This window comes from Streptomyces sp. NPDC087310, assembly GCF_044744405.1.
Classification (GTDB): Bacteria; Actinomycetota; Actinomycetes; order Streptomycetales; family Streptomycetaceae; genus Streptomyces.
The window spans coordinates 341,524-456,866 of sequence record NZ_JBIUYF010000005.1 but is presented as its reverse complement, the minus strand read 5'-3'; the positions used below and the strand labels follow the sequence as shown (position 1 = coordinate 456,866).

Annotated in this window: 92 protein-coding genes, 1 tRNA gene and 4 pseudogenes (2 of these 97 only partly in view); 51 read left to right on the top strand and 46 right to left on the bottom strand. The window is 71.0% G+C overall.

Going from position 1 to position 115,343, the window contains the following annotated elements:
- From ACIO3P_RS21245 to ACIO3P_RS21230, 4 genes are all read right to left on the bottom strand, one after another.
- Positions 1-491, bottom strand: partial view of an FAD-dependent oxidoreductase gene (locus ACIO3P_RS21245; protein ID WP_401853001.1) — the 5' end (the start) only. 802 nt of this gene lie to the left of the window's left edge; 491 of the gene's 1,293 nt are visible here — the first part of the coding sequence; it begins with the start codon at positions 489-491; the stop codon falls past the left edge of the window.
- A gap of 257 nt (positions 492-748) precedes the next feature.
- Positions 749-1,705 (bottom strand): LysR family transcriptional regulator, encoded by a 957-nt coding sequence (locus ACIO3P_RS21240; RefSeq protein ID WP_401852999.1) that lies wholly within the window; start codon positions 1,703-1,705, stop codon positions 749-751.
- Complete coding sequence (locus ACIO3P_RS21235) at positions 1,702-2,562, bottom strand: IclR family transcriptional regulator (protein ID WP_401852998.1); 861 nt, start codon at positions 2,560-2,562, stop codon at positions 1,702-1,704. Before ACIO3P_RS21235 ends, ACIO3P_RS21240 begins: the two co-directional genes overlap by 4 nt.
- Positions 2,563-2,695: 133 nt before the next feature.
- Positions 2,696-3,637: a PaaX family transcriptional regulator C-terminal domain-containing protein gene (locus tag ACIO3P_RS21230; RefSeq protein ID WP_401852996.1), complete on the bottom strand. Its 942-nt coding sequence runs from the start codon at positions 3,635-3,637 to the stop codon at positions 2,696-2,698.
- A gap of 166 nt (positions 3,638-3,803) precedes the next feature.
- Here ACIO3P_RS21230 and ACIO3P_RS21225 point away from each other — a divergent pair, with 166 nt between their 5' ends.
- From ACIO3P_RS21225 to ACIO3P_RS21210, 4 genes are all read left to right on the top strand, one after another.
- The gene (locus ACIO3P_RS21225; protein ID WP_329825029.1) at positions 3,804-4,706 is read left to right on the top strand and encodes an SDR family oxidoreductase; all 903 of its coding nucleotides are present in this window, start codon (positions 3,804-3,806) and stop codon (positions 4,704-4,706) included.
- A gap of 76 nt (positions 4,707-4,782) precedes the next feature.
- Positions 4,783-5,667, top strand: coding sequence for an amidohydrolase family protein (locus ACIO3P_RS21220; protein ID WP_329825030.1), 885 nt, complete (start codon positions 4,783-4,785; stop codon positions 5,665-5,667).
- 80 nt (positions 5,668-5,747) lie between these two features.
- Positions 5,748-7,238, top strand: a complete 1,491-nt coding sequence (locus ACIO3P_RS21215; RefSeq protein WP_401852991.1) for a long-chain fatty acid--CoA ligase — start codon at positions 5,748-5,750, stop codon at positions 7,236-7,238.
- A complete protein-coding gene (locus ACIO3P_RS21210; RefSeq protein ID WP_401852988.1) occupies positions 7,235-7,702 on the top strand; it encodes a MaoC family dehydratase in 468 nt (155 codons plus the stop codon). The genes ACIO3P_RS21215 and ACIO3P_RS21210 overlap by 4 nt, the downstream gene beginning before the upstream one ends.
- Positions 7,703-7,763: 61 nt before the next feature.
- Here the strand turns inward: ACIO3P_RS21210 and ACIO3P_RS21205 are convergent, their stop codons facing one another.
- Together ACIO3P_RS21205 and ACIO3P_RS21200 are read right to left on the bottom strand one after the other, a co-directional pair.
- Positions 7,764-8,495 carry a pyridoxal 5'-phosphate synthase gene (locus tag ACIO3P_RS21205; protein ID WP_401852986.1) on the bottom strand — a complete coding sequence of 244 codons (732 nt, stop codon included), beginning with the start codon at positions 8,493-8,495 and terminating at the stop codon, positions 7,764-7,766.
- A 183-nt stretch (positions 8,496-8,678) separates the two neighbouring features.
- Positions 8,679-9,326, bottom strand: coding sequence for a TetR family transcriptional regulator (locus ACIO3P_RS21200; protein ID WP_401789053.1), 648 nt, complete (start codon positions 9,324-9,326; stop codon positions 8,679-8,681).
- 300 nt (positions 9,327-9,626) lie between these two features.
- On the opposite strand from ACIO3P_RS21200, the gene ACIO3P_RS21195 reads away from it, so the two are divergent.
- Together ACIO3P_RS21195 and ACIO3P_RS21190 are read left to right on the top strand one after the other, a co-directional pair.
- Positions 9,627-10,583 (top strand): VOC family protein, encoded by a 957-nt coding sequence (locus ACIO3P_RS21195; protein ID WP_401852985.1) that lies wholly within the window; start codon positions 9,627-9,629, stop codon positions 10,581-10,583.
- A 191-nt stretch (positions 10,584-10,774) separates the two neighbouring features.
- Positions 10,775-13,258 (top strand): PQQ-binding-like beta-propeller repeat protein, encoded by a 2,484-nt coding sequence (locus tag ACIO3P_RS21190; RefSeq protein ID WP_401852983.1) that lies wholly within the window; start codon positions 10,775-10,777, stop codon positions 13,256-13,258.
- Here the strand turns inward: ACIO3P_RS21190 and ACIO3P_RS21185 are convergent.
- Positions 13,255-13,992, bottom strand: coding sequence for a hypothetical protein (locus ACIO3P_RS21185; RefSeq protein WP_401852980.1), 738 nt, complete (start codon positions 13,990-13,992; stop codon positions 13,255-13,257). The genes ACIO3P_RS21190 and ACIO3P_RS21185 overlap by 4 nt on opposite strands.
- 191 nt (positions 13,993-14,183) lie before the next feature.
- Here ACIO3P_RS21185 and ACIO3P_RS21180 point away from each other — a divergent pair, with 191 nt between their 5' ends.
- Entirely contained in the window at positions 14,184-14,747 is a 564-nt protein-coding gene (locus tag ACIO3P_RS21180) for a hypothetical protein (protein WP_401852977.1), read from the top strand.
- A gap of 78 nt (positions 14,748-14,825) precedes the next feature.
- Here ACIO3P_RS21180 and ACIO3P_RS21175 read toward each other — a convergent pair whose 3' ends face one another.
- The 4 genes from ACIO3P_RS21175 to ACIO3P_RS21160 all read right to left on the bottom strand — a co-directional run bounded on the left by ACIO3P_RS21175 (position 14,826) and on the right by ACIO3P_RS21160 (position 20,518).
- Positions 14,826-14,993 (bottom strand): hypothetical protein, encoded by a 168-nt coding sequence (locus ACIO3P_RS21175; RefSeq protein WP_329825038.1) that lies wholly within the window; start codon positions 14,991-14,993, stop codon positions 14,826-14,828.
- A gap of 146 nt (positions 14,994-15,139) precedes the next feature.
- Positions 15,140-15,304, bottom strand: a complete 165-nt coding sequence (locus ACIO3P_RS21170) for a hypothetical protein (RefSeq protein ID WP_329825039.1) — start codon at positions 15,302-15,304, stop codon at positions 15,140-15,142.
- Positions 15,305-15,534: 230 nt separating this feature from the next.
- Positions 15,535-18,759: an AfsR/SARP family transcriptional regulator gene (locus tag ACIO3P_RS21165; protein WP_401852975.1), complete on the bottom strand. Its 3,225-nt coding sequence runs from the start codon at positions 18,757-18,759 to the stop codon at positions 15,535-15,537.
- A 238-nt stretch (positions 18,760-18,997) separates the two neighbouring features.
- The gene (locus tag ACIO3P_RS21160) at positions 18,998-20,518 is read right to left on the bottom strand and encodes a CehA/McbA family metallohydrolase (protein WP_401852973.1); all 1,521 of its coding nucleotides are present in this window, start codon (positions 20,516-20,518) and stop codon (positions 18,998-19,000) included.
- A gap of 240 nt (positions 20,519-20,758) precedes the next feature.
- Between ACIO3P_RS21160 and ACIO3P_RS21155 the strand changes: the two genes are divergently transcribed.
- The gene (locus ACIO3P_RS21155; protein ID WP_401852970.1) at positions 20,759-21,586 is read left to right on the top strand and encodes an LLM class F420-dependent oxidoreductase; all 828 of its coding nucleotides are present in this window, start codon (positions 20,759-20,761) and stop codon (positions 21,584-21,586) included.
- 56 nt (positions 21,587-21,642) lie between these two features.
- Here the strand turns inward: ACIO3P_RS21155 and ACIO3P_RS21150 are convergent, their stop codons facing one another.
- Together ACIO3P_RS21150 and ACIO3P_RS21145 are read right to left on the bottom strand one after the other, a co-directional pair.
- Positions 21,643-21,918: a DUF397 domain-containing protein gene (locus ACIO3P_RS21150; protein WP_401789035.1), complete on the bottom strand. Its 276-nt coding sequence runs from the start codon at positions 21,916-21,918 to the stop codon at positions 21,643-21,645.
- Positions 21,911-22,102, bottom strand: a complete 192-nt coding sequence (locus tag ACIO3P_RS21145) for a DUF397 domain-containing protein (protein ID WP_329825044.1) — start codon at positions 22,100-22,102, stop codon at positions 21,911-21,913. Before ACIO3P_RS21145 ends, ACIO3P_RS21150 begins: the two co-directional genes overlap by 8 nt.
- Before the next feature lie 36 nt (positions 22,103-22,138).
- Between ACIO3P_RS21145 and ACIO3P_RS21140 the strand changes: the two genes are divergently transcribed.
- The gene (locus ACIO3P_RS21140) at positions 22,139-22,447 is read left to right on the top strand and encodes a Uma2 family endonuclease (RefSeq protein ID WP_329825045.1); all 309 of its coding nucleotides are present in this window, start codon (positions 22,139-22,141) and stop codon (positions 22,445-22,447) included.
- Positions 22,448-22,461: 14 nt separating this feature from the next.
- On the opposite strand, the gene ACIO3P_RS21135 is transcribed toward ACIO3P_RS21140, so the two are convergent.
- Complete coding sequence (locus ACIO3P_RS21135; RefSeq protein ID WP_401853253.1) at positions 22,462-22,953, bottom strand: GNAT family N-acetyltransferase; 492 nt, start codon at positions 22,951-22,953, stop codon at positions 22,462-22,464.
- Positions 22,954-23,145: 192 nt separating this feature from the next.
- On the opposite strand from ACIO3P_RS21135, the gene ACIO3P_RS21130 reads away from it, so the two are divergent.
- The 4 genes from ACIO3P_RS21130 (at position 23,146) to ACIO3P_RS21115 (ending at position 31,646) form a co-directional block, all read left to right on the top strand.
- Positions 23,146-25,743 (top strand): bifunctional FO biosynthesis protein CofGH, encoded by a 2,598-nt coding sequence (locus ACIO3P_RS21130; protein WP_401852968.1) that lies wholly within the window; start codon positions 23,146-23,148, stop codon positions 25,741-25,743.
- Positions 25,744-25,803: 60 nt separating this feature from the next.
- Entirely contained in the window at positions 25,804-29,103 is a 3,300-nt protein-coding gene (locus ACIO3P_RS21125; RefSeq protein WP_401852966.1) for a tetratricopeptide repeat protein, read from the top strand.
- A gap of 96 nt (positions 29,104-29,199) precedes the next feature.
- Positions 29,200-30,441: a DUF418 domain-containing protein gene (locus ACIO3P_RS21120; RefSeq protein WP_401852964.1), complete on the top strand. Its 1,242-nt coding sequence runs from the start codon at positions 29,200-29,202 to the stop codon at positions 30,439-30,441.
- 89 nt (positions 30,442-30,530) lie between these two features.
- Positions 30,531-31,646, top strand: coding sequence for an ADP-ribosylglycohydrolase family protein (locus ACIO3P_RS21115; RefSeq protein WP_329825050.1), 1,116 nt, complete (start codon positions 30,531-30,533; stop codon positions 31,644-31,646).
- Here the strand turns inward: ACIO3P_RS21115 and ACIO3P_RS21110 are convergent.
- The 4 genes from ACIO3P_RS21110 to ACIO3P_RS21095 form a co-directional block, all read right to left on the bottom strand.
- Positions 31,606-33,270 carry a sodium:solute symporter family protein gene (locus ACIO3P_RS21110; protein WP_401852963.1) on the bottom strand — a complete coding sequence of 555 codons (1,665 nt, stop codon included), beginning with the start codon at positions 33,268-33,270 and terminating at the stop codon, positions 31,606-31,608. The genes ACIO3P_RS21115 and ACIO3P_RS21110 overlap by 41 nt on opposite strands.
- 498 nt (positions 33,271-33,768) lie before the next feature.
- Positions 33,769-33,978 (bottom strand): DUF397 domain-containing protein, encoded by a 210-nt coding sequence (locus ACIO3P_RS21105; protein ID WP_329825052.1) that lies wholly within the window; start codon positions 33,976-33,978, stop codon positions 33,769-33,771.
- Between the two features lie 216 nt (positions 33,979-34,194).
- On the bottom strand, positions 34,195-35,052 hold the full coding sequence (locus ACIO3P_RS21100; RefSeq protein ID WP_329825053.1) for a helix-turn-helix transcriptional regulator: 858 nt from the start codon (positions 35,050-35,052) through the stop codon (positions 34,195-34,197).
- Positions 35,053-35,527: 475 nt separating this feature from the next.
- On the bottom strand, positions 35,528-36,271 hold the full coding sequence (locus tag ACIO3P_RS21095; RefSeq protein WP_329825054.1) for a GPP34 family phosphoprotein: 744 nt from the start codon (positions 36,269-36,271) through the stop codon (positions 35,528-35,530).
- Between the two features lie 194 nt (positions 36,272-36,465).
- Here ACIO3P_RS21095 and ACIO3P_RS21090 point away from each other — a divergent pair, with 194 nt between their 5' ends.
- Positions 36,466-38,832: a D-alanyl-D-alanine carboxypeptidase gene (locus ACIO3P_RS21090; RefSeq protein ID WP_401852960.1), complete on the top strand. Its 2,367-nt coding sequence runs from the start codon at positions 36,466-36,468 to the stop codon at positions 38,830-38,832.
- A 353-nt stretch (positions 38,833-39,185) separates the two neighbouring features.
- Entirely contained in the window at positions 39,186-41,015 is a 1,830-nt protein-coding gene (locus ACIO3P_RS21085) for an MFS transporter (protein WP_329825056.1), read from the top strand.
- Positions 41,016-41,105: 90 nt separating this feature from the next.
- Here the strand turns inward: ACIO3P_RS21085 and ACIO3P_RS21080 are convergent, their stop codons facing one another.
- The 5 genes from ACIO3P_RS21080 to ACIO3P_RS21060 all read right to left on the bottom strand — a co-directional run bounded on the left by ACIO3P_RS21080 (position 41,106) and on the right by ACIO3P_RS21060 (position 48,523).
- The gene (locus tag ACIO3P_RS21080) at positions 41,106-42,182 is read right to left on the bottom strand and encodes a C40 family peptidase (RefSeq protein ID WP_401789000.1); all 1,077 of its coding nucleotides are present in this window, start codon (positions 42,180-42,182) and stop codon (positions 41,106-41,108) included.
- A gap of 28 nt (positions 42,183-42,210) precedes the next feature.
- Positions 42,211-42,693: a poly-gamma-glutamate biosynthesis protein PgsC/CapC gene (locus ACIO3P_RS21075; protein WP_329825058.1), complete on the bottom strand. Its 483-nt coding sequence runs from the start codon at positions 42,691-42,693 to the stop codon at positions 42,211-42,213.
- Complete coding sequence (pgsB, locus tag ACIO3P_RS21070; protein ID WP_401852958.1) at positions 42,690-44,513, bottom strand: poly-gamma-glutamate synthase PgsB; 1,824 nt, start codon at positions 44,511-44,513, stop codon at positions 42,690-42,692. Before pgsB ends, ACIO3P_RS21075 begins: the two co-directional genes overlap by 4 nt.
- A 6-nt stretch (positions 44,514-44,519) precedes the next feature.
- Positions 44,520-46,865: a HAMP domain-containing protein gene (locus ACIO3P_RS21065; protein WP_401852956.1), complete on the bottom strand. Its 2,346-nt coding sequence runs from the start codon at positions 46,863-46,865 to the stop codon at positions 44,520-44,522.
- Positions 46,866-47,233: 368 nt separating this feature from the next.
- Positions 47,234-48,523, bottom strand: coding sequence for a CapA family protein (locus ACIO3P_RS21060; protein WP_401852954.1), 1,290 nt, complete (start codon positions 48,521-48,523; stop codon positions 47,234-47,236).
- Between the two features lie 53 nt (positions 48,524-48,576).
- Here ACIO3P_RS21060 and ACIO3P_RS21055 point away from each other — a divergent pair, with 53 nt between their 5' ends.
- Positions 48,577-49,554: a hypothetical protein gene (locus ACIO3P_RS21055; RefSeq protein WP_401852952.1), complete on the top strand. Its 978-nt coding sequence runs from the start codon at positions 48,577-48,579 to the stop codon at positions 49,552-49,554.
- Between the two features lie 75 nt (positions 49,555-49,629).
- On the opposite strand, the gene ACIO3P_RS21050 is transcribed toward ACIO3P_RS21055, so the two are convergent.
- Positions 49,630-50,475 (bottom strand): MerR family transcriptional regulator, encoded by an 846-nt coding sequence (locus ACIO3P_RS21050; RefSeq protein ID WP_401852950.1) that lies wholly within the window; start codon positions 50,473-50,475, stop codon positions 49,630-49,632.
- Positions 50,476-50,711: 236 nt separating this feature from the next.
- Between ACIO3P_RS21050 and ACIO3P_RS21045 the strand changes: the two genes are divergently transcribed.
- Positions 50,712-51,917 carry a hypothetical protein gene (locus tag ACIO3P_RS21045; RefSeq protein WP_401852948.1) on the top strand — a complete coding sequence of 402 codons (1,206 nt, stop codon included), beginning with the start codon at positions 50,712-50,714 and terminating at the stop codon, positions 51,915-51,917.
- Positions 51,918-52,407: 490 nt separating this feature from the next.
- The gene (locus ACIO3P_RS21040) at positions 52,408-53,982 is read left to right on the top strand and encodes an RICIN domain-containing protein (protein ID WP_401852945.1); all 1,575 of its coding nucleotides are present in this window, start codon (positions 52,408-52,410) and stop codon (positions 53,980-53,982) included.
- Positions 53,983-54,016: 34 nt separating this feature from the next.
- Here ACIO3P_RS21040 and ACIO3P_RS21035 read toward each other — a convergent pair whose 3' ends face one another.
- Both ACIO3P_RS21035 and ACIO3P_RS21030 read right to left on the bottom strand, forming a co-directional pair.
- Complete coding sequence (locus ACIO3P_RS21035) at positions 54,017-54,862, bottom strand: MBL fold metallo-hydrolase (RefSeq protein ID WP_401852943.1); 846 nt, start codon at positions 54,860-54,862, stop codon at positions 54,017-54,019.
- Between the two features lie 19 nt (positions 54,863-54,881).
- Entirely contained in the window at positions 54,882-55,445 is a 564-nt protein-coding gene (locus ACIO3P_RS21030; protein ID WP_329825067.1) for an ester cyclase, read from the bottom strand.
- Positions 55,446-55,617: 172 nt separating this feature from the next.
- On the opposite strand from ACIO3P_RS21030, the gene ACIO3P_RS21025 reads away from it, so the two are divergent.
- The gene (locus ACIO3P_RS21025; protein WP_401852941.1) at positions 55,618-56,331 is read left to right on the top strand and encodes a TetR/AcrR family transcriptional regulator C-terminal domain-containing protein; all 714 of its coding nucleotides are present in this window, start codon (positions 55,618-55,620) and stop codon (positions 56,329-56,331) included.
- Here ACIO3P_RS21025 and ACIO3P_RS21020 read toward each other — a convergent pair.
- Positions 56,285-57,451 (bottom strand): PucR family transcriptional regulator, encoded by a 1,167-nt coding sequence (locus tag ACIO3P_RS21020; RefSeq protein ID WP_401788982.1) that lies wholly within the window; start codon positions 57,449-57,451, stop codon positions 56,285-56,287. The genes ACIO3P_RS21025 and ACIO3P_RS21020 overlap by 47 nt on opposite strands.
- A 230-nt stretch (positions 57,452-57,681) precedes the next feature.
- Here ACIO3P_RS21020 and ACIO3P_RS21015 point away from each other — a divergent pair, with 230 nt between their 5' ends.
- The 3 genes from ACIO3P_RS21015 to ACIO3P_RS21005 are packed head-to-tail and all read left to right on the top strand — an operon-like array spanning position 57,682 to position 61,124.
- Complete coding sequence (locus tag ACIO3P_RS21015; protein WP_329825070.1) at positions 57,682-58,938, top strand: MFS transporter; 1,257 nt, start codon at positions 57,682-57,684, stop codon at positions 58,936-58,938.
- 42 nt (positions 58,939-58,980) lie between these two features.
- Positions 58,981-59,790, top strand: a complete 810-nt coding sequence (locus ACIO3P_RS21010) for a class II aldolase/adducin family protein (protein ID WP_329825071.1) — start codon at positions 58,981-58,983, stop codon at positions 59,788-59,790.
- 59 nt (positions 59,791-59,849) lie between these two features.
- Positions 59,850-61,124, top strand: coding sequence for a M20 family metallo-hydrolase (locus tag ACIO3P_RS21005; RefSeq protein ID WP_401852939.1), 1,275 nt, complete (start codon positions 59,850-59,852; stop codon positions 61,122-61,124).
- Between the two features lie 984 nt (positions 61,125-62,108).
- Here the strand turns inward: ACIO3P_RS21005 and ACIO3P_RS21000 are convergent.
- Positions 62,109-62,184: transfer RNA gene (locus ACIO3P_RS21000), tRNA-Arg, on the bottom strand.
- 403 nt (positions 62,185-62,587) lie between these two features.
- Here ACIO3P_RS21000 and ACIO3P_RS20995 point away from each other — a divergent pair.
- Entirely contained in the window at positions 62,588-62,878 is a 291-nt protein-coding gene (locus tag ACIO3P_RS20995; RefSeq protein WP_401852938.1) for a hypothetical protein, read from the top strand.
- A gap of 53 nt (positions 62,879-62,931) precedes the next feature.
- On the opposite strand, the gene ACIO3P_RS20990 is transcribed toward ACIO3P_RS20995, so the two are convergent.
- A complete protein-coding gene (locus ACIO3P_RS20990) occupies positions 62,932-63,180 on the bottom strand; it encodes a hypothetical protein (RefSeq protein ID WP_401852937.1) in 249 nt (82 codons plus the stop codon).
- A gap of 909 nt (positions 63,181-64,089) precedes the next feature.
- On the opposite strand from ACIO3P_RS20990, the gene ACIO3P_RS20985 reads away from it, so the two are divergent.
- The 6 genes from ACIO3P_RS20985 (at position 64,090) to ACIO3P_RS20960 (ending at position 75,587) form a co-directional block, all read left to right on the top strand.
- Positions 64,090-65,550, top strand: a complete 1,461-nt coding sequence (locus ACIO3P_RS20985) for an MFS transporter (RefSeq protein ID WP_329825074.1) — start codon at positions 64,090-64,092, stop codon at positions 65,548-65,550.
- A 75-nt stretch (positions 65,551-65,625) separates the two neighbouring features.
- Entirely contained in the window at positions 65,626-68,115 is a 2,490-nt protein-coding gene (locus ACIO3P_RS20980) for a glycoside hydrolase family 2 TIM barrel-domain containing protein (RefSeq protein WP_401852936.1), read from the top strand.
- A gap of 41 nt (positions 68,116-68,156) precedes the next feature.
- Positions 68,157-69,656, top strand: coding sequence for a family 43 glycosylhydrolase (locus ACIO3P_RS20975; protein ID WP_401852934.1), 1,500 nt, complete (start codon positions 68,157-68,159; stop codon positions 69,654-69,656).
- Positions 69,643-71,796 (top strand): hypothetical protein, encoded by a 2,154-nt coding sequence (locus tag ACIO3P_RS20970; RefSeq protein WP_401852933.1) that lies wholly within the window; start codon positions 69,643-69,645, stop codon positions 71,794-71,796. The genes ACIO3P_RS20975 and ACIO3P_RS20970 overlap by 14 nt, the downstream gene beginning before the upstream one ends.
- A 139-nt stretch (positions 71,797-71,935) precedes the next feature.
- Positions 71,936-74,356, top strand: coding sequence for a glycoside hydrolase family 3 N-terminal domain-containing protein (locus ACIO3P_RS20965; RefSeq protein WP_401852931.1), 2,421 nt, complete (start codon positions 71,936-71,938; stop codon positions 74,354-74,356).
- Positions 74,357-74,387: 31 nt separating this feature from the next.
- On the top strand, positions 74,388-75,587 hold the full coding sequence (locus ACIO3P_RS20960) for a family 1 glycosylhydrolase (RefSeq protein ID WP_401852928.1): 1,200 nt from the start codon (positions 74,388-74,390) through the stop codon (positions 75,585-75,587).
- A 197-nt stretch (positions 75,588-75,784) separates the two neighbouring features.
- Here the strand turns inward: ACIO3P_RS20960 and ACIO3P_RS20955 are convergent, their stop codons facing one another.
- From ACIO3P_RS20955 to ACIO3P_RS20945, 3 genes are all read right to left on the bottom strand, one after another.
- Positions 75,785-76,741 carry an alpha/beta hydrolase fold domain-containing protein gene (locus tag ACIO3P_RS20955; protein ID WP_401852925.1) on the bottom strand — a complete coding sequence of 319 codons (957 nt, stop codon included), beginning with the start codon at positions 76,739-76,741 and terminating at the stop codon, positions 75,785-75,787.
- A 403-nt stretch (positions 76,742-77,144) separates the two neighbouring features.
- Positions 77,145-78,122, bottom strand: coding sequence for a LacI family DNA-binding transcriptional regulator (locus ACIO3P_RS20950; protein ID WP_401852923.1), 978 nt, complete (start codon positions 78,120-78,122; stop codon positions 77,145-77,147).
- Positions 78,123-78,287: 165 nt separating this feature from the next.
- Positions 78,288-79,295, bottom strand: a complete 1,008-nt coding sequence (locus tag ACIO3P_RS20945) for a Gfo/Idh/MocA family oxidoreductase (RefSeq protein WP_329825081.1) — start codon at positions 79,293-79,295, stop codon at positions 78,288-78,290.
- Between ACIO3P_RS20945 and ACIO3P_RS20940 the strand changes: the two genes are divergently transcribed.
- The 4 genes from ACIO3P_RS20940 to ACIO3P_RS20925 all read left to right on the top strand — a co-directional run bounded on the left by ACIO3P_RS20940 (position 79,258) and on the right by ACIO3P_RS20925 (position 83,651).
- Positions 79,258-80,559, top strand: coding sequence for a LacI family DNA-binding transcriptional regulator (locus ACIO3P_RS20940; protein ID WP_401852921.1), 1,302 nt, complete (start codon positions 79,258-79,260; stop codon positions 80,557-80,559). The two genes, ACIO3P_RS20945 and ACIO3P_RS20940, sit on opposite strands and share 38 nt — an antisense overlap.
- Positions 80,560-80,770: 211 nt before the next feature.
- Entirely contained in the window at positions 80,771-81,145 is a 375-nt protein-coding gene (locus ACIO3P_RS20935) for a hypothetical protein (protein ID WP_329825083.1), read from the top strand.
- 124 nt (positions 81,146-81,269) lie between these two features.
- Positions 81,270-82,511 (top strand): cytochrome P450, encoded by a 1,242-nt coding sequence (locus tag ACIO3P_RS20930; protein ID WP_401852919.1) that lies wholly within the window; start codon positions 81,270-81,272, stop codon positions 82,509-82,511.
- A gap of 210 nt (positions 82,512-82,721) precedes the next feature.
- Positions 82,722-83,651, top strand: a complete 930-nt coding sequence (locus tag ACIO3P_RS20925) for an arginase family protein (protein ID WP_401852917.1) — start codon at positions 82,722-82,724, stop codon at positions 83,649-83,651.
- Between the two features lie 75 nt (positions 83,652-83,726).
- On the opposite strand, the gene ACIO3P_RS20920 is transcribed toward ACIO3P_RS20925, so the two are convergent.
- Positions 83,727-84,320, bottom strand: coding sequence for a TetR family transcriptional regulator (locus tag ACIO3P_RS20920; RefSeq protein ID WP_329825086.1), 594 nt, complete (start codon positions 84,318-84,320; stop codon positions 83,727-83,729).
- A 129-nt stretch (positions 84,321-84,449) separates the two neighbouring features.
- Between ACIO3P_RS20920 and ACIO3P_RS20915 the strand changes: the two genes are divergently transcribed.
- From ACIO3P_RS20915 to ACIO3P_RS20865, 11 genes are all read left to right on the top strand, one after another.
- The gene (locus ACIO3P_RS20915) at positions 84,450-85,220 is read left to right on the top strand and encodes an SDR family NAD(P)-dependent oxidoreductase (protein WP_401852914.1); all 771 of its coding nucleotides are present in this window, start codon (positions 84,450-84,452) and stop codon (positions 85,218-85,220) included.
- 105 nt (positions 85,221-85,325) lie between these two features.
- Entirely contained in the window at positions 85,326-86,069 is a 744-nt protein-coding gene (locus ACIO3P_RS20910) for an NADPH-dependent F420 reductase (protein ID WP_401852912.1), read from the top strand.
- Between the two features lie 44 nt (positions 86,070-86,113).
- Complete coding sequence (locus ACIO3P_RS20905) at positions 86,114-86,995, top strand: LLM class F420-dependent oxidoreductase (protein WP_329825089.1); 882 nt, start codon at positions 86,114-86,116, stop codon at positions 86,993-86,995.
- Between the two features lie 41 nt (positions 86,996-87,036).
- Positions 87,037-88,086 carry a ketopantoate reductase family protein gene (locus ACIO3P_RS20900; RefSeq protein ID WP_401852909.1) on the top strand — a complete coding sequence of 350 codons (1,050 nt, stop codon included), beginning with the start codon at positions 87,037-87,039 and terminating at the stop codon, positions 88,084-88,086.
- A gap of 109 nt (positions 88,087-88,195) precedes the next feature.
- Entirely contained in the window at positions 88,196-89,140 is a 945-nt protein-coding gene (locus ACIO3P_RS20895) for an ATP-binding cassette domain-containing protein (protein ID WP_401852907.1), read from the top strand.
- Positions 89,137-89,976 carry an ABC transporter permease gene (locus ACIO3P_RS20890; protein ID WP_401852904.1) on the top strand — a complete coding sequence of 280 codons (840 nt, stop codon included), beginning with the start codon at positions 89,137-89,139 and terminating at the stop codon, positions 89,974-89,976. The genes ACIO3P_RS20895 and ACIO3P_RS20890 overlap by 4 nt, the downstream gene beginning before the upstream one ends.
- Positions 89,969-91,258, top strand: coding sequence for a sensor histidine kinase (locus tag ACIO3P_RS20885; protein WP_401852902.1), 1,290 nt, complete (start codon positions 89,969-89,971; stop codon positions 91,256-91,258). The genes ACIO3P_RS20890 and ACIO3P_RS20885 overlap by 8 nt, the downstream gene beginning before the upstream one ends.
- The gene (locus ACIO3P_RS20880) at positions 91,255-91,917 is read left to right on the top strand and encodes a response regulator transcription factor (protein WP_401852900.1); all 663 of its coding nucleotides are present in this window, start codon (positions 91,255-91,257) and stop codon (positions 91,915-91,917) included. Before ACIO3P_RS20885 ends, ACIO3P_RS20880 begins: the two co-directional genes overlap by 4 nt.
- Positions 91,918-92,212: 295 nt before the next feature.
- A complete protein-coding gene (locus ACIO3P_RS20875; RefSeq protein ID WP_329825095.1) occupies positions 92,213-94,444 on the top strand; it encodes an MMPL family transporter in 2,232 nt (743 codons plus the stop codon).
- 656 nt (positions 94,445-95,100) lie between these two features.
- Complete coding sequence (locus tag ACIO3P_RS20870; protein ID WP_401852897.1) at positions 95,101-96,342, top strand: histidine kinase; 1,242 nt, start codon at positions 95,101-95,103, stop codon at positions 96,340-96,342.
- The gene (locus ACIO3P_RS20865) at positions 96,330-97,010 is read left to right on the top strand and encodes a response regulator (protein WP_401852895.1); all 681 of its coding nucleotides are present in this window, start codon (positions 96,330-96,332) and stop codon (positions 97,008-97,010) included. The genes ACIO3P_RS20870 and ACIO3P_RS20865 overlap by 13 nt, the downstream gene beginning before the upstream one ends.
- A gap of 455 nt (positions 97,011-97,465) precedes the next feature.
- On the opposite strand, the pseudogene ACIO3P_RS20860 reads toward ACIO3P_RS20865, so the two are convergent.
- Positions 97,466-97,924, bottom strand: a pseudogene (locus tag ACIO3P_RS20860) (hypothetical protein); the annotation flags it as partial.
- Positions 97,925-98,216: 292 nt separating this feature from the next.
- On the opposite strand from ACIO3P_RS20860, the gene ACIO3P_RS20855 reads away from it, so the two are divergent.
- Both ACIO3P_RS20855 and ACIO3P_RS20850 read left to right on the top strand, forming a co-directional pair.
- Positions 98,217-99,380, top strand: coding sequence for a histidine kinase (locus tag ACIO3P_RS20855; RefSeq protein WP_329821358.1), 1,164 nt, complete (start codon positions 98,217-98,219; stop codon positions 99,378-99,380).
- 2,391 nt (positions 99,381-101,771) lie between these two features.
- Positions 101,772-102,014 (top strand): hypothetical protein, encoded by a 243-nt coding sequence (locus ACIO3P_RS20850; RefSeq protein ID WP_401852892.1) that lies wholly within the window; start codon positions 101,772-101,774, stop codon positions 102,012-102,014.
- 386 nt (positions 102,015-102,400) lie between these two features.
- Here the strand turns inward: ACIO3P_RS20850 and ACIO3P_RS20845 are convergent, their stop codons facing one another.
- The 3 genes and pseudogenes from ACIO3P_RS20845 to ACIO3P_RS20835 form a co-directional block, all read right to left on the bottom strand.
- Entirely contained in the window at positions 102,401-102,739 is a 339-nt protein-coding gene (locus tag ACIO3P_RS20845) for a DUF7019 family protein (protein ID WP_401853250.1), read from the bottom strand.
- 28 nt (positions 102,740-102,767) lie between these two features.
- Positions 102,768-102,932: pseudogene (locus tag ACIO3P_RS20840) on the bottom strand (DUF7019 family protein); the annotation flags it as partial.
- 88 nt (positions 102,933-103,020) lie between these two features.
- Positions 103,021-103,521, bottom strand: coding sequence for a hypothetical protein (locus ACIO3P_RS20835; RefSeq protein ID WP_329822248.1), 501 nt, complete (start codon positions 103,519-103,521; stop codon positions 103,021-103,023).
- A gap of 781 nt (positions 103,522-104,302) precedes the next feature.
- Here ACIO3P_RS20835 and ACIO3P_RS20830 point away from each other — a divergent pair.
- Positions 104,303-104,676 (top strand): annotated as a pseudogene (locus ACIO3P_RS20830) (metallophosphoesterase); the annotation flags it as partial.
- Between the two features lie 40 nt (positions 104,677-104,716).
- Here the strand turns inward: ACIO3P_RS20830 and ACIO3P_RS20825 are convergent.
- Together ACIO3P_RS20825 and ACIO3P_RS20820 are read right to left on the bottom strand one after the other, a co-directional pair.
- On the bottom strand, positions 104,717-107,209 hold the full coding sequence (locus tag ACIO3P_RS20825; RefSeq protein WP_401852889.1) for an excinuclease ABC subunit UvrA: 2,493 nt from the start codon (positions 107,207-107,209) through the stop codon (positions 104,717-104,719).
- Between the two features lie 4 nt (positions 107,210-107,213).
- On the bottom strand, positions 107,214-107,498 hold the full coding sequence (locus tag ACIO3P_RS20820; protein ID WP_401852886.1) for a hypothetical protein: 285 nt from the start codon (positions 107,496-107,498) through the stop codon (positions 107,214-107,216).
- An 86-nt stretch (positions 107,499-107,584) separates the two neighbouring features.
- Here ACIO3P_RS20820 and ACIO3P_RS20815 point away from each other — a divergent pair.
- The 3 genes and pseudogenes from ACIO3P_RS20815 to ACIO3P_RS20805 form a co-directional block, all read left to right on the top strand.
- Positions 107,585-107,977 (top strand): annotated as a pseudogene (locus tag ACIO3P_RS20815) (RNA polymerase sigma factor); the annotation flags it as partial.
- Entirely contained in the window at positions 107,974-108,702 is a 729-nt protein-coding gene (locus ACIO3P_RS20810; RefSeq protein ID WP_401852883.1) for a hypothetical protein, read from the top strand. The pseudogene ACIO3P_RS20815 and the gene ACIO3P_RS20810, both read left to right, overlap by 4 nt.
- Before the next feature lie 183 nt (positions 108,703-108,885).
- On the top strand, positions 108,886-109,071 hold the full coding sequence (locus tag ACIO3P_RS20805; RefSeq protein ID WP_401852882.1) for a DUF397 domain-containing protein: 186 nt from the start codon (positions 108,886-108,888) through the stop codon (positions 109,069-109,071).
- A 37-nt stretch (positions 109,072-109,108) separates the two neighbouring features.
- On the opposite strand, the gene ACIO3P_RS20800 is transcribed toward ACIO3P_RS20805, so the two are convergent.
- Both ACIO3P_RS20800 and ACIO3P_RS20795 read right to left on the bottom strand, forming a co-directional pair.
- Complete coding sequence (locus ACIO3P_RS20800) at positions 109,109-109,867, bottom strand: BPL-N domain-containing protein (protein WP_401852879.1); 759 nt, start codon at positions 109,865-109,867, stop codon at positions 109,109-109,111.
- Between the two features lie 80 nt (positions 109,868-109,947).
- Positions 109,948-110,568 carry a hypothetical protein gene (locus ACIO3P_RS20795; protein ID WP_329822253.1) on the bottom strand — a complete coding sequence of 207 codons (621 nt, stop codon included), beginning with the start codon at positions 110,566-110,568 and terminating at the stop codon, positions 109,948-109,950.
- 224 nt (positions 110,569-110,792) lie between these two features.
- Here ACIO3P_RS20795 and ACIO3P_RS20790 point away from each other — a divergent pair, with 224 nt between their 5' ends.
- Complete coding sequence (locus ACIO3P_RS20790) at positions 110,793-112,025, top strand: condensation protein (protein WP_401852877.1); 1,233 nt, start codon at positions 110,793-110,795, stop codon at positions 112,023-112,025.
- A gap of 9 nt (positions 112,026-112,034) precedes the next feature.
- On the opposite strand, the gene ACIO3P_RS20785 is transcribed toward ACIO3P_RS20790, so the two are convergent.
- The 5 genes in view from ACIO3P_RS20785 to ACIO3P_RS20765 are tightly spaced (at most 2 nt apart) and all read right to left on the bottom strand, a layout consistent with a single transcriptional unit that may run on beyond the window.
- Positions 112,035-113,192 carry a hypothetical protein gene (locus ACIO3P_RS20785; RefSeq protein ID WP_401852874.1) on the bottom strand — a complete coding sequence of 386 codons (1,158 nt, stop codon included), beginning with the start codon at positions 113,190-113,192 and terminating at the stop codon, positions 112,035-112,037.
- Entirely contained in the window at positions 113,189-114,091 is a 903-nt protein-coding gene (locus tag ACIO3P_RS20780; protein WP_329822256.1) for a phytanoyl-CoA dioxygenase family protein, read from the bottom strand. Before ACIO3P_RS20780 ends, ACIO3P_RS20785 begins: the two co-directional genes overlap by 4 nt.
- A gap of 2 nt (positions 114,092-114,093) precedes the next feature.
- The gene (locus ACIO3P_RS20775) at positions 114,094-114,552 is read right to left on the bottom strand and encodes a lasso peptide biosynthesis B2 protein (RefSeq protein WP_329822257.1); all 459 of its coding nucleotides are present in this window, start codon (positions 114,550-114,552) and stop codon (positions 114,094-114,096) included.
- Position 114,553: 1 nt separating this feature from the next.
- Positions 114,554-114,805 carry a lasso peptide biosynthesis PqqD family chaperone gene (locus tag ACIO3P_RS20770; RefSeq protein WP_401788898.1) on the bottom strand — a complete coding sequence of 84 codons (252 nt, stop codon included), beginning with the start codon at positions 114,803-114,805 and terminating at the stop codon, positions 114,554-114,556.
- Positions 114,799-115,343, bottom strand: the final stretch of a protein-coding gene (locus ACIO3P_RS20765) for an asparagine synthase-related protein (protein WP_401852870.1). 1,297 nt of this gene lie beyond the right edge of the window; 545 of the gene's 1,842 nt are visible here — the last part of the coding sequence; its start codon lies off the right edge, out of view; its stop codon occupies positions 114,799-114,801. The genes ACIO3P_RS20770 and ACIO3P_RS20765 overlap by 7 nt, the downstream gene beginning before the upstream one ends.

Below are 115,343 nucleotides of genomic sequence, written 5' to 3'. Positions count from 1 at the left end.
CGGACGGTGCCGTAGCGGGTGGCGAAGGTGGCGTCGGCGATCCGGCGCCCTTCGCGGGTCACGTCGGTGAGGGACGCGCCGAGGACGACGCGGATGCCGAGGTCGCGGACGCGCCGTTCGATCCAGCGGCCGAGCGCCACCTCGTCGTAGGTGACCGTGACGGTGTGGCCGCGGTTGTGGTGCAGATCCCCGGAGCGTTCCAGGTCGGTGAGGATGTCGTCGAAGATGCCGCGGGTGAGGCGGCGGTAGGCGGGGCCGTTGCCGAACACTCCGCAGAACAGGCCGATGAGGGAGGTGACCATCTGGCCGCCGAGCACGGGCAGGCTGTCGACGAGGACGACGTCGCGTCCCAGGCGGGCCGACTCGATCGCGGCGGACAGCCCCGCGACACCGGCGCCCACGACACAGACGTCGGCGGTCAGCGGGTGACTCACGGTGCCGGCGGGTTTGGTGACGGTGTGGACCTTCAACTCGGTCAGTGCGTGCGGCATGGCTGCCTCCTGTGCGGGGCGAGTCGGGACGCGGCGGCGAGGACGGCTCTCTCGCGGCCTGCCGGGCACAGTAGGAAACCGGGGGTTCCGGGGGGAATGCCCAGGTCGATAGAGCGTTTGACTACGGGGTATCAACGCCGTTTATGGCAGGGACCGCGCGAAGGGGCCGCGAAGGGACCGCGCGAAGGGGCCGCGAAGGGGCAGCGCGAAGGGGCCGCCGTCCACGGTCCGGTCGGTGGCCCGGCGGCCCGGTCCGGTCAGGGGCCGAGTAAGGCGGCGGCCCGTGCCACCAGGTCCCGTAGCCAGGAGTGCGCGGGGTCCTCGTCGCGGCCGGAGTCCCACCAGAGGTGTTCGGCGAGGGGGTCCAGCGGGACGGGACAGTCCAGGGTCCGAAGCCCGTGGATGCCCGGGAGCGCGGCGACGAGCAGGTCCGGTACGAGGGCGACGCGCCGGGTGCCGGCGACGAAGTCGGGGACGGCCCGGTAGCTCTCGACGCGTACGGCGATGTGCGGGCGGATACCGAGGGCGCTGAGCTGGCGGGTGGCCGGGGCGGCCGAGGGGTAGCCGTCGTCGCGGTGGTACGGCACCACCCAGGGCTGCCCCGCGAGGTCGGCCACGCCGAAGGACTCGGCGGCGGCCAGCGGATGCCCCTCGGAGACCAGACAGACCCAGCGGTCCTCGAACAGCGGCCGGGACGTCACTCCGGGGGTGCGGAAGTGGCCGAGCGGCGGCGAGACCATGCCGTCGACCAGGGAGATCGTCTCGACCACGTCGCGGCCGAGTGTCTCCCGTACGAGCTGGAGGTGCAGGGACGCGCTGGGGGCCTCGTCGGCGAAGAGCCGGGACAGCACGGGACCGAGGACGGTCGCCGGGTAGTCGGCCATGAGCAGGGTGAACTCACGCCGTGACGCGGCCGGTTCGAAGGCGCTGCCGGTCGCGAACAGCCGCTCGGCGGCGGCGCACACGGTCTCGACCTGCCCGGACACCTGGGTGGCCAGGGGCGTCAGGACATAGGCGCCCTGGACGCGTACGAGCAGTTCGTCGCCGAAGTGCCGGCGCAGCCGGGACAGTGAGGCGCTGACGGCGGGCTGGGTGACCCCGAGGCGCCGCGCGGCCCGGGTGACGTTGCGCTCGCGGCACAGCGCGCGCAGCGTCACCAGGAGGTTGAGGTCCAGGTTGCCGAGCTGGGTCGTGGGGCGGGTGAGGTCGGTCATGGCGGCGAGGGGCGGGTGGTGCCGGGGGCTCCGCCCGCCGCGGGGCAGCCGGGCGGGCCGGCCGTCGCGGCTGCCGCAACGGGCGCGAGCCGGGCGCCCAGCGCCCGCGAGATGTCCCGCGCGGCGAGGGTGACGAGCGGGGCCAGGGCATGCGGTCGCACGGTGTCGGCGTGGGCGACGACGGAGACCGCGGCGACCACCGTGTTGCCGGGTCCGTGGACGGGAGCGGCGACGGAGACCGCGTCCATCGTCACCTGGCGGTCGCTGACGGCGACCCCGGTGCGGCGGACCTCGGCGAGCGCACGGCGCACGTCGTGCGGGGTGGTGAGGGTGCGTTCCGTGTGCCGGTGCGGGGGCCGGGCGAGGGCGCGTTCCTGGACGTCCCCGGGCGCGTGGGCGAGCAGGACGAGGCCGACGCCGGTGGGGGTGAGGTCGAATCGGCCGCCGACCCGTGTCAGTACCCGGACGGCGTGCCTGCCCGCGAGGCGTTCCACGTAGACGACGGACAGGTCCTCCCTGACGGCGAGCTGGACGTTCTCGCGGGTGAGGTGGCACAGGTCGGAGAGGTGGGGCAGGGCCACTTCGCGCAGGCCGAGCCCGCGGGGCGCGAGCGAGGCGATCTCCCACAGGCGCAGCCCGATGCGGTAGCCGCCGTCGGGGTCACGCTCCAGCGCGCCCCAGTCGGCGAGTTCCTTGACCAGCCGGTGGGTGGTGGTCAGGGGCAGCCCCGCGTGCCGGGAGATGTCGGCGAGGCGCAGGACGGGGTGGGCGGTCGTGAAGGACTCCAGCACCTGCAAGGCCCTCGCCGTCACGGACGGATTCGCCGGGGCGGCCGGAGCGACCGCGCTGTGCTGCATGAGGGCCTCCTTGCCCTGGGCGTACCTGGGCGTACCCGGACGTGTCTCGACGTGTCTCGACGTGCCCCGGACGCATCCGATCCGCGGAGATCGGGGCACCCCAAGGGAAAGTTAGGCAGGGTCCCGACGGCAGTCAAGACTTCGGCGAGCGTTTCTGTAGGGGGAGTGCGGGGCCCGGCGCCGGGTCCGGCGCGGGGTCCGGCGCCGGGTGCCGCGCGGGGTTCGGCACGGTCTTCAGCAGCTCGGCGGCGAGTGCGCGGGCCGGCGCGTCGACCCGGGCGTCGGCCCGCCGGAACACGTCCTCGGCCGAGGACGCGGGCCAGTCGGCGGGCAGGTGCCGCACGGGGAGGTGGGGGTCGGCGCGGACGATCTGGAGCCATTCGGTCAGCAGCCGCAGCTTGACCGAGAGGGCGTCGGGGCCCGGTGCGCCGTGGCCGTCGGCGAAGGCCGCCCACCGGTCACGGAAGGCCACGTATCCGGCGCTCGTGGCCGCCAGGTCCCAGGTGTCGTGGACCATGCGGTCGATGTCGGTCGCGGGGTCGGCGGTGGAGCGGAAGACCCGGACGTACGGGCCGAGTTCCGGGTCCTCGGTGATCGTCGTGACGTCGGCCGTGCCGGGCGCGATCCACAGTCCGCCGATCAGCGGCCCGAAGCCGGCCCAGGCGAGCTGGGAGCGCAGGTCGTGGCGCTGGCGCTGCGAGGACTCGGGCAGCGAGAAGGCGAGCAGGGTCCAGGTGCCGTCCCAGTGGTCGTTGACGGCGCCCCGCCTCCAGACCCGGTACTCGCCGTCGCGCAGGATCGCGGAGGCGCGTTCGGTGAGGCCGAAGTACATACGGCGGCCTTCGCGACGGCGCTGGAGCAGACCGCGGTTGACCATCCGCGTCAGGGTGGACCGGGTGGCGTGTTCGCCGATGCCGGCCCGCCCGAAGACCTCGATGATGCTGCCGGAGTACACGCACACGTCGCCGCCGAGGACGAAGTTGCCGAGGAAGGTGAGCATCAGCGACTGCGGTCGCGGTGCCACCTCGTCCCCGCCGGTCCCCCGCTGTTCCCGATGTGTCCGCACGTCGCCCATGTCTCCCCCTCACGGCCCCTGATCGGGGCACTGCGGCGGAAACCAATGTTGCGCACTCTATTGACCGACGCAAGGGATCTGCATAACGTCGCGGCAGATCGAGGGGCTTCCGCCGCACGTACGGCGTTGCGAGCCCCCCTCCTTCCTTCGCAGAGGAGACACATCCATGGATCTCTCCGGCAAGGCGGCCGTCGTCACCGGCAGCGGGCGCGGCCTGGGCCTCGCCTACGCCCGTGCGCTCGCCGCGGCCGGCGCGTGCGTCGTCGTCAACGACGTGGACGCCGACGCGGCGCGAGCCGCGGTGGCACAGATCACCGAGGACGGTGGCCGGGCCGTCGCCGAGCCGGTCGCCGTCGGCACCGACGAGGCGGCGCGGGCACTGGTGGACCGGGCGGTCGACACGTTCGGCCGGCTCGACGTCATGGTCACCAACGCGGGTGTGCTGCGTGACCGGGTGCTGTGGAAGATGTCCGACGACGACTTCGACACCGTCCAACACGTCCATCTCCGGGGTACGTTCACCTGCGCCAGGGCCGCCGCGGTCCGGATGCGGGAGCAGGGCGGGGGCGGACGTATCGTCGTCGCCGGCTCCCCGGCCGGGCAGCGCGGCAACTTCGGGCAGACCAACTACGCGGCGGCGAAGGCGGGGATCGCCGCGATGGTGCGGACCTGGGCCATGGAGCTGGCGAAGGCGGGCATCACCGCGAACGCCGTCGTACCCAACGCGGCGACGGAGATGACGAAGTCGATTCCCCTGTTCGCGCCGTACATCGAGGCGTACGAGCAGGACGGGACGCCGTTCCCCGACACGCTGCGCAAGGGGCTCGCGTTCGGGACCGCCGAGGACTGCGCGGGTCTGGTGGTGTTCCTCGCGTCCGACGCGTCCGCCGGGGTCACGGGCCAGTGCGTCGGCATCGGCGGCGACAAGCTGTCGCTGTGGTCGCATCCGCAGGAGATCAGCGCGGCCTACACCGACGGCGGCTGGTCGGCGGACCGGATCGCCGCGGTCTGGCCGACCTCGGTGGGCGCCCGGCCGGAGTCGTACGGCATTCCCGCACCGACGCCGTAGCACCGCACGGCCGCAGGGCCGGGCCCCTACCGGTCCCGGACTCCGCAGGACCGGACTTCCGCAGGAAGGATCACCCATGACCGGCCTGGACGTCGGCGCGCTCACCGCGATCGACATGCACACCCACGCCGAGGTCTCCTCGCGCGGGCAGGGCTCGCTCTCCGCCGAACTGGAGGAGGCGTCGAGCGCGTACTTCAAGGTGGACGGCCGCCACCGCAAGCCCACGCTCCCGGAGATCGCGGCCCACTACCGCGAACGGCGCATGGCCTGCGTGGTGTTCACCGTGGATGCGGAGGCGGCGACCGGGACACCGCCCGTACCGAACGAGGAGATCGCCGAGGCGGCGGCCGAGAACCCGGATGTGATCATCCCGTTCGCTTCGATCGACCCGGCCAAGGGGAAGGCGGGCGCGAAAGAAGTCCACCGTCTCGTAAGGGACTTCGGGGTGAAGGGCTTCAAGTTCCACCCCAACGTCCAGGCGTTCCGCCCGAACGACCGTGCCGCGTACGTCCTGTACGAGGCGATTCAGGAGGCCGGTGCCATCGCCGTCTTCCACACCGGCCAGACCGGCATCGGAGCCGGCGCGCCCGGTGGCGGCGGTATCCGCCTCAAGTACTCCAACCCGCTGTACGTGGACGACGTGGCCGCCGACTTCCCCGACCTGTCGATCGTGCTGGCCCATCCGTCCTTCCCCTGGCAGGACGAGGCCCTGTCCGTCGCCACGCACAAACCGCGGGTGTACATCGACCTGTCGGGCTGGTCGCCGAAGTACTTCCCGCCGCAGCTCGTCCAGTACGCGAACACCCTGCTGAAGCACAAGGTGCTGTTCGGCACGGACTATCCGCTGCTCACGCCCGACCGATGGCTCAAGGACTTCGCCGCACTGCCCGTCAAGGACGAGGTCAGGCCGCTGATCCTCAAGGAGAACGCGGCCCGTCTCCTGGGACTGGCCGAGGAGTGAGGGCCTGTCCGGCCGGAGGTCGTCCGACGGGCTCCCGCACCGCCGACCACCACACGCACGGACGCAAAGGAGCTTCCGCAATGCGCGATCACGGCGTCGGATCCTGGACCGCACGACGCGCCCGCAAGACCCCGCACCGCACCGCGGTCGTCCACGAGGGCACCTCGTACACCTACGCACAGCTCCACGACCGCACCACCCGGCTCGCCCGTCATCTGCTCACGGTCGGGGTGCGGCGCGGTGACCGGGTCGCCTTCCTCGGCCCCAACCACCCGGCCTTCCTGGAGACCCTGTTCGCGACGGCCCGCCTCGGCGCGGTCTTCGTCCCGCTCAACACCCGTCTCGCGGAACCCGAGTTGAGGCACTGCCTCGCCGACTCCGGGGTGTCGCTCCTCGTCCACACCACGCGGTTCGACGAGTTCGCCGCGGGATGCGGCACCGGCCGGACCGTCGCGGTCGGCGCCGCGTACGAGCGTGTCGTCGGCGAAGGCGGGAGCGGGCCCGTACTGGACGAGCCGGTCGCCCTTGAGGACCGCGCCATGATCATGTACACGTCCGGCACGACGGGCCGCGCCAAGGGCGCCGTGCTGAGTCACGCCAATCTGACCTGGAACAGCGTCAACACCCTGGTGGACGGCGACTTCGCGTCCGACGAGGTCACGCTGCTCTCCGCCCCCATGTTCCACACGGCCGCGCTCAACATGACCTGCCTGCCCACGTTCCTCAAGGGCGGGACACTCGTCCTGGAGGAGTCCTTCTCGCCGTCCCGCACCCTCGATCTGGTGGAACGGCACCGGGTGACCGTCATGTTCGGGGTCCCCGCGATGTTCCAGCGGATCGCCGCCGAGCCACGGTTCCCCGACGCCGACCTGTCGTCCGTACGCCGGATGATGTGCGGCGGAGCACCGGTCCCCCTGTCGCTGATCCGCTCGTACGAGGAACGGGGTCTGCGCTTCGTCCAGGGGTACGGCATGACGGAGGCGTCCCCCGGTGTGTGTCTGCTCGACGCCGACAACGCACGGCGCAAGGCGGGCAGCGCGGGCGTGCCGCACTTCTTCGGCGACGTACGGATCGTCGACCCGGCCGGGAACGACGCCGAGCGCGGTGAGCTGATCACCGAGGGGCCCAATGTGATGGCGGGCTACTGGGGGCTGCCGGACGCCACCGACGCGGCCTTCACGGACGGCTGGTTCCGCACGGGCGATGTGGCGGTCGCCGACGAGGACGGCTACCTCACCATCGTGGACCGGGTGAAGGACCTCATCATCTCCGGCGGCGAGAACATCTATCCCGCCGAGGTCGAGAAGGTCCTGCACGACCACCCGGCCGTCGGGGACTGCGCCGTGATCGGGGTGCCGGACGCGCGGTGGGGCGAGGTGGGGCGGGCGGTCGTGGTGCTCGCGCCCGGCGCCGACGTGTCGGCCGACGCCCTCCTCGCCTCGCTGGACGGCCGGCTGGCCCGCTACAAGATCCCCAAGTCCGTCGTCTTCGCCGACGAGCTGCCGCGTTCCGGCACCGGAAAACTCCTCAAACCCCTGATCCGTACCGCCTATTCGGGAGACCTCGCATGACCGACGCCCTGCGCACCGTGACCGGACTCGACGAGATCAAGGCTCTCGCCGGTGCCGATCTCGGCCGTACCGACTGGCTGGAGATCACTCAGGACCGCGTGAACACCTTCGCGGACGCGACCGGGGACCACCAGTGGATCCATGTCGACCCGGAGCGGGCGGCGGCCGGCCCCTTCGGCGCACCCATCGCCCACGGCTATCTGACGCTGTCCCTGATGATCCCCCTCTTCACCGGTCTGCTCGCGGTCGAGGGCATCTCGATGAGCGTCAACTACGGCCTGGACAAGGTGCGTTTCCCGCTTCCGGTGAAGGTCGGCGCGAAGATCCGGCTGCACGGCACCGTCGACGCGGTCCATGAGGTGCGGGGCGACGGGGTCGAGATGCGGCTGACGTTCACGGTCGAGGTGGAGGGCGAGGCGAAGCCGGCGTGTGTGGCGTCGGCGATCTACCGGCACTACGCCTGACATCCGGATCCTGACATCCGGATCCTGCCGCCGGATCCGGCCGCCGGGTCCGTGCGCGGGCTCACGGCCACAGCAACTCGCGTGCCCACGTACCGGCCGGGGCCTCCTGGGCGGGGCGGCGGTAGCGCAGGCGTACGTGGCGGCGCTGCTCCTCGCCCTGGAAGAACTCCACCTCGTCCGGGACGAGGACGTACTCCGTCCAGGTGGGCGCCTCGGCGGTCGGGTCGTGGCGGGCCCGGTCCCAGGCCGTCCGGTTGGCCTCCGCCAGTTCCCGTACGGAGCCGAGCACCTCGCTCTGGCGGCCGACCAGGGCCGCGGCCAGGGCCCCCGTCGAGCGGGCGCGGAGATCGGCGGCGGCGTCCCGCGGGGGCGCCGTGCGCACCATACCCCTGAGGCGTACGGCCCTGGCCTGCGTGGGCCAGTAGAAGCCGAGGGCGGCCTCGGGGCGGGCGGCGAGCTGGCGGCCCTTGCGGCTGGTGGTGTGCGAGGCGAAGTGCCAGCCCTGGTCGTCGGCGTCGTGCAGCATCAGCGTCCGTACGTCCGGACGGCCCCGCTCGTCGGCGGTCGCGAGCGTCATCGTGTGCGGCTCGGGCTGGTGCGCGGCCACCGCCTGCGCGAACCACCGGTGGAACAGGGGCAGCGGGTCCCCGGGCGCCGTGGCCGGGTCGAAGGCGGGCAGCGGGGAGCCGTCCGTGTCCCAGACGCGCTGGGCGCGCAGCAGGGCCCGGAAGGTGTCCTGGGAGATGTCCTGGGAGGTTCCCCGGGGGGAGTGGCCGTTGTCGTTGTCGTCCATGCGGGACATTCAATCCCCGTACGCGATCTCCGTACGCGATCTCCGTACGCGATCTCCGTACGCGTTCCTGGTACGGGAACGCCGACGGGGATCAGTGGGATGACCCCCGTCGGCGTGACAGGACGGAGAGAGGGCACGCCCGTACCGTGCCCGCCGGCCAGTGCGCCGGATCGTTTCGGCGCGTTACTTCGTGGGCTTCTTGCCGGTCATGCCGAGATGGACCAACAGGGCCAGGTTCGGCTTCAGTTCGGTCTGCTTCACGCCCCAGCTCTGGAAGCCCTTCTGGTGCGAGGCCACCGAGGCGAGCATGACGACCAGCGAACCGGCCACCGCCGCCGGGCTGACGTCCTTGTCGACGCGTCCCTTGGACTGGAGCTCGGTCACCGACTCGGTGAGGGAGCTGGTCACGGAGTTGAGGATCTTCAGACGGATCTTGTTGAACCGCTTGTCGCCCTCCGCCGCGCCCAGGTCGACCACCCGGAGGATGGCGTCGTGTTTGCGCCAGAAATCGAGGAACCCCTCGACAAGGTCTTCCGACGTCTGCCACCCGGCCTTGCCGACCCAGGAACGGCCGGAGACCAGACCGGTCAACCCGGTGCCCTCCTTGGCCATTTCCTCGGCGATTTCGAGGACGGCGCCCTCGACGTCCGGGAAGTACTGGTAGAAGGTCGCGGGTGAAGTGCCCGCTTTACGGGCGACGTCGATGACTTTGACGTCCCGGTACGGCGAGGATCTGAGCATCTCGCCGAGGCAGTCGAGCAGCTTCTGCCGCGTCGCCTGCCCGCGTCGACCAGCCACGCGGCCGTCGACGGTGCGCACTTGTCCTGTCATGTCGTCAGCTTACCGAGGGGTGATCGGAGCGCGATTTGGCCGACTGCAAATGGGGAACCGGCCATCTCCCGCACGGCCGCGCCGGGCCCGGGGCGCGGGTTGTCCACAGGTTTAGTGTTATCAACAGCCTGTGGACAACTCCGGTGGATAACTCGGGGTGGCGACGGCTTCACCCTGGGGCAATGAATCAATTGTTCGATTTCTTCGGCTTGCGTTTCCGGCCAACCCGCACAAGCTTTGCTGTGACGGGCGCCACACACCGGTGACGTAGGCGGCGCCGCACAGGGAAGGATCCGGTCCATGGCCGCATTCGCGGAGGGCACGCCGTGCTGGGTGGATGTGTCGCTGCCCGACCTGGCGGCGGGCAAGCGCTTCTACGGTGAGCTGTTCGGCTGGACCTTCGGCCGGGACGCCGGCGCGGAGTACGGGCACTACACGGAGGCGTTCAGCGACGGGAAGCGGGTCGCGGGGCTGGTCGCCAAGCGGGACGGCAGGATGCCCACCGCCTGGGGCGTCTACTTCGCCACCGCCGACGCCGTCGCGCTCTGCGGACGGATCGTCGAGGCGGGCGGCCGGCTCGTCCAGGACCCGGTGGCGGTGGGGCGGTCCGGCGTCCTGGCCCAGGCGGCGGACCCGGCCGGCGCCGTCTTCGGGCTCTGGCAGGCGGGTGACGACACGGGGTTCGAGAAGAAGGGCCTGCCGGGATCCTTCTGCTGGACGGAGGTCTACACCAGGGACAAGGAGCGGGTGGACCCCTTCTACGAGGGCGTCTTCGGCTTCCGGGGCACGGATGTCCCCGGCGGGGACACCGGCGTCGACTTCCGGCTGTGGTCCCCGGCGGGCGCGGCCCCCGGCGCGGCGGGCGCCGTCGGCGGGCGCAGCGTGATCACGGACGCCTTCCCCGCGGAGCTGCCGGGCCACTTCCTCAGCTACTTCTCCGTCGCCGACTGCGCCAGGACCGCGGGTACGGCGGTCCGGCTGGGCGGCCGGATCACCGCGCCGCCCTTCCCCATCGCGTCCGGCCGGATGGCCGTCCTGGTGGACAACCAGGGCGCGTCCTTCGCCGTCCTGGAGGAGAGCCGGGACGCGCCGGGGAACGGAAAGAACACGCGGGGGGCGGAAGAAGCGGAAGACTCGGAGCGGGCGCCGGAACGGAATGCGCCGGAGCCGCCCCTGACGGAATCGGCCCCGGAATCCGTATCGGAGCCCGAGCCCGGCAGAAAGTGGCGGCGGGGCTGGAAACGGACCGGCGATTGACGGACGACAGGACTTCGGCCCCGGAACCGGGGGAGAATCCCCGGTAGGCGGGTATGCGAGGCGCAGGTGGTGTCCGGATCGGGACGAGACACCCCGATCCGCCCCCGGGTTCGCAACCGCCGCCTCCGGCAGGAAGAATCAGGGGGCACGGGGCCGTACCTTTGTGGCCCGTACGGGGAGGTGGCAGGCAAGTGGAGCAGCTTACGCAGCACGACCCGCGGCGTATCGGCCCTTTCGAGGTGCTGGGACGGCTCGGGGCCGGCGGCATGGGGCTGGTCTATCTCGCTCGTTCGGCGTCCGGTCGCCGCGTGGCGATCAAGACCGTCCGTACCGAACTGGCCGAGGACCAGCTCTTCCGGGTCCGCTTCACGCGTGAGGTGGAGGCCGCCCGCGCCGTCAGCGGCTTCTACACGGCCGCCGTGGTGGACGCCGACCCGCGGGCCGCGGTGCCCTGGCTGGCCACGGCGTACGTGCCCGCGCCCTCGCTGGAAGAAATAGTGAACGAGTGCGGTCCGATGCCGGCCCAGGCGGTGCGCTGGCTGGCCGCCGGGATCGCGGAGGCCCTCCAGTCGATCCACGGGGCCAGCCTCGTCCACCGCGACCTGAAGCCGTCGAACGTGCTGGTGGTCGAGGACGGACCCCGCGTCATCGACTTCGGGATCGCCTCCGGCGTCTCCAACACCCGGCTGACCATGACGAACGTCGCCGTCGGCACGCCCGCGTACATGTCGCCCGAACAGGCGCGGGACTCGCGCAGCGTGACCGGCGCCAGCGACATCTTCTCCCTCGGGTCCACCCTCGTCTTCGCCGCCACCGGCCACGCCCCCTTCCACGGGGCCAACCCGGTCGAGACGGTCTTCATGCTGCTCCGCGAGGGCCCGGACCTGGAGGGGCTGCCGGACGAGCTGAGACCCCTCATCGAGTCCTGTATGCAGATGGACGCCGGACTGCGGCCCTCGCCCGCCGACCTCCAGTCGCAGCTCGCGCCGCATCTCTTCGCCTCGGGCAGCGACGACAGCGGTACGGCGTCGGCCTGGCTGCCGGACTCCGCCACCGCGATGATCGAGCGCCGCCGCAACGGAGGCCGGGTCGCCGCCGCGGCGCGCGCCGCGGCCCCGGCCGTACCCCCGCAGCCCCTGCACCAGCCGCCGCGGCCCGCGCAGGCGCCCGACTGGGACGCCGCGTGGCGCCCCGACGGCGGCGGCCGGGGAAGCGGCGGACCCGCCGGTGCGCACGCCGGCGGACACGGCGCCGGGCACGGCGGGCGCCCCGCGCCCCGGCCCGTCGCGCAGGGCGCCGCGATGCCCGCCGCCGCGCCCCCGGCCAACCCGGTCCAGCTCCCGGGCGCGCCGGTGCCGATCGGCCCAGGACCGCGCGTCGGGGACGCGCACGCCGTCGCGGACGCCGGTCCCGCCACCGGCTGGATCCGCCCGCCCGCCGGGCTGCTCGGCGCGGACCCCCCCCACGGCGCCGCGCCGCACCCGCCCGTACCGCCGCTGCCCGCGCCCACCCAGCCGCCCGAGGGGGCGGCCGACGCGCAGCGCTGGCGGCCGTGGCGGTTCCGGATGTCCAACGACGTCTGGGGGACGCCCGTCGTCGACGGGGACCTGCTCTACGTCACGTCCTTCGAGGTGCACGCGCTGGACGTGGGCAGCGGGCGCCGGCAGTTCAAGACCCGGGACGTCGCCTGGGCGATGGCGGTGTCCGGCGGCCGTATCCACGCCTCGGACGGGCCCACGCTCTACGCGCTCGACAGCACGACCGGCGCGGAGCTGTGGCGCCTCCAGACCACCTCCTGGGTGTACTCCCTCAAGGTCGACCGCGGCACGGTCGTCACCGGCACGCGCGGCGGCGGTGTCCAGGCGTGGGAGGCGTCCAGCGGTGAGCGGCTGTGGGAGATCGCGGGCGCCCAGACGGACTTCGAGACCCCGGAGTCGGGCCCCACGATCCACGACGGCACGGTCTTCGTGTGGAAGGACGCCCGGCTCCAGGCGCTGGACGCGCGCTCGGGCACCGAGCTGTGGTCGTACCCCATCGGCGACGCGGCCTCCTGCGGCGGCGTCCCCGTACGGGTGAGCCCCGCCTCCGACGGATATCTGTACGTCGCGGCGGGCACGCGCGTGCTCTCCGTCGACCTTGTCACCGGCCATGTCCGCTGGCACTTCGAGGCGCCCGCCGTCTTCCTCTCCCCGCCCGCCTTCGCGCCGGGTCCGGCCGTCACGGGCGGCGGTGTCTACCTCGCCGACTACCTGGGCACGGTGTACGCGCTCGACGCGGCCACCGGCAAGGACCGCTGGCGCATCGCCACGGAGTCCCGCCAGTCGATCGAACCGGCCCTGGTCGCCGACGGCAACGTCCATGTCGGCAGCGGCAGCGCGCTGTACACCCTGGACGCGGTCACGGGCACGCCCAAGTGGCGCTTCGCGGCGGGCGGCGAGGTCATCGGCGCCCCGGTCGTCGCCGACGGGCGGCTCCACTTCGGCTCGGCCGACCACGCGCTCTACACACTGGACGCGAGCGGCGGCCAGCTCCGCTGGAAGCTGGCGACGGGCGGCGAGATCACCGGGTCGCCGGTGGCGCGGCGGGGCGTGGTGTACGCGTGCAGCAAGGACCGGTGCGTGTACGCGCTGGACGCGGTCAAGGGGACGGCGACGGGACGCGGTTCACGGCCTTAGCGGTACGGGTCGTCGCGGCGGGGGGTGCGGTCGGTGTCGGGGGCGCCGTTCTCCTCGTACCACCGGCCGGTGACGGGCAGGGACTGCGTGTCCCCGTCCTGCGTCTGCGTCTGCGGCGGCTGCGGCTGCGGCTGCGGCCAGGGTTCCTGTTCGTACCGCTGGTCCTGTCCGTACCGCTGCGGCTCGTACCCCTGCTGCCCGCCCTGTGGGTCGTACCCCTGCGGCTGCCCGTAGCCCTGCGGCTCGTACTGCCGGGGGTCGTACGGCTGCGGCTCGTACGGCTGCGGCTCGTACGGCTGCTCCCGGTCCCGGCGCCCGGCGCGCCTGCGGCCGGACATCAGGAGCGCCGCCAGCAGCAGCGCCACCCCGCCGCCCGCGGTGTACGCGACGCCGACGCCCAGGCCCGAACCGTCCCCGCTGATGGCGAGGGAGCCCGCGGCCTGCCCCTGACGCACCATCCACAGCACGGTGAAGCCGAGGACGATCAGCCCGGCCAGCGCCACCAGCGGACGCGAGCGCGCCATCACCCCGACCAGGGTGACCAGGGCGGCGAAGGCGAGGGGCAGCAGGAGCGAGGTGAAGAGCCCGGCCCCGTTCGGGGTGACGCCGTCGAAGAGGTCGGCGACGCGGTAGTCGCGTCCGATCCGCCCGTCGTACCAGGCGCGGAACGGCCCGAAGACAGCGGCGGCGGCCCCGGCGAGAGCGAGGATCGAACCGAAGATGTTGCGGACCATCGCCCGGCCTCCTTGGCTGTGCGGAACCCTGCTCCAGGTGGAGACGCTACGCCGGGTGCCTGGTGTGCGCCATGCGGCGCCTGCGGTTGTCCGTACGCGCTGCTAAGGTGTCGCGCGCACTTGACAGGTTCATGGGCTCCTCGGCGTACCGAGGAGTGATACGTGTCCAACGGGGGAGTGACTCGACTTTGATGCGTCGACGTCTGAAGTTCGCGGCCGTACTGGTCGTGGTGGTGCTGGCTCTGACGGGGTTCTCGTCGGCCAAGTCCGGCAAGGGGGGCAGCGGGAGCAAGGGGAAGTCGAGCAGCAGCGGCGGCAGCAGCGGCGGCGGAGGCTGCTCGAACTCGAAGAAGAGCAACGGGTCGTCGGGGTACGACTCGGGCTCGCGCTACAACGATCAGGACGATTACGGCGACGACGAGTACGGCTCGTCCGACAGCAGTACGCCGACGTCCGTCGCCACGGCGACCACGGGCGGCGTCGAGGCGCGGATCGTCACCTGCGTCCGCAAGGCGAAGGGCAAGCGCAAGGCCGTCACGTACGCGACCGTACAGGTGGAGACCGCGGTGGGGGTGACCGACCGCTACGACATCGACGTGACGTTCACGGACGCCACCGGCCGGGTCATCGACTCCGGTGAGACGGAGATCGACCTGGAGAGCGGCGAGACGACCACGGTCAAGGTGGCGATGGACAGCCCGCGCCAGGTCACCCGCGTGAAGAAGTGCACGGTGAGCACGGCGCTCGACACCTGACGGCCGCGAGGACACGGAACGATGGAGAGGGCCGAGCGCGATGCTCGGCCCTCTCCGCCTCGGTCGGTGGGTCGCGGCTCAGGTGACGTGCACGTCCTGGGTTTCGACAGTGACATGGTGGTCCTGGGGGTGGTCGGTGACGTGGTTGTCACCGGCGAGGGCCGGCGACGCCGCGGCCGCTCCCGCGGCGACAACCAGGGCGGCCGTGACCAGGATTCTCTTGGCAAGCGTTATTTCACGTGTCATGTCGAAATTCTTTCCGGTAGGCACTGCCGCAACCGTCGACGGCACATCGGTAAGTGGTATCAGGGGTTCCGGCCCCTGACACGCCAGGGCCGCGGCGGCTCCCCCTCCGCGCCGCCGCGGCCGTTACCCCCGTCGAAAAGGCTTGATCAGGCAGGCTCGCTGGTGACATGCGTGTCCTGCGTGGTGAGGTCTCCGCCGGTGACGTGCGTGTCCAGCGGCTTGGGCGTGGTGTCCGGCTCGCCGGTCACGTGCGTGTCGCCCTGCGGCTTGACGATCTGGTCGGTCGTCTTCTCGCTCTTCTTCTCGCTCATGGCTGAACTCCCTCGTGTAGAGCGATGTGGTGGGGCATGAGGCCCGTCCGGCCGTTCCCCCGAATAGCCGGACGGGCGTCTCAAGGCCGCCCACCCTAGGGGTTCGGCCTCACATCGATCCGTCTGCCCCCCGACGCAACGGATTCGACGTGGACGACAATGCCGTGTACCGCTAAACGATTGATGAACGTGCAGGCCAGCCCCGTCGTACGACGGGGCTGGTGCGGCGGTTACGCGGCCGCGGAAGAGGTGATGAGGCTGTGCACCTCTGTCGCCTCGGGGGAACCCAGTTCCTCGAAGATGCCCAGCGCCTCCTGCCAGCAGACCTGGGCGCGCCCCGTCTGCCCTATGCCGTTCAGGGCCCGGCCGAGCGCGGTCAGCACCTGGGCGCGCCGCCACTCGCCGCCGATGCCGCGCAGCACGGTCAGCGCCATCTCCGCGTTGGACGCGGCCGGCGCGGGGCGCCTGCCCGCCAGATCGACCTCGGCGAGCCGGAACAGGGTCATCCCCTCCCAGAGCCGCTGCCTGCTGTCGCGGAAGGTCTCCAGGGCGTCGACGAGCTGCTGGGCCGCGTCGGAGAGATGGCCGCTCTTGGTGAGGGCGAGGCCCAGCGCGTAGCGGGCGTTCGCGGCGCGCAGGGCGTTGCCCATCCGTTCGTAGATACGGATGCCCTCCCTGGCGAGCGAGACCGCGCTGGCCGTACGTCCCATCGAGAGGTGCGCGCGGGAGAGGTTGCAGAGCGCGGACGCCTCGCCCGGCGGGTTCTCGCCGGCCCTGAAGTCCTCGATCGCGCGCAGCAGATGGACCTCGGCGTCCGTGTTCCGGTTCTGGTAGATCGCGATGGCGCCGAGGTGGTTGCTCACCCAGCAGACGGTCAGCGTGTCGCCCGTGCGCTCCGCCAGCGTCATGGCCTGCCGGGTCTCCTCGTCGGCCTGGTCGAACCGGCCCGTGACCAGGTGCACATTGCTCAGGGCGATCAGCGCCCGGCCCTCGGCCCGGTCGTCGCCGAAGGCGCGCGCGGCGTCCCGTACGGCCGTCGCCGTCGCCTCGTACGCCTTGGCGTTGGCCCCGGACTCGCCGAGGTCCAGCGACGCCCAGAGCAGGTCCACGGCGCGGCGCAGCGTGTCCGTACCGGTCGCGTCCGCACCGGAGCCGGTCGCCGTGGACGAGGTCGCGGCGGCGGGCCCTTCGGCGGACTGGCGTACGCAGGCCAGCAGGCAGTTGGCCTCCGCGTACAGCCAGTCCTGCGCGTGGTGCCGGTCGGTGAACGTCAGCCCCTCGTACGACGCCGGCTCCAGGTGGTCGACGAGCCGGTCGCCGGGGCGCTCCAGCGCGTACACCCGCGCCGATGTCGTCAGGTAGAAGTCCAGCAGCCGGGAGAGCGCGGACCGCCGCTCGGAGGGGTCCTGTTCGTCGCGCTCGGCGCAGGCACGCGCGTAGAGCCGTACGAGGTCGTGGTAGCGGTAGCGGCCCGGGGCGGCCGACTCCAGCAGGGACGTGTCGACCAGCGACTCCAGCAGGTCCTCCGCCTCCCGCTGCGCCAGGTCCAGCAGCGCGGCGGCGCCCGCCAGCGAGATGTCGGGGCCGTCGGCCAGGCCGAGCAGCCGGAACGCGCGCGCCTGGGCGTCGTCCAGCGCGCCGTAGCCCAGCTCGAAGGTGGCGGCGACCGCGAGATCGCCCGCCTGCAACTCGTCCAGCCTGCGCCGCTCGTCGGCGAGCTTCGCCGCGAGGACCGAGACCGTCCAGGTACGGCGGGACGCGAGGCGGGACGCCGCGATCCGGATGGCGAGGGGCAGGAAGCCGCAGGCGGCGACCACGTCGAGGGCCGCCTCGCGCTCCGCGGTGACCCGCTCCAGGCCGACGATGCGGGTGAAGAGCTGAAGGGCCTCCTCCGGTGACATCACATCGAGGTCGACGAGGTGCGCGCCCACCAGGTCCACCAGCCGGGCCCGGCTGGTGATCAGCGCGGCGCACCCGGTCGTACCGGGCAGCAGCGGCCGGATCTGCGCGGCGTCCCGGGCGTTGTCCAGCAGGACGAGGACGCGCCGGCCGTCGAGCGCGGAGCGGTAGAGCGCGGAGCGTTCGTCGAGCGAGTCGGGGATCTCGGTGTCCGGGGTGCCGAGCGCCCGCAGGAACGAGCCCAGTACGGCCTCCGGTTCCGCCACGCGCGTCCCTGCGCCCTGGAGGTCCACGTACAACTGGCCGTCGGGGAAGTGCGTGCGCGCCGCGTGCGCGACATGGACCGCGAGCGTGGTCTTGCCGACGCCGCCGATCCCCGCGAGCGCGGAGACCGCCATGACGGACCCCTCGGCGGTGGCCAGCCGGTTGCCCAGCTCCCGTACGAAGTCGGCGCGGCCCGTGAAGTCAGGGACGGTCGCGGGCAGTTGGGCGGGGCGCGGTACGGAGTGCACCGGCTCGCGCTCCTCCGGCGGGCGCGCCAGGTCCTCGTCCGCCTGGAGGATGCGGCGCTGGAGCTCGGAGAGTTCGGGCCGGGGGTCCACGCCCAGCTCGTCGGCGAGCAGCCGGCGCGTGTCCGCGTACACGGCGAGCGCCTCCGCCTGCCGGCCGCTCCGGTAGAGCGCCACCATCAGCAGCTCGCGCAGCCTTTCGCGCAGCGGGTGTTCGGCGGTCAGGGCGGTCAGCTCGGAGACGGCCTCCGTGTGGGCGCCGACCTCCAGATCCAGGTCGAGCAGCGCTTCGGTGAGCTGGAGGCGCCACTCCTCCAGCCGGGTGCGCTGCGTCTCGGCGTACGGTCCGGGCACGGAGGCCAGCGCCTCGCCGTCCCACAGGTTCAGCGACTTGCTGATCAGGGAACGCGCCTGGCCGCGGTCGCCGGCGGCGCGCGCCTTGTCCGCGTCGGCGGCCAGCTCCTGCGCCACGTTGAGGTCGAGCGCGTCGGGATCGGTCCGCAGCGCGTAGCCGCCGGACTCGCTGACCAGCACGCCCGGGGTGAGGACCTTGCGCAGGCGGGAGGCGTACGTACGGACGGCGGCGAGGGCCTGCGAGGGTGGTTCGTCGCCCCAGAGCCCGTCGATGAGTTCGGCGGCGGTGGCCGTACGGCCTTCGCGCAGGAGGAGCGAGGCGAGCAGGGCACGCTGCTGCGGCGAACCGGAGGCCAGCGCTTCGCCGCCACGCCAGGCGCGGACGGGACCGAGCACGCTGAAGCGCAGGTGGGCGGCCTCGTTGGGGGCGCCGGGCACGACGCTGTCGGCCTTGCCGCTGAGCAGCTTGTCGTCGATCACCGTGCCGCTGAGCGCGCGGGCGCCGGCGCCGTTGGCGTTCGTTTTCCCCGTGCCGTTGGCGCCGTTGGCTCCGGTCGTGCCGTTCGCGCTGGTGTGGGTGGTGCCCGTGCCGTTGGCCTCGCCGGTGCGCCTGGTCGCGCCGGTCCTGTCCGTGTCACTCGGTGCGGCCGGAGCCCACTGCTCCGGTACGCGTGGCCCGCCGTCGAGGCCCATAGCTCCCCCTGCCCGCCGCTCACCGGTATCGCCCCGCACAGTCTGCCTTGTCGTGGGCTGTGCGTCAGCAGTGAGTAAGGCTCTGCACAAGCCCTCGACAGGTTCAGGACCGCATGTGGCCCAAGCGTCACGGGTCGATCGAGGGGGCGGAGTGGCCCCACCACCTCCCTCTTGGTCTGTCTTTCCCTTCCCCCTCCGCCTAACCGTCCGAAACAGGAGCGTCCCGCGCCGCCGGTGGCTAGGCGCCGAGGAACACCGGGTTGGTGAACGCCGCCAGCGCGCCCGGCAGTCCGGCCACCTTCGGGGCGTGCCGCACCTCCGCGCGTACATAGGCGGCGTACGAGGCGGTCGTACGCCACTCCACCGTCCCCGGGCCCGACTCCGGCAGTACGGAGCTGTACAGCGGACCCTGGTCGGTGACGAGGTAGGCGGTGCGGCCCGGGGCGCCGGTCACCTCCAGGCGTACGGTCACCGGCTCGTCCGGGGCGACGCGCAGCCGGTCGCCGATGCCGGCGTGGAGCCCCCGGCCGCCCGCCGCGCCGAAGGTCAGCGAGACGGCGGCGGATTCGGCGACATAGCTGTGGCCCGCGCGGATCCCGGCGAGGATCGCCTCGCGGGTCAGGTCGTCGGCGAGGACGACGGTCTGCGGGGTGCCGATCGGGTCGGGGTCGCGGTGGGCGTCGCTGTTGCCCATCGCGGGGGTCCACGTCCGCCCCGTACCGCCCGAACGTACGGAGGCCACCAGCGAGTTGTCCCACTCGGCGAGGGAGATCTCGTCGTCCGGGGTGTACGCGCCGTTCCACACCTCCACCGCGTCGGCCTCCGCGAAGCCGAACTTCCAGTTGCAGCCGATGCAGGTGCCGTGCGGATGGGCGGGCACGACGAGGCCGCCCGCGCGGGAGATCTCCCGCGCGAAACGCCCGAAGCGGTTGTCGCGGGCACGGTAGCGCCAGTCGATGAAGGTGCCGGGGTCCGTACCGAGCGCGAGGACATGGCCGTTGCGGGTGGTGACCTCCTCGCCCGTGAGGATCAGCAGGTCGTCGCCCCACAGGCCCTCCCAGGCGCGGTGCCCGGAGTACGTGTTGTGCTCACTGGAGTTGATGAAGTCGAGCCCGGCCGCGCGGGCGAGCGCGGCGATCTCGGCGGGGGTGCGCCGCCCGTCGGAGTGCACGGAGTGGATGTGGCAGTCGCCCCGGTACCAGGCCCGGCCGCGCCCCTTGGCCCGCTGGGGCGGGTGGACGGGGGCCGGGGTGGTGCCGGGGGCGCCGTACGTGAGGGTGATGGTGATCTCGTACGGCAGCCCCTGCGGCGCCACGGTGTACGGGCCGAGCGCGATGTGCCAGGTGCCCGCGCGGACCGGGCCCGGGATGTAGCCGGGGGTGGCCGCGTCGGCGCGTACGAAGAACTCGGTACGGGCCCCGCCGGACCAGCCCCGGAAGCCCCGGCCGCCCAGCTCCGTACCGCGCTCGTCGAAGAGCCCGATGTCGAGGGCGTTGCCCGGGGTGCCGGCCGGGACGGCGGGGCGCTCGTAGGAGTAGGCGACATGGATCTCGTTGACGCCGCGCGGTACCTCGACGGGGAGATGGACGAAGTCGGGGGCGCCGGGCGGCAGGGTGCCGCGGACGGTCCTGGTCCGTCTGCCACCGGCGCCCGGGGAGCCGGAAGCGGGACTGGCTTGGGCGAAGCTCACGGTACTCAACGTAAGGGCGGTGGCGGCTCCCGTCACCAGGAGACCGCGACGTCCGAGGGGCTGGCTCATACCGGCTGCTCCAGAGGTGGGAGAGAAGGGGCCGAGAGAGGAGGGTCCGAGAAAGAAGGCTCCCGCCACTCTCGTAGCCCGCGGTGAACCGGGGCACAAGGCCCGGCGGTCGGCGGATGGCGGGAACACAGCCGGTGAATTGCGTCCCGGTACGCACTTACCGGCAGGTAACAAGGGCGGTACGGTGACGCGGACCGACCGACCGGCGGCATCGACCCATCGACCACGGAGGCACGACGCATGCGGATCGCGACCACGATCTTCCTCACCGACGAGACGATCACGCCCGTACGGCTCGCCCGGGAGCTGGAACAGCGCGGCTTCGCCGGTCTCTATCTGCCCGAGCACACCCACATCCCCGCCGAGCGGTCGACGCCGTACCCGGCCGGCGGTGAACTCCCGCGCGAGTACGGCCGCACGCTCGACCCCTTCGTGGCCCTCGGCCAGGCGGCGGCGGTCACCGAACGGCTCGGCCTCGGCACCGGCATCACGCTGGTCGCGCAGCACGACCCGATCGACCTGGCGAAGCAGATCGCGACACTGGACCACCTCTCCGGCGGGCGCTTCACGCTCGGGGTCGGCTTCGGCTGGAACAAGGAGGAGGCCGCGGACCACGGCGTGGAGTGGTCGACGCGCCGCGCGCTCACCGGCGAGCGCCTGGCGCTGATGCGGGCGCTGTGGGCGGCCGAACCGACCGCGTACAAGGGCGAGTTCGGCTCGGTACGGGCGAGCGTGGCATTCCCGAAGCCGGTACGGGGCAACCCGCGCACCCTGATCGGCGGCGCGGCGGGCCCGAAGCTCTTCGCGCAGATCGCCGAGAGCGCCGACGGCTGGCTCCCGATCGGCGGCCGTGGCCTGACCGAGGCCCTGCCCGCGCTGCGCACGGCCTGGGAGGAGGCGGGCCGCGCCCCCGACACCCTCCAGATCGTCCCGTACGCGACGCTGCCCAGCGAGGGAAAGCTGGCGCACTACGCGGAGCTGGGCATCGAGGAGGTCGTCCTCCAACTGCCCCCGGCGGGCGAGTCGGAGGTCCTGCGCACGCTGGACGCGTATGCGCCGTACGTGTAGCCGCGGCGGCGCGGCGCGGGCGGGGACGAGTGAGCAGGGAGCAGGGGGCCCGGGACTCAGGACGAGCCCGCGCCGCCGTCCCCGCCCTTGCTCCCGTCCCCGTCCTGGCCCTCACCCAACTCGGCGAAGTGGTCGAACTCCCCGGCCAGGACGCCCTTCACGAACGCCTCCCACTTCACCTGGTTGGTGGTGACGATGTTGTCGGGGTCGCTGGTCTCCCGCAGATGAATCAGATCCCCGGCCCCGGCGGCCACCTCGATCCAGGGCCCGGGCCCGTCATCGCCCTCGGGGGCGGCACGGACCCATTCGAGACCGGTGGGTACATCAGCCATGGTGGTCGGACTCCTTGAGTACGCGGAGGAACCTGGCCCAGGTGACCGGGTCGGTCTCCAGTATGGATCGCGCGGGGTCGGCGCTCTCGGTGAGTTGTATGGCGCGGCCGGGCGTCGCGGCAACGCTCAGGCACGCGTCGCCCTCACCGCAGAACGACGACTTCTGCCAGTGGTCCATGGCCATGAGTGATCCTTTCGGTCAGAGCTGCTGAACGATGGAGTGGATGAAGTCCCGGGAATTCGCGGGGCTGAGCGCGACGGCCTCCATGCGGTCGAGGTCATCTCCCGGTCGGAGAAGGCCCGGGGCATCACGCAGAAGAACGACTGGTACGCCGTCGCCGGAGTCGCGGTGTTGCTCGTCATCGACCCCCGCCACGGTACGTGGGCGTTGCACACCGGCCCCCGGGACGGCGCGTATCAGGACATGGTGCGGGGCAAGTACGGCGAGGAGATCCCGCTGCCCGCGCCGTTCTCCCTGGATCTGACCACGGACGACCTTCCGGTCCACGGGGCGACCGGCCGTCACTGAGCAAGAGGCGTCGGTCAGGTGAGGGGCGCGGCGTCCGTACCTGGTGGCGGGCGGAGCAGGAAGACATCGACCGGGTCCTCGGACTCCAGGACGAATCCGTGCCGCTCGTAGAGCCGGCGGGCCGCGCTGCCCTGGAGGACGTTGAGGCGGACGGGGGCGTTCCGCTCGTCGGCCCGCTTCAGCACCGTACGCAGGACGGCTGATCCGAGCCCGTGGCCCTGGTGGCGGGGGGCGAGGTAGAAGTGCTCCAGCAGGAGGCCGGTGGAGACGGGGCGGAGCGTGACGCAGCCGGCGACCGCTCCCTCGGCGGCTTCGGCATCGGCGGCTTCGGCGGTGACGATGATCGAGGTGTGCTCCGTGGAGAAGGAGTCGCGCAGCCGCTGCCGGACCCGGTGCTCGTCGTACCGGCCGAGGCGTTCCAGGTCGGCGCGCATGACCGTGGCCCGCAGCTCGGCCACCGGTTCCACGTCCGCCGCCGTGGCGGCCCGCAGCCGCCACGGGGACATGCGGCGCGGCCGTATCCCCTGCCCGGTCGTTCGCGCCTCTGCCGTTCTCGTCTCCACGCCCATGGCCGAAGTGTCGCAAACCGGTCGCACTTCCCTCCCCGCACGGGGGTGCTTCCCCTCGGGCCGGGGGGAGACGAAGACCACCTCTTGCCGCGCAGCCAAGATCCACCCCGGCGCTCGTATGCTCGGAGGATGACTACGAGCGCACCGCAGGGCCCCGGGACCGGACAGCCGACAGCCAACGGCATGCGCCGTGCTCTCAAGCGCGCCCGTGACGGTGTCGCGCTCGATGCCGCCGAGGCCACCGTGCTGCTTCAGGCGCGGGGCGCGGACCTCACCGATCTGGCCGGGTCCGCCGCGCGGGTGCGGGACGCCGGGCTGGAGGCCGTCGGGCGGCCCGGGGTGATCACGTACTCCCGGAAGGTGTTCATCCCGCTCACCCGGCTGTGCCGCGACAAGTGCCACTACTGCACCTTCGTCACCGTCCCCGGCAAGCTCCGCCGCGCCGGGCACGGCATGTTCCTGTCGCCCGACGAGGTCCTGGCGATCGCCCGCCAGGGCGCCGAAATGGGGTGCAAGGAAGCCCTGTTCACGCTCGGCGACCGGCCCGAGGACCGGTGGCCCGAGGCGCGGGAGTGGCTGGAGGCGGAGGGGTACGACGACACCCTCGCCTATGTGCGCGCCATGGCGATCCGCGTCCTGGAGGAGACCGGGCTGCTGCCCCACCTCAACCCCGGGGTGATGTCCTGGACCGACCTCCAGCGCCTCAAGCCCGTCGCGCCGAGCATGGGCATGATGCTGGAGACCACCGCCACCCGCCTGTGGTCCGAGCCCGGCGGCCCGCACCACGGCTCGCCCGACAAGGAGCCCGCCGTCCGGCTGCGGGTCCTGGAGGACGCGGGACGGTCCAACGTGCCGTTCACCACCGGCGTGCTGATCGGTATCGGCGAGTCGTACGAGGAGCGCGCCGACGCCTTCTTCGAGCTGCGCCGGATCCAGCGCGCGTACCACGGCGTCCAGGAAGTCATCGTCCAGAACTTCCGCGCCAAGCCCGACACCGCCATGCGCGGCATGCCCGACGCCGAGCTGGAGGAGCTGGCCGCGGCCATCGCCGTCGCCCGGCACATCCTGGGCCCCTCCGCCCGCCTCCAGGCGCCGCCGAACCTGGTCGACGCGGAGTACGCCCTGCTCATCGGCGCGGGCATCGACGACTGGGGCGGGGTCTCGCCGCTCACCCCCGACCATGTCAACCCCGAGCGCCCCTGGCCGCACATCGACGAACTGGCCGCGCGGACCGCCGAGTCCGGCTTCGAGCTGCGCGAACGCCTCACCATCTACCCGGAGTTCATCGAGCGCGGCGAGCCCTGGCTCGACCCCCGCCTGATGCCGCACGTACGGGCCCTCGCCGACCCGCAGACCGGGCTCGCGCGCGAGGGCGTCACCCCGTCGGGACTGCCCTGGCAGGAGCCGGACGAGGGGTTCACCGCCACCGGCCGCACCGATCTGCACCGCACCATCGACACCGAGGGCCGCACCGCCGACCGGCGCGACGACTTCGACGAGGTGTACGGGGACTGGGAGGCGCTGCGCGAGGCCGCGGCCCCCGGCATGGTGCCCTCCCGTATCGACACCGACGTACGGACCGCCCTCGCGCAGGCCGCCGACGACCCGACGAAGCTCAGCGACGACCAGGCGCTCGCCCTGCTCCACGCCGACGGGCCCGCGCTGGACGCGCTCACCCGGATCGCGGACGAGCTGCGCCGCGACACCGTCGGCGACGACGTCACGTACATCGTCACGCGCAACATCAACTTCACCAACGTCTGCTACACGGGCTGCCGCTTCTGCGCCTTCGCCCAGCGCCGTACGGACGCCGACGCGTACACCCTCTCCCTCGACCAGGTCGCGGACCGCGCGGAACAGGCGTGGGAGGTCGGCGCCACCGAGGTCTGCATGCAGGGCGGCATCCACCCCGACCTGCCCGGCACGGCCTACTTCGACATCGCGCGCGCGGTGAAAAAGCGCGTCCCCGGCATGCACGTCCACGCCTTCTCCCCGATGGAGGTCGTCAACGGCGCCTCCCGCACCGGACTTTCGATCCGCGAATGGCTGACGGCCGCCAAGGAGGCCGGACTCGACTCGATCCCCGGCACGGCGGCGGAGATCCTGGACGACGAGGTCCGCTGGGTCCTCACCAAGGGCAAACTGCCGACGGCGACCTGGATCGAGGTCGTCACCACCGCCCACGAACTGGGCATCCGCTCCAGCTCCACGATGATGTACGGCCATGTCGACCAGCCCCGCCACTGGCTCGGCCACTTCCGTACCCTCGCCCGCATCCAGCAGGAGACCGGCGGCTTCACGGAGTTCGTGACGCTCCCCTTCATCCACACCAACGCCCCCGTCTACCTGGCCGGCATCGCCCGTCCGGGCCCCACCGACCGGGACAACCGCGCGGTGATGGCGATGGCCCGGCTCCTCCTGCACCCGTACATCCCCAACATCCAGACCAGTTGGGTGAAGCTCGGCACGGAGGGCGCGGCGGAGATGCTGCGCTCCGGCGCCAACGACCTGGGCGGCACGCTGATGGAGGAGACCATCTCCCGGATGGCGGGCTCCAGTTACGGTTCCTACCGCTCGGTCAAGGACCTGGTCGCCATCGCGGACGCGGCGGGGCGCCCGGCGAAGCCGCGCACGACGCTGTACGGAGAGGTCCCCGAGGAGCGGATCAGGGCGGCGGCGGCCTCGGACGGACACCTGCCGGAGCTGCTGCCCCTGCTGGCAGACTGAGTGGCGGACCGAGCGGCGGACTGAGCGGGCGGCAACGGCCGAACACGGGGGAGTACGCGGGTGGCGCAGGCGGGGGCGGACCAGGCTTCGATGGCCGAACTGATCGGGCGCCGACGCAGATTCGTCGGGCGCGCCGCCGAACTCGGCGCCTTCCGCGAGAACTTCGGTTACCCGCCCGAGGACGAGCGGCACCGCTACCTGTTCCACGTCCACGGCAACGCGGGCGTCGGAAAGACTTCCCTCGTACGGGAGTTGGAGCGCGCCGCCCGGGAGTGCGGCGCGCTGACCGCGTACCTGGACGAGTCCGTCAGCAGCGTCCCCGAGGCGCTGGCCGAGATCGCCGAACAGCTCGGCCGGCAGGGCCACCCGCTCAAGCAGCTCGACCGGCAGCTCGCCACCTACCGGCAGCGGCGCCACGAAGCCGAGTCGGCCGCCGGGGCGACGGCCGGAGAGCCCCCCGCCGCGTCCGCCGGGTCCACCGCCGCCGTCACGGCAGGCATGATCGGGCTCCGGATGGTCCCGGTCGTCGGACCGTTCGCGGACATCGTCGACCCCCAGCACCTCGCGGCGGGCGCCGACCGGCTCCGCGCCACCCTGAGCGCCCGCTTCCGCGACCAGGAGGACGTCCAGCTCGTCCTGCGGCCGGACCAGGTCCTCACCCCCGTCCTGGTCACCGAACTCACCGGGATCTCCCGTGACATCCCCTGGATCGCGCTCTTCTTCGACACGTACGAACGCACCGCGCCCTTCCTGGACACCTGGCTGCGCGACCTGATCAAGGCAGGCCGGTACGGGGACTTCCCCGGCCGGGTCGTGGTGACGCTCGCGGGTCAGCGCCCCCTGGACACCGCCTGCTGGGGCGGGTACGGGGACTTCGCGACCAGCCTGCCGCTGGCGCCCTTCACGGAGGGGGAGGCGCGCACCCTCCTCGCGGCGAAGCGCGTCACGGACGAGTCCGTCGTGGAGGAGGTGCTCCGGCTCTCGGGCCGCCTGCCCGTCCTCGTCTCCACCCTCGCGGAGAACCAGCCCACCGACCCCGACGACGTGGGCGACCCCAGCGCCACCGCCGTCGAACGCTTCCTCAAGTGGGAGCAGGACCCCGTACGGCGTGCGGCGGCCCTCGCCTGCGCCCTGCCCCGCCGACTCGACGAGGACGTCTTCCGCGAGGTCGTGCCCGAGGACGCGGCGGGGCTGTACGACTGGCTGCGGACGCTGCCCTTCGCCACCCGCAAGGACGCGGGGGTCGCGTACCACGGCGTGGTGCGCGCCCCCATGCTCCGCCTCCAGCGCACCCGTTCCCCGCGCGGCTGGCGCGAACGGCACACCGCGCTCGCCGCGTGCTTCGCCCGCTGGCGCGCGGAGACGGAGACGGAGCTGCCGGCCGACGAGGTGTGGGAGAACGCCGAATGGCGCGCGCTGCGCTTCGAGGAGACGTACCACCGGCTGTGCGCGGGCCCGCGCGGCGCGCTCCCCGGGGCGCTGCGGGACGTGGTCGACGGCTGCCGCGAGAGCCCGGCGGCGGCCCGCCGAGCGGCCCAGGTGCTGGCGGAGGCGGGCGAGGACACCGGCGACGCGACGGCCCGCGACTGGGGGCAGCGGCTGCTGGCCGCGCTCGACGACGAGGAGCAGGGCGTACGGAAGGCGCTGGGCCTGCTGCTCGACCGGGCGGGACTGGACACCGGGGGCCGCGCGGCGGCGCACCGGGTACGGGGGACGGAACTGCGCGAGGCGGGCGCGTACGCGGAGGCGTTGGCCGAGTACGACCGCTCGCTCGCCCTCGACCCGGACGAGCCCAGGGCGTACTACGGCCGGGGCTACGTCCACCAGTTGGACGGCCGCCTCGAAGCCGCCCTGGCCGATCTGCGCCGGGCCGACGAACTGGCCCCGGACACGGCGTGGATCCTGGAGGAGTACGGGGAGACGCTACGGCTCGCGGGCCGGCGCGAGGAGTCCCTCGACCTGCTGGACCGCGCCCTCGCACTCGACCCGGTCAACGCCTACGCGCTGGCCTGCCGGGGCGCCGCCCACCACGGGCTGGGCAGGCATGCGGCCGCTCTCGCCGACTTCGGCCGTTCCCTGGAACTGGACGTCCGCTATCTGTGGGCGCTGGTCCGCAGATCCCGGGTCTTCCGCGACATGGGGGAACTCGCCCCGTCCTTCGCTGACCTGGACCGTGCGGTCGAACTGGCCCCGGACAACGCCTGGATCGGCTCCGAGCGGGGTGAGGCATACCGGGTCGCCGACCGGAACGAGGACGCGGAACGGGAGCTGACCCGTGTCCTGACGCTCGACGCCGATTACGCCTCGGCCTGGGCCGGCCGGGGGGCCGCGCGCCATCTACTGGGGCGGCACACCGAGGCGCGCGCCGATCTGGACCGGGCGATCGAACTGTACCCCGAGTACGCCTGGGCCCTGGCGCACCGGGCCCGACTCCGCTCCGAACTGGACGACCCGGCGGGCGCGTTGGCCGATCTGGAGCGCGCCGTCGACGCGGAGCCGGACATGGTGTGGATCCGGGTGGAGCGAGGAGAGGCCCGGCTGAGCGCCGGACTCCACGAGGAGGCGGTCGCCGATCTCACCGAGGTGCTGAACCAACGGCCCGACGACGACTGGGCACTCGCTCTGCGCGGCAGGGCACACCACACCCGCCGCCGCTACGGCCAGGCCCTCGCCGACCTGGACCGAGCCCTGGAGATCGATCCGGACAACCCGTGGCACCACTACTTCCGGGCCCGTACGGCACTGGCCGCCGGCCGCCCCGAGCAGGCCCACGCCGGCTTCCGGCAGTGCATCGCGCTGGACCCGGACACGGACAGCGCGGACATCCCCCGGAGCAGAGCGGCGGCCGTAAGCCTGCTGCTGGGCAGGTACCAGGAGGCCCTTCAGTTGCTGGACGAGCTGACCGCCGCCGACCACGACGATCTGGAGGACCGCAGCGAGGCGCTGCGCCGTACCGGGCAGTGGCCCGAGGCGCTGGAGGCCGCCGAGCGGTACAGCGCCGAGGAGCCGGTGTACGGCGCGTTCCAGCGGGCCCTGACGGTGACCGTGGCCGAGGGTGCGGGTGCCGGGGTCCCGCTGTGGCGGGAGCTGGAGCGGCTGCTGGCGGAGGCCGAGGACCTCGCGGTCGAGATGCCCGCGTACGTGGCCATGCTGAGCGGGGCCGTACGCGGGGACGGGGAGGCGCTGGACGCCGCGCTCACCACCCTGCTCGCCATCGAACACGCATGGGAAGACCTCGCGCAGATGGCCTTCCACCTCGAAGAGCTGCTGGACGCCCCCGGTATCGACACCGTCGTCCTGCGCCCCCGGCTCGCCCGCGTGGTCGCCGCCCGCGACGCGTTCGCCGCCCGCTGGGCGTAGGCGGGGAGAGCCTGGTACGCGGCAGACCGAAGAGAACCGCCCGCGCTACTTTGGTCGGATGCGGCGGCCCGCCCCCGCTCCGTACCGTCGTACGGTATGACAGCACCCCCTCCGACCGAGCCCGCCCTCCCGGGCGCCCCGGCGCTCGGCAAGGCCCCGACCGCGCGCCTCGCGGATGTCGACGCGCTGCGCGGCTTCGCCCTCCTCGGCATCCTGATGGTCAACATCCCGTTCTTCGCGAGCGGTTACACCCTGCTGGACATGCCCGACCCGGCCAGGACCGCCTGGCACGACCATCTCGCCTCGGGCGTGGTCCAGTTCCTCTTCGAGTCGAAGTTCTATCTCCTCTTCTCCTTCCTCTTCGGCTACAGCTTCACCCTCCAGCTCAACTCCGCCGCCGCGCGCGGGCTCTCCTTCCGGCCCCGCTTCCTGCGGCGGATCGGCGGGCTGTTCCTGATCGGTGTCGCCAACGCGGTGCTGCTCTTCTACGGCGACATCCTCGTCACGTACGCCCTGCTCGGCCTGGTGCTCTTCCTCGTACGCGGCATCTCGCCGCGCCGCGCGCTGTGGGTGGCCGGGATCATCACCGGGGTGATCGCGCTCATCTTCCTGGCGGTGGCCGTCCTCGTGGCCGTCATCGACGGCGCCTCCGCCTCCCCCACCGCCGCCGAGCGGGCCACCATGCTCGCCGACGGGCGGACCGCCACCGAGGCGATGCGCGGCGGGCTCGGGTCCGTCGTCGGGGAACGGCTGGACTCGCTGACGACCGCGCTGCCGCTGATCCTCTTCTTCCAGGGGCCGCTGGCCTTCTCCGCCTTCCTGGTCGGGCTGGCCGCCGGCAAGCGCCGCGCGCTCGACCACACCGCAGCCCCCGACCCCGCCGCGTACCGGCGGAAGCTGCGGCTCATCCAGCTCGTCGGCTTCCCGGTCGGCCTGGCGGGTTCGCTCGCCTACACCGTCGCCGGGCCCGAGAACCTCTTCGCGCCCGCCGCGCACCTCGTCACCGCGCCGTTCCTCACGGCCGCGTACGTCGCCACGCTGCTGCGCGTCTTCCGTACCGCGCGCGGCGCGCGGCTGGCCGAGGTGCTGGCGCGGCCGGGGCGGATGGCGCTCACCAACTACCTGAGCCAGTCGCTGCTCTGCGGGCTGATCTTCACCGGGGTGGGGCTCGGTCTCATCGGGCGGGTGCCGTACGCCGCCGTGATCGCCGTCGCGGTCGGGATCTTCGCCGTACAACTGGCGTGGAGCGCCTGGTGGATGCGGCGGTTCCGGATCGGACCGGTGGAGTGGCTGCTGCGCGCCGCCACGCATCTGGAGCGGCCTGCCCTGCGCGCCTGAGTGCGCCCTCAACCCGCTGTCCCCGTTCGATTACAGTGCTGCGCAGTCGCGCGGAGGCACATCGGGGGCCCAGCAGGGGAGGGGGACGTGTGAGCACACTGTCCGGAGCCATCTGGGGCCGTGCCGAGCAACAGGACTTCCGCAGCCGGGTACGGGGCGCCCTGCTCGGCGGTGCCATGGGGGACGCGCTAGGCGCCGGGGTCGCCACGCTCACGCTCGACGAGATCAGGGCCGCCCACGGCGGTGACGGGGTCGTCGACCTCGTCCCCGCGTACGGCCGGCGCGGCGCCGTCACCGCGTCCACCCAGCTCACCCTGTTCACCGTCGACGGGCTGATCCGCGCCCAGGTGCGCCGGGACACCGGGGCCTGGCATCCGCCGACCGACGTGCACCGTTCGCATCTGCGGTGGGCGGCGACCCAGCGCGACTGGGGGCCCGACCTGCGGCGCAAGGACAACGGGTGGCTCGCCCAGGAGGAGTGGCTGTACGTACGCCGCGACCCGACGATCTCCTGCCTCACCGGCTTCGGCGACCAGATCATGGGCACCCTCGACCGGCCCAAGAACCCCATCGCGCGGGACGCGGGTGCCCTCGTACGGTCCGCGCCGTTCGGGCTGCTCGTCGGGTGGGAGCCGCAGCTCGTCTGCCAGCTCGCGCTGGAGTGCGCCGTCCAGACGCACGGCTGCCCGGGGGCGTTCATCTCGGCGGGCGCCTTCGCCGTGATCGTCCACGAGGTGGCGCGCGGCGGGACGCTGGAGGCGGGCGTGGAGCGGGCCTGCGTGCTGATCGCCCCGCGGACCGGCCACGAGCCCGTCACGGTGGCCCTGCGGCAGGCGCTCGAACTCGTACGGCAGGGCGTGCCGGGCCCGGAGCAGATCGCCGCGCTCGGCGACGGGCGCACCGCCGAGTCGGCGCTCGCCGTCGCCGTCTACTGCGCGCTCGTCGCCGAGGACGTACGCCACGGGCTGCGCCTCGCCGTCAACCACGAGGGACCCTCCGCCGCCACCGGCACGCTCTGCGGGGCGCTGCTGGGGACCCTGCACGGCGAGACGGCCCTGCCGCCCGCCTGGCTGGCGGAGCTGGAGGGCCGGCCCACCCTGCTGGAGATCGCGGACGACTTCGCGATGGAGATGACCCAGGGGCCGGCGCTGCACAGCGCCGCCGTCACGGAGTCGGGGTGGCTGTCCCGCTACCCGCGCGGCTGATCCCGGGCCCCTTCGGACCCTTCCCCTTCCCGTTCGGCCCCTTCCCGTTCGGCCCCTTTCCCTTCGGACCCTTCCCGTTCGCGTCTCCGTCCGTCTTCCCGTTCGCGTCGCCCGCCCCGTCGGTCTCCTCGTGGCCGTCCCCGTCGATCCGGCCGAGCAGCGCGTCCCGCTCCGGGGTGTCCTCCGGCTTCAGGAAGCCGATCACCACGTACAGCACCAGCGAGACGGCGAGCGGTACGGAGACCTGGTACTGGAGCGGCACGCCGCCGTCCACGTTCCAGTTGATGGGGTAGTTGACCAGCCAGAACGCCAGCAGCCCCATCGCCCAGCTCACCAGCGCCGCCGTCGGGCCCGACCTGCGGAACGGCTTGAGCAGCCCCAGCATGAACGGGATCGCGATCGGCCCCATCAGCCCGGCCACCCACTTGATGACGACGGTGATGATGTCCTTGAACGTCGGCGAGTTGACCTGGGTGGCGATCGCCATCGACAGCGCGAGGAACGAGATCGTCGACAGCCGCGCCGCCAGCAGCCCCGCCCGGTCCGACCAGCCGCGCGCCGCGCGGGAGAGCACCGGCGCGATGTCCCGGGTGAAGACCGCAGCGATGGCGTTGGCGTCCGAGGAGCACATCGCCATGGTGTGCGAGAAGAAGCCGACGATGACCAGGCCCAGCAGCCCGTGCGGCAGGAGCTGTTCGGTCATCAGGGCGTACGAGTCGGAGGCGTCCGGCTTCTGCGCCTCCACCAGCAGCGGCGCGCACCACATGGGGAAGAACAGCACCAGCGGCCACACCAGCCACAGGGCGGCGGAGAGCCGCGCCGAACGCGTCGCCTCCCGGGCGCTCGCGGTCGCCATGTAGCGCTGGGCCTGGTTCCACATGCCGCCGTTGTACTCGAAGGTCTTGATGAAGAGGAACGCCAGCAGGAACGTCACGGTGTACGGACCCGCCGTCGGCTCGGCGTGGCCGTCGGGGAGCTTGTCCCAGACCGTCCACAGCGCGCTGAAGCCGCCGAGCTTGCCCATGACCGCGACGAGCATCGCGATGCCGGCGAAGAGCTGGATGACGAACTGGCCCAGTTCGGTGAGCGCGTCGGCCCACAGCCCGCCGACGGTGCAGTAGATGCCGGTGATGACACCGGTGATGAGGATGCCCTGGTTGAGGGAGATTCCCGTGAACACGGAGAGCAGGGTGGCGATGGCGGCCCACTTGGCGCCCACGTCCACGATCTTCAGCAGCAGCCCAGACCAGGCGAGCGCCTGCTGCGTTCTCAGGTCGTACCGGTTCTTGAGGTATTCGAGCGGGGAGGCGACCCGGAGCCGGGAGCGCAGCCGGTTGAGCCGGGGCGCGAAGATCTGCGCGCCGATCCCGATCCCGATGGCGATGGGGAGGGACCAGGTCACGAACGAGGTGACGCCGTAGAGATAGGCGATGCCCGCGTACCCGGTGAACATCACGGCGCTGTACCCGGACATGTGGTGCGAGATGCCCGACAGCCACCAGGGCATCTTGCCGCCCGCGGTGAAGAAGTCGCTGACATTGTCCACGCGCTTGTGCGACCAGAGCCCGATCGCGATCATGACTCCGAAATACGCGATGAGCACGATCCAGTCGAGGCTGTTCATGTCACCCCTCCAGGGGTCCGCCTGTTGAACGTAGGAGCGCTTCGTCAGGGGGCGCGTTCCGGTCGGCGGTAACCCCGTGCGGGAGCGGGGACTTGGGGATTGAACCGCCTGGCGCGGCGGCGGGTCAAGGGTGCGTCGGTCAAGGACATGAACGCAGATCAGGAAGTCGAACGGTTTTGCCTGTTCTTGACCTTCCGTGCCGTTGTCGTGACGGTGATCGCGCACACACGATGAGCGAGCACTTCGTCAGCGGGCTCCGGCGCCTTCCGCCGGGCTCCGGTCGTACGGATCAGAGACGGTCGTACGGGCCTGAAACGGTCGTACGGAACGGAACAGCCGCGCGGGATGCGGGTCCCGCGCGGCCGGGCATGGCCGAGCCCCCTCGGCCAGGACGGCGGACCGGTCGAGAGGGCTCTGTCTGTGGTGCGGTGAAACGTGACCGACGGCCGAGGTGGCGTCGACGGCCGCGTCGGCGCCTACGGCCGAGGGTGGCCGGCCTCAGGCGAGGTCGGCGGCGCCCCTGCCCATTTCCTGGACGAAGGCGTTCCACGAACTGGGGACGAAGGAGATCGACGGCCCCTCGGGAGCCTTCGAGTCCCTTACGGCAATGGCCTGGACGACGGGGGACTTGACCTCTACGCATGCGCCGTTTCCGCCGGAGTACGAGGACTTCGTCCACGTGTCCGTAGCGCCCTGAAGGATTGCCATTTTCGCTCCGGTTCAGCAAGTGAGGTGAAATAGCGCCAACTTCTGTTGGCATGATCGACGCTACTCGCCTCACGTGATGAGCGGAGCGTGCGTTCACCCGTCCGGATGGTCTATGACCGAATAGCCTTACGAGGGGCGCTGGTTGAGGTGTATTCTACCCCCGCCGTCTGCGTAAAAGCGGATCAGTTCGACAATCCGGACCAACGTGACGGCTGCTCAACGGGCGTACTCTTTTGCGATATCCGCGATGTACTGCCGCGTCTGATCGGCATTCAGGGCCTGCGCGCGCAGATGTTCGTACATCACGCTGTACCGCTGCACATCATTGGCCTTCTCCAGATAAAGGTCGCTCGTCACGCCCTCGATGTAGACCACGCTGGAGTCCGACGCGTCGGGAAATTCGAGAATCGCGTAGTGCCCGGTGATTCCGGGATGCGCGCCCATGTCGAAGGGCAGCACCTGAACGGTCACATGCGGCAACTGCGACTGCTCCAGCAGGTGTTCGAGCTGCTCGCGCATGAGCTGGCGGCTGCCGACGACCCGGCGCAGCGCCGCCTCGTCCACCACGGCCCAGAGCCGCAGCGGCTCCTCGGGCGCGTTGATCCGGTCCTGCCGCCGTAGCCGCACCCCGACGCGCTTCTCCACATCCGGCACGGCGGACTCCGGCAGCGCGCCGTTGATCAGCGCCTCGGCGTACGGACGGGTCTGGAGCAGCCCGGGAACCACCTGCGGCTCGAACACACGCAGCGAGGCCGCGTCCGTCTCCAGCCCGATGTAGACGCTGTACGGGATGTCGCCGAAGGCGTGCCACCAGCCCTGCTGGCGGGAGTCCTTGGCCATTTGCATAAGCGAGTCGACGATCCGGCTGTCCTCGACCTCGTAGACCCCGCAGAGATCCCGTACGTCGCGCTGGCTGATCGAACGGCGGCCGTTCTCCAGCCGGCTGATCTTCGACTGGGAGACCAGCAGGCGTTCCGCGACTTCCTCCGCCGTCATGCCTTTGAGTTCGCGAAGCCGGCGCAACTCCTGGCCCAATCGGCGTCGCCTGACGGTGGGATTGACGTTGGACGCCACGGAAACTGCACCTCCGGCTGTGTAGCTGTAGCTGTACGTATCTACTGCTCAGCAGACTGCCACCAAAGGTCCCGACTGCGCTGGGAAATGGCTACAGAGGTGATTGCGCCGTTCTGTGCGCCTGGCCGCGCGCCCCCGCGCGCGCCGTGGCGCCGGTCCGGGCGCGCCGGGCACGAGGCGAGCGGGCCCCCCGGGGCGCCCTGAGGCCGCCTGAGGCCCCCTGGGGCGGCCTGTGGCGGCTCTGGGGCGGCTCTGGAGGCCCGTAACGGCCCCGTCAGGCCGTGGCCAAGGGTCATGACCCTCCGGCGGACCCGCGCGTTGCGCGATGGCCGATACGCGACGCGCGGGGCGGCCGGTGGTGTCCGGCTGCCCCGCGCGTCCTGTGCGGCTCCCGAACCGGGTCTGGGGACGTCGGTGCGGCGGATTGCTGTGTGCGTCAGGCGGTGCCTGCTTCGGTGCCTGTTCCGTTCCGTGTTCAGTGCGCCGGTACGCGCGCCATCCCACCGCGTTGCGGCTGCATGGGCACACCACCGACCGGCCGGGCGCCGGCCGGAGCGCTGGGCGCGCCCTGGGCCGGGTTACGGCGCGGCTGTGCGCCCACCCCGTTCTGGACGTCCATCACGGCGTGCGCCACGAGACCGCCCATCGGGTCGTGTCTGATCAGGTCCCGGAGCCGGGAGCGCGACGAGCGCCCCTCGTTCCCGGGGTAGAGGTGCTTGCCGAGTCCGACCGCATGGGCCAGCGCGGCGAGCGCCGCGGTCCGCGGGTCCGGCGGAACGCCGGTGCGGATCGCACTGTCCAGCCGGGACCTGATTTCCCGGCTGATCGCCGTCTCCGTCGCCTGGTAGCGAGTCGTCGGCAGCACCCCGCACATCTGGCCCGCCACGGCATGCACCATGCCGCACCGCTCCAGATGCGAGAGATAGGTCTGGCGCAGCCCCAGTCGGGGCCCGCCGATCCAATGGACGGCCCGAACCGGGCTGCCGCGTCTGCGCAACAGCTCCAGTGCGGAGTCCAGAGTCGGATCTCCGGTCGGCCGTGGCATCACCACGGCGATACGATCCCCGTCAGGGGCTATCCGTCCTGCCAGAGCCAGCTCCACTAGCTGTGCTCCGGCCAGGCCGAGGTCGAGCGACTGCGGCTGCGCTGTGGTACCCGTGGCCGGGTCCAGAGCGAGCAGCAGAAGCTCCTCCGGAATTGTTCTGCGGCTCCTGCCCATCCATGCCTCCCCGCGTGGATGAATGACAGGGTGACCCCTCTCACAATGGTCTGTCGAGGGTGCCTGGGTACTTTGTGCGGGAACCGTTATGTATGTCGTTCTCGTCTAGCACCCGGGCCGAGGTCCCAGAGCGGGACACTGATAGATGCTTCGGACAGTGTGGTTTACGTCGGATGAGACATGAAGGAGACACGGTGGCGGGCGAGTCCCCCGACAAGTCGGATCAGCGGAAGTCGTCGGGGGAGGCGGTTCCTGGCGAACGCGACCCGAGGCTCGCGGTCTTCCGTGAATCGGCCTCGTCCGCGACGGACGGAGCCGGCGGGGCCGACGGGGCCGACGGGCAGGAGTCCGGCTCAGGGGGCTCGACGAAGGTTGCGACCGCAAATCGTGCCGAGGGTTCCACGGCGGAGTCCGAGGACGCCCCGGCGGAGGCCGAGGGGCCGGGGGATGCGGACGGCGACCCCATAACGGCGGCACCGGAGCGCCCGAAGTCCGACAACCGGACGATGACGCTGAAGAGTGACGGCAACGCCGGCACGGCACCGTCCTGGGCGAGGCCGGAGAAGCCCGGATCGGCCGATACCCCGGACCGGGACGCGGCCTCCGCCGAGGGCGAGAAGCACGAGAAGAACGCGAAGACGAAGGACGACGCTAAGGAGTCCACGGACTCCAAGGACTCGAAGAGCGCCGAGGACTCCGAGGGGCCCGAGGAGCCGAAGGACGCCCAGAAGGAGTCCCGGAGCGACAGCGGCGACGACCGGCCCGAGCCGGAGTCGAAGCCGGAGCCGGAGTCCAAGTCGAAGCCCGCGTCCAAGTCGAAGCCGGAGCCCGCGTCCAAGTCGGAGTCCAAGTCCGCGTCCGAGCCGGAACCCGCCTCCGACCCGGAACCCGCCTCCGAGCCCGACCCCGCGCCGGTCGACCAGGCCACCGCCGTCTTCAGGACCCTCCCGAAGCCCGCCACCGACCAGCCCACCACCGCGCTCAAGCTTCCCAAGGAGACCGGCGAGGCCGAGGCCGGGAAGGACGCGAAGGCCGAGAAGGCCGGGAAGACCGCGAAGGAAGCGAAGGACTCGAAGGACGCGAAGGCAGGGAAGGACGAGACCCCGGCGGAGCGGACGAGTACGTTCGTCCCCCTGCGCCGCGACGACCTTCCCGCCGCGTCGGCCGAGCCCGCCGCGTCCCCGGCGGCGCCCGCCGCGTCCAAGCCGGCCCCCGCGCCCGCCCCCGCGCCGTCCCGGATCCCCGAGGCCGAGCGGACCCGGCAGCAGCCGCTGCCGCCGATGCCCCCGCTCGACCTGCTCGCCGAGCTGACCAACAAGCCGGCCCCGCCGGAGACCCCGGTCCGCACGATGGTCCGCCGGGTCAAGATCTGGACGCCGCTGGTCCTCCTCGCGGTGGTCGTCTTCGCGATCGTCCAGGCGATGCGGCCGCTCCCGGACCCGGAGCTCACGCTCACCGCCGAGTCCACGTACGCCTTCGAGGGCGACAAGCCCTCACTCCCGTGGCCCGACCACGGGCAGGGCGTCGTGTCCGTGGCGGGGCTGGGGGAGGTGGGCACGTTCGGTGAGCAGAAGCCGGTGCCGATCGCCTCCGTGACCAAGTCGATGACGGCCTACATCATCATGCGGGACCACCCGATGAAGGTGGGCCAGGACGGCGCGCAGATCCCGGTCGACGCCCTGGCCGAGAAGGAGGGCGGTTACGACGAGACCGGCAACGAGTCGACGCTGAACACCATCAAGGAGGGCGACAAGCTCTCCCAGAGGGACGCCCTCAGCGCGCTCATGATCCCGTCGGCGAACAACGTGGCGCGGCTCCTCGCGCGCTGGGACGCCGGTTCGCAGGAGGCGTTCGTCAAGAAGATGAACGACGCCGCCAAGGAACTCGGGATGAAGGACACGACGTACACCGACCCGTCCGGCCTTGACGCGACGACCGTCTCCACCGCGGCCGACCAGGTCAAGCTGGGGATGGAGCTGGTGAAGATGCCGGGCCTGATGGTGATCACCCAACTGCCGTCGTGGACCGACCCGTCCGGCAAGACGTGGCCCAACTGGAACACCCTGGTGCCCTACAACGGGGCCATCGGGATAAAGACCGGTACCACCACCAAGGCCGGCGGCAACCTGCTCTTCGCCGCGACCAAGGACGTCGACGGCACGAAGCAGTACGTCGTGGGCGCCGTCCTCGGTCAGCAGGGCCCCTCGATCATCGACGCGGTCAACGCGGCGAGCAAGAAGGTCCTGATCCCGACCCGCGAACTGCTGGAGTCGAAGACCGTGGTGAAGAAGGGGCAGACCGTCGGGTACGTCGACGACGGCCTGGGCGGCCGGACGCCCGTGGTCGCCACGAAGGACCTGAAGGCGGCCGGCTGGCCGAGCCTGAAGATCTCCGTCGGGCTGACGGACGGCGGCAAGACGGTCCCGCAGACGGCCACGGCGGGCACGGTGGTCGGCCAACTGACCGTCGGATCCGGCCCCGGCCAGGTGACCGCCCCGGTCGCCCTCCAGAGCGACAAGGCCGAGCCCGGCTTCGGCGCGAAGGTGACCCGCGTCGGCTGACCGGCCGCGGAGCTGAGCGGACACCGGTGGCCCCGGAGCATTCGTGCTCCGGGGCCACCGGCGTGGAGGCCCCGTGCCGGCCGTACGGGCCAGCCATACGTGCTAGCGTCGCGAAACGGACATCTGCTGGGCCACCGCCCGTCATCCGCTCGCGCCGGCCGCCCCGGGCAACTGAGCGCCCCGGGTGCGGCGTCCTGGACGATGCGGGCGTCCTGCGGGATGCCGGGGGTCGGCACGCCGCGCTTCGGGCGGAGACGCGGAGACAGCGCGACGGGTGCGACGGGCGTGACAGTGCGCCGGGTGTGACAGCGCGACGGGTGTGACGGTGGGACGGGAAAACGTGGAGAGCCGCAGTGACGACCGCTGAGCCGACGCGCGCCGACAGCGGCGCTGCCACCGGGGTGCCCGCCGCCAGGGCGCGAATAGACCCGCCTCCGGGCCCCACCCCCACCAGCGGCCGGTTCCCGGCCCTCCGGGAGCGTGTGACGCGCCACCCCGTCCTGTTCACCACCCTCGTCGCCGCGGCCGTCCACGTCCTCTGGTTCTTCTTCTTCGCGAACAGCGGCGGCGACATCGCCGCCCAGGACGCCTGGGCCGAGTTCGTCGGCCGCCACCCCGACTCCGCGTACAACCTCGCCTGGTACGGCGGGATGCACCCCGTCTCGTACAGCGTCGTCTCGCCCTATCTGATGTCGGTCCTCGGCGTCCGCAGCACGATGATGGTCGCCGGGACGGTCTCCGCCGCCCTGACCGCGCTGATCCTCGTCCGCGTCCCGGCCGTCCGTAACCCCGTGGCGTGCGCGCTCGCCGGGGTCTTCGCGTTCCTGTGCAACGCGCTGTCCGGGCGCGTCACCTTCGGCCTCGGCATCATGTTCGCGCTCGGCGCCGTCGCCGCCGTCTTCTGCTGGCCCCACCGCTGGCGCCGCAAGCGCTGGCTCAAGGGCGTCGCCGCCGCGCCGCTCGCCGCGCTCGCCACCGCCGCCAGCCCGGTGGCCGGGCTGTTCCTCGGGGTCGTGGCCGCCGCGCTCTTCCTCAACAAGCGCCGCCCCGGCGCGTACGCGCTCGGCCTCGCCCCGGCGGCGGTCGTGGCGCTCTCGGCCTGGCTGTTCCCGTTCTCCGGTACGCAGCCGATGTCGGTCGGCACGGCCTCGCTGCCGTTCCTCTTCTCCGTCCTCACCTTCGTCCTCGTCCCCGGGGAGTGGCGTACGGTCCGGGTCGCCGCGGCCGTCTACGGCTCCGGCGTGCTGCTCACGTACGTGATCGACTCGCAGATCGGCTCCAACGTCTCCCGGTTCGCGATGATCGTCGGCGGGGTGGTGCTGCTCGCCGCCCTGCCGTACACCGCGCCGCGCTCACGCCGCTGGTACGCGCTGGTCGTCGCCTTCGCCGGGCTGAACTTCTGGATCGGCTTCAAGGGCGTCGACGACATCGTGCGGACGGCCCCCACCGCCTCCTGGGCGCGCGAGCTGGCGCCGCTGGTCAACCAGTTGCAGCGCAGGGGCGCGGAGACGGGCCGGGTCGAGGTCGTCCCCGCCAGCAGCCACCGCGAGGCGTCCGCGCTCACCCCGTACGTCAACCTCGCCCGGGGCTGGAACCGGCAGGCCGACATGGAGCGCAACCCGCTCTTCTACGACGACACCCTGACCGAGACCACCTACCGCGACTGGCTGGACCGCTGGGCCGTGCACTACGTGGTGCTGCCCGAGGGCAGGTCCGACGACGGCGCCGCCCAGGAGGCGGAGCTGGTCCAGAAGGGCCTGCCCTATCTGGAGCGCCTGTGGGGCGACGCCAACTGGCAGCTCTTCGCCGTCCAGGACCCGACGCCGCTCGCCGATCCGCCCGCGACCGTCGACCGGGCCGCCGCGGAAGAGGTGACGATCCAGGTCCCCTCGGCCGGGCGGGTGCTGATCCGGATCCCGTACTCGCCATGGCTCGCGCTGGTCGACGAGGACGGCAACCGGGTGCTGCCGCCGGAGGAGACGGCCGCGTCCAAGGCGGCCGGGGAGGCGGACGGGAACAGCCCGAAGACCTTCACCAACCCCAACGGCTGCCTGCTGAAGGCCGGGCCGACCGCACAGGGCGACGAGTGGACGGAACTGCTCGCACCCCGGGCCGGCGTCTACCGGCTGGCCGCACCGTACAAGCTGCCGCGCGGGACGGGCTGCCCGGAGGAGCTGCGCTGAGGCCATGACAGCGGGGCCGCACCCCCGAAGAGGGTGCGGCCCCGCTGCCGTATCCACGGATCGTACGAGCCGCTCGCGGACGTACGTACGTCAGAGGCGCTTGGCCGCCCGCAGCAGCGCCGCGTAGAAGCCGTTGCCGTCCAGGCGCGAGGTGCCGCCCTGGTCGCCCATCGTCGGGCCGTTGACCTCTTTGCGGCTGGAGATGAAGATCTGGTGGCCCTCGGTGTCGTTGCCCAGGTACAGGCCGACGTGGTCCATCCGGTCCTTGGTCCGCTTGTCCATCTTGAAGAACACCAGGTCGCCCGGCTGGAGCTTGCTGGTGGACTCGGGACGCGTGTACCAGGGCGAGGGGCCGCCCAGCTTGTAGATGTCCACGCCGACGTCCGAGCGCGTCATGCCGTTGGCGGTGCGCGGCAGACCGTCGCCGACGCCGTCGGCCACCATCAGCGGGTAGCGGGCCCGGTAGCCGAAGACCGTCCGGATGAAGCCCGAGCAGTCGATGGCGCGGTAACGCTCCTTCTGCGGCTGCTTGGTGGTGCCGTCGCGGAAGGTGTACGGGATGCCGAGGTAGTCGTAGAAGTCGGACTGCTCCAGGCGGTTACCGGGGGTGCCTTCGTCCGCCGGACCGAAGTTGGCGTCCCCCGCGTACGAGACCCCCTCGTCGTCCTTCTTGACCGGCGCGCCCTCGATGTACTGGAAGGCGTACGCGAAGATGTCGTCCTCCTCGCTGCCGAAGAACTCCTTGAACCAGTCCTTGAACCACTTCTCCTTCTCGGCGCCCTCCGTCCACGCCTCCGGCATCAGCCGCACCCAGTCCTCCGTGACCACCCGGGACTTGGTGTTGGTCGGCTCGTCGAAGGTACGGCTGGGGCCGGTGAGGGTCGCGGTGCGCGCGCCGTCGGTGAAGGTGGCGAGGATCCCGCCGTCCTCGCCGCGCAGCACCGAGCGCTCCGGGTTCTTCAGCCGCTCCCAGGACTGCTCGCCGGTCGTGGCCTTGGCCCCGTTCTGCAGCTTGCCGGGGGTGTCGGTGATCGCCTGGACGGCGGGCGCCTTGGCCTGCTCGTCCTTGCGGAGTTCTACGGTCAGATAGGCGCTGCCGGCCAGCAGCGCGAGGACCGTCGTGGCGTGCAGGACCGGGCGGCCCCGCTTCTTGGACTTGGCACTCATGACGAATCGGCTCCCGTGGGTGGGCGGGTCAGGCTGACGGCAGGGCGCCGAGCAGGATGCCGGCGGTGAGGACGACGTAGGCCGTGAGCGTGACCGTGCCGGTGGCGAGGATGGTCGCGCCCTTGGGCTGGCGTACGAGCTGGTACGCGATCAGACCCGGGACGATGAAGCCGAGCGTCTGGTTGGCGTACATGAGGGGGAACTCCAGCGACAGCACGATCATGACGGTCCCCTGGAGGAGCACGCCGATCATGACGACCGCGGAGAACAGGCGCTTCCCGTAGAGGATCACGAAGCGCTGGACGAGCAGCGTGCTGACGTACGTCAGTACGGTCACGCCGACGACCATGGCGGCGCGCTGGAGGTCCTCGACGAGGGTCAGCGCCAGCCAGCCCGGGGTGATCATGCCGCCGGGGGAGAGGTTGGTCGTGAGGTAGCAGACCAGGGAGAACATCAGGCCCAGGCCGATGCCGATCGCGGCGATCTCGGGGGTGAGGACTGCGGGGATCAACGGGGTTCTCCTGGGTTCTGCCGCGGGGTCTGGTGGGGCGAGGGGTACTCCGGGTGTTCCGGGTGTTCCGGGTTCTCCTGGTACTCGCCTGAGGCGGTGCGGTGGTCGTACGGGGACTGCTGGTCGTACTGGTCCTGGTGGCCCGGCATCTGGACCGGTTCGAACGCGCCGCGCGCCGGCCGCTGCTGGTAGCGCTGCTCGTACGCCTCGGAGTAGGGGCGGTACGGGTCGATGCGCGGGGCGTAGCGCGGCAGCGCCAGGGTCTCGTCGTGCCGGGGCTGCGGGGCGTGCTCCGGGGTCTCCTGCCCGGTCCGCCGTACGTCGGCGGGCGCGGGCGGGAGCGCGAGGAGCGGGGCCTGCGCCTGGGCGTGCGCCTGGGCGTGCGCCTGCGCGTTCCCGGACGCGGACGCCACCGGGACGGCGACGGTGTCGTCGGCGGCCGGGCGGCCCTCGTACCCCTGCTGGGACGCGACCGACGCGACCGACGCGACCGACGTGACCGAGGCGGCGGAGGCGTCGGCGGGGGCTGAGGGCGCGGTGGCGGTGGAGGCGGCCGACGCGGAGGCGGGCGGCGTGCGTACCTCTCCGATCCCACCGGTCCCGCCCGCTCCTCCGTCACCCTCCTCCGGGTCCGGCGTCTCGTCGGCGGGCAGCTCCGCCAGGTGCTCCAGCAGGAGTTCGCCCTGGCCGTGGATGTTGCCGATCGCGACGAGCGAGGACTCGGGACCCAGGATCCCCAGCAGCTCGCGCATGAACTCCTCGGGATCGCGCTTGTCGCCGCCCAGGTCGACCGCGTGCGACCGCCACTCGGCCGGGATCGCGTCGATGGCGCTCTTCGCCGGGTGGCCGATGACGAAGACCTTCTCCGGCTGGAGCTCGGGGATGATCTCGCCCATCTGGCCGTTGCGCTCGACGCGGTCGGGACGGCAGTTGATGACGACGTTGAGCGGGCGGGAGATCGCGCCCAGGTCGAGGAGCTGGTTGATGTTCATCAGTGTCGACTCGGGGTCGTTCGCCGCGAAGACGTTCGCGAACCGCAGCTTCTTGCCGTCGGGCGTGAGGTAGCGCTCCACGGAGAGGACACCCGGGTCCGGCGGCGCGTCGTACATGCCCTGGAGCGCGGTCTCGCGCTCGACGCCCATCAGCTCGGCGACCTTCAGCGCGATGGCCACGTTCTCCTTGAACGTGAACCAACTGAAGCCGCGCAGCTCCTCGTCGGAGACGGTGTCGGGGTCGGCGTAGATGAGCTGGCAGTTACGGGCGTCCGCCTCCTCCTGGAGGATGTCGAAACGATCCTTCTCCGCCGTGACGCAGATGCCGTCCTCCGGCATGGAGCGCGACAGCGAGCGCGCCACGTCGTCCAGGGTCGGGCCCATCTCGGCGAGGTGGTCCTCACGGACGTTGCACAGCACACCGATCGTGGAGCGGATCAGCTTCGACTGGTTGATCTCCTGGAGCGCGGGCATCACGGCCATGCACTCGATCACCAGCGCGTCGGGGTTGTACGCGGCGGCCCGCCGCACGATCCCGATCTGCTCCACCACGTTGGCGATGCCGAACTTGCGGTAGACGGGCTCCTCGGTGGCGTCCGGGTGGATGAAGCGCGCCGCGGTGCCGGTGGTCTTGGCGACCGTGACCAGGTCGCCGCCGCGCAGCGCTCCCGCGCACAGCCGGGTGATGGAGGACTTGCCGCGGATGCCGTTGACCAGCACCCGGGTGGGGATGCGGTTCAGGTTGGTGAAGTGCCGCCGCTGTTCGACGAGCCCCGCGATCAGCAGGATCGCGCTGCACACGAGCAGCACGAAGTAGAGGAAGAGCACGGTCGGTCAGTTCCTTCCGGCGAGGGCGGACGGCGCGCCATCGCGCTTGCGTTGCTCCTGGAGCTGCTGGCGCAGCAGCTCCAGGGAGCGGGCGATGGCGCCGACCTCGTCGTGGTGGCGCGGGTAGAGGACGGTGCGGCGGTCGCCGCCGGCCAGCGTCTCGGCCTGCTTGGCCAGGTCGCGCAGCGGACGGACGACGATGATGTGCAGCCAGCCCAGACAGCCGGCCGCGGCGGTGACGCCGAGCAGCCCGGCGAGGACCGTACGGTTCTGCGCGCTGTACTCGGGGATGGCGAGACCGGAGGCGGGCTGCCAGCTCACCACCGTCCAGCCGAGTGTCTTCGCCGCGCCGCCGCCCGCGAAGGGCGCGGCGGCGGCGATCTGGATGCCGCCCCCGCTGCGGTAGAGGACGCTGCTGGGCTTGGCGCTCAGGCCGACCTGCTGGTTGGTGCCGGCGACGAACGAGTCGAGCCGCTTCGACGGCAGCTTCTCGAACGCCAGGTAGCCGGTGTTGGAGCCGAGGACGCGCCGCTCGGCGTCGACGATGCGCACCTGGCCGAGGCCGGGCCGCTTCAGCAGCGAGTTGAGGAAGTCGACGCGGAACTCGCCGACGACGGCGGCGCCGTCCCGGCCGGGCAGCTCGGCGTATCCGGCGATGCGCGGCTTCGTGTCGTCCGTGTCGAGGAGGGCGACGGGCGCCTCGCCCGGCTTCTGCCCCGCGGGGTGCTTCGGCGTCTCACCGGCCTGGGCGAGCACCTCGCCCTCGGGGGACAGGACGTACATCGACTCGTAGCGCGGGTGCTCGCGCATGGTCCGTTCGAGGACGGTGGTCATGGCGTCCGGCTCGGTCCTGTCGCCGATGAGCGTGGCGACGGAGACGATGTCGGCGTGGCCCTCGTTGAGGGCGCGGCGCACCCGGTCGGCGAGGGTGTCGGTGCGCTCGCGCTGGTCGTTGACGATCTGCTGCGGTACGACGACGGAGTCACCGGCGCGGTTGAGCAGCAGCATCATCGGGGCGGACCAGACGAGCAGCAGGATGCCGCCGGTGGCCAGCAGGGCGCGGGTGCCGACGCGGCGTCCGCGGCGGCGGCGCGGCGCCTTGCCGGAGCCGGAGGCGCCGGAGGAGCTACCCGAGGCGACCGCGGGCGCGTCGTCCGCGGTCGCCTCCGGCGTCTCGCCGAGGAGCTGGCGGCGCAGCCGGTCCAGCGCCTGCCCGATCCGCCGCGTCTCGCCGAAGCGGGGCACGGTCACGGGCCGGGTCAGATCGCCGCGGGTGAGGCGGCGGCTCTCCAGGAACAGCCGGATCAGGGGGCGCTGGACCGTACCGAGCAGCAGGGTCACGGCGAGCGCGCCGATGACGAGCAGCGCGGCGGCCGAGAGCAGACCGAACAGCGGGCTGTTCACGCGGCTGGTGTTCTCGGGGACGGTCACGAGGGAGACGACGGAGAGGCCGAGGCTGGTCGCGTCGGTCGACTCGCCCGCCTCGGGCGCGGCCAGCGAGGCGTACCCGGCGATCGGGCGCTCACCGCTGATCCGCTTTCCCGTCATCGTCCCGCTGACGCCGAGGAAGCCGCCGGAGCCGGGCTCCTTGGACTTGATCGGGTTCTGCTCGGCCTTCTCGGCGCTGCGCCTGGCGAAGGAGCGGAGCTGCTTCTTCGTCTGCCTGACCTCCTCCTCGACCGTGTCGGAGGGGATCTTCTCGGGCGCCGGGATGCCGTCGCTGCTGAGGATCTGGCCGCCGGAGTCGACCACGGCGATCACCCGGAACTTGCCGATGCTGACACCGGGGAACTTCAGGCTGTTCGAGGTGATCAGGAGCTGCTGCGGCTGCCCCTCCCAGGAGAGCAGGGCGAAGGTGAGCAGCCGGGTCTCGCCGTTCTTGAGGCGGACCATGCGGGGCGCGAGGCCGTCGGCGTCGGCGAGCTTGTCCCGGTCGATGGCGAGGAGCGGTACGTTCTCGCCGCGCGCGGCCAGCAGCTTGCCGGACTTGATCTCGACGACCGCCGAGCCGCGCCACTTCTGGTAGACGCTGCCGAGCTTGTCGAGGACGGTGTCGGCGGAGACCGGGTCGCCCGCGTTGAAGAGGGCGGCCGTCCGGTTGAGGTCCGTGATGGACTCGTCCAGCGAGGCGCGCAGCGCGATGGCGCCGTCCTCCGCGAAGTGCTGCTGAGAGGTGAGGACGGCCTTGGGGAGCGGCTCCCGCTGGGGGTTGCCGAGGCCGAGTGCGGTGAGGGCGGCCAACGCGAGAAGCAGGGCCGAGAGGGCCGCGATCGGTGGGCGAATGCCGCCCAGGAGCGACATATCAGCCCGTTTGCGGACCTTGTGCCGCCGCTTCGCCGACGAACCGGCCATGCGGGTACCTCTCTCAGAACAGTGCGTGCGGGCATGCGGGCAGAGCGGGACGCGGTCGCGCGCGGACGCACGACCGGCAGGTGGGCGCGGTGGGGGACGGACGGGGGCGTGACAGCACTTCCCCCGTCGCGGTACGAGCCCCCGTCGCGATATGAGGACCGGTCACACCTACGAATGGTTGTGTCAGCCTCGAACGAATTTCTGTGTGATCTGAGTTACAGGAGGTGTTCGTGTGGGTAACGGGACCGATTCGGCGCCCGTGCGGCGGAATGCGGCGCCGGTGCGGCGGAATGCGGCGCCGGTGTGGCGGAACGCGCCCGTCCCGCCCAGGTCACCGCCCCTCACTCGGGGCTCACCCACACCCTCACTCACTCGGGCAGGGACTGAAGGGGCGTCAGCCCGTCCTTCTCCGCGCCGCGGTTCAGCATCGTGCCTTGTGTACGGTCGAAGGCCAGCCGGTAACGCGCGAGTTGCTCCTGCGTGTACTTCTTCCCGTCGGCGCCCTTGCCGTCCTTGACGGCCTGCGCCGGGTTCAGCAGCCGGTAGTCCGTGACCGCCCCCGCCGGCAGGCTGTCGGGGTTCTCGTGGTCCTCCGGATCGGGCGGGGTGTCCACGAACGTCGGCACGTACTGCGCCTTCACGTCCCACTCGCCGGCCCGCTTGGTGAAGGTGAACCAGCCGATGACGCCCTCCTCGGACGTACCGCTGGGCACCTCGTGCCGGGCGACCTGGTTGCCCAGACCGTAGGCGAACCAGGTGCCGCCGACCTTCTCCATCGGCTGTACGACATGGGCGTGGTGCCCGATCACCAGGTTGATGCCGGTCTTCTCGGCGATGCGCTTCGCGAGATTCATCTGCGCGGTGCTGGGCTCCGGCTGGTGCTCGCGCCCCCAGTGGATGCTGAGGATGACGACGTCAGCGCCCGCCTCGCGCGCCGCGCGCTCGGCGGCGGCGATCGCCTTGAAGGAGGTCTTGTTGACCAACCAGGGCTTGTCGGCGGGCACTTCGTGCTTGACGAAGCCGAAGGCGAAGGAGATCTGCGCGACCTTCACCCCCTTGACGTCCACGATCAGCGGCGTCTCGGCCTCGTCCTTGGTGCGGGCGGAACCGGTGTGCTTCAGACCGGCCTCGTCGAGGGTGTCGAGCGTGCGCTTCACCCCCGCGGGGCCGTGGTCGATCGAGTGGTTCGACGCCGTCGAGCAGGTGTCGTACCCGATGTCCTTGAGCGTGTCGGCGATGTCCGGCGGGATCTGGAAGTTCGGGAAGCCCTCGTAGGGGCCGCCCTTCTTGGCGATCACCGGCTCCATGTGGCAGATCGCCAGGTCCGCCTTGCTGATCACCGGCTGCACGCCCGCCATCAGCGGACCGAAGTCCAGCCCCTTGCCGTTGCCGCCGGGCACCTTCGCGTCCTTGGCGGCCTGGTCGATCAGGGGCGGGTGGATCAGTACGTCACCGGCCGCGGCCACCGTGAACGACGGGCCGCCGCCCTTCGCCCCCTCGCTCCCGCCCGATCCGCCGTCGTCACCCGAGCCGAGTGCGGAACACCCCGCGACGGCGGTGGCGAGGGCGAGAACCGCGGCGGCACGCAGGGCGGTACGTGCCGTCGTGCGCAGAGCCGTGCGGGGCACTGCGCGGGACAGGGGGAGGGATCTCTTCACACTGGTATTTTGACCCGCATATGACACGATCTCCGACCGTGAAGATAACAATCATGGCAAGCCTGCTGGTCGCGGCCCTGATCGCGGTGGTTGTGGTGATCGTCACCCCCCTGTTGGGCCGCTCCTCCGGCCCGTCCTCCCCGCCCACCGGGACCGGCGACGCCGACCTGGCCACCGAGGTCGACCTGGAACACCGGATAGCCGACTTCGCCACGGCCAAGGTGGCGGACGCCCGCTACCTGCCGCCGAACCGCGCCCAGCGCGACACCCTCGCCGAAGGGGTCGCGCTCTACGTGGACGGCAAGCACGAGGCGGCCGAACGCAGGCTGGCCGAGGTCGACTTCGGCGTACGGATCCTGCGCGACACCGTACGGGCCCCCGCCACGGCCGGGTCCGCCCCGTCCGCGGCGAGCGACGCGCCGGGCCGCCGGTACGCCGAGATCGCCGACCAGGCGGGCGAGGACATGCGCGGCTGGGGGCGCGTGTACGTGGCGCTCGACGCCCCGGTCCACTTCTCCGTACAGGTACCGCACCCCGTCGCCGACGCGTACAGCGACCTGCTCGGCGTCGGCGTCCTGCGCTCCACACCCGGCGGGGTGCTGGTGATCGCCGGGACGCGCCGTACGGCGGGGGAGGGCAAGGCCGCCGACGTGGCGCACCGCCGCGACACCGTCTTCCACGCAGTCTGCGCCGAACTGGTCGCGCGCCGGATGCCCGGCATCCAGGTGCACGGATTCGCGGACAGCAGCGCCCCCGACCACGACCTGGTCGTCTCCACCGGCGCGGGCGAGGCGGCCCGCCCCCAGGCCGTCACCCTGGCACGCGCCCTGTCCGACGACGGCTTCCGGGTCTGCCGCGCCTGGTCGGCGAAGTGCCCGCTGGCGGGCCGCAAGAACAAGCAGGGCGTCCTCGCGGCGGACGAGGACGTCCCGTTCCTCCACGTGGAGGCCAGCCGCACGGTCCGTACGGACCCGTCCCGCATGCGCGGCGCGATCGAGGCGATGACGGCGGCGGTACGCCAGTGGTCCTAGAGCCTCTCAAGGCACTGGAGAGCGGACCGCGCCTGCGGGGACTCACTCAGCACTCACCCGGCACCCACCCCGCACTCACTCCACGGGGAAGGCGATGTCGCAGACCTCGTCGGACGCCGACGCCGCGTCCCAGTCGGCGAAGTAGACCTCACGGCACGGCCCGCTGACGGACAGCCCCTGCCCCGCGATCCACTCCTCCACCGCCTCGAACGCGGAGAGGATCTGCGGGTGTGCCACCTGGGCCTTGGTGATCCGTACGTACGCGAGACGCCGCGCGGGCTCCACACGCAGCCCGGTCGTACGGCCACCGCCGGTGGCGGCCGACACGTACGACCGCGCCGCGGCCACGTCCGCGACGGGGACACACGTCTCCGCCGGCCCGTCGCTGTCCGGGCTCACCGCCGCGTGGTAGACGACGAACGGAGCGCCCGCCACACCCCCGCACTCCCCGGCGGCCGCGGTCAGCCGGCCGAGGGCGGCGGGGATCCAGCGGGGCAGTTCGTCGGCGAGCAGATGCCTGCGCTCGGTGAGTACGGCCTGCTCGGGTACGTCGACGGTCCTGACCTCGTACATGTGCGTTCTCCTGCCTGACAGCCGGTCACGGATATGGGCGGCCAGCGCGCTCCGTACGGCATGGCGCTCCTCGATGTCGGTCCAGTACGCGGCCACCTCGGCCGCCGCCCGTTCGCCGGGCAGGACGACCACCTCGGCGATCCGTGCCAACGGCATGTCGAGCTGCCGGAGCAGCGCGACCAGCCGGGCGCGTTCCACCTGGTCGGGGCGGTACCAGCGGTAGCCGGTGGCCGCGTCGACCCGGGCGGGGGTGAGCAGGCCGAGCCGGTCGTACAGCCGCAGCGCCTTGGGCGAGAGCCGCGAGCGCGCCGCGAACTCACCGATCGTGAGCAATTCCACACCGTCCACGAGGCCCCATCCTCCGTCACCGGGCCTCCTTCGGCCCGGCGGCAGGAGGCTGCGCCCTGACCTTGGGACAAGGTCAACTCGGCGGGGCGGAGGCGGACGGCGGCGCGGGAGCGGGCTGCGGAGAATTGGTAGACCAATCGTGGTCTTCTGCTGTCGGAGCGCACCGTGATCCCCCATAGTGAGGCGGCATGAGGTGTGAACGGTGCGGGAATGGCCATGGAGTCTCGCTGCCGGGCATGCAGTGTCCCGTATGTGGCGCGGGCGCCGAGGAGTTCCGGGGCGAGCAGGGCGTACGGGACGAACGCGGTGTACCGGATGAGTACGGCGTAGCGGGCGAGCGCGGCGTACCGGGTGAGTACGGCGTACCGGGTGAGTACGGCGTACCGGGTGAGTACGGCGTGCAGGGCGAATACGGCGTCCAGGGCGAGTACGGCGTACCGGACGGACAGCGCGGTCCCGGCGGGCCCGGCGGGACCGACGAGTACGACGTGATCCGCGCGTACGAGCCGCCACCGCCGGACGACGACCTCTGGGAGTCCAGAACGATGATGCCGGGAGGCGCGCCGGGCCCCGGCGGACCCTCTCCGGCCGTACCCTCCGCAGCCTCGGCCCCGCGCAAGCGCCTGCTGATCACCGTGGCGGTGGTGGCCCTCGGCTGCCTGGGTGCTGCGGTCGCCGTCGTCGGTACGAGCGGCGGGGGCGACGCCGGACGCGGCCCCTCCGCCGACGGGCAGCCGTCGCGGATCGGGTCCCCGGAGCTGCCGGGACTGGGCGGTGTGGTCACCCCGGGCCCCGGCGACGGCGGCGGCGAGGGCGCGGGCGCTGCCGGAGGGGGCGGGGGCCAGGCGGGCGGCGCGGCCGCCGGACCGGGTCCTTCCGCGCCCCCGGCCCCGCCCGCACCCTCCGACTCCCCCTCGGCGCCGGGCCACGGACCGGGTGCGGGGGAGTGGGCCGGCCCCGGCTGCACGACCGGCACCTACCGCGAGCACGGCCGCTTCGAGAACGGCAAGGCCGCCTGGTACACCGTCAAGACAGGCGGCTACAAGGGCGATTCGTGCGACGGCCGGTTCTCCGCCGTGCCGATGTCCGGCAGCCCGAACGTCGACCGGGGCTCCACCGCCGTCTGGTCCTGGAAGCTCGACGCGCCGTACAAGAAGTGCGCCCTCGCGATCTACGTACCGGACAGCGGCGACGACGCCGACGCGGCGGGCGACCCCACCGTCTACCAGGTGCTCGCCGATCCGGCGGACGGCACCTCCGGCTACGCGGCCTTCGGCGTGGGCCAGACCGTGCACCGCGGCAGCCTGGTCCAGGTGGGCAGTTATCCGGTCAAGGGGAAGGCGTTCTCCGTACGGCTGGTCGACCGGGGCCAGGACTGGGGCAGCCAGGAGCGGTTCGGGGCGCACCACGCCGCGGCGCAGATGCGGGTCGAGTGCGCGTAGGACGTCACGTGCGCGCAGGGCTCTGAGGGGCAGGTCAACGGCCGGGTACCGCGTGGGCATTGCGGGTACCGGCCGCTAAGTCGCCTTCCGCGCCGAGACATTGACTTACCTTCAAAACAGCAATCCGCCATGTGCCTTGTTTCGGCCGAGTCACTTGTGGAATGGTGAACTTCCTCGTGCATGGTCCATGGCTGTCATTGCTCCGTCCCTCGAATTTACGGGCGCCGACCGCGCCGTCCCGTAGCGCCAATACCGAACAGGTATGTACCAGTCGAGGGTCTGCTTTTCCGGCCAGAACTTCTGCGTGTCACATTGCGCCCTGGAAGGAAGTATCGCTGTGCACCCCCCTCACCCCCCACGCCCCACCTATCCGCCCCGCTCCGCTCGCCCGCCCCATCCCTCCCCCTCCTCCAGTTTCGGCCCCGGGGAATCCGACGAACGCCTACTCGCCGCCCTCCGGGCGGGAGCCGGTACGGGGGACACGTACCCCGTGGCGCTGCTGATGGCGCGGCACTGGGAAGCGGTCCACGACTACGCGGCGGTCTGTCTCGCCTCCCCGGCGAAGAGCGCGTCGGTGGTCGCCGCCGCGGCGTTCCGTCAGGTGCTCGAAGCCCTCGGCGGGGCCGAACCCGGCGCCGCGCTGAGACCCCGACTTCTCGTCACCGTACGGGACATGGTGGGGGCCTGGTCATCGGCGGAGCCGATCAGGGATCTCCTTCCCGAACTGGGGAAACCGGCGGTGGCGCGCGGCACGAGGGCGGCGAGGACGCGCGACGCGAGCCGTCGGAAGCTCGCCGTTCGCTCTTTTCGGGCGATGTCGGGAACCGCGCAGTGCCTGCTGTGGCACACCGAGGTCGAGGCCGAGCCCATATCCGTACCGGCCGCATTGCTCGCCCTCGATACCGATACGGCGCACATCGAACGGGAACAGGCGCGCGAGGAATTCCGGAGAGGTCTCCTCCGGGCGCACATCGAAATCGCCCCGAAGCCGGAATGCCGGTATTACAACCGTCTGCTCGATGTACCGATTCGCCGCGGCGGCGCCCTGCTCCCCGACGTACGGAACCATCTCGCCGCATGCGCGCACTGCCGGGACGCCGCCGACCAACTCGGCCATTTCCACGGCAAGCTGGACGTCCTGCTGGCGGAGGCCGTACTGGGCTGGGGCGCCCGCCGCTACCTCGACCTGCGGGCCGGCGCCCGTACGGCGGACCCCCGGGCCGGCGCCGCCGCGCGTCCCGCAGGCCGCCACTCGGCGCCGGGGCGGCAGCGGCTCCTGCCGGCGCTCACCGTGCTCAACCGGGTCTCCGCCCTGTCGCCGGCCCCCACCCGCGCCCTCGTCGCCGGCCTGGGAGCTGGCTCGGTGGTCCTGCTCGCGACCGTCCTGACCGTCAGCCTGTGGCCCGCGCGGCACGCCCACGACGACTACGGCTCCGCCGCGTCCAGCAGCGCGTCCGCCCCCTACCCCGCGCACTCCGGCTCCGCGGGCGCGGACGGCCAACTCCCGCCCGACCCCGCCGGGATGGCCACCGGCCCCCAGGACATCCGGCTGCGCAACGCCGCGGACGGCCTGTGCCTGGACATCCGCGACGCCCGGCCCCGGCGCGGCGCGGCGACGACGATGGCGACCTGCTCCTCGGCCGGCACCCAGCAGTGGTCGTACGAGGACGACGGCCTCCTGCGCAGCGCCGCCGAGCCCGAACTGTGCCTGAACTCCCGCGGAGTCGACGGCGTCGCCGTCCTCGGCCGCTGCGCCACCCGCCCGGCCCGCGCCGCCGACGTACGGTACGACCTGACGGTGCAGGGCACCCTGATCCCCCGCTGGCAGGACGACCTCGCGGTGACCCCGGTATCACGGGACGCGGACGCCGATGTGGTGGTACGCCCCCGCGACGGTTCCCCGGGCCAGCGCTGGCTGGCCGACCGCGTCGCGACGACCACGGGCTCGCGCCCCATCACCGAGTCGCCCCCGGCCTCCGCCCCCGGCACGGACCCGCCCCCGCGTGCCCCGGGGCACAACCAGCCGGACCCGCTGACCGAGGCCCGGCTGATCCCGCGCCCCTGACGCCCTGACGCCCTGACTCCGCCATGAGGCGCCGTCACACTCCGGCGCGCGCCTTCTCGTACAGAACCGGATCGTGAGCGGAGAAGACCGTCAGACCGGAGTCCGCCGAACCGGAGTCCGCCGAACCGGAGTCCGCCGAACCGGATTCCGCCGAACCGGAGTCCGCGCGCCTGTACAGCTCTGCGAGGCGGGCGTGGTTGTCCCTGACCTTCCTCCGGTCCCAGGCGACGAGGGTCTCCATGGCCCGCAGGGCGGCGGGGACGGGCGTACGGCCGTCGAGCGTGCCGCGGTGGTAGAAGGCGTCGCCGGCGTGCAGCAGCCAGCGGGTGCCGGTGTCGACCGCGACACACGCGTGTCCGCGGGTGTGGCCGGGGAGCGAGACGAGGACGATGCCCGGGGCGATGGCGTCGAGCTCCTTGGCCGCGGCGAACCCGCGCCACCTCTCCCCGTCCGGGCTGTGCTCCACGATCTTCGGGCCGTGGGCCCACTGGGCCGGCCGGTAGCGGATCCTCTCCCGCCGGGACGGGGCGACCATGGATCCGAGCGCCTCGGCCGCGGTGAGGTGGACCTGGGCGTGCGGGAAGTCGGCGAGACCTCCTATGTGGTCCGCGTCGACGTGCGTGAGGACGATGTGCCGTACGTCGTCCCGCGCGAAGCCGAGCCGCTCGACCTGGTGCGCGGCGGTCTCCTCGGCCCGGAAGACGGGCCTGACGAGATGACGGGCAGGCCCGAAGCGCCGCCGGGGATTCGCCACGTCCTCCAGCCCGAGGCCCGAGTCGACGAGGACCAGCCCGCCCGCCGTCTCGACGAGAAGGACATGGCAGACCAGATGCGCGGTCGGCAGCAGCATCGTGCCGCAGTTGAGATGGTGGATCCTCACGGCCGGGTCCCCGCCCCGGTCAGTCGGCGAAGGCGGGGGACGTGGTGTTGACGAGCGAGGGATGGGGCTCGTCGCCGGACATGGAGAGCAGGCCCTTGAGACAGCGGGCCGCCAGGAGCCAGTTCTTGGGGTTCTTCATGTTCAGGCCGCCGATGAGCTGCTTGAGCATGGTCAGGGTGTCGAAGTAGACGCGTTCGCAGACCAGGTTCTCGTCGGCGTCGAAGAGGAAGTACGCGGTCATCCGCACCCGGAACCGGCTGCCGGTGGCCGGGATGGCCCCGAGCGGGCCGAGGTGGGTGCCCAGCAGCCAGAACTCGGCGATCACGGCGTCGTCGCTGTGGCGGAACGCGATGATCTCGTGGTCCTGGTCGGGGAAGGCGACCCGGGTGTCGTGGTAGTAGCCGCGTACGGCCGTGTCGCCGTCGTGGACCTGCATGGTCGGGATCAGCTCGTAGTGCGGATGCGGGAACGTCGACAGGACGTCGTCCCACTCCTGGCGGACCTCGTCCCGGAAGTGGTCGAGGACGAGCTTCTGACGGGCCGCGCGTATCTCTGCGGTGAGCATGGGATGTCCGAGCTGCATCGATCCTCCTGGGCCGGTGGCGCGGGGTGACGGGGGCCTGACCGGCGTACGGCGAGAAACACTTATGGCGTATGTCTTCGCTGAAGCTAGACTTGCGCTGTAAGTGATGTCAAGGGGCGCCCGGACACCGATCCGGCCGCCGCGCCACGACCCCGCGCACAGGAGGCCGACCATGAGCGCCCGAGGCACCGGCCGAGGCAGACGTCTCGGGCTGACCCGGGAGAAAGTGACCGAGGCGGCCCTGAAGCTGATCGACCGCGACGGCCTCGACTCCTTCTCCCTGCGCCGGCTGGCCACCGAACTCGACGTCGAGGCCATGTCGCTCTACAACCACGTCCCCAACAAGGAAGCCCTCCTGAACGGCGTGGCCGAACTGCTGCTCGCCCGCATCGACTTCTCCGGCGCGGACACCGGCACCTGGCAGGACCGCATCCGGGCCCACGCCCTCGCCTTCCGCGCCGCCGCCCACCAGCACCCCAGGGCCTTCCACCTGGTCTGCGTCCGCCCCACACAGTCCCCCGCGTCCCTGAAGTCCATCCGCTCCGCCCTGGGCGCCCTCACCGAACTGGGCCTCACACCCGAGGAACAGGTCCACGCCCTACGCGGCTACGTCGCCTTCATGTCCGGCTCGATCATGCGCGAACTGGGCTCCGCCATCACCGCGGGCACGGTGGACCCCGGCCAGGTACGACACCGGATCGACGAGATCACGGCGACGGAAGACCCCCTCCTGTCCGCCGCGGCACCCCACCTGGCCGTCAGCGACCACGACGTGGAGTTCCACTACGGCATAGAACTCCTGATCGCCGGCCTGGCGACCCGGGCGGGAGTCCCGGCCCTCACGCCAATGCCACCAGCGCCACAGCGGCCTGATCGGGGACGGTGACGTCGAGGCCGGTCAGTCTCTGGAACCGTCCGAGGCGGTTGAGCACGGTGTTGCGGTGGCAGTACAGCCGCTCGGCGCTCGCCGACAGGCTGCCCGTCGCCAGGTAGGCGCGGACCGTCTCCACGATCACCTCCCGTTCCGACTGGGGCACCGTGCCGAGGCCGGCCAGCAGGGCGTCCGAGAAGCCGTGCCGTTCGTCGAGCCGGCTCTTTGTCACGCGGGCCCATGCCTGTGCCAGGGTGACCAGCCCGTTCTCGTCGGGCCGTAGGGTCCGGCAGATCTCGAAGGCCGTCGCGGCGGCCCCCGGCACGGCACCGAGACCCGCGACCTCAGGCACCAGGCCGCCGGCCATCCCCCGCGACTGCTGCAGTTGCCGCAACTGCCGGTCATGCTGGTCACCCGACCGGGGAGCCGGCCACAGGACGACCACTCGTCCGGGCTGGTTCAGAACGAAGAGCTGCTCTCCGAGCGTGGTGAGCTGAGCGGCGGCGCGGTGAGCGTGCTGCGAGGCCGCCGCATCGGCGACGACCACGCGAAAGGTGGCATCGGCGTCGACGCCCAGGGCGCGCGCGATGTTCTGCACGTTCCGGGGCGACCGGCCGGCCGGGCCGAGGAGCTCCGCCAGGTAGGTGAGCTGCTCGTCCCGCGTAGCGGCGGCCATCAGAGCCCGTTCCTCCAGGTAGCTCTGCTGGACGGCGCGGGCGTAGTCGTCGACCACTGACCACAGGTTCTCGACGTGCAGGGCCAGTACGGCCATGTCGCTGTCCCGGGCACGGTCCAGCATCGCCGACCAGATCACCCCGAAGTCGAGCCGCACCGCGGCGACGAGGTCCTCCCCGGGCACCCCCTGGCGTGCCCGCAGCCGCCCCAGCTCGCCGGGGAGCGAGCTCAGATGGGTCGTGGTGGAGTCGGTCGCGACCGCGCTGAGAATCAGCGCCAGCGAGCTGTGCGCCGACTCCTGCAACTGTTCTTCGCTCACCGGGCCGGCCCGGTACCCGGCAATGCCCTCCACCCTTTCCAGAAAGGTCTCCACCAGGGCGTCGACCTCATGGGTCATGGCGGAGACCAGTTCTCGCCAGCGAGGCAGGGACTCCCTCTTGCGGTCGGCCAGATCCTTCATAGGAAGCTCCCATGGAGATGCCCCGAGGTTGTGCATATGCACAAGCATCTTGTTGTTATCAGAGACAGACTGCAATGTTCGGAGGGCGCGGCCTCGGGTCGAATGGATGTCATCCCCGACGTTCGGCCCGCCTTCCCCCGGAGTTCACCGTGAGCGACTCATCAACAGCCGCCGTTTCCGCCTCCGAGCCGACGGATACCACGGCCGCGGACCGCGCTGTCGCGCGTCGCGTGGCCGTTGCGGCATTCGTCGGCACCGCCATGGAGTGGTACGACTTCTTCCTGTTCACGACGGCCGCGGCGGTCGTGTTCAACGTGCAGTACTTCGTCTCGGACAACGCTCTCACCGCGACCATGGCGTCGTTCGCCACCCTCGCCGTCGGTTTCGTGGCCCGCCCGCTGGGCGCGCTGCTCTTCGGTTGGCTCGGTGACCGTGTCGGCCGCAAGACCGTGCTGATGACGACGATCATCGGCATCGGGGTGGCCACCGTACTCATCGGCCTGCTTCCCACGTACGCCTCCATCGGCCTGGCCGCCCCCGTCGTACTCGCCGTCCTGCGCGTCCTGCAAGGGCTCTGCGTCGGCGGTGAGTGGGGCGGGGCGGTCACCATCGCCGCGGAGAACGCCCCCGCCTCCTCCCGTGCCGTCTACGCCAGCGTCCCCCAGCTCGGCTCGCCCGTCGGCACGATCCTCTCCTCGGGCGCGTTCTTCCTCTGCTCGGTCCTGCTCACCAAGGAGAACTTCGACGCGTGGGGATGGCGTGTGCCCTTCCTGCTGGCCCTGCCCATGCTCGCCGTCTCGGTCGTGATCCGCCGGCAACTGGAGGAGTCCCCCGCTTTCAAGGCCCTCCAGAAGGAGGAGACGGTCGCGGAGGCGCCCCTGCGGCAGGTCTTCCGCCGTGACTGGCGGCAGTTGCTCATCGGCGCCGCGGTGATGTTCGTCGGAGCCGGCGGCTTCTACCTCGTCACCACCTTCGTCATCAGTTACGGCCAGCGAGTTCTGGGCCTCAGCTCCTCCCTGCTCCTGCTCGCCACCGTCATCGCGGCTGTCGTCGAGATACCGGTCATCGTCTCGGGCGGGCGCCTCGGACAGCGCTACGGCTCCAGCCGCGTCGTGATCGGCGGTGCGCTGGCCACCATGGCCCTCGCCTTCCCCGTCTTCTGGGGGATCGGGACGGCGAACCCGGTCATCGTCGTCGTGGCCATCACCATCGGCGTCGCCGCTGTCTCCTACCCCTACGCCGTCGCCGGAGCGGTCCTCACCAGCCTCTTCCCGGCACAGGTGCGCTACAGCGGCGTCGCCGTCTCCGCCAACTTCGCCGGCCTCCTCAGCGGCTGCGTCCCGCTGATCGCGACGGCCATCCTGACCAGGACCGGCGACACCCTGTGGCCCAGCGCGGTCATCCTCACGCTGATCGGATGCATCGCTCTCGCCGGTGGCCTGCTGGCCCCGCGGTACAGCGTCGCCGAGACCGGCCTCAAGCACTGAGGCGTACGCATCCGCCCACCCACCGCTCAGGAGGAGTCAGTCATGACCACGGCCACTCCCACCAGGCGCGGCGCGCCGAGTCCGGCCGCCGCCTCGCCCGACGAGACCGAGTGGAACCTGCGGGTCGAGCTCGCAGCGGTGTACCGCCTCGTCGCCCACTTCAAGATGACGGACCTCATCTTCAGCCACATCTCCCTGCGGCTCCCCGGAGACGAACCGAGGTTCCTCATCAACCCGTACGGCCTCCTCTTCGAGGAGATCACCGCGTCCGGTCTGGTCGTCGTCGGCCTCGACGGCGAACCGGCCTCGCCGGGTGAGCACCGGGTCAACCCCGCCGGCTTCGTGATCCACAGCGCCATTCACCAAGCCCGGCCGGACGCCCACAGCGTGTTGCACACGCACTCGCGGTTCGGCTGCGCGGTGGCGGCACAGAAGGGCGGCCTGCTCCCCGTCAACCAGATGTCGATGGAGTTCTACGGCCGGACCGCCTACCACGACTACGAGGGCGTCGCCCTCAACGACGACGAGAAGGCCCGCCTCGTCGCCGATCTCGGCGACAAGGACGCGATGATCCTGCGCAACCACGGCCTGCTCACGGTGGGAGAGAGCGCGAGCCGTGCCTTCCTGCGGATGTTCTACCTGGAGCGCGCCTGCGAGATCCAGATCGCGGCCCAGTCCGCCGGACAGGACCTGATCCTTCCGTCGCACGAGATCGCCGAGCACACGGCCCGCCAACTCAACAACGAGCATCCGTCCGGCGCCGACGACCACGACAACAGCGACAACTGGGACCTGGCCTGGGCCGCGCTGCGGAGGCTCGCCGACCGCATCGCCCCCGACCACCGGTCCTGAAGCCCGTCGGACCTGTCGGCACCCGCACCCGCACCCGCACACCCCGAAGGGCCATGACCATGAGCAACTCCCGTACGTCTTCGGACAAGCACGCGCACGACACCGCCTTTCTGGAGGACTTCGCGACCCTCTCGGCGTTCGGAGCGACGCCCGGCGGAGGCGTCGACCGGCAGGCGGCCACCGCCGCAGACGGCGAGCAGCGTGCCTGGCTGCACCGGTGGCTCACCGACCGCGGTTTCGAGGTCCACTACGACGGTGTGGGCAACCAGTTCGGCCTCTTCACCGTCGCCCCGGGCGCGCCGTACGTTCTCAGCGGCTCGCACCTGGACAGCCAGCCGCTCGGCGGTCGCTACGACGGCGCCTACGGCGTACTCGCCTCGGCCCACGCCGCGCACCGGGCCGTCCAGCGGTGGAACGCCTCGGACGAGACACCGCGCTGCAACGTGGCCGTCGTCAACTGGTTCAACGAGGAAGGCTCCCGGTTCAAGCCGAGCATGATGGGCAGCGCGGTCTTCGCGGGGAAGCTCCCGGCCGAGACCGCACTCGCGACGACCGATCCGGCGGGCATCACGGTGGAGACCGCGCTGCGCGCGATCGGGACGATCGGTGACCACACCGGACCCGAGGTGGCCTCGTACGCCGAGATCCACATCGAGCAGGGCCGCGACCTGGAGAACGCGGGGACCACGATCGGCCTGGTGGACTCGACCTGGGCGGCCCGCAAGTACCAGGTGGTGGTCCGCGGCGAGCAGTCACACACAGGATCGACGATCATGGCGGATCGCCGCGACGCCCTGCTCGGCGCCTCGCTCCTGGTCGTGGCCGTGCGCGAACTGGCCGAACGGAGCACGGACACGCCGCTGCACACCTCGGTGAGCGAGATGACCATCCTGCCCAACTCCCCGGTGGTGGTGGCGCGCGAGGTACGCATGCACGTCGACCTGCGGTCGCCCGACGAAGCCCTTCTCGACGCAGCGGCCGAGAAGCTGGCCGAGTCGATCCCCGGTATCGAGGAACGCGCGTCCGTCACGATCGAGCAGGTCCAGACACACGGGTGGGGCGTGGCGCCGTTCCCGGCGCCCGGGGTCGAACTCGCTGCCCGGGCAGCCGACGAACTGGGGCTCAGCCACCGGACCGTCATGACCATCGCGGGTCATGACTCGGTGAACATGAAGGACGTCGCACCCGCGATCATGCTCTTCGTACCCAGCGCCGAGGGCGTCTCCCACAACGAGGGCGAGTTCACCCAGGACCGGGAGATCTGCGCCGGCACCGATCTGCTGGCCGAGGTCCTCCACCGGCTGATGGCGGGCGCCCTGAGCAACCCGCGGTGACACAGCAGACGGCCGATGCGTGTCCGACCCGTGCCGCCTTCGTCGGCCGGCCAAGGTTTATCCGAGGTTTCCCCAAGGCTCGTTCGACACGCTGGCCGTGGTCGGCGACAGGGCGCTTGGGCTGCTGTCGCGGTCGGACAGTGAGGAGACCGTATGAAGAAGTTCGTCATGGCCGCCGGGAGTGCGACGGGGGCTCTGATCCTGGCCGTAGCGGGAGCGACGTCGGCGTCAGCGCACGACGGGACTGTTTCGGGTCCCAACGCGTGCGGGACGAGTCGGCTTCAGTCGTGTGGTTGGGGCGGCACCACCGGTGGCCACCAGTGGGTCTCTGCCTGTGATGGCGTGGCCGACGGGTACGGCTACCGGGTCGACTACGAGCTGGCGAACGGGGCTACGGGCAGCGTCAGCGACAGCAACGGCTCCGCAGCCGGTTGCGGGAACCGGAAGGTCGGCACGGCCACCAACACGGTTGTCTGGCTTCAGCCCTGCAACTCAACTCTGGGCATCTGTGGTCCGATCGTCCGAGCCTGACTGCCTTCCGCGTAGGGCGGCATGGCCGAGGGGCCCCGTCCGATGGGCGGGGCCCGAGGTCTGTGGCGGTAGGTGGGCACGCCGAGCGCCCCTTGAGTGTGAGGCCCGCTTCCTGGCCGAGCGGGCTGAGGGTGGAGGCGCACTTGGACCTCGTTGAGGTCGACGAGGGCGCGGCCGGCCTTGTCGTTGTCGTGGCCGTGCGGCAGGAGGGCGGCTACGTCCTTCGCCACCCGGACCGGCCACGCCGTCGAGCCGCGCAACGTCTACCGCTCCTTCACCCGCGTTGCCGAGTCGGCCGGCCTGCGGGTCGTCCGGCTGCACGACGCCCGGCGCGAGGCGATCAGCCACATGGACCGGCTGTTGAAGGCGCCCCGGTCGTGCCTGACCGCTGCCGTTGATGTCAGAGGTGGATGTCAAAGGCCCCGGACCATGATCGGTCCGGGGCCTTTTGGCTGGTGCCCTCGGCAGGATTCGAACCTGCGACACCCGCTTTAGGAGAGCGGTGCTCTATCCCCTGAGCTACGAAGGCGGGGATCTGTCGAAAAGCGTGTCTAAAACCTGGCCTTAATCAGGCTGGGCTTCGAGCTTGCTGCTGACAGGGTCATGGTGGGCCGCTGAAAGCCCGGCCACCGCAGACAGTGTAGCGGGTGGGGTGCGATCCGTAGGGGGGTGCCTGCGGGGGACTCGTCGTGCACCGGGGCGGTGCGCCGCCCGCGCAGGGGCTGGAAGTCAGGGGGTGGTGATCAAGCCTGTCCTCGCTCGGGTGACGGAGTTGTTCAGCCAGGCGAACCCGATGTAGACGAGGAGACCTGCCGTGGCTCCGTAGACTGGGACCCCTTTTGTATGGATAACACTGATCAAAGCGCGAATGTGTGGATTCGCTGTCCTGGCGGAATCCTTTGAGCCGAGCCGGCCGGAGTATCGGGCGGAATTTGGCGCAGGTGTTCGGTGCGGTTGAACCGTCGTCGGCCTGTGGTGGGATCGATCTGACGGTCTTCTTCGGTTTCGTCGACACGAATGCGAACGGTGTGCGTGCTGACGGCGCGGGGGATCGTGACGCGGTGGTAGAAGCGTGTCCGCTTTCCTTCCCGGTACTCGAGTTCCTCTACCGGCGGCGGGGTGTAGTGGGTCTGTCCGTCGACGGTGATCCGGCGCAGACATACGCGGGCTTCGGCGACGTAGAGGTCGTGGGCGCAGGGGCCCTTTTCGTAGCGCTGCGGTGACTGGGGCGGGAGTCCTGAGTGCTGGGGAGTGAAGACGGGCAGGCCCTCGGCGATCAGTGGGGCGCGGTGAACTCCGCGCAGGGTGGTGTCGTAGGTGGCGGCGCGCAGGCGGCTGTGCAGTTCCAGTACTCCTGCGCCGACAGGCGGGTCAGGTCCGCCAGCGGTACCGGCGGCAGCAGCAGAGTCAGCAGGTCGTCGTTCCCGTGTCCGGTCTCCGGCGGAGGGGCTGCTGGTTGTTCGCGGCGGGGCGGCGGCACCTTCGCAAAGACCGGTTCCTCCTGCTCCTTCTGCGGGCTGGCCACGTTTTCCTCTTCCGCCGTGTTCTCGTTGTCAGGGCCGGCCGCGGCCTGTTGCCGGGGCGGAGTTTCGTGCTCGGTTCCGGACTGGTCCTGGGCCCTGTTCTCGAAGAGGGCGTCCTGCCCTGCTTCGGCTCCGGCCGGTGAAGCACCGGCTCGCTGGTCGCTCTGCCCCTGTTGGGCAGGTAGTACGCGCCTTCGTACCAGCTCAGAAATCCGTCTCCGTCCGGGACGACCATCCCCACCGCGAGGGGAAGGTCCAGGAGCACCTGGGCTTGCCGGATGCGGTGCCGGTCTGCGCGTGCCGCCTGCAGCAGTTTGACGACCAGCCCCTCGCGGGTCACCGGTCCACGCCCCGTCCGCCCGCGCACGGCACGCCCGAACCACTGGCCCCTCCACCACTGGTGAAGAGCCTCCAGCCCGGCCCGCCTGCTCTCCTTGAACCTGGTGCCGTCACCCGGCGGTGATCCCGGCCCCTGCGCCGCTCCCTCCTGTGGAGCGGGAACGCGGTGGTCCGTCAGGAGCACCCACAGGCCGCGAAAGCCGGAAACCGGGCTACGCGCCCATACCGGTTCAGATGACCAGCCCCCTTGGCCCGGACGATTCCGAACTACCCGCGTCGGCGGCGCTGTGGGTCGGCACCAAAGTCGCTTGTTACCTGAACGTTACGAATCCATGACTTGTCGCTGCCGCGTCGGCGGATCTAGCTTACTAACGCGCATCACTAACGCGCATCAGTGCCACGCATTGGATTCCGTCGATTCCCTCCGACGGTGACATGCCCGCTTCGGCTGCCATCACGAGTGGTGCGTCGAGGAACTCGACCGACTCGGGCACGCACCCTCCGACCGTCCGGTCACGCAGCACCTGCAAGGACTCCTCCCGCTCCGCTTCACGCAGGAAAGGCCGCCGCCAATGCCCGACAGGAAGACCGCCCCACAACCCACGGAAGAACCGGCCCGCTTCGGCGTGCGCCACGCGCTCGTGCTGATGGCCCTTCTCCTGACGGTCGCGCTGAATCCGATCGTCGGCCTGCTGAGCGGCAACGCGCAGGCCGAGATCGCGATCCACTTCCGTACCACCGAGCTCGCGTGGTTCACCCTGATCGGCGCGCTGGTCGGCACGTTCATGCTGCCCTTCGTGGTCAAGGCCGCCGGGATGTACGGCAAGAAGCGTGTCATCGTCATCGTCACCACGTTCGGCCTGGTCGGTGACCTCATCGCGGCCTCCGCGACGAGTTTCGACATGCTGCTCGTGGGGCGGGGCATCGCGGGTGTCTACGGCACGGCCGCGGCGGTGGCCTACGCGGCGGCCCGTGATGTGTTCCCGCGCCCGCTCGTGGGGCCGGCGAGCGCGCTGCTCGCGGGCAGCGTCGGCATCGTCGGTCTGGGAGGCCCGTTCCTGTCGGGGTGGCTCATCGACACCTGGGGTTTCCGCGGCGCCCTGTGGTTCATGGTCGCCGCCACCGCCCTGAGCCTGGTGATTCTGTTGGCCTTCCTGCCCGAGAGCCCGGTCCGCGAGGCGCGCGTCAGGATGGACTGGCTGGGCGCGATCCTGCTGGGCGGTGGCCTCACCGCGATCGCCTACGGGGTCGGAGAGGGCTCGGAGTGGGGCTGGACCAGCGGTGAGTTCCTCGCCTTCCTCGCCGGGGGCCTGCTGGCGCTGGCCGCCTTCGGGTTCGTCCAGACCCGGGTCGCCAACCCGCTGTTCCCGATGTCGCTGCTGGCCCGGCGCCAGGTCTGGACGGTCCTGCTCGCCACCGGGGTGTCCGCAGGGGCTCTGTACTCCGTGGGCATCGTGATGCAGCTCCTCGCGCTCATGCCGAAGATCCCCACCGTCTCCGACGGCCTGGGCTGGTCGGCGACGCACAACGCCCTGGTCACCGCTCCGGTGAGCGTCGTGGTCATCGTGGCGGCCGTCGGCACCGGAATCCTGGCCCGCCGCGTCGACCCGCGGCTCCTGCTGGGTGCCGGCGGGATCCTGACCACCATCGGGTACGGCATCGGGGCCGAGTTCCACTACACAGCCGGTCAGATCGTGTCCTGGGGCCTGATCAGCGGGATCGGGATGGGCATGGTGATCTCCAGCGTCCCCATCCTGATCATCTCGGCGGTCTCCCCACAGGAACAGGCATTGGGCAACGGCGCGCAGAACATGGTGCAGGGCACCGCGCAGGTGGTCATCTCCCAGCTCGTCTTCGTGGTGATGGCCAAGGACGGCAAGGTGATGCACGGTACGCAGTTCTACAGCGACTCCGGCTTCAGCACCGGGTTCTGGCTGGTGGCCGGCTGCTGTGCGGCCGGGACGCTGCTGGTGCTGCTGATCCCGAAGGCCAAGAAGCTCGACGAAGTCGAAGCGGGCCAAGCGGCCGCTTGATCCCGATGCCAGGGTTGGCTCCTTCTCGCCGGAGCCGACTCTGGCAGCACTGGTTCTCGAAGTGAGGAAGTTCCTTTGATCCGCGTTTCCTTCAACGACGGCTGGCAGTTCAGGCCGAAGGTCAATCCCTTCGCAGAGTTGGGGGGTCACTCGGTTCCGTACCAGCCGGTGACCGTGCCCCATGACGCGATGCTCGGGCAGGAGCGAGTCGCGGCCGGCGGCGGTGTCGGTTCGGAGAACGGTGCGGGTGCCTATTTCCCCGGCGGGACCTTCGAGTACCGCAAGACCTTCTCGGTGCCCGAGGAGTACCGGGGCCGACGGATCGTCCTGGAATTCGAGGGCGTCTACCGTGACGCCACCGTGTATATCAATGGCGACTACGCGGGTCAGCGCCCCTTCGGGTACGCGCAGTTCCTCATCGACGCGGATCGTTTTCTGCGGTTCGGTGAGGACAACGAGATCCGTGTCGAGGCCCGGAGCCACCGTGACTCCCGCTGGTACACCGGGGCGGGGATCTACCGGGACACCTGGCTGCTCGTCGGCGGTCCGGTCCGGATCTCACCCGACGGTGTCCGGGTCACCACTCCCGACATCGAGCGGGAGCTGGCGGTGGCCGAGGTCGCGACCAGGGTCGAGAACGACTCGATCGCGATCCGGACGGTTGATGTCCGCACCGAGATCCGTGACGGTGCCGGGACGGTGGTCGCGAGCGACGTATCGCGGATCACCGTGCTGCCCGGTGAGCCCGCGCTCTGCCGTCAGCGCCTCTACATCGACGACCCCGCCCTGTGGGGCCCGGACTCACCCAACCTGTACGCCGTCGGCGTGACCCTGAGAGACGGCGACGGCGAGGTGGACACAGAGACCGTGAGCTTCGGCATCCGCTCCCTGCGCCTCGACCCGCGGCGCGGCCTGCGCATCAACGGCGAGACCGTGAAGTTGCGTGGCGCGTGCGTCCATCACGACAACGGGGTCCTGGGTGCGGCGACGTTCGCCCGCGCCGAGGAGCGCCGTGTCGAGATCCTCAAGGCCGCCGGGTTCAACGCGATCCGCATGTCCCACAATCCGATGAGCAGGGCGATGCTGGACGCCTGTGACCGGCTCGGCGTGCTGGTCGTGGACGAGGCGTTCGACGTGTGGACTTCGGGCAAGAGCGAGTTCGACTACAGCCTGAGCTTCCCCGAGTGGTGGGAGCGCGACATCGAGTCGATGGTCGCCAAGGACTTCAACCACCCCAGTGTCGTTCTCTATTCGATCGGCAACGAGATCCCCGAGACCGGCTCGGCCGTCGGCGCCGCACAGGGGCGCGCGCTCGCCGAGAAGGTGCGCGCGCTGGACGGCACCCGCTATGTCACCAACGCGGTGAACGGGATGCTGGCGGTGCTGGCCGACCTGGCCACGCTTCGTGAGCAGACTGCTGCTACGGCCGACGAGGGCGCCGGCATCAACACCCTCATGGCCGATCCGGGGGAGATGATGAACGCGGTCAGCTCCTCCGAGCTGGTCTCGCGGCGGACCGCCGAGTCGTTCGCCCTGCTGGACGTCGCCGGCATGAACTATGCCGAGAGCCGGTACGCCCTGGACAAGGACCTCTTCCCCAACCGGATCATCCTGGGGACGGAGACCTTCCCGACCCGTATCGACGGCAACTGGCGGCTGGTCGAGCGGTACGGCCATGTCATCGGGGACTTCACCTGGACCGGCTGGGACTATCTGGGCGAGGTCGGCATCGGCCGGCCCCAGTACCTCACCCCCGACTCCCCGCGGCCGTCTTTCGTCGCTCCGTATCCGTATCTGCTGGCGGGCTGCGGCGACATCGACATCACCGGGCACCGGCGCCCCGCCTCCTACTACCGTGAGATCGTCTTCGGTCTGCGCGCCGAGCCCTACCTGGCGGTCCGGCGTCCGCAGTATTACGGGCAGACCGCCGCCTCGACCCCCTGGGCGTGGAGCGACACCGTCTCCAGTTGGACCTGGCCCGGATTCGAGAACGAACCGATCGCCGTCGAGGTCTACAGCGACGCCGACGAAGTGGAGCTGTTCCTCAACGGCCGCTCCCTCGGGCGCCGGCCGGTCGGTGCGGACCACCGCTTCCGTACCGAATTCGACACCGTCCACGAGCCGGGCGAACTCCTCGCGATCGCCTACCGGGACGGCGCCGAGAGCGGTCGCGCGGCCCTGCGCTCCGCCACGGGCCAGGCGCTGCTGCGTGCCGAGGCCGACCGGCCGGTGATCGGGGCCGCGGACGGCGATCTCGCGTACGTCACCCTCACCCTGACCGACACCGCCGGCACCCTCCACACCGGCGCCGACCGGCCGGTGAGCGTCGAAGTCACCGGGGACGGCGTCCTCGCCGGATTCGGCAGCGCGGACCCCTCGACCGAGGAACGGTTCGACGCGAAGGAGCGCCACACCTATCAGGGCCGCGCCCTCGCCGTCATCCGCCCGACCGGGACGGGCGAGATCCGCCTCACAGCCGCCGCCCCGGGGTGCGAACCGGCCGAAGTGACCGTCACGGTCGCCGCCGCCACCGCCGATGTCACCGCCGATGTCACCGTCAAGTAGACCGCAGGACAACAACGCGCCCCGGTAGTGAAGGTGACGTCATGAGCCACACCCCCATCCTCTCCGGATTCCATCCCGACCCCTCCATCTGCCGTGTGGGCGAGGACTTCTACCTCGTCACCTCGTCGTTCGAGTACCTCCCCGGTGTGCCGGTCTTCCACAGCCGGGACCTGCTGCGCTGGGAGCAGATCGGGAACGTGCTCGACCGCGAGGACCAGCTCGTCCTGCCCTCGGGGCAGGGCAGCGGCGGTATCTTCGCGCCGACCCTGCGCCATCACGGCGGACGGTTCTGGATGATCACGACGAACATGGCGGACGTCCGCGGCGGGCACCTCATCGTGAGCGCCGAGGACCCTGCCGGGCCCTGGAGCACCCCGGTGCGTACCACCGGCGCGGTGGGTATCGATCCGGATCTCGCCTGGGATCTCGACGTCACCTGCCATCTCACCTGGGCGTCGGGCCGGCCCGGGAGCCCGATCCGGCAGGTGACGATCGATCCGAGCACCGGTGTGCTGCTCTCCGAACCCAGGGCACTGTGGAGCGGAACCGGCATGGCCCACCCGGAAGCCCCCCATCTCTACCGTCGCGGTTCCTGGTGGTATCTGCTCATCGCCGAGGGGGGCACCGAGCGGGGGCATTCGGTGTCGGTGGCACGTTCACGGTCCATCACCGGTCCCTTCGAGGGAAATCCTGCCAACCCGGTTCTCACTCACCGCAGTTCGGGCCACCCGGTGCAGAACACCGGTCACGCGGACTTTGTCGAACTCCCCTCCGGGGAGTGGGCCGCGGTCCATCTGGGCGTGCGCCCTCGTGGCACCAGTCCCGGGTTCCATGTCAACGGACGGGAGACGTTCCTCGCCGCCGTCCGCTGGGAGGACGGCTGGCCGGTGTTCGACGAGGAGCACCACAAGGTGCCGGAATCCGGCAGCGGCTTCCTGGACGACTTCACCGCACCGGCCCTGCACCCGCGCTGGATCTCGCCCGGCATCCACCCCAGGCGGTTCGCCACCCCTTCCCAGGGCGGCGGTGTGGCACTCACGGCGGCCCCGCGGGAGACCGGCGCCCGGCATCTGCTGGGGGTGCGCGCCAAGGACGCGGAGTGGGAGGCGAGCGCCGTCGTGGGCGGCGGTGACGTACGCCTGGTGCTGCGCCTGGACGACACGCACTGGGCCGCCGTGGAGAAGCGCGGCGCCTCGCTCGTCGCCCGCGTGGTCATCGGCGGACTGGACCATGTGCTCGCGGACGTTCCCCGCCCCGGACACAGCGCGGTGACGCTGTGCGTCCGCGCCGTCGAACCGAAGCCCGGGTCCCCGTACGCGGCCGGACCCGACCTGATCGAGCTGGGTCACCTGGACGACGGAGGGTTCCGGCGGCTGGCCCAGGTCGACGGGCGCTACTTCTCGACCGAGGTCGCCGGAGGCTTCACCGGCCGCGTCATCGGCATCGAGCCCCTGGCCGGTACGCGGGTGGTACGGAGCTTCCGATACCGCCCGGGACGCGACAGCGGTGAGGGAGCACCCGGCGGCAATGGCCCCACCTGAAACGAACCCGACCGAGGTGACCATGATGAACTCGATCGACCGTGAATCCGTAGTACGCCGCCACACCGTCGAGCTGACGGAGGCCGACGCGTCCTGCGCCCTCACCGTCGGCAACGGCGACTTCGCCTTCACCGCCGACATCACCGGCATGCAGACGTTCACGGCCTTCCACGACCAGGCCGCCGCCCACGCCGAGCGGCGGCTCGCCGTGCACACCGCGACGATGTCGACCTGGGGCTGGCACTCGATGCCCAACCCGGACGGGTTCGTGCTCGCCGACGCGATGTCCCGCTACGAGACGGCGCGTGGACCGGTCGAGTACCCGGACAGGTTCGACATGGCCGCGATGTTCGGCGGTGAGGTTCCCGAGGAGTACCGCGCCGGGACCTGGCTCCACACCAATCCGCACCGGCTCGACCTGGGGCGCATCGGTCTCGTACTGCGGGCAAGCCCGGACGCGGAGCCGGAGAGCGACCCGACGGCGCTGCGCGACCCGCGCCAGCGGCTGGACCTGTGGTCGGGGGTGCTCACCAGCGTCTTCGAATACGCCGGGGCAGAGGTACGGGTGACGACGGTCGCCGATCCGCACCACGCGCGGGTCGCCTTCCGTATCGAGTCCGAACTGCTCGCCCGTGGACTGGCCGGGGTCGCCGTGAGGTTCCCCTACGCCAGTGACGGCTTCTTCACCACCTCCGACTGGTCGGCGGCCGACCGGCACACCACGACACCGGAGCGGCTCGACGAACGCGGCTGCCTCCTGCGCCGGGTGCTCGACGACAGCGCGTACACGGTACGCCTGGACTGGTCGCAGGGCACCCTCGCCGCGATGGACGACCCACATGCGTACGAACTGACCAACCATGGAAGCACGTTGGAGATAGTGGCGGGCTTCAGCCCCGAGGAGGGGCCGGAGTTCGGACGCGACAGCTTCGAGACGATCTCACGTGCCGCGTCGGCCTGGTGGCGCGCCTTCTGGACCTCGGGCGCGGCCGTCGACTTCGCGGGCAGCACCGATCCGCGGGCCGCGGAACTGGAACGCCGGGTGGTCCTGTCGCAGTACCTGACCGCGGTGAACTGCTCGGGCACCCGGCCGCCCCAGGAGAGCGGACTCGTCACCAACTCCTGGCAGGGGAAGTTCCATCTGGAGATGCACTGGTGGCACGCCGCGCACTTCCCCGCCTGGGGACGGCCCGAACTCCTCGAACGCGGCCTGGACTGGTACCTGTCGATCCTCGACACCGCACGCGCCACCGCTCGGCGGCAGCACTACGAGGGGGCCCGCTGGCCCAAACACGTCGGCCCGGACGGCCGGGAGAGCCCCAGCGACATCGGGGCCCTGCTGATCTGGCAGCAACCGCACCCGCTCCACCTCCTGGAACTGCTGCACCGGGGCAGCGACGCGTCGGAGCGCGACCAGCTCGTATCCAGGTACGCGGAACTGGTCGAGGAGACAGCGCTGTTCATGGCCTCCTTCGTGGAGTACCGGGACGGCCGCTACCACCTGCCCGCACCCCTGGTGCCCGCCCAGGAGTTCTACACCGCGGCGACCACCGAGGACCCCACCTTCGAACTGGCCTACTGGTGGTGGGGCCTGGAGATCGCCCAGCGCTGGCGCGAACGCCTCGGTCTCCAACGGCACGAGCAGTGGCAGCAGGTCCAGAACGGTCTGCCGTCTCCGCACCAGGACGGGGGCCGCTACACGGCGATCGCGACGGAACCGTATCTGCGCCGCGACGACCATCCCTCGATGCTGTGCGCCCTGGGTGTGGTGCCCGCGACACCGCTGATCGACGCGGCCACCATGGAAGCCACCCTGCTGGACGTCCGCGACCACTGGGAGTGGGACTCCGCGTGGGGCTGGGACTTCCCCGCCATGGCGATGACCGCGACCCGGGTCGGCCGCCCCGATCTGGCCGTGGACGCGCTGCTCATGGACACCCCGAAGAACCGGTACCTGGCCACGGGCCACTGCCCGCAGATGGGCAGCGTGCTGCCGGTCTACCTCCCGGCCAACGGCGGCCTGCTCGCCGCCGTTTCCCTGATGACCGCCGGGTGGGAAGGCGCCGACGCCGACTGCCCCGGCTTCCCCGACGACGGCGGCTGGTCCGTACGGCACGAGGGCTTCACTGTCTGGCCCTGACCGAGCGCAAGAGCTCCGGGCGGGTCATCACGGCCGACAGTGCCCTCGTCCGTATCACCTCCACCCTGACGAACGTCGACGGGCCGCTGAACCCCGGTCGAAGCCACCTGTCCCCCTCACGTAGGAGAGCCTCATGTCCATGTCCACCCTTTCCCGGGGGCCCGAAGCCATCTCGGAACTCGTCGCCAAGCTGACGCTCGAACAGAAGGTCGCGCAGCTCACCGGTTTCGGCGTAGCGGAGCTCTTCGTCCGGCGAGCCGGTGGCGCCGCGGCCGCCCCCACCCCTGATCCGAGTCTCGTATCCGCGCTGCGTCCGCACGGGGTGGGGCACCTGTCGATGGCGTGGTTCCTCGGGCACGACGCCGAGAGCCTGCGCCGGGACCTGGCGGCCATCCAGGACGCCGTCCGGGAGACCTCACCGTTCGGCATCGGCGCCCTGGTCCACAACGAGGGCATCAGCGGCTTCCTGCACGTGTCCGGCTCGCAGTTCCCCACCGCCTGGGCACAGGCCGCGACCTGGGACCCCGCTCTGGTCCAGCGGGCCGCCGGGGTGACATCGGCGCACATGCGCCACTCCGGCGTCCAACTGCTGTTCTCGCCGGTCATGGACATCAACCGCGACCCCCGGTGGGGCCGGGTGCACGAGACCTACGGGGAGGACCCGGAGCTGGCGGCCCGGTTCTCGGTGTCGTTCGTCCGTGGCGTGCAGGGCGCGGACCAGGAGAACGGTGTCCTGGCGACCGGCAAGCACTTCCTGGGCTACGGCGCTTCGGAGGCCGGCCTCAACACCGCGATCACCCAGCTGGGCCGGCGGGCGCTTTCCGACGAGTACGCCGAGCCGTTCCGCCGGGCCATCGCCGCGGCGGGGCTCGCGGTCGTCATGAACTCGTACAACGAGATCGACGGCGTCCCGGCCGCAGCCAGCCGCTGGCTGCTGACCGAACTCCTGCGCGGACAGCTCGGCTTCGACGGCCTGGTCGTCAGCGACTACGACGCGGTGAATCTGCTGAGGGTCGCCTACCGCACCGCCGTGACCGAGGGGGACGCCGCCCGGCAGGCGATCACGGCGGGCCTGGACGTCGAACTGCCCGGCAATGTGAACTTCTCGGCGCTCGCCGACGAGGTCAGGAGTGGCCGTCTCGACGAGAGCGTCGTCGACACCGCGGTCTCCAGAGTCCTGACGACCAAGGCCCGCGTCGGACTCATCCCCGCCTTCACCCCGCCCCCGCCCGCCCGCACGACCCCGGTACCCCCTACTGCGCTCCCTGACCCCGAGGAGGCTGCCGGGATCCGGCGGTCGATCGCGGAGCGCGGCATGGTGCTGCTCGCCAACGACGGTGTGCTGCCGCTGACGCCCGGCGCGCGGCGTATCGTCCTGGTCGGTCCGGCGGCGGACGAGCTGCGGATCCACTTCGCGGCCTACACCTCCGTCGCCGCCCGGGAGATGCCGATCGGGATGCGCGCAGTCCGGGAAGGGAAGGTCGCCGGCGTGGATCCGGAGACCTTCGTCTTCACCGACATCTTCCAGACCCGGATCCCTGGCCTCGACCCCGTCTTCGAGGAGCAGACCCGGAAGATCCACCCCGACGCGCCCACCGTCCTCGACGCGCTGCGCCGACTCGACCCGACGGTTCACTTCGCGCCGCTGGGCCGGTTCGCCGCCGACGCCGGCGAAGCCCTGGACGCGGCGGCCGTACAGCAGGCCGTGGAGGGCGCCGACCTGGTCGTCGCCGTCGTCGGCGAACGCACCGGATGGGTGGGTGCCAACACCGCCGGGGAGGGCCAGTCGACCGCCGTACCGGCACTCCCCGGAGACCAGGAGGAACTCCTCGCACTACTCGCCGCGACGGGAAAGCCGCTGGTGACCGTCGTCGTCTCCGGCCGTCCCCTGCTCCTTGAGCCGGTGGCGCGGGCTTCCAACGCCGTCCTGCTCGCACCGCTCCTGGGCGAGGAGGCCGGCCCGGCCATCGCCTCGGCGCTCTTCGGCGAGGCCAACCCGAGTGGCAAGCTGCCGAGCACCTTCCCCCGGCACCTCGGGCAACTGCCCCTCTACCACGGCCACCACCACGGCAGCGGATACGGCCACCCGACCGGCACCCGCCACGGCTACGGAGACCTCGACCAGCAGGGACCGCTGTACGCGTTCGGCCACGGCCTGTCCTACACGTCCTTCTCTCTCGCCCTCGACCTGGACGGGCAGGAGGGCCCGGCTGTGGAACTGGTCGGCGGTACGGTACGAGCCCGCGTCCGCGTGGCCAACACCGGCCCGGCCGACGGCGAGACGGTCGTGCAGCTCTACGCGCGTGACGAGGCCGCCTCCGTCGTCCGCCCCGTCCGGCAACTGATCCAGTTCCAGCGGATCGCCCTGGCCGCCGGCGAAAGCCGCCGGATCGTCCTGGAAGCCCCGGTCGAACGGCTCCACTACACACTGCCCGACGGCCGCCGCGGCATCGAAGCGGGTGACGTCACCCTGCTCGCCGGGTTCGCCAGTGACGACATCCGGTGCGACGCGACGATCACCGTCGAAGCGGGCATCGCCTGCGGCGCCAACGCGTCCTGACCCACCGGCTCAAGCAGGAAGGACCTCGACGATGACTCGACTCGTATCCGGCTTCCTCTGGGGAGCGGCGACCGCCCCTCACCAGGTGGAGGGCAACAACATCAACAGCGACTGGTGGCAACGTGAGCTGCGTACTCCCGGTATGGAACGCAGCGGCGACGCCGTCGACAGCTACCACCGCTACGCGGAAGACATGCGGCTGCTCGCCGACGCGGGACTCAACAGCTACCGGTTCGGCATCGAATGGGCCCGTGTCGAGCCGAACCCGGGCCAGATCTCCCGCGCCGCACTCGCCCACTACCGGCGCATGATCGACACTGCTGTCGGGTTCGGCCTCACCCCGGTCGTCACCCTGCACCACTTCACCGGCCCCCGCTGGTTCGCCGAGGACGAAGGCTGGCTGGGCCCGAAGGGCATCGAACGCTTCAAGACCTACGTCCGGTCCGTGACCAGCATCCTCGGCGGCGTCGAGTGGGTCTGCACCATCAACGAGCCCAACATGCTGGCCCTCATGGTGTGGATGAGCGACCCGGTACGGTCGGCCGCGGCCAGGAAGCAGATGGTCACTCCGACCGTCGCGGACGCCGAGTACCCCGTACTGCCTGACCCGGACCCCGAAGTCGGGCTACGGCTGGCCGAGGCACACCACGCCGCCCGCGAGATCCTCAAGCGCGAGACGGACGCCAAGGCCGGATGGACGGTCGCCAACCAGGCCCTCACCGCCACCCCCGGCAACGAGGCCAAGCTGCGCGAGGTCCGGTACATCAAAGAAGACCTCTATCTGGAGGCGGCCCGCGGCGACGACTTCATCGGAGTCCAGTCGTACTCAAGTCAAACCGTCGACGAGAAGGGCGTCGTCCCACATCCGAACGCCCCGGACAACACCCTCACCGGCAACGCCTACCGCCCCGACGCGATCGGGATCGCGGTACGGCACACCTGGGAGGTGACCGGCGGCGTCCCGATCCTGGTCACCGAGAACGGTATCGCCACCGCCGACGACGACCAGCGCATCGCCTACACCTCCGAGGCCCTGCGCCACCTGTTCGCGGCCGTCGACGACGGCATCGACATCCGCGGCTACCTGCACTGGAGCGCCCTGGACAACTTCGAATGGGGCCACTGGAAGCCGACGTTCGGCCTCATCGCCGTAGACCGCGAGACCTTCGAACGCAAGCCCAAACCGAGCCTGGCCCGGCTCGGCGACATCGCCCGCCGCGGCCACCTCTGACCGGCGGGGCCACGAAGCCGAACAGCAAGAAGACGTGAAGGGCCCGGGATCACCACGATTCCGCCAGATGCCTCAGGGCTCCGTGAGCACTCACCCCGCGAGCGGAGCGGGGCGCCGATGAGAACGTGTCGCCTGAAACGTGAAACGCGCGTGCCGAGGCCGCTCTCCGCGACCTCGGCACGCGAACATGCCGTCGGCTACTGAGCCGACGGGAGCGCCTTCGCCTCGCCGAGCGCCGTAGCGAAGAAGGCGAGCGACTCATCGATCTGCGGCAGGTCCGCGACGAAGTTCAGATGCCCATGGAGCATCCCGTCGGCCAGAAGGGTGGCCACCGGCACGCCGGACTCGTCCAACTGGCGTTTGAGAAGTTCCCCGGACGGACGCAGATCGTCGTACTCGGACAGGACGATGTGCGTGGGAGGCAGGCCGTCCAGCAACGTCCCACCCGGAAACGCCTCGGCCGGCAGGTCGCTGATCCGCCCGACGAAAGTGCGGACCATGTGCTCGATCACGGGCGGGGCGAGGCGTGCCATGGGGTCCTGGGTGCTCAGTTCGGCGGCGGCCGACGCCTCGAGCGCCGGGACGGGGAAGTGCACGAACGGGTAGGCCAGCAGCAGCGCATCCGCGGGCCGGCCGCCGTCCCGGCCGCGCAGCGCCGTAGCGAGGGCGAGTGCCGCCCCTGCGCTGGCGCCGCCGATCCCGATCGGCACGTGGCCGATTTCCTCGGGCAGGCCGTCCGTGGACAACCAGGTCCAGACCGCGTGGACGTCGTCGAGCGGGAGCGGATAGCGGACGGACTCGTTCGCCAACCGGTAGTCCACCGAGACGACGAGCGCGTCGGCACGCAGAGCGAGTTCTCCGCAGACCATGTGCGCTTCGGGCATGTCCAGGTCGCCCGCCACGAAGCCGCCGCCGTGCGCCCACAGCAGCGCCGCGGTGAGGCGGCCGTGGGCAGGACGGTAGGTGCGCACCGGGACGGGCCCGTGCGGACCGGGGACGTCGATGTCCTCCACCACGACATCCGGACTCGTCCACACCTTCTGACGGCGGCCGAAGTCCTCCAACGCCACTCGGGCTTCCTGCTCCGAGGTGGCACCTGCCATCGCAGCGCGCAGCCGTCCGTAGTACTCGCCGAAGAAAGGATCTACGGGCACACCGGACTCCTTCGGCTCGCTCCGTCCACGGACGCTTCCAGGATCCGGTGGGCCTCGGGGCGGGCAGGTCGGCTGTCGTCAAACAAAGTACTGACCATCGTGTCCCTGTCGTTGATGTCGTCGAGCGGCGGACGGCCGTCAGGACTCCCGCTCGTGGAGCGGATTCCTGTGGGGACGCGGTATGCGGCGGGCTCCGGCGAGTTGAAGGGCCTGCGGTGCGGTCCGGCATGGTTCAGCGCTGTCCGGCGCCACACCAACCCGAACTAACGCCCGTTAGTGACCATGATGCCACCGCGGTGGGCCCATCGGCCAGAGCTCCTGGCAACAACGAAGGAATCACGGCGTGATCGAGGGACGCTCGGCATGAGGGCGCCCAGACACTTACGGAGCCGCCCCTGCCCGGTCAGGTGGTGGAACGCTCCACGAGGAGCGGGTTGATCGTCTCGGAGGCCGACTGGGTTTCGCGGCCCGCCAGTCCTTCCACGATCACTTCGGCCCGGCGCCGGCTCACCTCGTGCAAGGCGAACGAGACGGTGGTGAGCGGCGGGGCCGCCAGACGGGCGGTGGGGGTGTCGTCGACCCCGATGACGGCGAGATCGGCGGGGGCGGCGAGGCCGTGCTCGCGCATGCCCGCCAGAACCGCGATCGCCGTGTCGTCGTTGAAGGCGCACACCCCGGTGACGGATCGCGCCGTCCACTCGGCCACCGCCCGGGCCGCGGGGGCGACCTCCAGGTTCGTACTGGCCACGACGGGCGGGGCGATCCCGGCCGCGGCGCAGGCGTCGGCCACGCCGAGCAGGCGGTCTTCGGCCATCGGGCGCAGTCCGCGGTTGTCGGGCATCGCGTAGCCGAGGCGCCGGTGTCCCCGGCCGATCAGGTATTCGGCCTGCAGCCGGCCGACCGGCCGCATCCCGTGCGCGTGGTCCATCCGGAACGGGAACACGAACTGGGCGCCCGCGCTGTAGAGCGCCCGGATGGTGGCAGGGTCGAACGATTCGAACCCGACCACCGCCGAGGCGTTGACGATCGCGCACACCTCCGGCAGCGGTCGCCCCCGCGCTCCCGACAGGTGGGTGACCAGTGTCAGGCCGTGTTCCGCCAGCGCGGTCGCGAGTTCCTCGATGAACCGGCTGATGCCCGCGCCGATCGGCATGGCCGGCAGCGAGAGCAGGACGATCTCGCTGCGACCGGCGGCGAGGGCCCGCGCGGAGGAGTGCGGGTGGTATTCGAGGCTCCGGGCGGCTTCGAGGACCCGGCGCCTGGTCTCCTCCGGGATCGTCTGGCCGGGCTTGTCATTGAGGACGAAGCTCACGGTGGTCCGGGAAACGCCTGCGACGCGGGCGACGTCAGCGCTGGTGGCACGCTTGGCGGGTCGGTCCATGGCCCTCTCGCAACAGGGGACGCCGATCTCAATGGCGTCGCACCATGATAACGGCTGACCCCAACGCGCGTTAGCTGTGACGTTGGGCAACGACCGCCGCCGTCGACTGCGGCCCTGCTGTCCATGGCCCCAACGACGGTGGCCGTTCGCGACCGGCGTCCTGGTTCACCGGCCGGGGAAGCGCAGCCCGATCCCGGCTCGTGCGGCGTCGAGGGTCCGCATCACCGACACGGACTCGTCCAAGGGCATGACGTCGCTCTCCAACTGGCCTGCCCGCAGCCGCTCGTGCACATGCCGGACCTGGTGGTGCAGGCCCCCGCCGGCAGTCACCTCGGCGTCCCCGTCACGGGCGGCGGGCAGGCTCAGGTGCTCGGTGACGCCTCGCGTCCGGACGACGAGTTCGTCCGGGCAGTGCATCAGGAAGGGCAGTTCGATGTGGCCGTCGGTGCCGGTGATCCGGCCGGTGCAGGCGAGTTGCGAGCGCATCGAGGCTTTGGCGATCGCCATCGCACCGCTGTCGTAGCCGGACAGGACGGCGGTCTGGTCGTCGACCCCGGTCACGCCGAGCTTTCCGGTCGCGTCGACCCGGTCGGGCTCGCCGAGCAGCATGCTCGCCAGTGACACCGGGTACACGCCCAGGTCGAGAAGGGCTCCGCCGCCGAGGGCGGGATCGGACATCCGGTGGGCGGGATCGTACGGGAACGGGAATCCGAGGTCGGCCTCGACGGACAGCACGGTACCGACGGCTCCGTCGGCGACCAGCTCGCGGAGCCTGACGTAGGCGGGCAGAAAGCGGCTCCACATCGCCTCCATGAGGAACAGCCCGCGCTCGCGGGCCGTGGCCACCATCTCGGCGGCCTGCCCGGCGTCCAGCGCGAACGGCTTCTCGCAGAGCACCCCCCGACCCCCGTTGAGGAACAAGAGGGTGTGTTCGTGGTGGTGGGAGTTGGGTGATGCCACGTAGACGAGGTCGACACCGTCGTCGGCGGCGAGTTGTTCGTAGGAGCCGTATCTGCCTGCCTCAGGGATACCGAACTTCTCGCCGAACGCCTCGGCCTTCTCTCTGCTACGCGAGGCGACGGCCACCAGCCGCGCGTCCGGCAGCCGGGTCAGGGCGTCGGCGAACCCGTTCGCGATGCTGCCGGTCCCCGCGATGCCCCAGCGAAACGACATGAAACCCCCGGTCCTGATTGCGTACAGCACGGGATTTCCGCACCACGCACATGTTGACGCACCAGAGGTAGCGCGCGCTACCTTCTGGGTGGAGCCAAACCTTGGAGCAGGGCGGCGCCGGTGCGGGAGGGGTGAGAGGAATCAGCGGGGAGCTACGCTCGCACAAGCTGACGGGCTGGCATCATGGCGCCTGGAGTGTGCGCGAAAGCGGTGGTTCGGAGGGACCGCCTGCGGAACGACCTGGTGCGGCGGAAGGGGGACGGCGACGGTGTCGGACACGTCGATGCCCCGACGCCCCACTGCCACGGACGTTGCCAGGGAAGCCGGGGTGTCCCGTGCGACCGTCGGGTTCGTCCTCAATCACACGCCGGGCAAGACCATTTCGCGGACCACGAGCGAGCGCGTCCGGGACGCGGCAGTCCGCCTCGGCTACCGGCCCAACAGCGCCGCCCGGACGCTGGCCGGCGGACGCAGCCGGATCGTCCTGCTCGTCCTTCCGGACTGGCCCATGGAACACACCCTGCGCGACTACGTGGAGGAGGCGGCTCTCGTCCTCGAAGACGCCGGCTACTCCCTCGTCACCCACACCCGCCGGTCCGGCGGACGGGTCCGGCCACTGTGGGAGGCGCTGCACCCCGACTTCGTTTTCGGCCCCGACCGCTTCACGCCGGACGAGGTCGCCTCGATGCGCGACTGCGGTATCGCGAGGATCTTCCCGGACCCGGCCCAGGGGGAGCCCGCAGACATCTCCCTGGCGGTCAGCGCCGGACCGCGGCTACAGGTCCAGCACCTCTACGACCGCGGCTGTCGAAACCTGGCCTACGCCACCTGGGACGCCGTCCGCCCGCCGTTCCTGGCCGAGGCCCGCCACCGTGCGGCGCAGGCCCACGCGCACTCCCTCGGTCTGCCGCCCCTCGGCCTGCGGAACACCGACCACCGTGACGGTTCCGCCGACCGTGCCGTACGCGAGTGGCGCGACACGGGCGTCACCGGCGTCGTCGCGTTCAACGACGAGGTCGCCGCCGCGGTCGCGGGGGCCGCCGTCCGTGCGGGCATCCGGATCCCGGGCGAACTCTCGGTCATCGGCCACGACGACACCCCTCTCGCCGGCATGTTCGTCCCCGCCCTGTCGAGCATCCGCTTCAGCACAGCGGCCCTGGGCCGCCTCTTCGCCGACCTCGCCCTGTACGAGCTGGACGGCCACCCGCTGCCACGCCGGAGGGCTGCGGACAACGCGACCCTCGTGCACCGCGAATCCACCTGACCTACCTACGGAACCTTCCGTCGGGTTTCTTGTGGTGCCGCCGAGTTGAGCGGCATGCCATGAACAGGGCGGGTCTGTCGGATGCTCCTGGGGGCCGGTGGTGTAGCTGGCTACACCACCGGTCGGGGAGCCCGGTCCGCTGCGCCGTCGGGCCGGCGCAGACATCGTGGAACGCAGACATTCCCAGCCCCCCACTCCAAAGGAAATGTCCATGAAGTCGTCCCGCTCGATTCTCATGTCGACGCCGGTCCTCGTCCTGCTCTTCCATCTGGGCCTCGCCGCTTCCCTGGCCTCCGGCACCCTTCTGGACGGCATGCCGAAGCATCTGGCCACCCTCGGCGGGATGGTCCTCTCGACCGTGACAAGTGCTCTCCTCATGAAGCGAGAAGCGGTCAGGGCGTTCTTCATGTCCAGGCCGACGCTCTGGTTCCTGTTCCTGTTCAACGCATTCGTCGCGGTGATCCTCCCGATGGTTCTCGACGGCACGAAGGGGATCCTGGCAGCCGTCGTCATGGGTCTCGTCTCGCTCGGCGCGGGCTCCGGCCTCCTCCGGAGCCCGCGGAAGCAGGTTGCCGGCGGTCTGTGACCCTGCGGCCCGGCGAATCCTGGGCGTCATACGCACCGGTCGACCAGCCTCATCAGCCAACTCCGGCAACACACCATCAGCCACGGCCCGGTCCCCCGGACCGGCTCACCTGTAAGGACATGCCATGACCGAGACGGAAACCGACGTCACAGCCGCTGACCCGCGGCGTCCCGAGTATCCGGGAGAGCGTTCGGGGCAGTGCCCGTTCGCTCCGCCGGCTGAACTGCTCGCCCTCCACCACGAGAAGCCCGTGTCACGAGGCCGGATCTGGGACGGCAGTACCCCGTGGCTGATCACGGGCCACGCCGCACAGCGCGCGATCCTGTCCGACCCGCGGGTGAGCTCGGACGAGAAACGGCCCGGATTCCCGCATCCGACCGAATTGATGGCCGAGACGGTCGACAGCCGGCCCCTCACGATTTTCAATGCCGACGGGGCCGACCACCTGCGGATCCGACGGACGATGACGAGCCCGTTCACCCGTAACCGCATGGAGAAACTGCGGCCGGGCATCCAGCGGTTCACCGACGAGCTCATCGACCGGATGCTGGCGGGCCCGAAACCGGCGGACCTGGTCACCGCGCTGTCGCTGCCGCTGCCCTCGCTGATGATCTGCGAGCTGCTCGGCGTGCCGTACGAGGACCACGACTTCTTCCAGGAACAGGCCGCGATGGCGACCCAGAGGTACAAGACCGAGGAGGAAAGCCACTCGGCCGGGCAGGCTCTGGGCGGCTACCTGGCCGGGCTGCTCCAGGCCAAGATGGAGGAACCGGCCGAGGATGTGCTGTCCGACTTCGCCGCTCGGGTCAAGGCGGGCGAGATCACTCTTCCCGACGCCACCATACTGTCCATGGTGCTGCTGATCGCCGGTCATGAGACGAGCGCGAACATGATCACGCTGGGCACCGCCGCGCTCCTGGAGAACCCGCAGCAGTTGGCGCTGCTGCGCGATACGGACGACCCGAAGACCGTCGCGAACGCGGTCGAGGAACTGCTGCGTTACCTGACCATCGCGCACCTCGGGCAGCGGCGGATCGCCCTGGAGGACATCGAGATCGAAGGTGTCACCATCCGGGCCGGGGACGGCATCATCGTCGCGCTGCCCCTCGGCAACTGGGACCCGGCGGCATTCCCCGAGCCGGAACGGCTCGACCTCACCCGCCCCGAGGCGCGGCGACACCACGCGTTCGCCTGGGGCGCCCACCAGTGCATGGGCCAGCAGCTCGCCCGCATCGAGCTCCAGGTCGTCTTCGGCACCCTGTTCCGCCGCGTACCGACCCTGCGCCTCGCCGTCGACCGTGACGAACTCAACTTCAAGGGCGACTCACTCGCGTACGGCGTCTACGAGCTTCCCGTGACCTGGTAGGGCCACAGGACTGCGGCGACCGCGCGGAGAGCACCGTACGGTCGCCGCCTCCGCGTGGCTGTCGCAGGCCGCGTCGCCATCCACCGCACACTGATCCCGACGGGCCGGTGATCCACGGCACTTCGCGACAGCGCGGGAGATGACCGACGCATCGGAAATCGTTGTACCGGCAGAACGACTGTGACGGCTTACGGAAGGGAAAACACACTCATGGCACGTACGGCCCCCATGCCGGCGGACAACCCCGGCCAGGACGGCGTCAGCCTCCGTCTCGTCTGGCCGCAGTGGCAGGGTGCGGGCACCTCCAGTGTCGAGGCGTTCGCTCCGGAATTTCCCCTGGACGTCGCCCGCCGCGGCTACGCCACGGGCGCGGCGGTCCTCGAAGCGGTGCTGCCCCCGCACGACGGCCCCACCGCCACGGTCCCGGTCACCATGTCCGACGACGGCCTGGAGGAACGCGACGGCGTAGAAGCCAAGGAGATCGTCCTCCAGCAGCTCGCGGAGGCGTTGGAGACCATCCGCCGACACGACCCGGCGCGGATCACCACCCTGGGCGGCGAGTGCTCGGTGAGCGTGGCCCCGTTCTCCGAACTCGCCCGCCGCTACGGCGACAGCCTCGCGGTCATCTGGATCGACGCGCACCCCGACATCGGCACCCCCGAGAGCGCATACCCGGGCTACCACGCCATGGCCGTCGCCACACTCACCGGCCACGGCGATCCCGATGTGCAGGAGCTGCTCCCGGCGACCGTCTCCCCGCACCGTGTCGCCCTGGTCGGCCTGCACTCCTGGACCGACGACGACTATCCGAACGTCGCCGCATGGGGTATCCAGTCCTTCAGTCCGGAGGAGCTGCGTACCTCCACCCGGCCGCTGCTCGACTGGCTCGCGGCCACCGGCTGTACACACGTCGCCGTCCACTTCGACCTCGACGCCGTCGACAGCGACGACATCGTCCTCGGTCTCGGCATCGAACCGGACGGGCTCGCCAGCGCCGAGGTGAAGCGCATCGTCGCCGACATCGACAGCGCCACAGACGTCGTCGGGCTGACGATCGCGGAGTTCATCCCACGGCAGGTGATGCACCTCCAGCAGCTCCTGAACGGCTTCCCCACGCTCTCCACAACGAAGACCGACTGACTCCAGGACCTACCACCACGCGGGTCGGCTCGGTACCCGCGCAACGGGGCCGAGCCGGTCCCCACCGCGTCCTGCCTACGGGAGCGTGAGCGCGGCGAAGGCTTCGTCCAGGAGGCCGACGAGGTCCACGTGCCCCTCGGACACGATCCAGTGGTCCAGGGCGATGTTCAGGCACTCCAACGCCGCGGCGGCCTTGACCGACAGCGCCAGCGCCTCGGAGCGCGGCGGATCGGTGCGCTCGGCGAGGGCCCGGACCAGGAGCGGGCGCCATCCGTGCTGTTTCTCCCGCTGCCGGGTGCACAGGGCCGGGGTACCCATGATGAGGCGGGTCGTGGCGAGCGCCTCGGCCGGGTCGTGGCGGTAGGGCTCGATGAGGGCGTCCAGCGAACGCCGTAGCGCCGTCCAGTCGTCCTCGTCGGCGGGGCGGTCGCGCAGGGCGTCGGCGAGCTGTTCTCCCTGGGCCTCGACGGCGCCGAGGACGGCGTCCTCCTTGCTGCCGAAGTACCGGAGGAAGGTGCTCCGGGACACTCCCGCCGCCGCGGCCAGGTCGTTGACGGTCACCTGGTCGAAGCCCTCGCGGCGGATCAGGTCATACGTCACCTGGGCCAGCTCGGACCGTACGGCGGCCCGTGCGATGTCTCTCGTTCTCGTACGCGGTCCTGCGGTCACCTCACGACCCTACCTTTCGCTCGCCCCCGGTTCGCATGAGTGAGGTACGGTTTCCAGTATGACACCGAGTTCCAATTACAGTCTTTGACTCATGATTGAGTCATTGCTTCAGATTGTTGGAGGGAACGTATGAGGGGACTGAAGGGCAAGAGGATCGTCATCGCCGGTGGCGCCACCGGCATCGGCGCCGCGACAGCCGAGCGGCTTGCCGAGGAGGGCGCCTCGGTCGTCGCCGGGGATATCAACCTCGCGGGAGCCCGGGCCACGGTCAAAGGCATCGCCGACGCGGGCGGTGCCGCGGTCGCCGTGGGGTTCGACCTGGGCGACGAGGAGTCGGTCCACACGTTGATCGACCGGACGGTCGCGGAATTCGGCGGGATCGACGGGCTGTTCAACGTCGGCGCGGACCTCTCCGCCGACACCCTGGGCCGCGACGGTGACCTGCTGGAAATGGATCCGGCGGTCTGGCGGCGCACCCACGACGTGAACCTGCTCGGCTACGCCCTCACCTGCCGTGCGGTCCTCCCGCACCTGCTCGGCCAGGGCGGCGGCGTCATCGTCAACACCTCCTCCGGCGCGGCCTGGGGCGGCGAGCCCACCCGCCCGGCGTACGCGGCCTCCAAGGCCGGGGTCAACGCGCTGACCCGCCACATCGCCTCCCGGTGGGGCAAGGAGGGCATCCGCTGCAACGTACTGGCCCCCGGTCTGGTCCTGAGCGAGCAGTTGGCGCGGCAGTTCGACGAGGGCCGGCTTGCCTTCGCGCTGGAGGCAGGCCGCAGTCCGCGGCTGGGCGAACCCGCCGACCTGGCCGGCGCCGCCGCCTTCCTGTTCTCCGACGACGCGGCCTGGATCAACGGCCAGGCATGGTCGATCGACGGCGGCGTGAGCCTGCGCGGGTGACCCCGCTCGCTGTCCACAGTTCCGCGAGGCACGCCCTCGCCCGTCACGATCCCGCCCGTCAAGTTCGCACCCGCCCGGATTCCATCGAAATGGAGATATGAAGTCATGACCAAGACCCTCGGGCTCATCGGAGCCGGCAACATCGGCAGCGCGTTGGCCCGTCTCGCTGTCGCAGCGGGCCTGGACGTCGTGCTGAGCAACTCCCGCGGCCCGGAGACCCTCACGGACCTGGTCGCCGAACTCGGCCCGCGGGCGCGCGCGGCCACGCCCGCCGAAGCCGCCGAGGCCGGCGACCTGGTGGTGGCGACCATCCTGCTGGGCGCCTACGAGAAGCTGCCCGCCGCCGAGCTGGCCGGCAAGACCGTCATCGACACGATGAACTACTACCCGGACCGCTTCGGACCCATCGCGGAGCTGGACGAGGGCGGGCCGACCGGGCTGACCTCCAGCGCCCTGGTGCAGCGGCACCTGGCGGCCTCGAAGGTCGTCAAGGCGTTCCACAACATCGACTTCGTCCGGCTGTTCACCCTGGCCCGGCCCGTCGGCGCGCCCGACCGCAGCGCCCTGCCTATCTCAGGCGACGACGCGGCGGCCAAGGCTGAGGCGGCGGCGTTGCTGGACGTCCTCGGCTACGACGCGGTGGACATCGGCACGCTCGCCGACAGTTGGCGCAGTCAGCCCGGCACGCCGGTCCACGTCGACCCGTACTTCACCGCGAAGCCCGCGCAGGAGCTGAGCCAGGAGGAGATGTACGGCTGGTACCTCCGGACTCCCGGCACCACGGTCGGTATCGACCAGGTCAGGGCACTGGCCGACTCGGCCGTCCACGCGACCCCCGACCATGCCTGAACAGTGCGCCCTGAACCATCACGGCTCGCAGCGAGGAGACTGACATGCGCCTGGGCATGAACATCGTCGGATTCGACGGCACACAAGGGGCCGGTGGCCCGGCGGTGGAGCTGGCGGCGGTCGGGGCCGCCGCCGAGACGGCCGGGGTCGGCTGGATATCGGTGATGGACCACTACTTCCAGATGGAGGAACTCGGCGGCCCGGAAAGCCCGATGCTGGAGGCGTACGCGACCCTTTCCTTCCTCGCCGCACACACCTCCACCGTGCGACTCGGCGCGCTGGTCACCGGGGTGACCTACCGCCATCCCGGCCTGCTCGCCAAGATCGTCACCACGCTCGACGTCCTGTCCGGCGGCCGGGCCACCCTGGGCCTGGGCGCGGCCTGGTACGAGCGCGAACACCTCGGTCTGGGCGTGCCGTTCCCGCCCACGGCGGAACGGTTCGAACGGCTGGAGGAGACCCTGCGGATCTGCGAGCAGATGTGGGACCCGGACAACAACGGCCCCTTCGAGGGCACGCATTACCAGCTCGCCGAGACCCGGAGCGTGCCCGCCCCGGTCAGCACCCCGCACCCGGAGATCATGGTCGGCGGCAACGGCGAGAAGAAGACGCTCCGGCTCGTCGCCCAGTACGCCGACGCCTGCAATCTCATCACCTTCACCCACACCGAGGCCGCGGGGAAACTCGACGTCCTGCGCCGCCACTGCGACGACCTGGGCCGCGATTACGCCCGGATCCGCAAGACCGCGATCTACGCCGGACCGGCCCTCCGCGACGGCGACCTCGATGCCTTCACCCGCGAGATGGCCGCGTACGCCCGGCTCGGCATCGACACCGTGATGGTGTCGCCCCCGGTCACCGAACCGGCCCGCTGGATCGAGGCCCACGCCGCCCCCGCGGCACGGCGTATGGCCGACCTCGGCTGAACCGACACGATCCCCCACACCTGATGAATGGTCGCAAAGTCATGAAAAGACCCTCCGTACTGATCGTCGGCGCCGGCGCGACGGGACTCTCCGTCGGCTATCACCTCGCCCTGGGAGGAGCGGACATCACCTTCCTGGTCCGTCCCGGACGCGCCTCCGCACTCCAATCCCGTCCGCCGCTCTACTGCTACGACGACGCCGCGCTGAAGCCCTTCGACGGGTACAAGGTCGTGGAGGGCACCGATGAACTGGCCGGTGAGAGCTTCCGGTTCGTCCTTGTCACGCTCGACGGTCACGCCAGCCGTACGGACGAGAGCGTCGCGATGCTCCGCGGTCTGGGTGACGCGATCCGCGGGACCGACGCGCACGTCATCATGTGCGCCTTCGGCATGGGCGTACGGCAGCACTACCTGGATGCCCTCGGCGTCCCCGACGACCGTCTCTCGCACGGTTTCGTCGGCACGCTCGTCCACCAGACTGCCGCGGATCTCCCCGTCAACGCACCCACGGATCCGGCGCGGTTGGCCAGGGCGAGCGTCGCCTACAAGCATCCGGCGAACAAGGGCGGCTTCCGTCTTGAGAGCGGTAACGCGGAGGCGGCGAAGCGGTTCGCCGAGCTGTACAACCGTTCCGGGGTGTCGCGCTGCCTCCTGATGAGCCGGGGGCTCGACGAGATCTTCTCCGACTCCGGCTCGCCGGTGTACATGGCCGGTGCGATCGCGGGCTGGCCCGACTTCACCACCCTGGTGGCGGACAAGGAACTCTGGCGGCTGGCCTGCCGGGCGCAGGGCGAGATCATGGCTCTGCCGAAGAACGGGCTGAGGGGCAAACTGATGGCCAGGTTGCTGGGGCCGCGCGCCACCGCGAAGGTGCACCTCACGATGGAGCGGGAGATGCTGCCGCTGGACTACCAGGCGTTCAACCGCTTCCACCACGGCGGCAAGGTCCACGCCCAGGACGTGGAAGGGCTGCGCACCTGCCTCACCGAGGGCCGCCGGCAAGGCCGTCCGATGACCGCTCTCGCCACGTTGCTGGAGCGGCTCGACGCCCGTGAGGCGGCGGACCACCGGTCGGCCACGGCACACGGATAGCCCGGCGTACCGCGATCGCGGTACGGCAGGTGTCCACGGTGGGGCGACGCCCGCCGGCCCCCGAAAGGCGAGGGTTGAGCCCGTACACCTTTCCCTGTCGGAGGTAAACATGATCGAGGTGACCAACCTCAGCAAGAGGTACGGCGAGAAGCTCGCGGTCGACTCGCTGAGCTTCGTCGTACGCCCCGGGGTCGTCACCGGCTTCCTCGGCCCCAACGGGGCCGGGAAGTCGACCACCATGCGCATGATCATGGGGCTCGACCGGCCGACCTCGGGCACCGTTACGGTCGACGGACGGCCGCACGCGCGGCACGCCGCACCGCTGCACGAGATCGGCGCGCTGCTGGAGGCGAAGGCCGTCCACCCGGGCCGTTCGGCCTACCACCATCTGCGGGCCCTGGCGGCGAGCAACGGTATCGGGACCGAGCGGGTGCTGGAGGTCATCGACCTGGTCGGCCTGAGCGAGGTGGCCCGTAAGCGGGCCGGTGCGTTCTCGCTCGGCATGGGACAGCGGCTGGGCATCGCCACGGCGCTGCTCGGCGATCCGAAGACGGTCATCCTCGACGAGCCGGTCAACGGGCTGGACCCGGAGGGCGTGCTGTGGATCCGCAACCTGCTCAAGGGGCTGGCGGAACAGGGCCGTACGGTCCTGGTGTCCTCGCATCGGATGAGCGAGATGGCGGTGACCGCCGAGGACCTGATCGTGATCGGGCGGGGCCGGCTGCTGTCGGCCGGTCCGATCGCCGACTTCATCGCCCGCTCGTCCCGGCGCAGCGTCCGGGTGCGTTCACCGCACGCGGCGCGGCTGCGCGAACTGCTGGTCGGTGACGGGGTCACGGTGAGCAGTGCCGAGGCCGGGGTGCTCGACGTCGAAGGGCTGGACGCGCCCGAGATCGGGGACCGGGCAGCGAGCGCCGGCCTGGCCCTGCACCATCTCGCGTCCCAGGAAGCGTCGTTGGAGGAAGCGTTCATGGAGATCACCCAGGACTCCGTCGAATACCACGCCGGCCCGGCCGACGCGCCGCTCGCCGCCCAGGGAGGAGCGAACCGATGACCGCCAACACGCTGTACGGGAAGCCCGGTTCGCGGACAGGGGGTTCGAGGTCACCGGGTTCGAGGGTCACCCTGCCGCGCGTCGTCCATATGGAGTGGATCAAGTTCTGGTCGCTGCGGTCCAGCTTCAGCACCCTGGCCGTCGCGGCGGTGGTGACGGTGAGCCTCGGCCTGGTGTCCTCTCTGGTCGTGGAGGACGGCGGTGGGAGCGGTCCGGCTCTGGCGGACCCGACGTGGAACAGCCTTTACGGGGTCACGATGGCCGCGCTGGCCACGGCGGTGGTCGGGGTGCTCATGGCCACCGGCGAGTACGCCACCGGCACCATCCGCTCCACGCTCTCGGCGGTGCCCGCCCGGCTGCCGGTGCTGTGGGCGAAGGTGGCGGTCTTCGCCGCGGGAAGCTTCACGTTCATGTTCGCCGCGAGCATGGTGTCGTTCCTCGCCGGCCAGGCGATCCTGTCCTCGCGCGGTCTCGACGGTGCCTCGCTGTCCGACCCCGGGGCCTTCCGGGCGGTCGTCGGCGCGGCCGTCTACCTGACCGGTGCCGGGCTGGTCGGGCTGGCGGTGGGCAGCATGCTGCGCAACACCGCCGGCGCGATCACGGCGGTGGTCGGTGTGCTGTTCCTGGTGCCGAGTGTGCTGCGGCTGCTGCCCGGGAGCATCAGCGACGCCGTCTTCCCGTATCTGCCGATGAACGCCGCGCAATCGTTCATCACCGAGCAGACGGGCGGGAGCGGCGATGCCCTGGCGCCGTGGGCCGGGCTCCTGGTCTTCGTCTGCTACCTCGTCGTCCTCGTGGCGGGAGCGGCGGTCCTGCTGAAGCGGCGCGATGCGTGACCTGAACGACGTGGCCGCGCTGCCCGACCGCCGTGGGGCGCCGGGCAGCGCGGCCATGCCGTACGCCGGGACCACGAAACGTGCGGCGTCCCTCCGGCAGGCGGTCAAGGCCCACCCCTTCCTGTGGGACACCGTCCTCGCGGCTGTGATCGCGAGCGTGGCCACGGTGCTGGAGGCACTGAGCAAGTCCGGGCCAAGCCTGTCGGGCCGCGACGCGGGCGCCGCCGGCGTGACGTTCCTGCTGCTGCTCGCCCGGCGCCGGGCGCCCCTCACCGTGCTGGCGCTCGCCCTGTCCGGCGCGGTGACGGCCATCGTGGCGGCGCCCGCCAACGCGCACCTGCTCCAGACCACCGCGATGATCGCGCTCTACACCGTCACCGCCGCGTCCCTGCAGTGGCCCGCGATCACCGCCACCGCCGTCACGGCCATGGCCCTCTACGTGGCCAACGCCCATGCCGCGGGCTCGGTCATCAGCGGGGAGACCTTCGGGGTGGTCGCGTTCGTCGGGATGGCCGCGGCCGTCGGCTTCAGCGTGCGCACCTGGCGCAGCTACGTCGCCGCGGCGGAGGAACGGGCCGAACGCGCCGAGGCGACCCTGGAGGAGGAGGCCCGCCGCCGGGTCGCGGAGGAGCGGCTGCGTATCGCCCGAGAGCTGCATGACGTGATCGCCCACCACATCGCGCTGATCAACGTACAGGCCGGAGTCGCCAGCCATCTCGCGCGTACCCGTCCCGACAGGGTGGAGGTCGCCCTCGGCCACATTCACGAGGCGGGCAGCGCGGTGCTCGACGAACTCGGCCAGCTCCTGTACGTGCTGCGTCGGTCCGGTGAGGAGTCCATGCCGACCGAACCCCTCCCCGGCCTGTCCCGGCTGGGCCAGCTCCTCGAATCGTTCACCGCGGCCGGACTCGCCATCCGGCAGCAGGTCGCCGGGGAGCCACGGCCGCTGCCGGCCGCCACCGATCTGGCCGCGTACCGGATCATCCAGGAAGGACTCACCAACGCGCACAAGCACGGCCGCGAACCCGGTGCCCGGCTCCTGCTGGAGTACCGTACGGGCGCGTTGGACATCACCATCCTCAATACGATGCGCGCCACCGGGCCGACCGCGGGCACCGGACACGGACTGACCGGCATGCGCGAACGCGCCCGGGCGACAGGTGGCGCCCTGTCCGCCGGTCCGGAACCCGACGGCACATTCCGGCTCCACGCGCGGCTCCTGCTGCCTTTCACCCAGGAGACCGTGCCGTCTGCCGCGGCGGACGAGGGGAACCCGGCATGACCATCCGTGTCCTGGTCGTCGACGACCAGCCGGTGATCCGCGCCGGATTCCGCATGCTCATCGAGGCAGAGCCCGATCTGGAGGTGGTCGGTGAAGCGGGGACGGGCCGCGAGGCCGTCGCCCTGGCCCGCACCACCCGTCCCGATGTCGTTCTCATGGACATCCGCATGCCCGACATGGACGGCCTCGAAGCCACCAGGACCATCGGCTCCGACAACGAACTCGGCAGCGTGAAGGTGCTGATCCTCACCACCTTCGAGGCCGACGAATACGTCTTCGACGCGCTGCGCGGCGGCGCCGGCGGCTTCCTCGGCAAGGGCGTCCAACCGGCCGTCCTGCTCGACGGGATCCGCACCGTGGCCCGTGGCGAGGAACTGCTGTCGCCCAAGGCCACCAGAGCGCTCATCGCCCACTACCTGACCCGACCCGAGCCCGTACTGCGTCCGGCACCGCCCGGAATGGACCGCCTCACCGAACGCGAACGCGAGGTGCTCGGCCTCGTCGCCGTCGGCCTGTCCAACGACGACATCGCGCAACGCCTCCACGTGTCGCCCCACACCGCAAAGACGCATGTCAACCGCATCATGACCAAGCTGGGGGCGCGCGACCGGGCCCAGCTCGTCGTCGTCGCCTATCAGACGGGCTTCGCCCGTTCCTAGAACGGACATGGGCGGTGCGCCGGCCGCGATCACATCATGCGCACGAGGCGCAGGGCGGCCGAAGCTGCTGGTACCCACCCGCGCCAGAAAAAGCGACATAACGCCAATAATCGCCAGTGGGGGGTGTAGCTGGCTACACCCCTGGTTCGGGAGGGTGCTCCCTCGTTGCGGAGCCCGCTGGACGGGATCGTAGAGATCAATGAGGCACACCGCGTCCCGGCTCCGGCCGACGCGGACGAAGAAAGCCTCTCTTCCCCTTGTCTTGCACCGCCGATGTGGAGGCTTTCTCACCGTCATGGCAACTTTTCTGTATCACGTGGGCCGTATCGCTTTCCGGTGGCGATGGTGTGTCACCTTCCTGTGGATAGCCGTCCTGGCGGCGGTCGGCTTCGCCGCGATGAAGGCCCCGGCCTCGCCCGACGACGGGTTCGCGATGCCGGGCATCGAGTCCCAGAAGGCGTTCGACCTCCTGGACGAGCGGTTCCCCGGCACGGGGGCCGACGGGGCGAGCGCCCGGATCGTGTTCATCGCGCCGGACGGGGAGAAGGTCACCGCCGCCGACAACAAGCGCGTCATCGACAGCCTGGTCGACGAGGCGGCGCAGGGCCCGCAGGTGGCCGGGGCGGTCGACCCCTTCCAGGCGAAGGCGGTCAGCCAGGACGGCTCCACCGCCTACGCCACCGTCTCCTTCAAGACCCCTGCCGGTGACCTGACTGATGCCAGCAAGGAACACCTGGAGCGCGCCGTCGACCAGGCCCGGGACGCGGGTCTGACCGTCGAGATCGGCGGGGACGCCCTCGCCACCCAGCCCGCCGCGGGCGGGTCCGCAGAGATGATCGGCATCGCGATCGCCGCGGTGGTCCTGCTGATCACCTTCGGGTCCATGGCCGCGGCCGGGCTGCCGCTGCTGACCGCGATCATCGGCGTCGCCGTCAGCATGACCGCCATCATCGCCCTGGGCAGCACGTTCGGACTCTCCCTGACCAGCGGGACGCTCGCCTCGATGCTGGGGCTGGCCTGCGGCATCGACTACGCCCTGTTCGTCGTCTCCCGCTACCGGGAGGAACGCGGAAAGGGCCGGGCCGCGCGGGACGCCGCCGGGATGGCCGTCGGTACGGCCGGGTCCGCCGTGGTCTTCGCCGGACTGACCGTCGTCATCGCGCTGGCCGGACTGTCCGTGGTGGGCATCCCGATGCTCACCAAGATGGGCCTCACCGCCGCCGGCGCCGTCGTCGTCTCCGTCCTCATCTGCCTGACCCTGGTCCCGGCGCTCCTCGGCTTCTGGCCCAACGCCGTCCTCGCGCGCCGCGTCCGCAAGGGCAGGAAGCCCCGCCGCACCAGGACCGACAGCGCCGGCAACGCGGAGAACGCCAGCAGCCGCTGGGCACGCCTGGTCATCCGCCACCCCCTGCCCGTACTGCTGCTCGGCGTCGTGGGCCTCGGCGTACTCGCCGTGCCGGCCGCCGACCTCCAGCTCGGCATGCCCGGCGACGAGGCCAAACCCACCTCCACCACCGAACGCCGCGCCTACGACGCCCTCGCCGACGGCTTCGGCCCCGGCTTCAACGGCCCCCTCACCATCGTCGTCGACACCAAGGGCGCCGGCGATTCCAAGGCGGCCACCGCCGTGATCAGCAAGCGGATCGCGGACACCCCGGGCGTCGTCTCCGTCTCCCCGGCACAGTTCAACCAGGCCGGCGACGCCGCGATCCTCTCCGCCACCCCCGCCACCAGCCCCACCGACTCCAGGACCATCGACCTGGTCAAGACCATCCGCGCCGAACGCTCCGGCATCGAGCAGCAGTCCGGGGCCACCTACGAGGTCACCGGCAGCACCGCGATGAACATCGACGTCGCGAAGAAGTTCCAGGACGCGCTGGTGCCCTACCTCGTCGTCGTGGTCGGCCTGGCGATCGTCCTGCTGCTCTTCGTCTTCCGCTCCCTGCTGGTACCGCTGAAGGCCGCCCTGGGCTACCTGCTCTCCGTACTGGCCTCGCTCGGTGTGGTCGTCGCGGTCTTCCAGTACGGCCACGGCGCCGCACTCCTCGGCGTCGAACAGACCGGCCCGATCATGTCGATGATGCCGATCTTCCTGGTGGGCATCGTGTTCGGCCTCGCCATGGACTACGAGGTCTTCCTGGTCTCCCGGATCCGCGAGGCATACGTCCACGGTGAACGGCCCGCACAGGCGATCGTCTCCGGATTCCGCACCAGCGGTCGCGTGGTCGTCGCCGCCGGACTGATCATGGTGGCCGTCTTCTCAGGATTCGTCGGCGCCAGCGAGTCCATGATCAAGATGATCGGGTTCGGTCTGGCCATCGCCGTCCTCTTCGACGCCTTCGTCGTCCGGATGGCCATCGTGCCCGCCGTCCTCGCCCTCCTCGGCGACCGCGCCTGGCGCCTGCCCCGATGGCTCGACCGGATCCTGCCCGGCATCGACATCGAGGGCGAGGCCATCACCCGCAAGCACCCGGCTCCTTCGGCACCGGCCGGCCAGGACAACCCCGAACTCGTCCTCAGCAAGTAGCTCTTCACTGAACCCGGTGGCCGCCTCCCGCAGGCGGCCACCCCTTCGGACCGGGGCCGCCCTGGCGGTATCGGCCCCGCACTCGCCGGACCCGTGGGGACGGGGAACGGCGAGAACCAGGCCCGGCGGCGAGCACCTGCTCACCGCCGGGCTCAGGCATTCAGGCGAGGAAGGCCCCGCCGCCGCTCCAATCGTCAGCGCTGCGTGCGTCTGTGTGGTGCATCCGGCGGTGGAGCTGACACTCCTGCCCCAGCTAGCACCGCGGTGGACACGATGCGATGTATGACGGCCTCGACCAAGGCCGGATCGACACCGGACGGCGGACCCGCTCCGCCCGGGGCCGGCCCACGATGCCACTGCTGTGATCGCCGGTCAGCTCCGCGGTGTGCCTGAACGGCTTGTCGCGGCAGGTCAGGGGCAATCGGGCGAGCCGGACGTCGTCATCGTCGCGGATGCCCGATACGACGTCACCCGCTCGGCCTGGGCCCCGGGATCTTCTCGTCAGGCTGGTCCCGCGATACCGCGGCGACCACGTAACGGGCCTTCCCAAGCAGCCCGAGGGCTCCGGCACGGAGGCCACATCACCCCGGTTCCTTTCCTCGTGGTTCCGCAAGGGGGCCTCGGGCCTTCGGGCCCGGCGAAGTAGCGTGGTCCGCATGCGAAGAACGGTGCTGCAGGCGGCGCGGGCCACGGTGCAGCTTGCGGGAGCTGTGATCCTGGGCTTCTTCTCGTACCTGTTCATCACCGTGCTGTTGTTCACGGGCGCCGCCACCCTTCTGGTGGTCGGTGCCGGGCTGCTGCCGGAGGCGGTGCTGCTGGTGCGCCGGATGGCCGGGGCGAAGCGGCGCCAGGTGGCCGCGTGGACGGGCCGGGAGATCCCCGAGGCGTACCTTCCCGTCACGGGGACGCTCCGGCAGCGGTTGCGCGCGGCGGTGAGCGACCCTGGCACGCTCAGCGATCTGCGGTGGATGTTCGCGTATTACGCCTACGGTCTGCTGGCTGTCCTGGCGGTGCCGCTGTGGGTGGCGGGTCTGCTCGTGGATGGTGTGTGGTGCGGGGTGCTGCGCCGTGAGGCGGTCGTGCTGCCGTTGATCGGCCGGCTCGCGGATCTCGACGCCGCTTGGTCGACCGCGCTGCTCAAGCCGTCGCCGAAGGCGCGGCTCGCCGAGCGGGTCGAGGTGCTGACCGAGACGCGGGCGGGTGCGGTCGCCGCGCACGGTGCCGAGTTGCGGCGGATCGAGCGGGATCTGCATGACGGCACCCAGGCGCGGCTGGTGTCGCTGTCGATGCGGATCGGGCTGGCGAAGCGGCTGTACGACGGTGACCCGGTGGCGGCCCGCAGGCTTCTGGACGACGCGCAGGATCAGGCGGAGGAGGCGCTGACGGAGCTGCGCCATGTCGTACGGGGTATTCATCCGCCGATCCTCACCGACCGCGGTCTCGCCGGGGCGGTACGGGCGCTCGCGGCGAGCAGTGGGCTGGATGTGACCGTCACTGTGACCGGTCTGGCGGACGGCGACGATGGAGACGACGGCGACGATGGAGATGGGGGCGGCGGGCGTGCTGGGGCGCGTGCTCCGGCGGCGGTCGAGGCTGCCGCGTATTTTGTCGTCGCGGAGGCGTTGACCAATGCGGCCCGGCACAGTGGCTCCGAGCGGGCCGGGGTCCGGCTCGACCGTACGGTGGCGGGGCTGCGGGTGCGGGTGTCCGACGAGGGCAGGGGCGGCGTGGAGGATGCCCTGGCGAGCCTGGGATCCGCTGCCTCCGGTCTGGAGCCGGGCGGGTCGGGGCTGTTGGGTCTGCGGCGCCGGGTCGCCGCGCTGGACGGATCCGTTGTGGTGACGAGCCCCGTCGGGGGGCCGACCCTGATCGAAGTGGAGTTGCCGTGCGTGTGGTGATCGCGGAGGACCATGCCCTGCTGCGGGAGGGGCTTGTGCTGCTGCTCTCCTCTGCCGGGCACGAGGTCGTGGCTGTGGCGGGCAGCGGGCCCGAGGTTGTGCCGGCGCTGCTCGAACACCGTCCGGACATCGCGGTGCTCGATGTCCGGATGCCGCCGGGTTTCCGTGACGAGGGGCTGCGCGCGGCGCTCGCGGCGCGTGAGGAGATCCCCGGGCTGCCGGTGCTGGTTCTCTCGCAGTATGTGGAGGAGTCGTACGCCGCCGAGCTGCTGGGCGGCGGGGCGAAGGGTGTCGGTTATCTGCTCAAGGACCGGGTGGGCCGGGTCGACGAGTTCCTGGACGCGCTGGACCGGGTGGCTGCCGGTGGCACGGCGCTCGATCCGGAGGTGGTGGCGGAGCTTCTCACCCGTCGCCGGGACTCGCCTCTCGACTCGCTGACGCCGCGTGAGCGTGAGGTCCTGAAGCTGATGGCCGAGGGCCATGACAACACGACCATGGCCGCCGCCCTGGTCGTCACGGAACGGGCCGTGTCCAAGCACATCGGCAATGTGTTCCTGAAGCTGGGGCTGCCGCCGAGCGACAGCGGACACCGCCGGGTGCAGGCGGTCCTCACGTATCTCAACAACGTGCCCCGCCGCCCCGACGGGAACCTCTCGGGCCACCGTTGAACACGCACGCGGCGTTTCGACGGCGGGAACTGGTCCGCGAGCAGGTTCTGGACTGGGGTACCCGGCCCGGAAGTGCCTGCTTCGAGACCGGCCGCTGCCCCCGGTCGGATACCCGTCGGCTCCCGCTGCTCCCGGCAACGGGAGCCGACGAACAGGGCCCAGGTCATACCCTTCGGGCCATCTGGCTCTCGGTTCGGGTGCGGCCTTGACCGACGTGCGGTGGGGACGGATCGAACAGTCGCCGCCCGGCCGGATATCGAAGCGGGTGGGCGGCGGGGTGATCGCTGACAGGTGATCGACTCGATCGTGTTCAAGTACCGCACCCGCTGCCGGTGGAGGGACCTGCCCGAGCCATTCGGCTCGTGGAAGGCGCGTACACAACCTCCTGTGCGAACGGTCGGGCGCCCCCGCAGCACCCGGGAAGTGGTGTCGGCGGTCCCATCGCCCCCGGCAGCGGCAGGTGCGGCGACAACGCCGGAGCCGGAATGCGGCCTCTGAACCGTCCCCGGGCCCTCGGCCCGCTCTGTGGCCCGGTTCCGGCCAGTGGCGAAGACGTACAGGCGCAGCACCAGAAAACGTCCCGTACCGGCGAGCCCGGAGGCGCAGAGGTAGACGGCCTGCTCGCTCAGCGTTCCGGCCGACGGTCGCACGATGTGCAGGATGAGCACCGCGACGGTGGTCACCGCGTACGCGGCCGCCGCCGACCCCGCCGACTGCCAGTGCTGACGCCATCCGGCACGCTGCCCGGCCCCGAAGGTGAAACGCGCGTGAAGCTCGGTGCACAGCACGGTGGAGGCGACAGTGATCAGCGCATTCGCGACTGTCCAGGGCATCAGCCCGGCCAGCAGAGCGACGGCGAAGCTGGAGGCGACCCCCACGCCGCCGCCGAAGAGCACGAACCGTGCGAAGGACACGAGTGGCCCGGGAAGGGACGCGGTCCGGAACCCGTTGTCTCCCTCGCTTTCCGTCCCCTCCGCATGTCGCGCCTCACGAGGCGTACCCGGATTCGACGGGACGAGCGGCTTCATGGAATTCCTTCCAGTGCGGGGAACGGTGAACCTCCGGGATCAACCGGGTTCAACGGTGCCGCCGCCCGCTCGTCGGAACGAGGAGGTGCGCTCCCGAACCCATGGTGTAGCGGGCTACACCATGGGTGGGGTGCTCGCTCTCCCGCGCCCGGCGGAGCCGGGATTTAGCGTGGTCAGCATGCGAAGAACATGCAGGCAGGCGGCGCGAGCCACAGCGCAGTTGGCGGGAGCGGCAGCCCTTGGCTTCTTCTCGTACCTGTTCGTCACGGTGCTCCTGGCCGTGGCCGCCGGCACGATGACGCTGGTCGGTGCCGGGCTGCTACCGGAGGCGGTGCTGCTGCTGCGCCGGCTGGCGGGAGCCAAACGACGCCAGGTGGAGCGCTGGACCGGGCGGGAGATCCCCGAGGCGTATCAGCCCCTGACGGGCCCGCTCCGGACGCGGCTGCGCACGGCGGTCGGTGATCCCGGTACGCACACCGATCTGCGCTGGATGGCCTCCTACTACGCGTACGGCCTGCTGGTCGTGCTGGCCGTGCCGCTGTGGCTGGTAGGACTTCCCGTCGACGGCGTGCGGTGCGTACTGCTGCGCCGCGAGGCGGTCGTCCTGCCGCTGATCAGCCGCCTCGCGGACCTCGACGCCGCCTGGTCGACCGCGCTGCTCAAGCCCTCGCCGAAGGCGCGGCTCGCCGAGCGGGTCGAGGAGCTGACCGAGACCCGGGCGGGCGCGATCGCCGCGCACGGCGCCGAACTGCGCCGTATCGAACGGGACCTGCACGACGGCACCCAGGCCCGTCTGGTCTCGCTCTCCATGCGGATCGGGCTGGCGAAACGCGCGTACGACCACGACTCGACCATCGCCCGCGGACTCCTGGACGACGCGCAGGACCAGGCCGAGGAGGCGCTGACGGAGCTGCGCCACGTCGTACGCGGCATCCACCCGCCGATCCTCACCGACCGCGGCCTCGCCGGGGCCGTACGGGCCCTCGCCGCGAGCAGCGGCCTCGACGTCACCGTACGGGTGGAGGGCCTGGAGGACGGAGCCCGGAGCGGTGTCCGCGCCCCGGCGGCGATCGAGGCGGCCGCGTACTTCGTCGTGGCCGAAACCCTGACGAACGCGGCCAAGCACAGTGGATCGGACCGGGCCGAGGTGTGGCTCGCCGGCACGCTCACCGGGCTGGTGGTGATGGTCCGCGACGAGGGCCGGGGCGGTGCCGACGAGAACGGCGGCTCCGGCCTGGTGGGCATACGCCGCCGGGTCTCGGCCCTCGACGGAACCGTCACCGTGACCAGTCCCCCGGGAGGTCCGACCGTGATCGACGTGGAACTGCCCTGCGTGTGGTGACTGCACAGGGCCGGAACCCGCGAGGTTCTGCGGGATCATCATCTCCGACCAGGCTGCCCGCCACGGGACTGGGCAGCCCCTCACGCTGACCAAAGCCGCCGGGGTTCTTGGCTGGTCAATGGGAAAGCCTTACAGGGCAGTTCGGTCCTCATCTGGTCTCCTTGGACGGCAACGCCACCCACCTCGGCCACATCAAGAACGCAAGGTGCAGACCGCCGACGGATGGACGGCCCACCAGGCCCTGGAGCAGATGAACGGGATCTCGTCCGCACTCCGTGTTCAGCCCGTTCAAGCTGATGGCCAAGGGCGGGTCCCGACGATTCCGTGGGACGGCGACGTGGACTGGCGTGGCGCGTACCTCAAGCTCTGGGGCCGGAACGGCTGAACTCGGCCGGCCGACGCGCCCCTGGCCAGCAGGCCCGGTCAGGCCCAGTTCGTGTGATGCCGATCGTGGGCGGCTGGGCCGTGCCATCCGGCGGTGAGGCCAGGGCTACGGCGCGGGGGTGGTCCGGCCACGGAATCCAGGCGTTCGACGATGGGCCGGAACAACCCGGGGGTTCCTTCTCGATGCCCTTGGCCTTCAACCAACGGGCGATCATCTTCGTCGCGGGAACGAACTCGCCGTCCGGCCCCAGCCATCAGTAGAGGCCGGACCGCGAGACCGTGAGTATCCGAGCAGGAGGACAGCGGCGTCGACCGCTGTCAGGACAGGGGGAGAGGCCCGTCGGGCAGCCATCCCTCGACAAACCCGGTGATCATCAGAACGACGCCTTCAGGGGAGATGGCGCGTCGCCGACGGCGCAGTTCTTCCAGGCCCCACAGCGAGTGTCGCGCTCCCGCGTCCCTCACGAGAGCGGACCGCCGGCTGGAGATGCGCACGATGAACGCCCGTGACCCCGTGTGTCGGTCGAGTTCCCACGTCTTGTTTCTGGGGGATTCGTGGACTCCGTAGAGGCGGCGAAGCGGGGCCGGTCGATTCCGAACCGCTCCTTCGGGAACTGGGCCGCCTGCCCGCTGAAGTCCGCTCCGGAATCGAGGCGGACCTGCGGCACCGTCCATCCGTGGCAGCACGATCCGCACACCGGCAGCCGCTGGTGGTCGTCGAGCAGCAGCAGAAGGACACGGCGGTCGAACCGGGGCCAGGGGATGTAAGGAGCTTGCACGCACGCCATCTTCACGAATTGCTACTCAAGTGGCAATCTTGGTGAGGGTGTGTCGAATGGGGGCCGGGACCTCGCATCCGACGCGAGATTCTCGCGTCGGGTGCGACCTGGTGGCCACCTGGCGTCTGGTGACGGCGTTCTTACCGGCACCCCGACAACGCGGGGCGTTCCATTGATTCGCAGGGCTCACGCCACCTCGACAGGATCCGGGTCAGACGCGCGGTGAAATGCCGAGGAATACACCGTTGATGTGCCCTGCCGAGTCCACCGGGGCGGCGTGGGTGATGGTCCGTCCGAAGCACACCGACCAGGAGTTCGCCCCGACCCCCGATGACGAGCATGTCCACCTGTTCAGGTAACCGCTGGAGTTCGCCAGGTCCGTGGACGCTGTCGCACGGTAGGAACTGGATCGTTCGTTGCGCACGATCACCGCCCCCTGTACGCCGTTCCCGTTCCCGTTCGAGGCCCTGACCGCGCAGACCTGAGCGAGTACATCGGTCTCGATGTGGATCGTAGTGGCGCAACGCCAGAGGCTGGAGCTGGAGGTGATCGGATTTGTGTTCCCGTAAGGTCGCCAGCTGCCGCTCTCCGCAGCTGCGGCAGGGCTGGCGGTCGCCAGACTCAAACCGACGACGGCGGTGAGTGCGGCTGTCGACCCTGCGGCCATCCGGGTAACTCGTGTGCTGATCCGTCGTGCTCGTTTCACGTTCATGTTTTCTCCCCGTTGGACCTCGGGCGCTTCCCTGAGGCTGGTTGTGTTGACGGGGTCGATACTGCCGTGGTGCGGGCGGAAAGGCGTTGGCTGAGAGTCCACATGTCCTGACGATGCGTCTACAAACAGCCCCCAGTGGCGGCACTGGTTCTGGCGCATCACCTTTTCCCTGTGGAGGAGCGGAGTGACAAGCCGGTCGGGGACTCGACGAGAGACGGTGGGGGACATGCTGGTCGAAACGGTGTTCCGGAGTGAGGACGTGCCCGCGGCGGACCGGTTCGAGTGTTGGCGGGGCGAGCGTGGGCTGAGGTGGTGAAGGGGGCCGGTGGTCCGTTGCCGCAGCAGGGGGGGGCGAAGGCACGAGCGACCACTGCGGGACGGTGAAGGCGGAAGGCGGGCGAAGAGCCGGCCGTGCAGGGGCGTTCGGCGCGGTCCAGGCCCGGCCCCGCGGATAGCGGGGCCGGGCCGGGACCGAGCCGGCGTAGCCCGCGGGCCGGCCAAGAAGCCGCCGCCCGAGTGCTCGCACGCCGCATGCTCGCCGGCGAGCTCACGCTGCGGGAGTTCGCTTTCCGGATTCACCAGCGCTACGGATATGAGCTGCCCCTGACTGAGCGGCTCACCGAACTCGATGACGAGTACGACGTCCTCGAATACGGCGACAGCACTGCGGGGCAAGTCGATGCCGAGGTCACGGCCGAAGCCCGGCGCCTCGCAGCCCACCCCGCTGGTCCCGCCGAACCCACGGATACACCCAGCTGATACACAAGATCAACCGCGAGTTCCCGTTGAACAGACTTCGGTTTCCCTGAACCCACGGGGCTCACGGGGGGTGATACTGGTGTGCTCGCGTATTCAACTGTCGTCAGTTCCGGGTCTTCGTAGACCGCTTGGTGACTTCGTGTGACCTTTGGTGTCACGCCGAGCCCATGCTCCTCCGGCCTGAGTGGTGAGCTTCGCAGCAGTGGCAAATGTCCCTTTGACGATGCCCCGGGAGCCGGTGGTGTCTCTGGGTCGTCGCGGGTGGATCCGCCGGTGATCAGGGTGCAGGAGTCCGTCGATGACACGGAGTGGAGCGTCCGCGCCGGGGCGACAGATCCACCTCGCGATGGCTCGGCTGGCAGCGGCCGCATAGCGTGGGCATGTCGTCAGTCGGCGAGGGCGACGTAGATCGGTGTGGCGACGAGGACCCTGTCGTTGCGGAAAAGGGGTTTGGCGAGAAATTCCAGTCGGAGCCGGGTCGGTGATAACACGTCGGCGTTCAGTGCATCGTCAACCGCCGCCTCATATGGTGTCCATCCTTCGCTGCTTCCCCGAGCCAGCTCGGCTTCCCCTCTCAAGAACTTGAGAACGTAGTAGTCGAGGCTGTGGTTCGCTGCTGTGTCGGCGGTGACCCCGATGAGGCCGGCAGGAGATCCAATCAGAGCGAGCTTTACTCCGTCCACTTCGCCACCGAAGAAGGCGAGCTCGGCGGCGTAGTCCTGCATCACGCGCCGGGGAGGGAGCGGATGCGGTTTTCTTGACACCCGCGGCAATGGCGGCCACGTTGATCTTGATCTCCGCTTCCAAAGAACGCAAGAGCCGCGCTGGTATCTGCGGGATCGGGATCTCCAGCTTCGTCTGCGAAATATAGACGTAGTACCGGAGCGGGCGATTCCTGGGCCGCCTGAAAATGGGCATGAGTCTCCTCCAGGTGTGGACGACGGGTCCGCCGTGCACGTCCACAGCGTGTGTGCTCTCACACGCGTCGGCGCAACCAGGACTCGCGTCAACCGTCACCAGATCCCCGAGGAATCCAGCCTGCTGGTGACTTTGTGTGATCTCCTGGGGCGTATCGACTCCAGGTTCCGCCGGTCTCGTTGCGGAGGCGGCTGGTGGTTTTGTCGTGGTAGCCGAGAGCGTCCGCGGCGACGGGTGCGGGGAGTTCGAGGAGTTGCTGCCGGATTGCGGCGCCCCGGGCAGCGGCGATCGGGATGCCGGCCTTGTTGAGGAGCGCGGACAGGTGGTTCGAGCCCAGCGGCTGGCCGGTCCGGCGGCCGGGGAAGAGCCAGCGCGAGGCCGGGTTGGTGGCGGTGTTCATGTTGCCGCGGGTAGCGATGTGCTCCAGCAGCAGGGCGGCGACCGGCGTGGGAACGGGCGAGGGCGGTTCGCCGAGTCGTAGCAGCACGGCGTCGCCGTCGTGGACGACGCCGTCCACGGTGAGCCGGACGACGCGGCTCAGGGTCTGTGCGTAGAGGAGAACGATGATGCCGACGACGCGGAGTCGCATCGGTATCTCCGCATCGGTCAGCAGCCGCCCGAGGGCGGCGAGGCGTTCGTCCTCGCTCAGCGATGGCCGGGGTGGGAACCGACGTCGTGCTCGTGCCCCGGACCACCCACGCCTGACGGACCGCCCTCAGTTCCGACTCCGCGATGTCGGTCACCGTCAGCGGCTGCTTTCCGGACATCGTCACGGGGCCGGCGGCCACGACAATCCGCGAGTCCCGGTTGCCGATCACCCGGATATCCAGAGACCTCGGACCGCTTCCGGGCTCTGCTGCCCCCGACTGGATCTCCTCCGAGACCGTCTCGGATCCCGGCTTCGGCCCAGCCTCGGACTCGGGCACATTCTCGGAAGACGGGTCCCGCTCGGCGCTCTGGTCCTGCGGATGCGGCCGTGGGTTGTGCGAGAACTGCGGCCACGGCGGCGGGCCACCGCCGAACTCCGAGGTCACTGGTCCGACCCCGGACGGTAGGTGAAGGTACCGCCAGTGATCGAATGGGCCGACATGATCACCTGGTTGTTGCTGTTGCTGTGCACGGTCGGCTTCGCCCCGGGAGCGGTACCCGACTCCTTCTCCCGCTCCCGCACCTGCTTGAGGACGCCGATGCAACCGTCGGCTGCGGCGAGGAGGGCGCAGGCGGTTTCCAGGGCGATGGCGGCTTCGCCGCCCGGGTGGTCGCGGGGGACGTGGCGGTAGCGGAGGATGACCCGGCGGAAGTAGCCGCGGTGGCGGGTGGAGAACGCGACGAACTCGGTGCCAGGACCATCGTTGTCCCGTCGTCGCTCCCGCTGTCCTGGCTTCGGCCTGGCCGGGGTCGAGGACGCGAGCGTCGCCGACCCCGACGACGGCCCGGACTACGAGGGCGCGCTCGGCGGACGCGACCGGGACCGGGCCGTCGTCCTCCTCGCCCACCAGCCCGCACAGGTCATGGAGGCCGCCCGTTACGGGGTGGATCTCCAGTTGTCCGGCCACACTCATGGCGGCCGGCTCTGGCCCTTCACCCATCTCACTGCCCTGGCCAACCCGGACGTCGCCGGGCTGAGCGGCACGGGGACACCCTGCTCCACGTGACCCGGGGCACCGGCTTCCGGGGGCCGCCGGTCCGGCTGGGCGCCGACCCGGACATCACCGTCGTGGAACTGGCGTCGCCCCGCGTCTGACCGTGTACGCGACGGCCGGGCGCGGGGCGCCACCGGTGCCTCAGTGGCCGCCGGGCCCGCCCAGCAGCGGCAGGCCCGCCGTGTACCGGCGCAGGAAGCCCGCGGTCGGGGTGTCGGCTTCGGCGACCTGGTCCGGGGTACCCGCGGCCACGACCGCGCCGCCGTCCGGGCCGGCGCCCGGCCCCAGGTCGATCACCCAGTCCGCGGAGGCCGCGACGGGGATGTCGTGCTCGGCGACGACCACGGTGTTGCCCGAGTCGAGCAGCAGGTCGAAGGCGTCCACCATGCGCTGGATGTCGGAGGGGTGCAGACCTGAGACGGGTTCGTCGAGCACGACCAGTCCGGCCTTGCGCCCCGCCGATCCGCGCTGGATCGCCGACGCCAGCTTCAGGCGCTGCGCCTCGCCGCCGGAGAGTTGCGTGGCGTTCTGGCCGAGTTGCAGATAGCCGAGGCCGACCCGGTCCATGGCCTCCAGCGCCTCCGCCAACTGCCGCTGTCCCGTGAGGCGTTCGACGGCCTCGGCGACGGTCAGCTCCAGCACCCCGTCGATGGTCAACCCCTCGTAGGTGATCTCCAGGGCCTCCGGTGCGTAGCGGCGGCCCTCACAGGCGTCGCAGACCACCCACACGTCCGGCAGGAAGTGCATGTCGACCAGCTTGCGGCCGTACCCGGTGCAGGTCTCGCAGCGTCCGCCGTTGGCCGTGTTGAAGGAGAACCAGGAGGACTTGACGCCGCGCTTGCGTGCCTCGTCGGTCTCCGAGAACAGCTTGCGGACGATGTCGAACGCCTTGCTGTACGTGGCGGGGTTGGACCGGGGTGTCCGGCCGATCGGCTCCTGGTCGACCACGGCGACCCAGCTGAATCGCTCGCTCCCGGCGACCCGGCGGACGGTTTCGGCCGTCGTTCCGGTCAAAGCCGCCTCCGTCCCGGCACCGAGCGCGCCGAGCAGACTGCTCTTGCCGCTGCCGCTGACCCCGGTCAGACAGGTCAGCCGGCCCACGGGGAAGCGGACCAGGTCCGTTGTCACGTTGTGCGCGGACAGCCCGTGCAGCTCCACCCAGCGAGTGCCCTCCCCGACCGGCCGGCGGTTACGGCGCAGCCGCGGTCCCTTCCCGGCGAGGTAGTGGCCGGTGAGCGAGCGGGGGTGCGCGGCGATGTCTGCGGGGGTGCCGGAGACGAGCACCTCGCCGCCCAGCCGTCCGGCGCCCGGTCCCATGTCGATCACCCAGTCGGCGCGGGCGATCAGTTCAGGGTCGTGTTCGACCAGCAGCACGCTGTTCCCGGCGGCGCGCAGTTCCAGCGCAATGTCCAGCAGATGGGCCTTGTCCGCGGGGTGGAGGCCGGTGCCCGGTTCGTCCAGGACGAAGATGATGTCGCTGAGTTCGGTGCTGAGCTGGGCGGCGAGCCGGGTGCGCTGGAGTTCGCCGCCGGACAGGGTGGCCGCGCCGCGCGACAGTTGGAGATGGGCGAGGCCGAGGCGGTCCAGCACGCGGAGTCTTCGGGCGAGATCCTGGAGGAGGGGTTCGCCGACTGCGCGCCGACCGGTGCCGAGACCGGAGGTGACCCGGTCGCCCCAGGCGCGTACCTCCCGGACGTCGACCTCCAGCAGTTCGGGGTAGGAGAGCCCGCCGAGCCGTACCGACCGGGCGATCGCGTCGTAGCCGGTGCCGCCGCAGGTGGTGCAGGGCATCTTGCGCATGTACGGCAGATAGCGCTCCTTTGCGCTGGGAGTCGCCGCATTCGCGAAGACCCTCTCCACCTCGGCGAGCGCTCCGCGCAGCGGCTCGCTGGAGGTGTACGTCCAGGAGGACATCTCGTTCTTGTTCGGCATGTCGACGGTCGCCTCGATCCTCTCGTCACCCGTGCCGTGCAGCACGTCGTGCCGGAAGCTCTCGGGCAGCGACTGCCAGGGCTGTGCGAGGTCCACGCCGCGTTTCTCGGCCAGTGCGGGAATGAAGGCGTGTTCGCCGGAGCGCCACTTCGCGTACCAGGGGGAGGCTCCGTCGAACAGGGGCAACTCCGGGTGCGTGACGACGAGTTCCTCCCGTGCCTGCCAGCGTCCGCCGACGCCGTGGCAGTCGGAGCAGCTTCCCTCCGGGGTGTGCCGGTCGAAGTGGGCGGTACTGAGATGGCCGTCACCGGATATCGCGTCCGGGCCGATGCCGGGCAGCCGGGAGTAGAGCAGTCCGAGGTGGCCGTCGATACCGGTGATGGTGGCGACGGTGGAGCGGGGGTTGCGGTTGAGCCGGCGCTGGTCGACGGCGAGGGTGGCGCCGAGGCCGAGGATCCGGTCCACCTTGGGGCGGTTGCGCTGGGTGATGTACTGCCGGACGAACGGCGAGAGCCCTTCCAGGTAACGGAGTTGGGCCTCGCTGTGCAGAGTGTCGATCGCTAACGAGGTCTTGCCGCTGCCGCTGACCCCGGTGAAGGCCACCACCCGGCCCTTGGGGATGCTCACGGTGACATCGCGGAGGTTGTTGGTCCGTGCCCCCACCACCTCGATGGTCTCCGAGACGCGCACGCTTTCTGTCATTTCCTCAGTCCTCTCCCGACGGCGGGAAGGACAACGTACGGGCCCGGAACGCCCGGTAGGGGTTCGGCGTCCTCGTTCCGAGCGCCTCGAAAGCCCCTCCCGGACAAACCAATGAGGCTACTACGCGACGTCGGCCGCCGAATCTGCGTTCCTGCCGTTCGATCTGGACCCCCCAGGTGAACGGGGTCTCCAGGGAGAAGCTGTCCTTACGGAGGAACTCCATGCTGAAGGTGGAGTTGGACACCACCGGGATCATGGCTTTGACCTGGGGCGGCACGGCGTCGGCCACCGCCCACTGCGTGTAGCCGACGTAGCTGGCGCGCGACGAACGTCACGCGCGACACCGCTCGGGCGGCGCGAAGACACCAGGCCGCGCTCAGCAGGATTCCGCCTCCCGACCCCGTGCCGGACTTCGCCGACGAGGTGACCCAGCGCCTGGCCGACACCGAGGAACTGGCCGCCGCGCAGCGGGCGTTGAGCACGATGCGGCGCGGGGAGCGCGAGGCGTTCACGCTCTGCGTGTGGGAGGGCCTGGATGCCGCCACCGCGGCCGAGGCCCTGGGCGTGGCCGTCGGCACCGTACGGGCCCGGCTCTCGCGCGCGAGGAAACGCCTGCGCAAGCTCACCGAACTCGAACTCCGACTCCGAATCAAGAGCGGCACGGGGAACAGCGCGGGGAACGGCGAAGTGCAACGCCCGGCCGTGGTCGGACAGTCACCGGGTAGCCGCCGACAGTCGGCTCGGTCCACGCAGGAGACGAAGCGATGAACACCAACCCGCTACGACGCGATCAGCCGGTCGACCACCACGAGCCGGCCGAGTTGCTGCCCGCGCCGGGCCGTCCGGTGCTCGCTCAGGACCGCCACCGCGTACTGAGGGAACACCTGATGGAACACATCACCCACGAGCACGAGTCCACCCACGAGCAGTCCGGGGCGACGACCACCCCGCCTCCGTCCCCCGCCCGCCGACGCCTGATTCTCGTCGCCGCGCCGCTGGCCCTGGCCGCCGTCGTGGGCCTGGGCGTGGTGGCGGTCGACACCGCACAGGACGGCAAACACGGTACGACCGCCGCAGACGTCACCGCCGCCGCCCCTCAGAAGGCCACGCAACTGCTGGACCGGATCGCCCTGGCGGCGGCCGACCGCCCGGCGGTCACGGCACGCGACGACCAGTACGTCTACACCAAGTCCCAAGGGGCAGCAGTCGAGTTGGGCGTCGACGGCGCCATCATGGACGAGGCCACCCTGCTCCCCGACCTCAGTGCCGCGATCTACCGTGCTACCGCCAAGCTTCCGGGTGCGAGCGTTGTCGACCACGTCAAGGACGCCGCGGGGCGGGAGGGCGTCGGCCTCACGTTCAAGGGCGCCCCGAAGGGCTACGCCTGGGTCTTCGACTCGTCGAGCCTCGTCTACCTCGGCACAACCGACGCCGCTCTCCTGGAAGTTGGCGTCACGGACAAGACGGGTGACGTACCGGTCAGCTCATCCTGAGTGAGCCGCCCCGAGGGGCGTCCGCCACGGCGGACGCCCCTAATCGTGTCGAACGGTACGCGTACCCACTTGGGAGGTGGCCGCGCATGACGGTCAGTACGTGCAGCGCTACGACGCACTGCGCTCGCAGGCCCTGAACCCCCAAGACTCGCGGGGTCTGCTGGAGCGAATCCGAGGAGAGCTATGAGTGCGACGGAACTCGCCTGGTTCAAGTCCAGCTACAGCGGCAGTCAGGGCGACGACTGCGTAGAGGCCGCCGTCGCCGAACAGGCCATCTGCGTACGGGACTCCAAGGACGTGGCCCGACCTCACTTCGCGGTCGGACGCGACGGCTGGACGTCGTTCGTGCGGTACGCCGCGCGCGGCTGAGCCCTTCGAGTGGGACCAGCCGTACGGCGGTAGAACTTCAGGGGGCCAGTACCGTGCCGGCGAAGTCCAGTGCCAGGTCGTGGGTGTGCTGCACCGGGAGCGGGGGGTCTTCGAACCAGTCGTCGGTGGCCTCCGGGTGCGGGCCCACGACGGCGACGCGGCCCGCGCCGTACGAGGTGACGAGTGCGGCGATCCGGTCGTTCGTGTACGTGGCGAGGACCGTTGTGTCCGGGCCCGGCGGGGGCGAGAAGCAGGGGCCGTCCTGGAAGAAGACCGTGCGTGGCTGCCCGCGCCACTCGACCTCGACCAGGGTGTTCTCCTCGCCGTGGACCGTGGCGCCCTTCGTGTGGATGTACTGGTCGATGTCGCCGGGGAGCAGGCCGAACCCCTCGTCCTGTCCGGCGAGGTAGCCGCCCAGGCAGAACCCCAGGTAGGAGCCGCCGTGTTTGACGAAGTGGCGGATGGCCTTCTTGTGCTGCTTGAGTTCCTGGTACGCGGGCGTCAGGGCGCCGCCTCCGGGCTGGGCGTACAGCCGGGCCCGCGCCAAGGTGTCCTTGGACAGGGGGAGTTCTCCCTGCGGTCCGGTGGCGCGGACGTCCAGGCCCCAGGGGCCGCCGGCCAGCAGTTCGATCACCGTGTCGGCGCAGTCCCTGTCCTCCTGGGTACGGCCCCGGTAGACGAGCGCCAGCAGGCGTGTCCCGGTGGACCGGCGGCCGGACGGCGCGTCGGACGGTGTGGACGGGCGGGGGATGCCGAGGGTCTGGCGCAGGGAATCGAGAATTCCGGTGGACTTCATGGTTCCTCACCGAGGTGTCGTGCGCGGGATCTCCCGTACCGGTCCCCGCCCGTGCGGTGCGCGAGGCGACTGCGTCCCGCTCAGCCGTGACGCGGGGGAGCGACGGCCGTACAGGTGGGGATGCCGGAGCTGAGACTGCTGAGCTTGTAGTCGATGATCCAGCGGCCCGGCTGCCCGGCGAGCTGGTACCAGGTGTGCCCGGCGCCGGTGCTCCTGCAGTTGAGGTGGACGGTCTCGGTCTCGTAGACCAGACCCCACAGCTCGCCTCCCTCCCTCTTGGCCTTGTTGATGTTCGCGTAGATCGAACCCGTGACCGTGCCCGTGTAGCCCGCCGGCTCGGAGACCGGGCACGAGGGGATGCCGGAGGAGACGGTGTCGAACGCGTCGTCCATGATCCACCGGTCCTTCTCCCCGGCGAGCTGGTACCAGGTGTGTTCGGCGCCGGTGCCCTTGCAGGCCAGGTGGACCGTCTCGGTGTCGTACACCTGGCCCCACTCGTCGGAGCCCTCCTTCTTCTCCTTGAGGACGTCCGCGACCTCGGAGCCGATCACCCCGGTGTGATCGACCGCCACCGCCGCCGCCCCTGCGGCGTCCTCGGTGCTGTCGGCGGCCGAGGCCCCTCCTGTCGCGGAGAGCGCCAGTGCGGCGAGCACGGCCAGGGCTCTTACGGTGCCGCGCAGTTCGTACATGGTGTTCCTCATCTCCGGTGTTCCTCGTCCGTGAGGCAGGGGGAATCCTTTATGGCAGCCGCGCCGGGCCCGGCGCGACAGCCCGCCGAGAGGGAACGTTCTTCCGTCACCCGTATGCCGTTGGCCGCCCTCGGCCGAATCACCCATCCGTGTCCGGAGGGCGGGACTGTCGTCGGAGTAGCTCGTTGGGCACCTGAACGACGAATGCGACACGGGGCACGGCCTGGGAGAGGAACATGATGGAGCGTCCGCTCGCGCCGCACGAGGCGGCCATCGCCGCTGCCGGCGTCCGGCTCGTCCTGCACGCGGTGGTCGAGGGGGAAGTGGACGAGGCGATCCTCGCGCGGGCCCTGACCCACCTGCGGGCGTGCTGTCCGCTGATCGCCGGGAGGATCACCACGCGGGGGGTACGGGGGCGGGCGCTGGTCCGTGTCGAGGATGCGGCGGCGGCGCCGGTCCTGAGCCACGGCACGGATTTCGACACGGAGATCAACACACCCCTCACCTGGGAGCAGGGTCCGCTGCTGCGGCTCGCCGTGGTGCGCGAAGCCGGGCGGACCCGGGTGGTGATGACGCTGCCGCGCGCGTTCGCCGACGGGATGAGCTACATCTCCCTCCACCAGCGGCTGTGGGCCATCTACACCGCTCTGGCCACGGGTGGGCCCGTCCCCGCCGAGGTGGTCCGGCCGGTGCTGGGCCCGGCCCTGGACGACCTGCTCGCCGCCCGCACCACACCGGAGCAGCTCCATGACTTCGTCACCGAACGCGCCAAGCGGGACGCGGAAACGCCGCCGGTGCTGGTGCCCGCGCTCGCCTCGCGTGGCGGCGGGCCCGGTACGGACCTGAGCCTGCGCGTCATCGGGGTCGGCGCCGACGCCGGGCGGACCGAGCGGCTGGTCCGCCGGGCCCGCGACGCCTCGCTCACCCTCAACGCCCTGGTCTCCGGCGCCCTGTTGACCAGCCTGCGGTCCCAGTTCCCCGCCGCGGACGGTCCGGTACGGCTTCTGTGCACCACGGCGGTGGACATGCGCCGCCGGTTCACCCCGCCCCTGCCCGCCGAGGTGCTCCAGTCGGCGGCGACCACCACCTCCATCCGGCTCCGGGTGGCGGACCGCGCCGACCCGGTCGCCGTGGGACGGGAGGTGGCCGCCCAGTTGCGCGCCGATCTGGACAGCGGGGCCGCGGCGATGGAGCTGGCGGCCTTCCCGCACATGCTCGGCCAGCAGCCGCCCAGCCTCGTCATCACCGACGTGGGCGTCATCGCCGAACCGGAGGTGACGGACGGGCCGCGGATCAGCAGCGTGCGCCTGGCCCCGCTGGGCCATGTGCCGATGATCTTCGCCGTCCTCAGCCGCTACCAGGGCCGCCTGAGCGTCGACCTGACCTACAGCCGGGCCTGGTACACCGACGCCCAGATCCGGGAGCTGGCCCACCAGGTGTCGGCCACCGTGGAGGAACTGGCCGCCTGACCCCGCGCCTCAGCGGCCCGCCGCGGTGCGTGCCACGGCGGGCCGGGTGGGGAAGGCCGAGCGGGCGGCCTCCACGGCGGCTGCCGAGAGATAGAGGGTGAGCGACCGCTCGTACCGTACGAGTTTTGTCCCCACCCAGTGGAACGGGTTCGCAGGCGCCCTCTCCGGATCCTTCTCCGTCCCCTCGCCCGGCGTGGCCCCGGCGCACTGGGCGATCAGGCGCTCGACCCGGTGGAACAGGCCCGGTGCGAGCGCGGTGCGCAGACGGTCGGTGATGTCCGCCCCGCTCGGCGCGTACCGGTTGCTGGGGAGGTACAGCGTGGCGTCGTCGGGGCGGTCGGTGCGGTGCGAGGTCATGCTCCAGCACAGGGTCGGCCGCAGTCCGTCGCCCGCGAGCGCGGCCGATCCGCCGACGGCCATCCGCTCGACGAAGTCCGCCGCCGCGTGGCCCGCCCCGTCCGACAACGCGGCGGCGCGCGCGGCGAGTTCGGCGGCGGAGCGTTCGTGCACCGTGGTGTAGAACTTGATCCGCGCGTCGGAGGAGTCCTGGAGGTCGAGGGCGCATATCGCCGGCATCAGGGCGGCGACGCCCGCCGGGTCGTGGCGCCGTACCCAGTCCCACGCGGTGCTGTGGCCCAGCCGGCCCAGGGCCTCCCCGAGCAGTTCCTGATGGTGTCCGGGGCCGGCCGCGAAGGTGTCGAAGTAGACCTTGACGCCGGATATCCCCTCCGCCCCCGCGGACGCCGCCAGGCACATCCCGATCGTCGCCCGCTCGCTGCGGGGCCGGAAGAGGTCGCCGAGGTCCCGGGCGCGTGCGAGGTGGGCCACGCCCCGCCGTTCGAGTTCCGCGAGGGTCCGCCGGCCCTCCTCCCAGCTCGCCTCCGCGGTCGTGGGCCCCGTCGCGGCCAGCGGCCGGTAGAAGAGCCGGATGTCGACGCGGTCGCCGCTCAGCACCAGCGAGTACTCGAACGGGGCGGGCGCGGCGGGCTGTCCGGGCTCGGCGGGGCCGCGTGTGGAGCGGTGGCCCCAGCCGCCGAAGAGCGCCGACACGCTCTCCTCGGCGGACGCGTCGAAGGCCGGGCCCAGCCCGAGGACATGGCCGAGGTGTCTCAGGCCGCCGACCGCCAGTTCGGCGTAGCCGGGCAGGCCGTGGGCGGCCGGGGTCATGAGGTGGTCACGCGCGCCGGCCGGTACGGCTCGACATCGATCCCCGGGTACATCTCCGCCAGGTGCTTGATGGTCTCCTCGGTCCAGTAGTCGTCGCCAGGGGGCGGGAAACCCAGCAGATGGCGCTGGCGCGGCTCCAGCTCGACCATCAGGTCGCGGAAGGTCCCCCAGTTGGGGTGCGCGGGCCGCAGCGACCACAGGTGCTTGTCCGTCCAGCGGGCCTGCGCCCCATGGATGTTGAAGAACAGGGCGAGGCGGCGGCCCAGGCGCTCGTGGTAGGCGGAGCCCCGGTGGACGATGTCCCCCACGAACAGCAGCAGGGAGCCCTTGGCGGCCACGACGGGACGCTCCCGCTCGTAGAGCTCCGGGTACGACTCCTTGCTGTAGGCCCCCGTCCCCTCCGGGGTGAGCAGCGGAAGGCCGAGGTGCGCGGCGCGGTCCACGACATAGGTCGGAGCGGTGTCCTCCGTGACGTCGGTCAGGTAGAGGATGCCGTACACGCGCTGGTAGACGCCGTCGGCGCGGGGATGCACCAGGCTGCTCGCCGCCCAGGCGTCGTTGTGCAGCTTCTGGTCCAGGCTCTCGCCGTACGCCGTCCCGTACTTGGCCTGGATGAACGCGCTGGTCATCCGGAGATCCGCGGTGCCCAGCAGCTCTTCCACGACATCGGTCACCCGGGGGTCGAGCGGGTGCCGGTTCAGAGCGTTGCTGGTGAGGGGGAACGGGACCGCGTGCTTGAGGGCCGCGACGTCGTCGGCGGCGCAGTCGCCGGACTCGGGGTCGGGGAAGTACGTCCCGATCGCCGCGACGGCCTCGGACAGGGCGTCCCCCGTCAGGAAGTCGGGGACGAGCGCGTATCCCCTGGTCGCCAGTTCCGCCGCGATGCTCTTGGGGTCCATCGTTACTTTCCCCTCCCGTTGGGGTGGTTGGCCCGGCTCGGCCGCCGGCGTGGGCACGAGATGACGATGTTCTTCTGGAAGGTGTCCAGCCGCATCGATTCGCCGACCGGCCGCCCGTCGACCTCGATCCAGGCGTGCGCGGCGAACGGCATGAGGCTGACCCCGGACACCCAGTCCGGCCAACGGCCCCGCAGGCGGGCCAGGACCGCCGCGGCGACCGACCGCTCCAGGCAGTACTGACCGGCGGCCCGGCGGCTGACCGAGACGATGTCGCCGCGCGCCCGCAGGGCTTCGGCGTGGGTGGCGGGCCGGGCGCCGCGGCTCAGCCGCCGCAGCGCCCGCTCCATCCTGTACGGACTCAGGGTGATCAGGACGCGGCCGGCCGCGACGGCCAGCAGCGGGAGCGGACGTCTGTGGAGGGGCAGCGGGGTCCGCGGCTCCAGCGTCATGGGCAGCGACATGTCAGACCAGCACTCCTGTGTCCCGCATGGTGGCGATCAGCTTCTCGACGTCGTCGGGGATCCGGTCCGCCGCCTTCGGATACCGCTCCTGGAGCGTGGACACGACATCCGCCGTGGACTGTCCGGCGGAGAGCATCTCGAAGACCGAGACGGCCAGCGGATTGAGCCGGAAGTACGTGCCGGACCGCTTGTCCAGCAGCACGGCCGCGTCCTCGTCCTTGGTGAGGACCACATGGGGCGAGATTCTCAGCATGGGAAAGCCAGCCGTCCGTTCGTGAGGGGACCGTCCGGCCGGGCGGCCGGCGCGTCGGCCGCCACCGGCCGCGCGGACGTCGCGCTCTCGGCGACGGCCCGCATCCAGGTCTCCGCGGCGACGGTGAGTTCCAGGGCGTTCGTCTCGTACTCCGGGCGCATGGTGTCCCGGATGGTCGACCGGAGCCGGTCGATGTCCACCAGGCCGTGTTCCGCGAGCAGCGAGTCCTCGAAGAGACCGGCGAGGGCCTTGCGGTTGCGCGCCAGTCCGCGGTGTACGGACATGCTGAACTCGCCCTTGGTGGAGCGGGAGAGCGCCGACTTCGACGCGTCCACCCGCATCGCGGCCTTGAGCGCGGGCTTGAAGCCCTGGCCGGGCTGCGCCTGCGCGCGGGAGATCGCCAGCGCGGCTTCGAGGACCTTGTCGTCCATGTACGGGAGGGACAGCAGGATGCCCTGGTGCTGCATGAGGGCGCGCAGCGGGCCGAGCCGCTGGCCGCCGATCCGCTGACCGGCGACGCAGGTGTGCACCGAGCGGG

Coding starts and splice junctions, on each gene's coding strand:
- ACIO3P_RS21240 (WP_401852999.1), bottom strand. CDS start 1,705: ATGACCGACCTCACCCGCCCCACGACCCAGCTCGGCAACCTGGACCTC.
- ACIO3P_RS21235 (WP_401852998.1), bottom strand. CDS start 2,562: ATGCAGCACAGCGCGGTCGCTCCGGCCGCCCCGGCGAATCCGTCCGTG.
- ACIO3P_RS21230 (WP_401852996.1), bottom strand. CDS start 3,637: ATGGGCGACGTGCGGACACATCGGGAACAGCGGGGGACCGGCGGGGAC.
- ACIO3P_RS21225 (WP_329825029.1), top strand. CDS start 3,804: ATGGATCTCTCCGGCAAGGCGGCCGTCGTCACCGGCAGCGGGCGCGGC.
- ACIO3P_RS21220 (WP_329825030.1), top strand. CDS start 4,783: ATGACCGGCCTGGACGTCGGCGCGCTCACCGCGATCGACATGCACACC.
- ACIO3P_RS21215 (WP_401852991.1), top strand. CDS start 5,748: ATGCGCGATCACGGCGTCGGATCCTGGACCGCACGACGCGCCCGCAAG.
- ACIO3P_RS21210 (WP_401852988.1), top strand. CDS start 7,235: ATGACCGACGCCCTGCGCACCGTGACCGGACTCGACGAGATCAAGGCT.
- ACIO3P_RS21205 (WP_401852986.1), bottom strand. CDS start 8,495: ATGGACGACAACGACAACGGCCACTCCCCCCGGGGAACCTCCCAGGAC.
- ACIO3P_RS21200 (WP_401789053.1), bottom strand. CDS start 9,326: ATGACAGGACAAGTGCGCACCGTCGACGGCCGCGTGGCTGGTCGACGC.
- ACIO3P_RS21195 (WP_401852985.1), top strand. CDS start 9,627: ATGGCCGCATTCGCGGAGGGCACGCCGTGCTGGGTGGATGTGTCGCTG.
- ACIO3P_RS21185 (WP_401852980.1), bottom strand. CDS start 13,992: ATGGTCCGCAACATCTTCGGTTCGATCCTCGCTCTCGCCGGGGCCGCC.
- ACIO3P_RS21180 (WP_401852977.1), top strand. CDS start 14,184: ATGCGTCGACGTCTGAAGTTCGCGGCCGTACTGGTCGTGGTGGTGCTG.
- ACIO3P_RS21175 (WP_329825038.1), bottom strand. CDS start 14,993: ATGACACGTGAAATAACGCTTGCCAAGAGAATCCTGGTCACGGCCGCC.
- ACIO3P_RS21170 (WP_329825039.1), bottom strand. CDS start 15,304: ATGAGCGAGAAGAAGAGCGAGAAGACGACCGACCAGATCGTCAAGCCG.
- ACIO3P_RS21165 (WP_401852975.1), bottom strand. CDS start 18,759: ATGGGCCTCGACGGCGGGCCACGCGTACCGGAGCAGTGGGCTCCGGCC.
- ACIO3P_RS21160 (WP_401852973.1), bottom strand. CDS start 20,518: ATGAGCCAGCCCCTCGGACGTCGCGGTCTCCTGGTGACGGGAGCCGCC.
- ACIO3P_RS21155 (WP_401852970.1), top strand. CDS start 20,759: ATGCGGATCGCGACCACGATCTTCCTCACCGACGAGACGATCACGCCC.
- ACIO3P_RS21150 (WP_401789035.1), bottom strand. CDS start 21,918: ATGGCTGATGTACCCACCGGTCTCGAATGGGTCCGTGCCGCCCCCGAG.
- ACIO3P_RS21145 (WP_329825044.1), bottom strand. CDS start 22,102: ATGGCCATGGACCACTGGCAGAAGTCGTCGTTCTGCGGTGAGGGCGAC.
- ACIO3P_RS21135 (WP_401853253.1), bottom strand. CDS start 22,953: ATGTCCCCGTGGCGGCTGCGGGCCGCCACGGCGGCGGACGTGGAACCG.
- ACIO3P_RS21130 (WP_401852968.1), top strand. CDS start 23,146: ATGACTACGAGCGCACCGCAGGGCCCCGGGACCGGACAGCCGACAGCC.
- ACIO3P_RS21120 (WP_401852964.1), top strand. CDS start 29,200: ATGACAGCACCCCCTCCGACCGAGCCCGCCCTCCCGGGCGCCCCGGCG.
- ACIO3P_RS21110 (WP_401852963.1), bottom strand. CDS start 33,270: ATGAACAGCCTCGACTGGATCGTGCTCATCGCGTATTTCGGAGTCATG.
- ACIO3P_RS21105 (WP_329825052.1), bottom strand. CDS start 33,978: ATGGCAATCCTTCAGGGCGCTACGGACACGTGGACGAAGTCCTCGTAC.
- ACIO3P_RS21095 (WP_329825054.1), bottom strand. CDS start 36,271: ATGGGCAGGAGCCGCAGAACAATTCCGGAGGAGCTTCTGCTGCTCGCT.
- ACIO3P_RS21080 (WP_401789000.1), bottom strand. CDS start 42,182: ATGAGTGCCAAGTCCAAGAAGCGGGGCCGCCCGGTCCTGCACGCCACG.
- ACIO3P_RS21065 (WP_401852956.1), bottom strand. CDS start 46,865: ATGGCCGGTTCGTCGGCGAAGCGGCGGCACAAGGTCCGCAAACGGGCT.
- ACIO3P_RS21055 (WP_401852952.1), top strand. CDS start 48,577: ATGGCAAGCCTGCTGGTCGCGGCCCTGATCGCGGTGGTTGTGGTGATC.
- ACIO3P_RS21045 (WP_401852948.1), top strand. CDS start 50,712: ATGCAGTGTCCCGTATGTGGCGCGGGCGCCGAGGAGTTCCGGGGCGAG.
- ACIO3P_RS21030 (WP_329825067.1), bottom strand. CDS start 55,445: ATGCAGCTCGGACATCCCATGCTCACCGCAGAGATACGCGCGGCCCGT.
- ACIO3P_RS21025 (WP_401852941.1), top strand. CDS start 55,618: ATGAGCGCCCGAGGCACCGGCCGAGGCAGACGTCTCGGGCTGACCCGG.
- ACIO3P_RS21020 (WP_401788982.1), bottom strand. CDS start 57,451: ATGAAGGATCTGGCCGACCGCAAGAGGGAGTCCCTGCCTCGCTGGCGA.
- ACIO3P_RS21010 (WP_329825071.1), top strand. CDS start 58,981: ATGACCACGGCCACTCCCACCAGGCGCGGCGCGCCGAGTCCGGCCGCC.
- ACIO3P_RS21005 (WP_401852939.1), top strand. CDS start 59,850: ATGAGCAACTCCCGTACGTCTTCGGACAAGCACGCGCACGACACCGCC.
- ACIO3P_RS20985 (WP_329825074.1), top strand. CDS start 64,090: ATGCCCGACAGGAAGACCGCCCCACAACCCACGGAAGAACCGGCCCGC.
- ACIO3P_RS20975 (WP_401852934.1), top strand. CDS start 68,157: ATGAGCCACACCCCCATCCTCTCCGGATTCCATCCCGACCCCTCCATC.
- ACIO3P_RS20970 (WP_401852933.1), top strand. CDS start 69,643: ATGGCCCCACCTGAAACGAACCCGACCGAGGTGACCATGATGAACTCG.
- ACIO3P_RS20965 (WP_401852931.1), top strand. CDS start 71,936: ATGTCCACCCTTTCCCGGGGGCCCGAAGCCATCTCGGAACTCGTCGCC.
- ACIO3P_RS20960 (WP_401852928.1), top strand. CDS start 74,388: ATGACTCGACTCGTATCCGGCTTCCTCTGGGGAGCGGCGACCGCCCCT.
- ACIO3P_RS20950 (WP_401852923.1), bottom strand. CDS start 78,122: ATGGACCGACCCGCCAAGCGTGCCACCAGCGCTGACGTCGCCCGCGTC.
- ACIO3P_RS20940 (WP_401852921.1), top strand. CDS start 79,258: ATGCTGCCGGTCCCCGCGATGCCCCAGCGAAACGACATGAAACCCCCG.
- ACIO3P_RS20945 (WP_329825081.1), bottom strand. CDS start 79,295: ATGTCGTTTCGCTGGGGCATCGCGGGGACCGGCAGCATCGCGAACGGG.
- ACIO3P_RS20935 (WP_329825083.1), top strand. CDS start 80,771: ATGAAGTCGTCCCGCTCGATTCTCATGTCGACGCCGGTCCTCGTCCTG.
- ACIO3P_RS20930 (WP_401852919.1), top strand. CDS start 81,270: ATGACCGAGACGGAAACCGACGTCACAGCCGCTGACCCGCGGCGTCCC.
- ACIO3P_RS20925 (WP_401852917.1), top strand. CDS start 82,722: ATGGCACGTACGGCCCCCATGCCGGCGGACAACCCCGGCCAGGACGGC.
- ACIO3P_RS20915 (WP_401852914.1), top strand. CDS start 84,450: ATGAGGGGACTGAAGGGCAAGAGGATCGTCATCGCCGGTGGCGCCACC.
- ACIO3P_RS20910 (WP_401852912.1), top strand. CDS start 85,326: ATGACCAAGACCCTCGGGCTCATCGGAGCCGGCAACATCGGCAGCGCG.
- ACIO3P_RS20905 (WP_329825089.1), top strand. CDS start 86,114: ATGCGCCTGGGCATGAACATCGTCGGATTCGACGGCACACAAGGGGCC.
- ACIO3P_RS20900 (WP_401852909.1), top strand. CDS start 87,037: ATGAAAAGACCCTCCGTACTGATCGTCGGCGCCGGCGCGACGGGACTC.
- ACIO3P_RS20895 (WP_401852907.1), top strand. CDS start 88,196: ATGATCGAGGTGACCAACCTCAGCAAGAGGTACGGCGAGAAGCTCGCG.
- ACIO3P_RS20890 (WP_401852904.1), top strand. CDS start 89,137: ATGACCGCCAACACGCTGTACGGGAAGCCCGGTTCGCGGACAGGGGGT.
- ACIO3P_RS20885 (WP_401852902.1), top strand. CDS start 89,969: ATGCGTGACCTGAACGACGTGGCCGCGCTGCCCGACCGCCGTGGGGCG.
- ACIO3P_RS20880 (WP_401852900.1), top strand. CDS start 91,255: ATGACCATCCGTGTCCTGGTCGTCGACGACCAGCCGGTGATCCGCGCC.
- ACIO3P_RS20875 (WP_329825095.1), top strand. CDS start 92,213: ATGGCAACTTTTCTGTATCACGTGGGCCGTATCGCTTTCCGGTGGCGA.
- ACIO3P_RS20870 (WP_401852897.1), top strand. CDS start 95,101: ATGCGAAGAACGGTGCTGCAGGCGGCGCGGGCCACGGTGCAGCTTGCG.
- ACIO3P_RS20855 (WP_329821358.1), top strand. CDS start 98,217: ATGCGAAGAACATGCAGGCAGGCGGCGCGAGCCACAGCGCAGTTGGCG.
- ACIO3P_RS20845 (WP_401853250.1), bottom strand. CDS start 102,739: ATGCAGGACTACGCCGCCGAGCTCGCCTTCTTCGGTGGCGAAGTGGAC.
- ACIO3P_RS20835 (WP_329822248.1), bottom strand. CDS start 103,521: ATGCGACTCCGCGTCGTCGGCATCATCGTTCTCCTCTACGCACAGACC.
- ACIO3P_RS20825 (WP_401852889.1), bottom strand. CDS start 107,209: ATGACAGAAAGCGTGCGCGTCTCGGAGACCATCGAGGTGGTGGGGGCA.
- ACIO3P_RS20810 (WP_401852883.1), top strand. CDS start 107,974: ATGAACACCAACCCGCTACGACGCGATCAGCCGGTCGACCACCACGAG.
- ACIO3P_RS20805 (WP_401852882.1), top strand. CDS start 108,886: ATGAGTGCGACGGAACTCGCCTGGTTCAAGTCCAGCTACAGCGGCAGT.
- ACIO3P_RS20800 (WP_401852879.1), bottom strand. CDS start 109,867: ATGAAGTCCACCGGAATTCTCGATTCCCTGCGCCAGACCCTCGGCATC.
- ACIO3P_RS20795 (WP_329822253.1), bottom strand. CDS start 110,568: ATGAGGAACACCATGTACGAACTGCGCGGCACCGTAAGAGCCCTGGCC.
- ACIO3P_RS20790 (WP_401852877.1), top strand. CDS start 110,793: ATGATGGAGCGTCCGCTCGCGCCGCACGAGGCGGCCATCGCCGCTGCC.
- ACIO3P_RS20785 (WP_401852874.1), bottom strand. CDS start 113,192: ATGACCCCGGCCGCCCACGGCCTGCCCGGCTACGCCGAACTGGCGGTC.
- ACIO3P_RS20780 (WP_329822256.1), bottom strand. CDS start 114,091: ATGGACCCCAAGAGCATCGCGGCGGAACTGGCGACCAGGGGATACGCG.
- ACIO3P_RS20775 (WP_329822257.1), bottom strand. CDS start 114,552: ATGTCGCTGCCCATGACGCTGGAGCCGCGGACCCCGCTGCCCCTCCAC.
- ACIO3P_RS20770 (WP_401788898.1), bottom strand. CDS start 114,805: ATGCTGAGAATCTCGCCCCATGTGGTCCTCACCAAGGACGAGGACGCG.